Source organism: Frondihabitans cladoniiphilus, assembly GCF_039544345.1.
Classification (GTDB): Bacteria; Actinomycetota; Actinomycetes; order Actinomycetales; family Microbacteriaceae; genus Frondihabitans; species Frondihabitans cladoniiphilus.
Genome location: NZ_BAABLM010000001.1, coordinates 902,398 through 1,012,901, shown reverse-complemented (window position 1 = coordinate 1,012,901; position 110,504 = coordinate 902,398). Strand labels below are relative to the sequence as shown.

The 110,504-nt window shown below is 69.4% G+C and carries 114 protein-coding genes (2 of these 114 only partly in view); 35 read left to right on the top strand and 79 right to left on the bottom strand.

Annotated elements, in window-relative coordinates:
* From carB to ABEA39_RS04770, 10 genes are all read right to left on the bottom strand, one after another.
* Positions 1-944 carry the start of a carbamoyl-phosphate synthase large subunit gene (gene carB / locus ABEA39_RS04815; protein ID WP_345373808.1) on the bottom strand. 2,332 nt of this gene lie to the left of the window's left edge, so only the first 944 of its 3,276 coding nucleotides appear in the window; the start codon lies at positions 942-944; the stop codon falls past the left edge of the window.
* On the bottom strand, positions 944-2,134 hold the full coding sequence (gene carA / locus ABEA39_RS04810; protein ID WP_345373806.1) for a glutamine-hydrolyzing carbamoyl-phosphate synthase small subunit: 1,191 nt from the start codon (positions 2,132-2,134) through the stop codon (positions 944-946). Before carA ends, carB begins: the two co-directional genes overlap by 1 nt.
* The gene (locus tag ABEA39_RS04805) at positions 2,131-2,673 is read right to left on the bottom strand and encodes a PH-like domain-containing protein (protein ID WP_345373804.1); all 543 of its coding nucleotides are present in this window, start codon (positions 2,671-2,673) and stop codon (positions 2,131-2,133) included. The genes carA and ABEA39_RS04805 overlap by 4 nt, the downstream gene beginning before the upstream one ends.
* Entirely contained in the window at positions 2,670-4,028 is a 1,359-nt protein-coding gene (locus ABEA39_RS04800) for a dihydroorotase (RefSeq protein WP_345373802.1), read from the bottom strand. Before ABEA39_RS04800 ends, ABEA39_RS04805 begins: the two co-directional genes overlap by 4 nt.
* Positions 4,025-5,062: an aspartate carbamoyltransferase catalytic subunit gene (locus ABEA39_RS04795; protein WP_345373800.1), complete on the bottom strand. Its 1,038-nt coding sequence runs from the start codon at positions 5,060-5,062 to the stop codon at positions 4,025-4,027. Before ABEA39_RS04795 ends, ABEA39_RS04800 begins: the two co-directional genes overlap by 4 nt.
* The gene (gene pyrR / locus ABEA39_RS04790; RefSeq protein ID WP_345373798.1) at positions 5,059-5,598 is read right to left on the bottom strand and encodes a bifunctional pyr operon transcriptional regulator/uracil phosphoribosyltransferase PyrR; all 540 of its coding nucleotides are present in this window, start codon (positions 5,596-5,598) and stop codon (positions 5,059-5,061) included. The genes ABEA39_RS04795 and pyrR overlap by 4 nt, the downstream gene beginning before the upstream one ends.
* A 73-nt stretch (positions 5,599-5,671) precedes the next feature.
* Complete coding sequence (locus ABEA39_RS04785; RefSeq protein WP_345373796.1) at positions 5,672-6,445, bottom strand: glucose 1-dehydrogenase; 774 nt, start codon at positions 6,443-6,445, stop codon at positions 5,672-5,674.
* Positions 6,446-6,520: 75 nt separating this feature from the next.
* A complete protein-coding gene (gene nusB, locus ABEA39_RS04780; protein WP_345373794.1) occupies positions 6,521-6,934 on the bottom strand; it encodes a transcription antitermination factor NusB in 414 nt (137 codons plus the stop codon).
* Positions 6,935-6,967: 33 nt separating this feature from the next.
* Positions 6,968-7,531 (bottom strand): elongation factor P, encoded by a 564-nt coding sequence (gene efp, locus ABEA39_RS04775; RefSeq protein ID WP_345373792.1) that lies wholly within the window; start codon positions 7,529-7,531, stop codon positions 6,968-6,970.
* Positions 7,532-7,651: 120 nt separating this feature from the next.
* Positions 7,652-8,392 carry an AAA family ATPase gene (locus ABEA39_RS04770; protein WP_345373790.1) on the bottom strand — a complete coding sequence of 247 codons (741 nt, stop codon included), beginning with the start codon at positions 8,390-8,392 and terminating at the stop codon, positions 7,652-7,654.
* A 61-nt stretch (positions 8,393-8,453) separates the two neighbouring features.
* Here ABEA39_RS04770 and ABEA39_RS04765 point away from each other — a divergent pair, with 61 nt between their 5' ends.
* Entirely contained in the window at positions 8,454-8,960 is a 507-nt protein-coding gene (locus ABEA39_RS04765) for a hypothetical protein (RefSeq protein ID WP_345373788.1), read from the top strand.
* A gap of 8 nt (positions 8,961-8,968) precedes the next feature.
* On the opposite strand, the gene ABEA39_RS04760 is transcribed toward ABEA39_RS04765, so the two are convergent.
* From ABEA39_RS04760 to ABEA39_RS04715, 10 genes are all read right to left on the bottom strand, one after another.
* On the bottom strand, positions 8,969-9,454 hold the full coding sequence (locus ABEA39_RS04760; protein ID WP_345373786.1) for a type II 3-dehydroquinate dehydratase: 486 nt from the start codon (positions 9,452-9,454) through the stop codon (positions 8,969-8,971).
* Entirely contained in the window at positions 9,451-10,611 is a 1,161-nt protein-coding gene (gene aroB, locus ABEA39_RS04755) for a 3-dehydroquinate synthase (RefSeq protein ID WP_345373784.1), read from the bottom strand. Before aroB ends, ABEA39_RS04760 begins: the two co-directional genes overlap by 4 nt.
* Entirely contained in the window at positions 10,608-11,129 is a 522-nt protein-coding gene (locus ABEA39_RS04750) for a shikimate kinase (protein WP_345373782.1), read from the bottom strand. The genes aroB and ABEA39_RS04750 overlap by 4 nt, the downstream gene beginning before the upstream one ends.
* Entirely contained in the window at positions 11,129-12,358 is a 1,230-nt protein-coding gene (gene aroC, locus ABEA39_RS04745; RefSeq protein ID WP_345373780.1) for a chorismate synthase, read from the bottom strand. The genes ABEA39_RS04750 and aroC overlap by 1 nt, the downstream gene beginning before the upstream one ends.
* A 46-nt stretch (positions 12,359-12,404) precedes the next feature.
* Positions 12,405-14,336 carry an endolytic transglycosylase MltG gene (mltG, locus tag ABEA39_RS04740; protein ID WP_345373778.1) on the bottom strand — a complete coding sequence of 644 codons (1,932 nt, stop codon included), beginning with the start codon at positions 14,334-14,336 and terminating at the stop codon, positions 12,405-12,407.
* Between the two features lie 3 nt (positions 14,337-14,339).
* A complete protein-coding gene (gene ruvX, locus ABEA39_RS04735; RefSeq protein WP_345373775.1) occupies positions 14,340-14,825 on the bottom strand; it encodes a Holliday junction resolvase RuvX in 486 nt (161 codons plus the stop codon).
* 11 nt (positions 14,826-14,836) lie between these two features.
* Positions 14,837-17,497, bottom strand: coding sequence for an alanine--tRNA ligase (alaS, locus tag ABEA39_RS04730; protein WP_345373772.1), 2,661 nt, complete (start codon positions 17,495-17,497; stop codon positions 14,837-14,839).
* Positions 17,498-17,507: 10 nt separating this feature from the next.
* Positions 17,508-17,690: a hypothetical protein gene (locus ABEA39_RS04725; RefSeq protein ID WP_345373769.1), complete on the bottom strand. Its 183-nt coding sequence runs from the start codon at positions 17,688-17,690 to the stop codon at positions 17,508-17,510.
* A gap of 125 nt (positions 17,691-17,815) precedes the next feature.
* Positions 17,816-18,445: a 30S ribosomal protein S4 gene (gene rpsD, locus ABEA39_RS04720; protein ID WP_345373767.1), complete on the bottom strand. Its 630-nt coding sequence runs from the start codon at positions 18,443-18,445 to the stop codon at positions 17,816-17,818.
* 192 nt (positions 18,446-18,637) lie between these two features.
* Positions 18,638-20,143 (bottom strand): replication-associated recombination protein A, encoded by a 1,506-nt coding sequence (locus ABEA39_RS04715; protein WP_345373765.1) that lies wholly within the window; start codon positions 20,141-20,143, stop codon positions 18,638-18,640.
* Positions 20,144-20,285: 142 nt separating this feature from the next.
* Between ABEA39_RS04715 and ABEA39_RS04710 the strand changes: the two genes are divergently transcribed.
* The 3 genes from ABEA39_RS04710 to ABEA39_RS04700 all read left to right on the top strand — a co-directional run bounded on the left by ABEA39_RS04710 (position 20,286) and on the right by ABEA39_RS04700 (position 23,181).
* The gene (locus tag ABEA39_RS04710) at positions 20,286-21,107 is read left to right on the top strand and encodes a peptidylprolyl isomerase (RefSeq protein ID WP_345373762.1); all 822 of its coding nucleotides are present in this window, start codon (positions 20,286-20,288) and stop codon (positions 21,105-21,107) included.
* 107 nt (positions 21,108-21,214) lie between these two features.
* Complete coding sequence (locus ABEA39_RS04705; protein WP_345373760.1) at positions 21,215-22,447, top strand: DUF349 domain-containing protein; 1,233 nt, start codon at positions 21,215-21,217, stop codon at positions 22,445-22,447.
* Between the two features lie 143 nt (positions 22,448-22,590).
* The gene (locus ABEA39_RS04700; protein WP_345373758.1) at positions 22,591-23,181 is read left to right on the top strand and encodes a type IV toxin-antitoxin system AbiEi family antitoxin; all 591 of its coding nucleotides are present in this window, start codon (positions 22,591-22,593) and stop codon (positions 23,179-23,181) included.
* Positions 23,182-23,489: 308 nt separating this feature from the next.
* On the opposite strand, the gene ABEA39_RS04695 is transcribed toward ABEA39_RS04700, so the two are convergent.
* The 16 genes from ABEA39_RS04695 to ABEA39_RS04620 form a co-directional block, all read right to left on the bottom strand.
* The gene (locus ABEA39_RS04695; RefSeq protein WP_345373755.1) at positions 23,490-25,814 is read right to left on the bottom strand and encodes a RelA/SpoT family protein; all 2,325 of its coding nucleotides are present in this window, start codon (positions 25,812-25,814) and stop codon (positions 23,490-23,492) included.
* Between the two features lie 48 nt (positions 25,815-25,862).
* Complete coding sequence (locus tag ABEA39_RS04690; RefSeq protein ID WP_345373752.1) at positions 25,863-26,234, bottom strand: rhodanese-like domain-containing protein; 372 nt, start codon at positions 26,232-26,234, stop codon at positions 25,863-25,865.
* A complete protein-coding gene (gene secF, locus ABEA39_RS04685) occupies positions 26,231-27,214 on the bottom strand; it encodes a protein translocase subunit SecF (protein ID WP_345373750.1) in 984 nt (327 codons plus the stop codon). Before secF ends, ABEA39_RS04690 begins: the two co-directional genes overlap by 4 nt.
* Positions 27,214-29,025: a protein translocase subunit SecD gene (gene secD / locus ABEA39_RS04680; protein ID WP_345373748.1), complete on the bottom strand. Its 1,812-nt coding sequence runs from the start codon at positions 29,023-29,025 to the stop codon at positions 27,214-27,216. The genes secF and secD overlap by 1 nt, the downstream gene beginning before the upstream one ends.
* Before the next feature lie 97 nt (positions 29,026-29,122).
* Positions 29,123-29,551: a preprotein translocase subunit YajC gene (locus ABEA39_RS04675; RefSeq protein WP_345373746.1), complete on the bottom strand. Its 429-nt coding sequence runs from the start codon at positions 29,549-29,551 to the stop codon at positions 29,123-29,125.
* Positions 29,552-29,653: 102 nt separating this feature from the next.
* Positions 29,654-30,676, bottom strand: coding sequence for a Holliday junction branch migration DNA helicase RuvB (gene ruvB, locus ABEA39_RS04670; protein WP_345373744.1), 1,023 nt, complete (start codon positions 30,674-30,676; stop codon positions 29,654-29,656).
* Complete coding sequence (gene ruvA, locus ABEA39_RS04665) at positions 30,673-31,287, bottom strand: Holliday junction branch migration protein RuvA (RefSeq protein WP_345373742.1); 615 nt, start codon at positions 31,285-31,287, stop codon at positions 30,673-30,675. Before ruvA ends, ruvB begins: the two co-directional genes overlap by 4 nt.
* A complete protein-coding gene (ruvC, locus tag ABEA39_RS04660; protein WP_345373740.1) occupies positions 31,284-31,865 on the bottom strand; it encodes a crossover junction endodeoxyribonuclease RuvC in 582 nt (193 codons plus the stop codon). Before ruvC ends, ruvA begins: the two co-directional genes overlap by 4 nt.
* A gap of 33 nt (positions 31,866-31,898) precedes the next feature.
* Positions 31,899-32,660, bottom strand: a complete 762-nt coding sequence (locus ABEA39_RS04655; RefSeq protein ID WP_345373738.1) for a YebC/PmpR family DNA-binding transcriptional regulator — start codon at positions 32,658-32,660, stop codon at positions 31,899-31,901.
* Between the two features lie 165 nt (positions 32,661-32,825).
* Complete coding sequence (gene pdxT, locus ABEA39_RS04650; RefSeq protein WP_345373736.1) at positions 32,826-33,437, bottom strand: pyridoxal 5'-phosphate synthase glutaminase subunit PdxT; 612 nt, start codon at positions 33,435-33,437, stop codon at positions 32,826-32,828.
* Entirely contained in the window at positions 33,427-34,329 is a 903-nt protein-coding gene (pdxS, locus tag ABEA39_RS04645; RefSeq protein WP_345373734.1) for a pyridoxal 5'-phosphate synthase lyase subunit PdxS, read from the bottom strand. The genes pdxT and pdxS overlap by 11 nt, the downstream gene beginning before the upstream one ends.
* A gap of 46 nt (positions 34,330-34,375) precedes the next feature.
* Positions 34,376-34,993, bottom strand: a complete 618-nt coding sequence (locus ABEA39_RS04640) for an HIT family protein (protein WP_345373732.1) — start codon at positions 34,991-34,993, stop codon at positions 34,376-34,378.
* A 2-nt stretch (positions 34,994-34,995) separates the two neighbouring features.
* Complete coding sequence (gene thrS / locus ABEA39_RS04635) at positions 34,996-37,017, bottom strand: threonine--tRNA ligase (protein ID WP_345373730.1); 2,022 nt, start codon at positions 37,015-37,017, stop codon at positions 34,996-34,998.
* Between the two features lie 67 nt (positions 37,018-37,084).
* Positions 37,085-38,044: an NADP-dependent oxidoreductase gene (locus ABEA39_RS04630; protein ID WP_345373728.1), complete on the bottom strand. Its 960-nt coding sequence runs from the start codon at positions 38,042-38,044 to the stop codon at positions 37,085-37,087.
* An 84-nt stretch (positions 38,045-38,128) separates the two neighbouring features.
* A complete protein-coding gene (locus ABEA39_RS04625; RefSeq protein ID WP_345373726.1) occupies positions 38,129-39,205 on the bottom strand; it encodes a tetratricopeptide repeat protein in 1,077 nt (358 codons plus the stop codon).
* Positions 39,202-40,491, bottom strand: a complete 1,290-nt coding sequence (locus ABEA39_RS04620; RefSeq protein ID WP_345373724.1) for an ATP-binding protein — start codon at positions 40,489-40,491, stop codon at positions 39,202-39,204. Before ABEA39_RS04620 ends, ABEA39_RS04625 begins: the two co-directional genes overlap by 4 nt.
* Positions 40,492-40,659: 168 nt before the next feature.
* Here ABEA39_RS04620 and ABEA39_RS04615 point away from each other — a divergent pair, with 168 nt between their 5' ends.
* The 3 genes from ABEA39_RS04615 to ABEA39_RS04605 are packed head-to-tail and all read left to right on the top strand — an operon-like array spanning position 40,660 to position 42,687.
* Entirely contained in the window at positions 40,660-41,649 is a 990-nt protein-coding gene (locus tag ABEA39_RS04615) for an XdhC family protein (RefSeq protein ID WP_345373722.1), read from the top strand.
* A 52-nt stretch (positions 41,650-41,701) separates the two neighbouring features.
* A complete protein-coding gene (locus ABEA39_RS04610) occupies positions 41,702-42,016 on the top strand; it encodes a hypothetical protein (RefSeq protein WP_345373720.1) in 315 nt (104 codons plus the stop codon).
* Entirely contained in the window at positions 42,016-42,687 is a 672-nt protein-coding gene (locus ABEA39_RS04605; protein ID WP_345373718.1) for an NAD(P)H-binding protein, read from the top strand. Before ABEA39_RS04610 ends, ABEA39_RS04605 begins: the two co-directional genes overlap by 1 nt.
* Before the next feature lie 15 nt (positions 42,688-42,702).
* Here the strand turns inward: ABEA39_RS04605 and ABEA39_RS04600 are convergent, their stop codons facing one another.
* On the bottom strand, positions 42,703-43,182 hold the full coding sequence (locus ABEA39_RS04600; RefSeq protein ID WP_345373716.1) for an SUKH-4 family immunity protein: 480 nt from the start codon (positions 43,180-43,182) through the stop codon (positions 42,703-42,705).
* A 117-nt stretch (positions 43,183-43,299) separates the two neighbouring features.
* On the opposite strand from ABEA39_RS04600, the gene ABEA39_RS04595 reads away from it, so the two are divergent.
* From ABEA39_RS04595 to ABEA39_RS04580, 4 genes are all read left to right on the top strand, one after another.
* A complete protein-coding gene (locus ABEA39_RS04595; RefSeq protein WP_345373714.1) occupies positions 43,300-43,791 on the top strand; it encodes a DUF4383 domain-containing protein in 492 nt (163 codons plus the stop codon).
* Positions 43,792-44,235: 444 nt separating this feature from the next.
* Positions 44,236-47,643 carry a DEAD/DEAH box helicase gene (locus ABEA39_RS04590; protein WP_345373712.1) on the top strand — a complete coding sequence of 1,136 codons (3,408 nt, stop codon included), beginning with the start codon at positions 44,236-44,238 and terminating at the stop codon, positions 47,641-47,643.
* Positions 47,644-47,738: 95 nt separating this feature from the next.
* On the top strand, positions 47,739-50,450 hold the full coding sequence (locus ABEA39_RS04585; protein ID WP_345373710.1) for an MGH1-like glycoside hydrolase domain-containing protein: 2,712 nt from the start codon (positions 47,739-47,741) through the stop codon (positions 50,448-50,450).
* A gap of 10 nt (positions 50,451-50,460) precedes the next feature.
* Complete coding sequence (locus tag ABEA39_RS04580; protein WP_345373708.1) at positions 50,461-51,330, top strand: SDR family NAD(P)-dependent oxidoreductase; 870 nt, start codon at positions 50,461-50,463, stop codon at positions 51,328-51,330.
* A gap of 88 nt (positions 51,331-51,418) precedes the next feature.
* Here the strand turns inward: ABEA39_RS04580 and ABEA39_RS04575 are convergent, their stop codons facing one another.
* The 5 genes from ABEA39_RS04575 to ABEA39_RS04555 all read right to left on the bottom strand — a co-directional run bounded on the left by ABEA39_RS04575 (position 51,419) and on the right by ABEA39_RS04555 (position 58,125).
* Positions 51,419-52,189 (bottom strand): endonuclease/exonuclease/phosphatase family protein, encoded by a 771-nt coding sequence (locus ABEA39_RS04575; RefSeq protein WP_345373706.1) that lies wholly within the window; start codon positions 52,187-52,189, stop codon positions 51,419-51,421.
* A 68-nt stretch (positions 52,190-52,257) separates the two neighbouring features.
* A complete protein-coding gene (locus ABEA39_RS04570; RefSeq protein ID WP_345373704.1) occupies positions 52,258-52,674 on the bottom strand; it encodes a hypothetical protein in 417 nt (138 codons plus the stop codon).
* Between the two features lie 43 nt (positions 52,675-52,717).
* Positions 52,718-54,277 (bottom strand): ArnT family glycosyltransferase, encoded by a 1,560-nt coding sequence (locus ABEA39_RS04565; RefSeq protein ID WP_345373702.1) that lies wholly within the window; start codon positions 54,275-54,277, stop codon positions 52,718-52,720.
* The gene (locus ABEA39_RS04560; RefSeq protein WP_345373700.1) at positions 54,274-57,138 is read right to left on the bottom strand and encodes a glycosyltransferase family 2 protein; all 2,865 of its coding nucleotides are present in this window, start codon (positions 57,136-57,138) and stop codon (positions 54,274-54,276) included. Before ABEA39_RS04560 ends, ABEA39_RS04565 begins: the two co-directional genes overlap by 4 nt.
* A 261-nt stretch (positions 57,139-57,399) precedes the next feature.
* Positions 57,400-58,125 (bottom strand): GNAT family N-acetyltransferase, encoded by a 726-nt coding sequence (locus tag ABEA39_RS04555; protein WP_345373698.1) that lies wholly within the window; start codon positions 58,123-58,125, stop codon positions 57,400-57,402.
* A 63-nt stretch (positions 58,126-58,188) separates the two neighbouring features.
* On the opposite strand from ABEA39_RS04555, the gene ABEA39_RS04550 reads away from it, so the two are divergent.
* Together ABEA39_RS04550 and ABEA39_RS04545 are read left to right on the top strand one after the other, a co-directional pair.
* Positions 58,189-59,112, top strand: coding sequence for an oxidoreductase (locus ABEA39_RS04550; protein ID WP_345373696.1), 924 nt, complete (start codon positions 58,189-58,191; stop codon positions 59,110-59,112).
* Between the two features lie 145 nt (positions 59,113-59,257).
* Positions 59,258-59,731, top strand: coding sequence for a VOC family protein (locus ABEA39_RS04545; protein WP_345373694.1), 474 nt, complete (start codon positions 59,258-59,260; stop codon positions 59,729-59,731).
* 29 nt (positions 59,732-59,760) lie between these two features.
* Here ABEA39_RS04545 and ABEA39_RS04540 read toward each other — a convergent pair whose 3' ends face one another.
* Positions 59,761-60,681, bottom strand: coding sequence for an NAD(P)H-binding protein (locus ABEA39_RS04540; protein ID WP_345373692.1), 921 nt, complete (start codon positions 60,679-60,681; stop codon positions 59,761-59,763).
* 88 nt (positions 60,682-60,769) lie between these two features.
* On the opposite strand from ABEA39_RS04540, the gene ABEA39_RS04535 reads away from it, so the two are divergent.
* The 3 genes from ABEA39_RS04535 (at position 60,770) to ABEA39_RS04525 (ending at position 63,125) form a co-directional block, all read left to right on the top strand.
* Positions 60,770-61,102, top strand: a complete 333-nt coding sequence (locus ABEA39_RS04535) for a metalloregulator ArsR/SmtB family transcription factor (protein ID WP_345373690.1) — start codon at positions 60,770-60,772, stop codon at positions 61,100-61,102.
* 44 nt (positions 61,103-61,146) lie between these two features.
* Positions 61,147-61,587, top strand: coding sequence for a MarR family winged helix-turn-helix transcriptional regulator (locus tag ABEA39_RS04530; protein ID WP_345373688.1), 441 nt, complete (start codon positions 61,147-61,149; stop codon positions 61,585-61,587).
* An 89-nt stretch (positions 61,588-61,676) separates the two neighbouring features.
* Positions 61,677-63,125 carry an MATE family efflux transporter gene (locus tag ABEA39_RS04525; RefSeq protein ID WP_345373686.1) on the top strand — a complete coding sequence of 483 codons (1,449 nt, stop codon included), beginning with the start codon at positions 61,677-61,679 and terminating at the stop codon, positions 63,123-63,125.
* 444 nt (positions 63,126-63,569) lie between these two features.
* On the opposite strand, the gene ABEA39_RS04520 is transcribed toward ABEA39_RS04525, so the two are convergent.
* Entirely contained in the window at positions 63,570-64,073 is a 504-nt protein-coding gene (locus ABEA39_RS04520) for a hypothetical protein (protein WP_345373684.1), read from the bottom strand.
* A gap of 48 nt (positions 64,074-64,121) precedes the next feature.
* On the opposite strand from ABEA39_RS04520, the gene ABEA39_RS04515 reads away from it, so the two are divergent.
* Positions 64,122-65,795, top strand: a complete 1,674-nt coding sequence (locus ABEA39_RS04515) for a cation:proton antiporter (RefSeq protein WP_345373682.1) — start codon at positions 64,122-64,124, stop codon at positions 65,793-65,795.
* A gap of 6 nt (positions 65,796-65,801) precedes the next feature.
* On the opposite strand, the gene ABEA39_RS04510 is transcribed toward ABEA39_RS04515, so the two are convergent.
* Both ABEA39_RS04510 and ABEA39_RS04505 read right to left on the bottom strand, forming a co-directional pair.
* The gene (locus tag ABEA39_RS04510; RefSeq protein ID WP_345373680.1) at positions 65,802-66,101 is read right to left on the bottom strand and encodes a hypothetical protein; all 300 of its coding nucleotides are present in this window, start codon (positions 66,099-66,101) and stop codon (positions 65,802-65,804) included.
* 82 nt (positions 66,102-66,183) lie between these two features.
* A complete protein-coding gene (locus ABEA39_RS04505; protein ID WP_345373676.1) occupies positions 66,184-66,756 on the bottom strand; it encodes a TetR family transcriptional regulator in 573 nt (190 codons plus the stop codon).
* Between the two features lie 132 nt (positions 66,757-66,888).
* Here ABEA39_RS04505 and ABEA39_RS04500 point away from each other — a divergent pair, with 132 nt between their 5' ends.
* Entirely contained in the window at positions 66,889-67,788 is a 900-nt protein-coding gene (locus ABEA39_RS04500; protein WP_345373673.1) for an SDR family oxidoreductase, read from the top strand.
* 194 nt (positions 67,789-67,982) lie between these two features.
* A complete protein-coding gene (locus tag ABEA39_RS04495; RefSeq protein ID WP_345373670.1) occupies positions 67,983-68,414 on the top strand; it encodes a hypothetical protein in 432 nt (143 codons plus the stop codon).
* A 101-nt stretch (positions 68,415-68,515) separates the two neighbouring features.
* On the opposite strand, the gene ABEA39_RS04490 is transcribed toward ABEA39_RS04495, so the two are convergent.
* On the bottom strand, positions 68,516-68,848 hold the full coding sequence (locus tag ABEA39_RS04490) for a hypothetical protein (protein WP_345373667.1): 333 nt from the start codon (positions 68,846-68,848) through the stop codon (positions 68,516-68,518).
* Positions 68,849-69,052: 204 nt separating this feature from the next.
* A complete protein-coding gene (locus ABEA39_RS04485) occupies positions 69,053-69,592 on the bottom strand; it encodes a hypothetical protein (RefSeq protein WP_345373663.1) in 540 nt (179 codons plus the stop codon).
* A gap of 74 nt (positions 69,593-69,666) precedes the next feature.
* On the opposite strand from ABEA39_RS04485, the gene ABEA39_RS04480 reads away from it, so the two are divergent.
* Positions 69,667-70,320: an SRPBCC family protein gene (locus tag ABEA39_RS04480; RefSeq protein WP_345373661.1), complete on the top strand. Its 654-nt coding sequence runs from the start codon at positions 69,667-69,669 to the stop codon at positions 70,318-70,320.
* Positions 70,317-71,081, top strand: coding sequence for a DUF4166 domain-containing protein (locus ABEA39_RS04475; RefSeq protein WP_345373658.1), 765 nt, complete (start codon positions 70,317-70,319; stop codon positions 71,079-71,081). The genes ABEA39_RS04480 and ABEA39_RS04475 overlap by 4 nt, the downstream gene beginning before the upstream one ends.
* 167 nt (positions 71,082-71,248) lie before the next feature.
* Here ABEA39_RS04475 and ABEA39_RS04470 read toward each other — a convergent pair whose 3' ends face one another.
* The 7 genes from ABEA39_RS04470 to ABEA39_RS04440 all read right to left on the bottom strand — a co-directional run bounded on the left by ABEA39_RS04470 (position 71,249) and on the right by ABEA39_RS04440 (position 79,336).
* On the bottom strand, positions 71,249-71,686 hold the full coding sequence (locus tag ABEA39_RS04470; protein ID WP_345373656.1) for a hypothetical protein: 438 nt from the start codon (positions 71,684-71,686) through the stop codon (positions 71,249-71,251).
* 32 nt (positions 71,687-71,718) lie between these two features.
* Positions 71,719-72,462, bottom strand: a complete 744-nt coding sequence (locus ABEA39_RS04465; protein ID WP_345373654.1) for an SDR family oxidoreductase — start codon at positions 72,460-72,462, stop codon at positions 71,719-71,721.
* A gap of 264 nt (positions 72,463-72,726) precedes the next feature.
* Positions 72,727-73,794 (bottom strand): CU044_5270 family protein, encoded by a 1,068-nt coding sequence (locus ABEA39_RS04460; RefSeq protein WP_345373652.1) that lies wholly within the window; start codon positions 73,792-73,794, stop codon positions 72,727-72,729.
* Complete coding sequence (locus tag ABEA39_RS04455; protein WP_345373650.1) at positions 73,760-74,341, bottom strand: RNA polymerase sigma factor; 582 nt, start codon at positions 74,339-74,341, stop codon at positions 73,760-73,762. The genes ABEA39_RS04460 and ABEA39_RS04455 overlap by 35 nt, the downstream gene beginning before the upstream one ends.
* 71 nt (positions 74,342-74,412) lie before the next feature.
* Positions 74,413-75,627, bottom strand: coding sequence for an alpha/beta hydrolase (locus ABEA39_RS04450; RefSeq protein WP_345373648.1), 1,215 nt, complete (start codon positions 75,625-75,627; stop codon positions 74,413-74,415).
* The gene (locus ABEA39_RS04445) at positions 75,624-76,943 is read right to left on the bottom strand and encodes an alpha/beta hydrolase (RefSeq protein ID WP_345373645.1); all 1,320 of its coding nucleotides are present in this window, start codon (positions 76,941-76,943) and stop codon (positions 75,624-75,626) included. The genes ABEA39_RS04450 and ABEA39_RS04445 overlap by 4 nt, the downstream gene beginning before the upstream one ends.
* The gene (locus tag ABEA39_RS04440) at positions 76,940-79,336 is read right to left on the bottom strand and encodes a bifunctional lysylphosphatidylglycerol flippase/synthetase MprF (RefSeq protein WP_345373643.1); all 2,397 of its coding nucleotides are present in this window, start codon (positions 79,334-79,336) and stop codon (positions 76,940-76,942) included. Before ABEA39_RS04440 ends, ABEA39_RS04445 begins: the two co-directional genes overlap by 4 nt.
* Before the next feature lie 318 nt (positions 79,337-79,654).
* Between ABEA39_RS04440 and pgi the strand changes: the two genes are divergently transcribed.
* Entirely contained in the window at positions 79,655-81,382 is a 1,728-nt protein-coding gene (gene pgi, locus ABEA39_RS04435; protein ID WP_345373641.1) for a glucose-6-phosphate isomerase, read from the top strand.
* Positions 81,383-81,525: 143 nt separating this feature from the next.
* Positions 81,526-83,148, top strand: coding sequence for a hypothetical protein (locus ABEA39_RS04430; RefSeq protein ID WP_345373639.1), 1,623 nt, complete (start codon positions 81,526-81,528; stop codon positions 83,146-83,148).
* On the opposite strand, the gene ABEA39_RS04425 is transcribed toward ABEA39_RS04430, so the two are convergent.
* Positions 83,096-84,001: a helix-turn-helix domain-containing protein gene (locus ABEA39_RS04425; protein ID WP_345373637.1), complete on the bottom strand. Its 906-nt coding sequence runs from the start codon at positions 83,999-84,001 to the stop codon at positions 83,096-83,098. The genes ABEA39_RS04430 and ABEA39_RS04425 overlap by 53 nt on opposite strands.
* Positions 84,002-84,149: 148 nt before the next feature.
* Between ABEA39_RS04425 and ABEA39_RS04420 the strand changes: the two genes are divergently transcribed.
* On the top strand, positions 84,150-85,019 hold the full coding sequence (locus tag ABEA39_RS04420; protein WP_345373635.1) for an aldo/keto reductase family oxidoreductase: 870 nt from the start codon (positions 84,150-84,152) through the stop codon (positions 85,017-85,019).
* A gap of 3 nt (positions 85,020-85,022) precedes the next feature.
* Here ABEA39_RS04420 and ABEA39_RS04415 read toward each other — a convergent pair whose 3' ends face one another.
* Positions 85,023-85,514, bottom strand: coding sequence for a DUF4240 domain-containing protein (locus ABEA39_RS04415; protein ID WP_345373633.1), 492 nt, complete (start codon positions 85,512-85,514; stop codon positions 85,023-85,025).
* A gap of 465 nt (positions 85,515-85,979) precedes the next feature.
* Between ABEA39_RS04415 and ABEA39_RS04410 the strand changes: the two genes are divergently transcribed.
* Both ABEA39_RS04410 and ABEA39_RS04405 read left to right on the top strand, forming a co-directional pair.
* Positions 85,980-86,621 carry a hypothetical protein gene (locus ABEA39_RS04410; RefSeq protein ID WP_345373631.1) on the top strand — a complete coding sequence of 214 codons (642 nt, stop codon included), beginning with the start codon at positions 85,980-85,982 and terminating at the stop codon, positions 86,619-86,621.
* A gap of 143 nt (positions 86,622-86,764) precedes the next feature.
* Positions 86,765-87,424 (top strand): hypothetical protein, encoded by a 660-nt coding sequence (locus ABEA39_RS04405; RefSeq protein WP_345373629.1) that lies wholly within the window; start codon positions 86,765-86,767, stop codon positions 87,422-87,424.
* Between the two features lie 27 nt (positions 87,425-87,451).
* On the opposite strand, the gene ABEA39_RS04400 is transcribed toward ABEA39_RS04405, so the two are convergent.
* Positions 87,452-88,066 (bottom strand): TetR/AcrR family transcriptional regulator, encoded by a 615-nt coding sequence (locus ABEA39_RS04400; RefSeq protein ID WP_345373627.1) that lies wholly within the window; start codon positions 88,064-88,066, stop codon positions 87,452-87,454.
* 86 nt (positions 88,067-88,152) lie between these two features.
* Between ABEA39_RS04400 and ABEA39_RS04395 the strand changes: the two genes are divergently transcribed.
* A complete protein-coding gene (locus ABEA39_RS04395; protein ID WP_345373625.1) occupies positions 88,153-89,034 on the top strand; it encodes an SDR family oxidoreductase in 882 nt (293 codons plus the stop codon).
* Positions 89,035-89,120: 86 nt separating this feature from the next.
* Here ABEA39_RS04395 and ABEA39_RS04390 read toward each other — a convergent pair whose 3' ends face one another.
* Positions 89,121-89,618 carry an SRPBCC family protein gene (locus ABEA39_RS04390; protein WP_345373623.1) on the bottom strand — a complete coding sequence of 166 codons (498 nt, stop codon included), beginning with the start codon at positions 89,616-89,618 and terminating at the stop codon, positions 89,121-89,123.
* 76 nt (positions 89,619-89,694) lie between these two features.
* On the opposite strand from ABEA39_RS04390, the gene ABEA39_RS04385 reads away from it, so the two are divergent.
* Positions 89,695-90,276: an NUDIX hydrolase gene (locus tag ABEA39_RS04385; RefSeq protein WP_345373621.1), complete on the top strand. Its 582-nt coding sequence runs from the start codon at positions 89,695-89,697 to the stop codon at positions 90,274-90,276.
* Here ABEA39_RS04385 and ABEA39_RS04380 read toward each other — a convergent pair.
* On the bottom strand, positions 90,273-91,010 hold the full coding sequence (locus ABEA39_RS04380) for an SDR family oxidoreductase (protein ID WP_345373619.1): 738 nt from the start codon (positions 91,008-91,010) through the stop codon (positions 90,273-90,275). The two genes, ABEA39_RS04385 and ABEA39_RS04380, sit on opposite strands and share 4 nt — an antisense overlap.
* An 84-nt stretch (positions 91,011-91,094) precedes the next feature.
* Between ABEA39_RS04380 and ABEA39_RS04375 the strand changes: the two genes are divergently transcribed.
* Positions 91,095-91,715, top strand: coding sequence for a TetR/AcrR family transcriptional regulator (locus ABEA39_RS04375; protein ID WP_345373617.1), 621 nt, complete (start codon positions 91,095-91,097; stop codon positions 91,713-91,715).
* 274 nt (positions 91,716-91,989) lie between these two features.
* Here ABEA39_RS04375 and ABEA39_RS04370 read toward each other — a convergent pair whose 3' ends face one another.
* Positions 91,990-92,379, bottom strand: coding sequence for a YciI family protein (locus ABEA39_RS04370; RefSeq protein ID WP_345373615.1), 390 nt, complete (start codon positions 92,377-92,379; stop codon positions 91,990-91,992).
* A 62-nt stretch (positions 92,380-92,441) separates the two neighbouring features.
* Here ABEA39_RS04370 and ABEA39_RS04365 point away from each other — a divergent pair, with 62 nt between their 5' ends.
* Positions 92,442-92,930, top strand: a complete 489-nt coding sequence (locus ABEA39_RS04365; protein WP_345373613.1) for an SRPBCC domain-containing protein — start codon at positions 92,442-92,444, stop codon at positions 92,928-92,930.
* 106 nt (positions 92,931-93,036) lie between these two features.
* Here ABEA39_RS04365 and ABEA39_RS04360 read toward each other — a convergent pair whose 3' ends face one another.
* Positions 93,037-93,381 carry a helix-turn-helix domain-containing protein gene (locus tag ABEA39_RS04360; protein WP_345373611.1) on the bottom strand — a complete coding sequence of 115 codons (345 nt, stop codon included), beginning with the start codon at positions 93,379-93,381 and terminating at the stop codon, positions 93,037-93,039.
* Positions 93,382-93,619: 238 nt separating this feature from the next.
* Between ABEA39_RS04360 and ABEA39_RS04355 the strand changes: the two genes are divergently transcribed.
* Positions 93,620-94,330 (top strand): alpha/beta hydrolase, encoded by a 711-nt coding sequence (locus ABEA39_RS04355; protein ID WP_345373609.1) that lies wholly within the window; start codon positions 93,620-93,622, stop codon positions 94,328-94,330.
* A 22-nt stretch (positions 94,331-94,352) separates the two neighbouring features.
* On the opposite strand, the gene ABEA39_RS04350 is transcribed toward ABEA39_RS04355, so the two are convergent.
* The 3 genes from ABEA39_RS04350 to ABEA39_RS04340 form a co-directional block, all read right to left on the bottom strand.
* Entirely contained in the window at positions 94,353-94,544 is a 192-nt protein-coding gene (locus ABEA39_RS04350; protein ID WP_345373607.1) for a hypothetical protein, read from the bottom strand.
* 52 nt (positions 94,545-94,596) lie between these two features.
* Positions 94,597-95,517 carry a tetratricopeptide repeat protein gene (locus ABEA39_RS04345; RefSeq protein WP_345373605.1) on the bottom strand — a complete coding sequence of 307 codons (921 nt, stop codon included), beginning with the start codon at positions 95,515-95,517 and terminating at the stop codon, positions 94,597-94,599.
* Between the two features lie 105 nt (positions 95,518-95,622).
* The gene (locus tag ABEA39_RS04340) at positions 95,623-96,177 is read right to left on the bottom strand and encodes a hypothetical protein (RefSeq protein WP_345373603.1); all 555 of its coding nucleotides are present in this window, start codon (positions 96,175-96,177) and stop codon (positions 95,623-95,625) included.
* Positions 96,178-96,425: 248 nt separating this feature from the next.
* On the opposite strand from ABEA39_RS04340, the gene ABEA39_RS04335 reads away from it, so the two are divergent.
* Entirely contained in the window at positions 96,426-97,625 is a 1,200-nt protein-coding gene (locus tag ABEA39_RS04335; protein WP_345373601.1) for an AI-2E family transporter, read from the top strand.
* 46 nt (positions 97,626-97,671) lie between these two features.
* Here the strand turns inward: ABEA39_RS04335 and ABEA39_RS04330 are convergent, their stop codons facing one another.
* Positions 97,672-98,274: a TetR/AcrR family transcriptional regulator gene (locus tag ABEA39_RS04330; RefSeq protein ID WP_345373599.1), complete on the bottom strand. Its 603-nt coding sequence runs from the start codon at positions 98,272-98,274 to the stop codon at positions 97,672-97,674.
* A gap of 91 nt (positions 98,275-98,365) precedes the next feature.
* Between ABEA39_RS04330 and ABEA39_RS04325 the strand changes: the two genes are divergently transcribed.
* The gene (locus ABEA39_RS04325; RefSeq protein ID WP_345373597.1) at positions 98,366-99,097 is read left to right on the top strand and encodes an SDR family NAD(P)-dependent oxidoreductase; all 732 of its coding nucleotides are present in this window, start codon (positions 98,366-98,368) and stop codon (positions 99,095-99,097) included.
* A 41-nt stretch (positions 99,098-99,138) separates the two neighbouring features.
* Here the strand turns inward: ABEA39_RS04325 and ABEA39_RS04320 are convergent, their stop codons facing one another.
* The gene (locus tag ABEA39_RS04320) at positions 99,139-99,435 is read right to left on the bottom strand and encodes a hypothetical protein (protein ID WP_345373595.1); all 297 of its coding nucleotides are present in this window, start codon (positions 99,433-99,435) and stop codon (positions 99,139-99,141) included.
* An 82-nt stretch (positions 99,436-99,517) separates the two neighbouring features.
* Between ABEA39_RS04320 and ABEA39_RS04315 the strand changes: the two genes are divergently transcribed.
* Positions 99,518-99,976, top strand: coding sequence for a neutral zinc metallopeptidase (locus ABEA39_RS04315; RefSeq protein ID WP_345373593.1), 459 nt, complete (start codon positions 99,518-99,520; stop codon positions 99,974-99,976).
* 70 nt (positions 99,977-100,046) lie between these two features.
* Here ABEA39_RS04315 and ABEA39_RS04310 read toward each other — a convergent pair whose 3' ends face one another.
* A complete protein-coding gene (locus tag ABEA39_RS04310) occupies positions 100,047-101,006 on the bottom strand; it encodes a LysM domain-containing protein (RefSeq protein WP_345373588.1) in 960 nt (319 codons plus the stop codon).
* Between the two features lie 80 nt (positions 101,007-101,086).
* Positions 101,087-102,253 (bottom strand): N(5)-(carboxyethyl)ornithine synthase, encoded by a 1,167-nt coding sequence (locus ABEA39_RS04305; RefSeq protein WP_345373586.1) that lies wholly within the window; start codon positions 102,251-102,253, stop codon positions 101,087-101,089.
* Between the two features lie 212 nt (positions 102,254-102,465).
* On the opposite strand from ABEA39_RS04305, the gene ABEA39_RS04300 reads away from it, so the two are divergent.
* On the top strand, positions 102,466-103,623 hold the full coding sequence (locus tag ABEA39_RS04300) for a fatty acid desaturase family protein (RefSeq protein ID WP_345373584.1): 1,158 nt from the start codon (positions 102,466-102,468) through the stop codon (positions 103,621-103,623).
* Positions 103,624-103,641: 18 nt separating this feature from the next.
* Here the strand turns inward: ABEA39_RS04300 and ABEA39_RS04295 are convergent, their stop codons facing one another.
* The 10 genes from ABEA39_RS04295 to ABEA39_RS04250 form a co-directional block, all read right to left on the bottom strand.
* Positions 103,642-104,907: a type II toxin-antitoxin system HipA family toxin gene (locus tag ABEA39_RS04295; protein ID WP_345373580.1), complete on the bottom strand. Its 1,266-nt coding sequence runs from the start codon at positions 104,905-104,907 to the stop codon at positions 103,642-103,644.
* Entirely contained in the window at positions 104,904-105,248 is a 345-nt protein-coding gene (locus ABEA39_RS04290; protein WP_345373577.1) for a helix-turn-helix transcriptional regulator, read from the bottom strand. Before ABEA39_RS04290 ends, ABEA39_RS04295 begins: the two co-directional genes overlap by 4 nt.
* A 55-nt stretch (positions 105,249-105,303) precedes the next feature.
* On the bottom strand, positions 105,304-106,035 hold the full coding sequence (locus ABEA39_RS04285; RefSeq protein ID WP_345373575.1) for an SDR family oxidoreductase: 732 nt from the start codon (positions 106,033-106,035) through the stop codon (positions 105,304-105,306).
* Positions 106,036-106,167: 132 nt separating this feature from the next.
* Positions 106,168-106,383 (bottom strand): DUF1653 domain-containing protein, encoded by a 216-nt coding sequence (locus ABEA39_RS04280; protein WP_345373572.1) that lies wholly within the window; start codon positions 106,381-106,383, stop codon positions 106,168-106,170.
* Between the two features lie 44 nt (positions 106,384-106,427).
* On the bottom strand, positions 106,428-106,802 hold the full coding sequence (locus ABEA39_RS04275) for a VOC family protein (RefSeq protein WP_345373567.1): 375 nt from the start codon (positions 106,800-106,802) through the stop codon (positions 106,428-106,430).
* A gap of 91 nt (positions 106,803-106,893) precedes the next feature.
* On the bottom strand, positions 106,894-107,601 hold the full coding sequence (locus ABEA39_RS04270; protein WP_345373564.1) for a helix-turn-helix transcriptional regulator: 708 nt from the start codon (positions 107,599-107,601) through the stop codon (positions 106,894-106,896).
* A complete protein-coding gene (locus ABEA39_RS04265; protein ID WP_345373562.1) occupies positions 107,598-107,771 on the bottom strand; it encodes a hypothetical protein in 174 nt (57 codons plus the stop codon). The genes ABEA39_RS04270 and ABEA39_RS04265 overlap by 4 nt, the downstream gene beginning before the upstream one ends.
* Positions 107,772-107,826: 55 nt before the next feature.
* A complete protein-coding gene (locus ABEA39_RS04260; protein ID WP_345373560.1) occupies positions 107,827-108,279 on the bottom strand; it encodes a glyoxalase superfamily protein in 453 nt (150 codons plus the stop codon).
* A 57-nt stretch (positions 108,280-108,336) separates the two neighbouring features.
* Positions 108,337-109,026 (bottom strand): hypothetical protein, encoded by a 690-nt coding sequence (locus tag ABEA39_RS04255; RefSeq protein ID WP_345373558.1) that lies wholly within the window; start codon positions 109,024-109,026, stop codon positions 108,337-108,339.
* A gap of 12 nt (positions 109,027-109,038) precedes the next feature.
* On the bottom strand, positions 109,039-110,504 hold the 3' portion of the coding sequence (locus ABEA39_RS04250; protein ID WP_345373556.1) for a CocE/NonD family hydrolase. Its footprint extends 286 nt past the window's final position; the window shows 1,466 of its 1,752 coding nt (coding positions 287-1,752); its start codon lies beyond the right edge, outside the window; its stop codon occupies positions 109,039-109,041.

Sequence of the window (110,504 nt, the reverse complement as noted above, 5' to 3'; positions counted from 1 at the left end):
GTCGCCTTGGAGGCGAGCGCGCTCGATCGGGAGACGCGCGGGTTCATCTCGATCACGATGATCCGGCCGTCGGCGGGATCGATGGCGAACTGGATGTTGCATCCCCCGGTGTCGACGCCCACCCGACGGATGATGTCGATGCCGATGTCGCGGAGCTTCTGGAACTCGACGTCGGTGAGGGTGAGTGCGGGGGCGACGGTGATGGAGTCGCCGGTGTGGACGCCGACCGGGTCGAAGTTCTCGATCGAGCAGATGACCACCGTGTTGTCGGCCGTGTCGCGCATGAGCTCGAGCTCGTACTCCTTCCAGCCGGTGATGCTCTCTTCGAGCAGCACCTCGCTGGTCGGACTCGAGTGCAGGCCGTCGCCGACCATGCGCATGAGCTCGTCGCGGTCGTGCGCGAAGCCGGAGCCGAGCCCGCCCATGGTGAACGACGGGCGGACGACGAGGGGGTAGCCCAGGTCGTCGGCTGCGGCGACGGCCTCGTCGAGACGGTGCACGATGTGGCTGCGGGCCACGTCGGCACCGGACTCGAGCACGAGCTCTTTGAAGACCTGGCGGTCCTCGCCGCGCTGGATGGCTTCGACCTTGGCGCCGATGAGCTCGACGCCGTGCTTGGCGAGGATGCCGGCCTCGTCGAGGGCGATGGCGGCGTTGAGCGCCGTCTGACCGCCGAGGGTCGGGAGGACGGCGTCGGGGCGCTCCTTGATGATGATCGACTCGAGCACCTCGGAGGTGATCGGCTCGATGTACGTCGCGTCGGCGAAGTCGGGGTCGGTCATGATCGTGGCCGGGTTCGGGTTCACGAGGATGACGCGGACGCCCTCCTCGCGGAGAACGCGGCAGGCCTGGGTGCCGGAGTAGTCGAACTCGGCCGCCTGACCGATGACGATCGGGCCGGAGCCGATGACGAGGACGGAGTTGATGTCGGGACGCTTGGGCATCAGTTGCTTTCCTGCTCGGTCGAGATCTGTTGCTGGTCGGAGCCGCGGGCGCCGGCACGCGTCACGACGAGTTCGCGGAACCGGTCGAAGAGGTGGTTGCTGTCGTGCGGGCCGGCGGCCGCCTCGGGGTGGTACTGCACCGAGAAGGCCGGGATGTCGAGGGCGCGGAGGCCCTCGACCACGTTGTCGTTGAGGGAGAAGTGGCTCACCTCGACGCGACCGAAGCCGGCGGGCGACTCGAGGACGCCGTCGATCGGCGCGTCCACCGCGAAGCCGTGGTTCTGACTCGTGATCTCGACGGTGCCGGTGGTCTTGTCCCACACCGGCTGGTTGATGCCGCGGTGGCCGAAGGGCAGCTTGTAGGTGCCGAAGCCGAGAGCGCGGCCGAGCAGCTGGTTGCCGAAGCAGATGCCGAAGAAGGGCATCCCCTCGCGCAGGGCCGACTGCAGCAGTTCGACCTGCGAGTCGGAGGCGGCCGGGTCGCCGGGGCCGTTCGAGTAGAAGAGCGCGTCGGGTGCGATGGCACGCAGCTCGTCGGCCGTGACCGACTGGGGCAGCACGATCACGTCGAAGCCGCGCTGTGCGAGGTACTTCAGCGTGGAGGTCTTCACACCGAGGTCGAGGACCGCCACGGATCCGATGCGCTCGCCCACTGCGGGCAGGTCGTAGCGCTCGGTGGTCGAGACGCGGCTGCTGAGGTTGAGGCCGGCCATTCCGTCCTGCTCGCGGACGAGGCGGAGCTGCTCGTCGTCGGCGAGGTCGAAGTCGGCGCCGGAGAAGATGCCGGAGCGCATCGATCCGGTGTCGCGCAGGCGGCGGGTGATGGCGCGGGTGTCGACGCCCTTGATGCCGACGATCCCGTCGCGGACGAGCTGGTCGTCGAGGCTGCCGGTGGCGCGGTAGTTCGAGACGACGCGGCTCGCATCGCGGACGACGTAACCGGCGACCCAGATCTGCGACGACTCGGTGTCTTCGTCGTTGACGCCGGTGTTGCCGATGTGCGGGGCCGTCATGACGACGATCTGCCCGGCGTACGACGGGTCGGTGAGGGTCTCTTGGTAGCCGGTCATACCGGTCGCGAAGACGGCCTCGCCGAGGGTGCGCCCGGTGGCGCCGTACGGGCGGCCGACGAATCGGCTGCCGTCTTCGAGAACGAGGACCGCCCTGCTGCTGGTGGACACGTCTGTCACGGGGTCTTCTCTCCTGTGGTGGTTCCGGGTGCCGTCTCGGCACCGTTTCCGGTCGTGGTGATGAGCTGGTTCATCGCGTCGATCAGATCGTGGGGATCGGTCGAGTCGCGAAGGTAGGTGTCGACGTCGAGGTCGCCGAGGCGCCAGCCGACGAGGACCAGCCCGTCGGTCTCGACGACGCGGTCGATGGTCCAGGTGGCGCGGCCGACCTCTCGGAGCGCGGCCGGTTCGATCAGGATCGGGTCGTTTCCTGCGATCGCGAGCCGGATACCCGTGGGATGCACGGACACGGTCGCACGGCCGCGGAAGCCGAGCCCGCCCACGACGATCCGGTCGAGCGGGTCGCCGTTCTTCGAGGTCGCGACGTAGAACACCCGCTTCTCGAGGGTGGCCGGGCCGAGCACGTCGTCGCCCGGTGCCACGGGGGGACGGCTGACTCCGGCCTGCCGCCTGCCGCGGGCCTTCCACCCGGCGCGCATGAACAGGTAGACGACCACGACGAGGGCGAGGAAGCCCGCGCCGATCAGCCAGTCGATCATCGGGTGGCCGCCGTCTGCTGCGCGAGGAGGGCGGCTTCGGCGATCTCGTTCTCGTCGACCAGTTCGCCGTCGAGGACGGTCGCGTAGCCGTTGTGGAATGTCGCGATGACCTGGCCGGCCATCTCGCGCCCGAGGAACGGCGAGTTGATGCTCTTGCCTGCGAGGTCGTCGACCGTGAACGTCTTGATCACGTTTCGATCGTAGAGCGTGATCTCGGCGGGCGAGCCCACGGCGATGGGGACCCCCTGGCCCGTGACCTGACCGATTCGGGCGGGGGCGATCGAGAGGATCCGCTCCACGTCGGGCCAGCCGATCCGGCCAGGGTCGACCATCGCATACTGCACGACCGCGAGGGCCGACTCGAGCCCGACCATCCCGTTGGCGGCGTTGTCCCACTCGCAGCTCTTGGCCTCGGAGGTGTGCGGGGCGTGGTCGGTCGCGACGATGTCGACCGTGCCGTCGGCCAGCGCGGAGCGGAGGGCTTCGACGTCTTCCTGTCGGCGGAGCGGCGGGTTGACCTTGTAGCGGGCGTCGTAGGTCGAGACCAGGTCTTCGGTGAGCAGCAGATGGTGCGGCGTGACCTCGGCCGTGACGGCGAAGCCGCGCGACTTGGCCCAGCGGATGACCTCGACGCTGCCGGCCGTCGAGACGTGGCAGACGTGCAGGCGCGCGCCGACGTGGTTCGCCAGCAGCACGTCGCGGGCGATGATCGCCTCCTCGGCCACGGCGGGCCAGCCGGCGAGGCCGAGAGTCGCGCTGAGTTCGCCCTCGTTCATCTGGGCGCCGACGGTGAGACGCGGCTCTTGAGAATGCTGGGCGAGGACGCCGCCGAATCCCTTGATGTACTCGAGGGCGCGACGCATGAGCAGCGGGTCGGCGACGCACTGGCCGTCGTCGGAGAAGACGCGGACGGCGGCGCGCGAGTTCGCCATGGCGCCGATCTCGCTGAGGTGTGTGCCGGCCAGGCCCTGCGAGACCGCACCGATCGGGCGGACGGTCACGTACCCGGCGCGGTCGCCCAGCGCCTGCACCTGCTCGACGACGCCGGCCGTGTCGGCCACGGGCGAGGAGTTGGCCATCGCGTTGACGGCGGTGAAACCTCCGGCCGCAGCCGCGCGCGAGCCGGTCAGGACGGTCTCGCTGCCTTCGAAGCCGGGCTCGCGGAGGTGCGTGTGCAGATCGACCAGGCCGGGCAGGGCCACGAGCCCGGCGCCGTCGATGACGGTCGCGCCCAGCGAGGAGAGGTTCGTGCCGAGCGCCTTGACGACGCCGCCCCCGAGGAGGATGTCGGTCGACTCGTTCGTGGAGAGCTGCACGCCCTTGACGAGGTACTCGGTGGTCGTCGGGTCGCTCATGCGTGGGCCTCTCGGTGATTCGTCTCGCGGGTGCCGGTGCTGCGGTCGCCGAGGCCGGCATCGCGGACGCCGGCATCGCGGACGCCCGCGTCTCGGTCGCCCGCCAGGGTCAGGTACAGCACGGCCATTCGTACGGCCACGCCGTTGGTGACCTGCTCGAGCACGGTCGACTGCGGCGAGTCGGCCGCCTCGTCGCTGATCTCGAGGCCGCGGTTCATCGGGCCCGGGTGCATGACGATCGTCTTCTCCGGCAGGGAGCGGAAGCGGGCGGCGCTCAGGCCCCAGGACTTCGCGTACTCGCGAGCGTTCGGGAAGAACGCCTCGTTCATCCGCTCCTGCTGGATCCGCAGCATCATCACCACGTCGGGCTCGACCTCGGCCAGGGCTGCGTCGAGGTCGTAGTGGACATCGACGCCGAAGGCCGCGACCCCGTTGGGCAGAAGCGTCGGGGGCGCCACGAACGTGACCGTCGCGCCCAGCGTCTTCAGCAGCCACGCGTTCGAGCGGGCCACGCGCGAGTGCAGCACGTCGCCGACGATGACGACCTTGAGGCCGCGGAGGTCGCGCCCGCGGCTGTCCGCGCCGTGGAAGCGGCGCCGCATGGTGAAGGCGTCGAGAAGGGCCTGCGTGGGATGCTCGTGCGTGCCGTCGCCGGCGTTCACCACCCCGGCGTCGACCCAGCCGCTCTCGGCCAGCACCCGCGGTGCTCCCGAGGCGGGGTGGCGGATCACGATCCCGTCGGCACCCATGGCGGCGAGGGTCTGTGCGGTGTCTTTGAGGGACTCGCCCTTGGAGACGCTCGAGCCCTTGGCGGCGAAGTTGATCACGTCGGCGCTCAAGCGCTTGGCCGCCGCCTCGAACGAGATGCGGGTGCGGGTGGAGTCTTCGAAGAAGAGGTTGACGACGGTGATGCCGCGGAGCGTCGGCAGCTTCTTGACCTCGCGCGTCGAGACGTCGGCCATGTCTTCGGCGATGTCGAGGATGCGGAGCGCGTCGTCGCGGGACAGGTCGGCGGTGCTGAGGAGGTGCTTCACGCCACTCCCCCTTCGATCGAGACGCGCTCGTCGCCGTCGAGCTCTTCGAGCCGGACGTAGATGCGCTCGGACGTCGACGACGGCAGGTTCTTGCCCACGTAGTCGGCGCGGATCGGAAGCTCGCGGTGGCCCCGGTCGACCAGGACGGCCAGGCGGACGATGCGCGGGCGGCCGATGGCGCTCAGGGCGTCGAGGGCGGCGCGGATGGTGCGGCCCGAGTAGAGCACGTCGTCGACGAGGACGACGGTCTTGCCGTCGACTCCCCCGGCGGGGACGCTCGTCGGCCGGGGTGACCGGGTCGGCTGCCGACGCAGGTCGTCGCGGTACAGCGTCGCGTCGATGGCACCCGTCGGGATCGGCGTGCCGCTGATGCCTTCGAGCAGGGAGGCGAGGCGTTCGGCGAGGTGCACCCCGCGAGTGGGGATGCCCAGGAGGACGAGGTCGTCGGCCCCCTTGTTGCCCTCGAGGATCTCGTGGGCGATGCGCGTCAATGCGCGCGTGATGTCAGCCTGACTCAGCACTTCTCTGGTGCTCAATCGGACCCCCTTCCCCGCCTCTCGGGACGGAATTTAAAGGACGTCGGTGTGTGCCCTTCCACCTTAGTGGGCGTCAGAGGCCGACGCTGCCCTGCATGATGCCGCCGTCGATGAACACGGTGGTGGCCGTCATGTACGACGACTTGCCGGACGACAGGAAGACGACCATCTCGGCGATGTCGGTGGGCTCCGCGAGCTTGCCGACGGGGATCGCCGCGTCGAGCTCCTTCAGCTTCTCCGGGTCGGCGACGGTCTCGGCGTTGATGGGGGTGTCGACGGCCCCGGGGGCGACGTTGACGACGCGGATGCCATGCGGACCGAGCTCGACGCCCGCGGTGCGGGTGAGCATGCGGGTGCCGCCCTTCGACACGCAGTAGGCGATGTTTCCGGGCATGGGCCAGTCCTCGTGCACGCTCGACATGTTGATGACGAGGCCGGGGGTGCCCTGGGCGATGAACTGCTTGGCGGCGAACTGGGTGCCGAAGAAGGCGCTCTTGAGATTGACGGAGAGGATCTTCTCGAAGTCCTCCTCGGTCGTGTCGAGGATCCCGGTGCGGTTCTCGATGCCGGCGTTGTTGACGATCACGTCGAGACGGCCGTACGTGTCGACCGCGGTCTGGACCATCTTGTGCAGGTCGGCCGCCTGGCTCACGTCGGCCTGGACGCCGACCGCCTTGCCGCCCGCGGCTTCGATCTTCGCGATGATCTTGTCGGTCGCGTCGCCGTGCGCCACGTAGTCGATCACGATGTTGGCACCCTCGCGGGCTGCGGCGACGACGATCGCCTCACCGATTCCCGAGTTGCCGCCGGTCACGATCATCGTCTTGCCTTCGAGGAGCATGGTCATCCCGTTCTAGCCCCGCACCGTGCAGAGCCACCCCGGACGCTACATCCGGGGTGGCTCTGCGAATTCAGGTGATTCTTATGCGGTGGTCGTGGCGATGCGACCCAGCAGGCCGTTGACGAAGCTGGCGGAGTCGTCGGTCGAGAGCGACTGTGCGAGCTCGACGGCCTCCGAGATCGCCACGGCGTCGGGGATCTCGTCGTTCTTCGTGAGCTCCCAGATGCCCATGCGCAGGATCGCGCGGTCGATAGTGGGCATGCGCCCGAGCGACCAGCCCTGGGAGTACGTCTCGATGAGCTCGTCGATCTCGGGGCGGTTCTCGATGACGCCCTGCACGATGTCGCGGGCATAGCCCCAGCTCGTGCTGCGCTCGGGTTCGGCCATGGCCCGCTGGGTCTCGGCGACGAGGGCGTCGTCGATCGAGATCTGGCGGATGTCGGCGACGTAGAGGATGTCGAGGGCTCGCTTGCGGGCCTTGGTTCGTGCGCTCACTGGGGGTTGTCGGCGTTCGTCGTCGGTCGGCGACTAGTCGTTGACGCGGCCGAGGTAGCTGCCGTCGCGCGTGTCGACCTTGACCTTGGTGCCGGTCTCGAGGAACAGCGGGACCTGGATCTCGTAGCCGGTCTCGACGGTGGCGGGCTTGGTGCCGCCGGTGGAGCGGTCGCCCTGAAGGCCCGGCTCGGTGTAGGTGACCTCGAGGACGACGGAGGCGGGGAGCTCGATGTAGAGCGGGTCGCCGTCGTGCAGGGCGACCTGGACGTTCTGGTTCTCGAGCATGAAGTTCTTGGAGTCGCCGACGACCGTGGCGGGGATGTTGATCTGGTCGTAGTCGGTGGTGTCCATGAAGACGTAGCCGTCGGCCTCGGCGTACAGGTAGGTGTACTCGCGACGGTCGACGTTGGCGAACTCGACCTTGGTGCCCGCATTGAAGGTCTTGTCGACGACCTTGCCGGTCAGGACGTTCTTCATCTTGGTACGGACGAAGGCGCCGCCCTTGCCCGGCTTGACGTGCTGGAACTCGACGATGTTCCAGAGCTGGCCGTCGAGGTTGAGAACGGCGCCGTTCTTGATGTCGTTGGTAGTCGCCATGCGCTGGATTTCCTTTACGAGTTCTGTTCGTCTTTGTGAAGATGCGTGGCCCGTGATTCGGCCACGGACAAGTGTAGCGTGCCGTCGAAATCGTCCGGCTCGAGGCTGCAGCCGTGCCGCTCAGCCGACCACGTGGCGGAGGAACCGCTGGGGGTCGTCGAAGAACAGCTTGTAGTTGGTGACGAGACCGAGGTCGCTCCAGGGGCTCGGGCGCAGCCCCCACTCCCCCACCTCGTAGATCGTCGCCCCGGGGATGGCCGCCAGCACCGGCGAGTGCGTCGACAGGATCACCTGCGACCCGCCCTCGGCGATCTTGTCGGCGAGGGCACCGACCAGTGCGAGGCAGCCCTGGAACGACAGGGCCGACTCCGGCTCGTCGAGCATCCACAATCCGCGGCCCTTGAAGCGGCTGAGGACCAGCTCGAGGAACGACTCGCCGTGCGACATCTCGTGGAAGCGGGGTTCGGGCCTGCCCGGATTCTGTTCGAGGTACGTGTAGAACGAGTGCATCGTCTCGGCCCGCAGGAAGTAGCCGCGCTTGGACCCGCCGATGCCACGGCTGAGCCGCAACGACTCCCACAGCGGCGACTCGGTGGCTCGAGTCGAGTGCCGCGACCCCGTCGATCCCCCTTCGACGCCCATGCCGTACGCCCCCGCGATGCCCTCGACCAGCGTCGACTTGCCCGACCCGTTCTCGCCGACGAACACGGTGATCGGCCCCAGCTCGAGGCCGTGGTCGAGCACGCTACGGACCGGTGCGAGCGTGGCAGGCCAGCGGTCGCGGGGCAGGGGCGAGTCGGGATGCTCGTTGACGCCCCGGATCGGCTGCCGCACGAATGTCGGAGAGGAATCGTCGCTCATGCGCTCCAGTGTGCCGCCCGCCACGACGGTTCTTCGAAAGGGCGATGCGTAGGATGCACGGATGAGCGCCCCGGGAACACCGCCCCCGCGCCGATCCGCCGCCCCGCACGGGTACCACCTCGACGGCGAGGGGCTCCTCGTTCCCGACACGAAGGCGGGTGCATCCCCCGCTCTCTTCGTCGGCCTCTGGATCGCCGAGGCCGTTTTCATCGGCCTGGCGCTGGTCGGGATCCTGCTTCGGCCCTGGCTGCCGGAGACCTTCGGTGTCGTGACTGCGTTCGTCTGGCTGCTGCTGTTCCTGGCGACGACGGCGCTGCACTCGCGGGCGCGGCTGCGGCCGGCCGCCACCGTGGCGGAGAAGATCGGGGCGGTCGCGGGGATGCTCGTGGCCATCGCCTGGGCGGTCTGGCTCGGACTCAGCCTGCCGTCGCTCGCGGTGTCGAAGGGGATCGGACCGCGGATCCTCCTGGCCGTCGCCGGCGAGGCCGCCCTCATGGTGGCGGCGGTGCTCGCGTACCGGGGCCGGATGTTCCACTGGCGGAAGCCCTGGGTGGCCCCGCCCCGGTGACGCAGGGGTCAGGCCCGCGCGGCGACGCCCGCCCGCACCCGCGCCGCTGCGGCTTGCACGGCGAAGCGGTAGGAGTCGAAGCCGAGTCCCGCGATGACGCCGGTCGACACGGCGGAGATGACGCTCGAGCGCCCGCCGTCGTCGCGGGCGCCGGGGTTGCCGAGATGCACCTCGATCAGTGGCAGGCCCGCCTCGGTGACGGCCGCCGCCGCGTCGCGGAGGGCGTAGGAGTAGTGCGTGAAGCCGGTCGGGTCGAGGACGACCCCCCAGCCGGATTCGACGGCCCGCCCGAGCCAGTGGATGAGCTCGGCCTCGTCGTCGGTCTGACGGAACTCGACGGTGAGGTCGCCGTCGTGGACCGTGCCGCCCAGGGCCATCAGCTCGCTCCGGAGCCCGCTCGATGCTTCGGGTGCACCGCCGCCTGCGCTGGAGGCGATCCGACCCGACCCGGGCCGCGCGCGTTCGGGAGCGGCGGCGACGAGGACCGTCGTCACGAGCCGATCTCCTGGTAGGCGGCGAAGAGGAGGCTCGACTCCGGGCCTTGGAGGATGGTCGGCTTGGCGATGTCGTCGAGCACGATGAACCGCAGCATGCCGGCCCGCGTCTTCTTGTCGCGCTGCATGGTCGCGAGGAGGGTGTTCCAGCGGCCGGCCGGGTACGTGATGGGCAGACCGAGGGAGGTGAGGATGCTCCGATGCCGGTCGACCACCTCGTCGGACAGCTTGCCGGCCAACCGTGCCAGCTCGGCGGCGAACACCATTCCGACCGACACCGCTGCTCCGTGGCGCCACTGGTACCGCTCGGCGTGTTCGATGGCGTGTCCGAGGGTGTGGCCGTAGTTGAGGATCTCGCGGAGACCGGCCTCTTTGAAGTCCTCCCCCACCACGCGCGCCTTCAGGGCGATGGCCAGTTCGACGACGCGGCGGAATTCGGGGGTCGTGGGATCGGTGACCCGCTCGACGGACGCCTCGACGATGTCGAGGATCTCGGGCTCCGCGATGAATCCGGCCTTCACGATCTCGGCGAAGCCCGCGAGGATCTCGTTCGGGGCGAGGCCGTCGAGCAGATCGAGGTCGACCAGCACGCCCGCGGGGGCGTAGAACGACCCGACGAGGTTCTTGCCCTCGGCGGTGTTGATGCCGGTCTTGCCGCCGACGCTCGCATCCACCATGCCGAGAACCGTCGTGGGGATCTGGACGAGCTGCACGCCGCGGAGCCAGGTCGCCGCGACGAAGCCTGCCAGGTCGGTCGTGGCCCCGCCGCCGAGGCCGACGACGGCGTCGGTGCGGGCGAAGTCGGCCTGGCCGAGGATCTGCCAGCAGAAGGCGGCGACCTCGACGCGCTTGCCGGCCTCGGCGTCCGGGATCTCGGCGATCATCGCGTCGTAGCCCTGCTCCTTGAGCGAGGTGCGGAGGGCCTCGGCTCGTGCACCGAGCGGCGGCGCGTGCACGATGAGGATCTTGCGGGTCTGCGGGCCGAGGATGCTCTTCACGTCGCCGATCGTGCCGCGCCCGACGCGGACGTCGTAGGGCGAGAGGCCTTTCACGGGGATGATCGTGGTCTCGTCGGTCGTGACGGTGTCGGCAGCCGCGCCGGTGTCAGCGGCCGTGGCGTCGCCCGGGGTCGCGCCGTCGGGGGTGGTCGTGGTCATGCGGGTTCCGTTCCGGCCCAGGTCACGATGTCGTCGACGACATGGGACAGGGGCCTGTGGGAGGTGTCGAGAGTGAGGTCGGCGAGCGACGCGTAGATCGGCGCGCGGGCTTCTGCGATGGCCTGCCAGGCGGCGAGGCCGTCGTGGTGGAGGAGCGGGCGGTCGCTGCCGGAGATGCGGGGACCCACGGCCTCGGGGGTGACGGTGAGCAGGACCACGTGCGCGTCGGCTAGAAGGGCCCGGGTGGACTCGTCGAGGACGGCGCCGCCCCCGAGGGAGACCACGGCGACGTCGTCCGACGCCAGGGTCTCGGCGACGGCGGCGCGCTCCAGCTCGCGGAAGTGCGGCTCGCCGTGCGTCTCGAAGAGCGCCGCGATCGCACCGTGGCGCGACACCAGCAGCTTGTCGGTGTCGACGAACGGGCGGCCGAGCGCCTTGGCCACGCGCTTGCCGACGCTCGTCTTGCCCGCGCCCATCGGGCCGATGAGCACGATCGGACGCTGAAGCGTCGACGGCATCAGAGCTGGGCTGCGGGAACGCCGCTCTGCGCTTCGGACTGCGCGGTCGTCGTGAGCAGGTCGGGGATGTTCTCGACGTACGAGGTCAGGTTGCGGCTCGTCTCGTCGATCGAGTCGCCGCCGAACTTCTCCAGCACGGCGTTGGCCAGGACGAGGGCGACCATCGCTTCGGCCACGACGCCGGAGGCCGGTACGGCGCAGACGTCGGAGCGCTGGTGGTGCGCCTGGGCCGCTTCGCCCGTGGCGACGTCGACCGTGGCCAGGGAGTGCGGAACCGTCGCGATCGGCTTCATGCCCGCGCGGACGCGGAGCACGGTGCCCGTGGACATGCCGCCCTCGGTGCCGCCGGCACGGTCGGTGTCGCGCGAGATGCCGGCAGCCGTCTGGTGGAGCTCGTCGTGCGCCTCCGATCCTCGGCGGGTCGTCGTGAGGAAGCCGTCGCCGACCTCGACGCCCTTGATCGCCTGGATGCCCATGAGTGCTGCAGCCAGCTGCGAGTCGAGGCGGCGATCCCACTGCACGTGCGAGCCGAGCCCGGGAGGGAGGTTGTAGGCGAGCACCTCGACGATGCCGCCGAGGGTGTCGCCGTCCTTCTTCGCGGCGTCGACCTCGGCCACCATGAGCGCCGATGTGGCAGCGTCGAAGCAGCGCAACGGATCGGCGTCGAGCGCCTCGAGGTCGTCGAGGGTCGGCAGAGGACGCCCCTCGGGCACGCGGACCGGGCCGATGGACAGGGTGTGGCTGACGAGTTCGATGCCGAGCTCGGCGAGGAACGACTTGGCGACGGCGCCGAGGGCGACGCGCGCCGCGGTCTCGCGGGCACTGGCGCGCTCGAGAATGGGGCGGGCGGAGTCGAAGCCGTACTTCTGCATGCCGACGAGGTCGGCATGGCCGGGACGCGGACGCGTCAGAGGGGCGCTCCGCCCCCGGGAGGCCTCGCTGACCTCGACGGGCTGCGAGTTCATGACCTCGACCCACTTGGGCCATTCCGTGTTGCCGACGCGGATGGCGATCGGGCTGCCGATCGTGCGGCCGTGGATCACGCCCCCGGAGATGTGCAGCTCGTCTTGTTCGAACTTCATGCGCGAGCCGCGGCCGTAGCCGAGCTTGCGACGGGCGAGGTCGGCCTGGATGTCGTCGAGGAGCACGGGCACCCCGGCCGGCAGGCCCTCGAGAACGGCAATGAGTTCGGGGCCATGAGACTCACCCGCGGTCAACCAACGAAGCATGGGGACGATTCTTCCACAGTCGGAGCGGCCGCTCGGCGCGGCCGGGCTACTGGTTGTAGCTCGGGTTCGCCCGCAGCCAGGCCTGGAACTGCGCCACCGCGGCCAGGTGGTCGGAGTACGTCGTCGAGAACGCCGTCTCCCCCGTCTGCAGGTTCACCGTCACGAAGTAGAGCCAGGTGCCGTCGGCGGGATGCGTCACCGCGTTGATCGCGAGATCGCCCGGATTCGAGATAGGCCCGACAGGCAGCCCGGGATGCACGTAGGTGTTGTAGGGATTGCTGGCGTCTGCGCGTTCGGCGTCGGTCGTCGTGACGCGGTTCGTGGTGCCCGCTCCGTAGGCCACCGTCGCGTCGGACTGCAGGAGCATCCCCTGGTCGATCCGGTTCTGGAAGACCCGGGCCACCTTCGGGTAGTCGGCCGCGAGACCGGCCTCCTTCTGCACGAGGGACGCGAAGATGATCGTGTGCTCGTAGTCGGCGGGAGCGACACCGGCGGCAGCGAGGTGCTGCTTCATGGTGTCGACCATCTCTTGGAAGTAGAACTGCGCCGTCTTGCCGGGCTGCAGGTCGTAGGTGGCCGGGAAGAGATAGCCCTCGAGGCTCGTGACACCGGCCGGCAGGCCGTAGGCCGCAGAGTTGTTCGCCGCTGCGGTGACGTCGTCGGTGGACAGCTTCGTGGCGGCCGCCATGAGGGGGATGATGCCCTTGAGAGTGGTCCCCTCGGGGATGACGAGCTTGTTCACGAGACGAGCCGAGGTGTCCTGCAACCGGGCGATGGCCGAGGCGCCGCTCATGTGCTGGTACATCGAGTAGGAGCCGGGCTGGAACGAGATGTCCGGGCTCGCCAGGAGGACCTTGTACGAGGCCGTATAGGTCTTGGTGATGCCCGCCTTGGCCAGATTCGTCGCGATCGTCGAGCCGATGTCGCCCTTGTTGATCGTGAAGGTCACCTTCGTGCCGTTGCCGCTGCCGGAGTAGTCCGTGGTGGGCTTCGTGCCGAACAGGGCCGAGACGCCCGGTGAGACCTTGTGCCAGACCGCGAAGCCGCCCGCGGTGCCGCCGCCGAGAACGACGACGAGGACGATGGCGAGGATCCAGGCGCCGCGGTGATGCCCGCGCGGCTTCCGGGCGCGGGGCGGTTTCGACGGGCGACCGCGACCGCCGCGACCGCGTCCGCCGCCGCCGCGACCGCCCTCCGTCGAGAGGTCGGGGACGGCTGCGGAGGTCGTGTCGGGGGCTGCTGCTGCTGCCGTGCTGGCGAAGTGCTCGTCGAACGGGAAGAAGGAGGCTTCCGAGCGCGACTCGTCGGTTGCTGGGGCAGGTGCCGGGGCGGGTGCCGGAACGGCCTCGGACGTCGGCACGCTGTCGCGCGCCGGCACACTCTCGCGCTGCTGAGCGGTCTCGGGTGCGGTGACGATCTCGGTCGTCGAGGCCCGTCGACCCGAGGCTCGTGGCCTCGCGTTCTCGGCGGCGCGCGCGACCGGTACTCCGGGTGCGCCCGGGGCGGCGGCGGTGGCCGGAGCCGCGGGGGCCGAAGCCGCGGGCGCCGGAGCAGCGGCGGCCGGGGTCTCCGCGCCGAAGACGATCGCGGAGAACGGGTCGAACCGGCCGGGCCCCTCGGGCGGCGCCGAGTCGCCGGCAGGTGCCGAGTCGCCGGCAGGTGCCGAGTCGCCGGTCGAGACCGCGGGCGCACGGTCGGCGGCCGTCGGCGCCGCCGAGGCGACATCGCGCTGCTGCCGCGCGAGTTCTTCGCGCTCGCGCTGCTCGCGGGCGCGCTCTTCGTGCTCGCGTTGGGCCCGGAGGGCGCGCCGAGAGACGGGGACGCCCGCCGTGGGGTTCACCGGAGTCGCGCGCTCGGGTTCTGATCCGGCCGGGGGCTCTCCGCCGCCGGATCCCGAGGTCGCTTCGGCGGTGGCCGAAGCGGGTCGGTCGGCAGTGCGCGGGGCGAAGATCTCGTCCCAGGAGGGCTCATCGGCCACGTGTCATCGTCCTTCGTCGGGGGTGGCCTCGCTCGGTACGAGAGCGCCCGGCGGACGTCCACTCGAACGTTCGAGGTCGATGGCGTGTTGCAGAATGATAACAGCGGCGACTTGGTCGACCACCGATCTCTGCTTCTTCGACGATCGTCCGGCCTGTCGCAGTTGCCCCTGAGCGGTCACTGTCGAGAGGCGTTCGTCGACGAGACGCACCGGGGTCGGGGATGCAGCGACGGCCAGGCGGCTGGCGAAGAGCCGGGCATCCCCCGTCGAGGGCGTGTCTCCACCGGAGAGCGACAGCGGCAGGCCGACGACGATCTCGACGGCCCCGAACTCGAGGGCGTGACCGAGGATGGTGCGCAGATCGTCGCCGGTGTCACCGGCCCGCGCGACCGTCTCGATCGGCATCGCGAGCATCGGGGCGTCGTCGGAACGAGCGACTCCGATGCGCACCTTCCCGACGTCGACGCCGAGACGGACTCCTGTGCGCACTCCCCCGCTGCCTAGGCCCTCAGGGCGTCGACGATGGCCGACAGAGCCGTCGGGATCGCCGTGACGTCGGAGCCGCCGCCCTGTGCCAGGTCGTCTTTGCCGCCGCCGCCGCCGCCGAGGATTCCTGCGGCGGTCCGGGCGAGCTGACCGGCCTTGGCGCCGGCGTCGCGGGCTCCGGCCGTGGTCGCGACGATGACGGCGGGCTTGCCCGCGACGTCGGCGGCCAGGGCCACGACCGACGCGGACGACGAGCCGAGTCGCTCGCGAACGCTCGTGGCGAGCGACCGGAGCTCGTCGGTCGACTTCACGGTGCCGACGGACTCGGCGACGACCGTGTAGGCGCCCAACGTCGACGCCTTCTCGACCAGAGACGGAACCCGGGTCGCCAGCGCCTGCGCCTCGAACTCGGCGATCCGCTTCTCGGCGGCCTTGAGCTGTGCGGCCAGGTCGGCGATGCGATCGGGGAGCTGCTCGCGGGGGGTCTTGAGCGACGACGTGAGCTGCCCCACGATGGCGCGCTCGGCGGCGAAGTCGCGGAACGCGTCGACCCCGACGAGCGACTCGACCCGGCGGTTGGTCGACCCGATGGACGACTCGCCCACCAGGTTGATCAGGCCGATCTGCGAGCTGTTCGAGACGTGGGTGCCGGCGCAGAGCTCGCGCGACCAGGGGCCGCCGATGTCGACCATTCGCACCTCGGCGCCGTACTTCTCGCCGAACAGAGCCATGGCGCCCATCGAGCGGGCCTCGTCGAGGGGAAGGATGCGCGTGGTGACCTCGAGGTCGTCGCGGATCTTCGAGTTGGCGATGTCCTCGATCTCGGTGCGGGTGTCGGGCGAGAGCGGCGTCGACCAGTTGAAGTCAAGGCGCATGTAGCCGGCCTTGTTGTAAGAACCGGCCTGGTGGGCCTCCGGACCGAGGACCTGGCGCAGAGCCGCGTGGATCAGGTGGGTCGCCGAATGCGCCTGGGTCGCACCGCGACGATAGGTGGGATCCACGACCGTGGTCGCGGCGTCACCGACGCCGACCTCGCCGGAGCGCACCTGCACCCGGTGGCTGATGAGCCCCTTGACGGGCTTCTGCACGTCGAGCACCTCGAGGTCGAAGCCGTTGCCGACGATGCTGCCGGAGTCCGCCTCCTGGCCGCCCGACTCGGCGTACAGCGAGGTCTCGGCCAGGATGACCTCGGCGATGTCGCCGACGACGGCCTTGTCGACGGATTCGCCGCCGACGATCAGGCCGAGGATGCGCGACTCCGTGTCGAGGAAGTCGTAGCCGGTGAATACGGTCTCGCCCTCGGCGCGGAAGGCCGAGTAGACGCTGAGGTCGGCGAGAGCGGTCTTGCGCGACTTAGCGTCCGCCTTGGCGCGGGTGCGCTGCTCGAGCATCAGGCGGTCGAATGCGTCGCGGTCGACCGTGAGGCCGGCCTCTTCGGCGATTTCGAGCGTGAGGTCGATCGGGAACCCGAAGGTGTCGTGGAGAAGGAACGCGGTGTCGCCGTTCAGGCTCGACGACTTCGCCTTCTGGGTGTCGGCCACGGCCACGTCGAGGATGCTCGTGCCGGCGGTCAGCGTGCGGAGGAAGGTCTCCTCCTCGGCATAGGCGAGGCGCGAGATGCGGTCGAAGTCGGTGTCGACCTCGGGGTACGCCGCCTTCATCGCGTCGCGCGAGGCCGGGAAGAGCTCGGGGAACGTCGCCTCTTCGACGCCCAGCAGGCGGATCGAGCGGACCGAGCGACGGAGGAGGCGACGCAGGATGTAGCCCCGCCCCTCGTTGGACGGCGTGACGCCGTCGCTCATCAGCATGAGGGAGGAGCGGACGTGGTCGGCGATCACGCGCATGCGCACGTCGTCGTCGTGGACGGCACCGTAGCGGCGGCCGGACAGCTCGGCGGCACGGTCGAGCACCGGGCGGACCTGGTCGATCTCGTACATGTTGTCGACGCCCTGCTTGAGGAACGCGACGCGCTCGAGGCCCATGCCGGTGTCGATGTTCTTGCGAGGGAGCTCGCCGAGGATCTCGAACTCGGTCTTGGACGTGCCCGCACCCCGCTGGTACTGCATGAAGACAAGGTTCCAGATCTCGACGTAGCGGTCGTCGTCGGTGGCCGGGCCGCCGTCGATGCCATAGGCGGGGCCGCGGTCGAAGAAGATCTCGGAGCAGGGACCGGCCGGTCCGGGCTGACCGGTGGACCAATAGTTGGTGTCTTTGTCGAGGCGTTGGATGCGCTCGTCGGGAAGCCCTGCGACCTTCTTCCAGAGCCGGATGGCCTCGTCGTCGTCTTTGTAGACGGTGACCCAGAGGTCTTTCGGGTCGAACCCGTAGTTGCCGTCGGCCTCGCTGCCGGTCAGCAGCTCCCAGGCGTACGAGATCGCTTCCTCTTTGAAGTAGTCGCCGAAGGAGAAGTTGCCGTTCATCTGGAAGAACGTGCCGTGGCGAGGGGTCTTGCCGACCTCTTCGATGTCGTTGGTGCGGATGCACTTCTGCACGCTCGTGGCACGCGGGTACGGAGCCGGGACCAGACCCGAGAGATAGGGGATGAAGGGCACCATGCCGGCGACGGTGAAGAGGAGGCTCGGGTCGTCGCTCACGAGCGAGGCCGAGGGCACGACGGTGTGGCCCCGGCTGCCGAAGTAGTCGAGCCAGCGGTTGCGGATGTCTGCGGTCTGCATGGGAAGCCTCTCAGGCCTTGTCGCGGAGTTCGGCGTCACGGGTGCGGTAGCCGTCGACGACGGCGGACGAGAACTGCTTGAGTCGCCCGTCGAGCCCGGTGAAGAACTCTTGGCCCTGCTCGGTCTGGTTGATCTTGTGGGCGAGCAGGAATCCCCCGGCGACACCGACGCCGAGGAGGAAGAGGTACTTCACGGGATGGGGCTCCTTCTGAATGAACTGCCGTCAAGCTTAGCCAGGCCTCCCGGGTGAGGAGGACGACGAAGGGAGCAACCACCTGAGTGGCTGCTCCCTTCGGATGAAGCGAGTGGTGCGGAGGACTAGCGGGCGGCGTAGTACTCGACGACCAGCTGGACCTCGCAGGTCACGGGGACCTCGACGCGCTTCGGGCGACGGATGAGCTTCGCCTGGAGCTTGTCGATCTCGACCTCGAGGTACGGCGGGAGCTTCGGGAGGACGTCGACGTGTCCACCGGCGGCGGAGACCTGGAAGATCTCCATGTTCTCGCTGCGGGGCTTGACGTGGAACATCTGACCCGGCTTCACGCGGAAGGAGGGGCGGTCGACGAGCTTGCCGTCGACGAGGATGTGGCGGTGGACGATCATCTGACGGGCCTGGGCCGTCGTGCGAGCGAAGGCCGCGCGGACGAGCAGGGCGTCGAGACGCTCTTCGAGGAGCTCGACGAGGTTCTCACCGGTCAGGCCCTTGGCCTTGCGGGCCTCTTCGAAGACGATCTTGAGCTGCGCTTCGCGGATGCCGTACTGGGCGCGCAAGCGCTGCTTCTCGCGGAGACGGACGGCGTAGTCGCTGTCGGTCTTGCGCTTGGTGCGGCCGTGCTCACCGGGAGCGTAAGGACGCTTCTCGAGGTAGCGGGCTGCCTTCGGGGTCAGTGCGATGCCGAGAGCACGCGAGAGACGCGTCTTGCTCCGGGTGCGGGACTTGGTGGACACAGGTGTTTCCTAACTGATCTTGTCGGAAGAAGTGAAAAGCCCAGCAAGCGCGCGAGCGCCGCGTGGACGTAACAAGAGGGGTGAGTCGCCGGCTAAAGGCAACCGTCGAAGCTTACACGAGAAACGGTACGTCGACGAGAGTCGGCTGGGGTGACGAGAGCCGGCCCCGGACGACAGTCGGCGGGATGCCCTCTACTCGCCGCGCACGATGCGACGCAGCTTCTCGAGCCGGGCGGCCACGTCACGCTCGTTGCCGTTGACGGTGGGATCGTAGTAGGTGCGCCCGACCAGGGTGTCGGGGAGGTACTGCTGCTCGACGACGCCGAACTCGGAGTCGTGCGCGTATTTGTAGCCCTTGCCGTGGCCGAGTCGCTTGGCCCCGGGGTAGTGGGCGTCGCGCAGGTGCTTGGGCACGCGGCCGGCCTTGCCGGCGCGCACGTCGGCGATGGCCTGGTCGATTCCGAGGTACGAGCGGTTCGACTTGGGTGCCGTGGCCAGGTAGACGACGGCCTCGGCCAGCGGGATCCGCCCCTCGGGCATGCCGATCATCTGCACGGCGTCGGCGGCGGCGATGGCGATCACGAGCGCCTGCGGGTCGGCCATGCCGATGTCCTCCGAGGCGGAGACGATGATCCGGCGGGCGATGAACCGTGGGTCCTCCCCCGCCTCGATCATGCGGGCCAGGTAGTGCAGAGCAGCGTCGACGTCGGAGCCGCGCACCGACTTGATGAACGCGCTGATGACGTCGTAGTGCTCGTCGCCGTTGCGGTCGTAGCGGAGGAGGGCCCGGTCGACCGATTGCGCCACGAGCTCCGCCGTGATGGTGGGGAGCGTGGGATGCACGGGCCCGGCGTCGGCGTCGGCCCGTGCCTCCCCCGCTCTCGCTCGCCCTTCGGCCCCCTCGTCGTCGGTGTCGTCGAGATCGTCGGAGTCGAGGTCGGCTGCGTCCAGGTCGCCGTCGAAGTCGTCGTCGTCGACCGGTGCCGAGGCGGCCTCGGCGTCGGCCAGAGCCCAGGCCGACTGCGCGGAGGCCTCGAGGGCGGTGAGGGCCCGCCGGGCATCGCCCGAGGCGAGGCGGACGATCATGGCGAGGGCCTCGTCGTCGAGGACGACGGTGTCGGCGAGGCCGCGGAGGTCGTGCACGGCCCGCTGCACGAGAGAGCCGAGATCGTCGTCGCTGAGCTGCTCGAGGGTGAGGAGCAGCGACCGGGAGAGAAGAGGAGTGATGACGGAGAAGGACGGGTTCTCGGTCGTGGCGGCGATGAGGATCACCCAGCCGTTCTCGACGCCGGGAAGGAGGGCGTCTTGTTGGGCCTTGCTGAACCGGTGGATCTCGTCGAGGAAGAGGACGGTCGTGGTGCCGTAGAGGTCGCGGTTGGCCTGCGCCTTCTCCATGACGGAGCGGACGTCGCGCACCCCCGCCGTGACCGCGGAGAGTTCGACGAACTGTCGACCCGAACTGTGCGCGATCGCCTGCGCGAGAGTCGTCTTGCCCGTGCCGGGCGGACCCCACAGGATGACGGAGACGGCGCCGGACTCGCCCGAGCTGTCGGAGGCGAGTTGCACCAGGGGAGAACCCGGGCGCAGCAGGTGCTTCTGCCCCGCCACCTCGTCGAGGCTCGTCGGACGCATGCGCACGGCGAGAGGCGTCGAACTCTGCCGCACGCCCTTGTTCTGCGGCGGCGATAGGGGGCTCATGGGGGTTCATGCTAGACCGGACCGCCGACAGCCTTCGGCGGCCGCGGGCACACCGTCCGTTACAGTTCAGGCTGGACCTCGCCAGTTCCGCTGGCGCATCGCCCTGCGGCGTCACCGCGCCGCACCGCCCCATGGAGGATCAGTGACACCGAGCAAGAACCAGGACCGCGAGGCACGCGACAGGCTCCGGCGGTACACGGCTCGGCAGAAGGTCCACGCCACGCAGGTCAAGCGCCGGTTCCGCGACAACCTGGCGGGGATCATCGCCGTCGTCGTGATCGGCGCACTCGGAACGGGCACGCAGATCGTCTACGCGAACGGTGGATTCGGTCCGAAGTCGCCCAGCGCCTCCTCGTCGGCCTCCGCCTCGGCTTCGGCTTCGGCCTCGGCGTCTGCCACGTCGACGGCCGCCGCCGGCAGCAACACGGGGGATGTCCCCTCGAAGTCGCTCGCGGACGGTCGCGACTGGACCGGCACCCTGACTCTCAACAACGACGTCACGCTCGGGATCACCCTCGACGGCAAGGCGGCCCCGCAGGCCACCTCGGTGATGATCGACCTGATCAAGAAGAGCTTCTACAACGGCACGTACTGCTGGCGGATGAGCGACGCCGCGCAGGCGAAGTTCCTCCAGTGCGGCGCGGGCAAGGCCGACGGGACGGGTGACGATGGCTTCCAGTTCGGCCCGCTCGAGAACGTCCCGAGCGACTCCCTCTACAAGACCGGTGTCATCGCGATGGCCCGGGCCTCGACCCAGTACTCGCAGGCGACGCAGTTCTTCATCGTCTACGGCGACACGTACCTCGACGCGACGACCGGCGGCTACACCGTCGTCGGAACCGTCACGAGCGGACTCTCGGACATGGAGTCGAAGATCACCGACGCGGGGCTCACCGCGGTCAATTCCGACACCGACGGCTCCCCCAAGGTCGCGACGACGATCACCGGGGCGACGATTAAATAGCCCGCCGATCGGGTTCGCGCGGGCGGACTCCCTGTGCAATAGGCTGAACACCCATCGCGAGGAACGAGTAAGTCCTCACCGACGAAGACATCCAGCAAGGTGGAATTGTGGCTACAGACGATCAGGCGCCCTGGGGCCGAGTCGACGACGACGGGACGGTCTACGTCCGCGAAGCCGAGGGCGAACGTGCCGTCGGTCAGTACCCCGACGCGACTCCCGAAGAGGCTCTTGCCTACTATCAGCGGAAGTTCACCGAGCTCGCCGGCCAGGTGACGCTCCTCGAGCAACGGGTCAAGCGGGGTGCGACCGCCTCCGACGTCTCCAAGGCCGTGACCCACTTGAAGGAGGCGCTCACCGAACCGAGCGCCGTGGGCGACATCGAGTCGCTGCGCACCCGCGTGGGCGCTCTCGACACCACCGTGGTCGAGCTCACCCAGCAGCAGAGCGCCGAGGCACTCCAGGCGCAGACCGAGGCCGTCGCCTACCGCGAGTCGCTCGTGGTCGAGGCCGAAGCCCTCGCTGCCCAAGACCCGGCTCGAGTCCAGTGGAAGCAGGTGACCGCCTCCGTCGACGACATCTTCTCGCGCTGGCAGAAGCACCAGCAGGAGGGGCCGCGGATCCCCAAGGGCGAGGGCAACGACCTCTGGAAGCGATTCCGAGCGGCTCGGTCGACGATCGATCAGCACCGCAAGGCCTTCTACGCCGAGCTCGACTCCGTGCACCGCGACGCTCGCAGTCGCAAGCAGTCGCTCGTCGAGGCGGCCGAGGCCCTCGCACCCAAGGGCGCCGACGGCATCCCCTCCTACCGGGGTCTTCTCGACGACTGGAAGCGCGCGGGCCGTGCCGGTAAGAAGTACGACGACGCGCTCTGGGCGAAGTTCAAGGCGGCGGGTGACGTCCTCTACGGGGCGAAGTCGGCCATCGTGGCCCAAGACGAGGCCGAATACTCCGACAATCTGACGGCGAAGCTCGCCCTGCTCGACGAGGCGGCGCCGATCCTGACGCTCACCGACCGTCAGCAGGCCCGCGACGCGCTCATCTCCATCCAGCAGCGCTTCGACGAGATCGGACGGGTCCCCCGCGACCAGGTCCGCACGGTCGAAGACCGCATGCGCGCCGTCGAGAATCACGTCCGCAAGCTCGACGAGGAGTTCTGGGAGAAGAACAACCCCGAGCGCAAGGCTCGGTCGGAGGGCCTCGCCGGTCAGCTCGAGTCCGCCATCGCGAAGCTCGAGTCCGAACTGGCAGCGGCCCAGGAGGCCGGAGACAAGCGCGGCATCAAGGACGCCGAAGAGGCTCTGGCCGCCCGACGTATCTGGCTGGACGCGCTCGGGTCCTGACCCCGCTCGACCTGTCCTCGACGCCCCCGTGCGCTTCGGTGCGGGGGCGTCGTGGTTTTTCGCTTTCGGTCGGTCGAGGACGCGTTGTCCACAGATTCTCGTCGTCGCCTCGAAACGGGAACCGGCTCGGGCAGCCTGGACCGATGACGACCACACTCCCCCTGCTTCTGACCGACACCGACCTGCCCTTCGTCGAGCTGCAGAGTGCGCGCCTCGACGGCGAGGTGTTCCGCCTCGACGAGGCATTCTGTTCCGTCGCCGAGTTCGACCTTCCCTGGCGGCGGGCGCATTCGCTCGCTCCCGTGCTGGCCGGGCCCGCCAGCGTCGCCGCAGGGATGACGGCGGCGTGGGTCTGGGGTGCTGCGAGTGCGGCGCCGCTGCGGCACGACGTCTTCGTGCCGGCAGATCGGCGCCCGGGCGTGACCGGGCCGCGCATCCACCTGCGAATCATGGCGTTCGACGACGACGAGGTCGTCGACTTCGGGCCCGTCCGCGTCACGTCACCGGCGCGGACCCTCGTCGACCTCGTCCGGACGGAGGCGTGGTCGTCGGCCACGCGAGCCGTGGTGCAGGGGCTCGTCGACGAGCATCGGCTCGAACTCGGGCAGTGCGTCGAGCTGCTCGAGCGGCGCGAACGGTTGCCGCACCGCAAGCGGGCGCGGGTGCGGCTCGGCGACGTGTTCGGCGCGACGGCTGAGGCGGCATCTGAGGCGCCGGCCGAGCCCGGTGCCTGAGCCCGGTGCCTGAGGCGGGGGATGCGCCGGCCCGGCTTTTGCGAAGGAAATCCTCACCGTAGCTGAGGAGACCGGGGCCCGATCTGCACGTGAGCGAGGAATCAAGGCCCTCAAACGTCCGTAAGTGAGGAAGCCCTGCGTGAACTTCCTCTGTTCGCGACGCGGGTCGAAGGGGGCAGTCTTTCGGGTACTGGTCCACGAGCCTGACGATTCGAGCAGCCGTGCTCTCGTGCAGACCCCGAACACCGCACGGGACCCCCGTCGGCAGAGGTCTTGCGCGGGCGGGGTAGGGCCGTGCGCCCCGACCTCTAGCCCGCGCTCACCCGGTAGACGTCGTACACGGCGTCGATGCGCCGCACCGCGTTCAGCACGCGGTCGAGGTGCGTCGTGTCGCCCATCTCGAACACGAAGCGGCTGAGCGCCAGGCGCTCCTGGGAGGTCGAGACCGTCGCCGACAGGATGTTGACGTGGTGCTCGGAGAGGACACGCGTGACGTCGGAGAGCAGGCCCGACCGATCGAGCGCCTCGATCTGGATCTGCACCAAGAAGACGCTCTTCGACGAGGGGGCCCAGGAGACGTCGATCATGCGCTCGGGCTCGGCCATCAGGCCCTGCACGTTGTGACAGGTGGCCTGGTGCACGCTGACGCCTTGCCCACGCGTCACGAAGCCGACGATCTGGTCGCCCGGCACCGGGGTGCAGCACTTGGCCAGTTTGACGAGGATGTCCGGGGCTCCTCGAACGAGCACACCCGAGTCGCTGTTGCGGAGCGGGCGGGGCCGGCCCTTCGACGGGAACTCGAGATCGGCGTCGCTGTCCTCGTCGGTCTGCGTCTGGACCGCGGCGAGGATCTTCTCGATGACGGACTGCGTGGAGATGTGCCCTTCGCCGACAGCGGCGTAGAGCGCGGTGATGTCGTCGTAGCGCATCGCGTTGGCGACCTCGGCGATGGAGTCTTGCGACATCAACTTCTGCAGCGGGAGGTTCTGCTTGCGCATGGCCCGCGCGATGGCGTCCTTGCCCTGCTCGACGGCCTCGTCTCGGCGCTCCTTGGTGAACCACTGGCGGATCTTGTTGCGGGCCCGGGGGCTCTTGACGAACGTGAGCCAGTCCTGGGAGGGGCCGGAGTCGGGGTTCTTGGAGGTGAACACCTCGACGACGTCGCCCGAGGTCAGGGTGGACTCGAGGGGGACGAGTCGACCGTTGACCTTCGCGCCCATGGTGCGGTGACCGACCTCGGTGTGGACGGCGTAGGCGAAGTCGACCGGCGTCGCACCGGAGGGCAGGCCGATGACCTTGCCCTGCGGCGTGAAGACGTAGACCTCCTTGGCGCCGATCTCGAACCGGAGGCTGTCGAGGAACTCCCCCGGGTCGGCCGTCTCGGCCTGCCAGTCGGAGATGTGCGCGAGCCACGCCATGTCGGTCTCGGTCTTGGGGTCGTTCTGGGTGTCTTTGCCGCCGTTCATGCGCTGCTTGTACTTCCAGTGCGCGGCGACGCCGAACTCGGCCCGCTGGTGCATCTCGTGCGTGCGGATCTGGATCTCGACGGGACGGCCCTTGGGGCCGATGACGGTGGTGTGCAGCGACTGGTACAGGTTGAACTTCGGGGTCGCGATGTAGTCCTTGAAGCGACCGGGGATCGGGTTCCAGCGCGCGTGGATCGAGCCCAGCACGGCGTAGCAGTCGCGGAGGGAGTTGACGAGGACCCGGATTCCGACGAGGTCGTAGATCTCGTCGAACTCGCGCCCGCGAACGATCATCTTCTGGTAGATCGAGTAGTACTGCTTCGGCCGACCGACGACGTCGCCGCGGATTCGCGACGACTTGAGGTCGCTCTTGACGGCGTTGATGACGTTCTGCACGAACTGCTCGCGCTGCGGGGTGCGCTGCTTGACGAGGCTGTCGATCTCGACGTAGAGCTTGGGGTGGAGAACCGCGAAGCTCAGGTCTTCGAGCTCCCACTTGATGGTCTGGATACCGAGGCGGTGAGCCAGCGGCGCGTAGATCTCGAGGGTCTCGGTGGCCTTCCGCGTCGCCGACTCGGACTCCACGAAGCCCCAGGTGCGGGCGTTGTGGAGCCGGTCGGCGAGCTTGATGACGAGCACGCGGATGTCTTTCGACATGGCGACGACCATTTTGCGGACGGTCTCGGCCTGGGCGCTGTCGCCGTACTTCAGCTTGTCGAGCTTGGTGACGCCGTCGACGAGCATGGCGATCTCGTCGCCGAAATCGGTGCGGAGCATGTCGAGGGTGTAGTCGGTGTCTTCGACGGTGTCGTGCAGGAGCGCGGCGGCGATCGTCTTGGCTCCGATGCCGAGGTCGGCGAGAATCTGCGCCACGGCCACCGGATGCGTGATGTAGGGCTCGCCGCTCTTGCGGAGCTGGCCGTCGTGCGCATGCTCGGCGACCGTGTAGGCGCGATCGATGATCGACAGGTCGGCCTTGGGGTGGTGCATGCGCACCGTCTTGATCAGTCGATCGACGGCGCCGGCGGGCTGACTGCGCGAGAAGAGTCGCGGGAGCAGAGTGCGGAGAGACGCGGTCGACTGCGGCGGGGCGGGCTGAGGCACGGGGCCGGCCGCCGCCAGCTGACCGGGCTCGGACCGGTCGGACTTCGCGATCTCAGTCGTCATGGACGCCCACTCTCACCTCGAGTCGAAACTCCAGAATAGCGGGATCGGTCAGCCGACTTGCGGCTCGGACCCGTTCTCGCTCGTCAGTTCGCCCTCAGCGTGCTGCCAGGCCACCATTCCGCCCAGAACGTCGATCGCGTCGAAGCCGTTCTCGCGAAGGGCGGCGGTCACGCGTGCCGACCGACCGCCGATGTGGCAGACGACGAGGACCTCGCGGTCGTCGGGCACCTCGGAGAGGCGGGTGCCCAGCTCGGACATCGGCAGCATGTGGGCGTCGGGGGCGTGCCCGGAATCCCATTCGTGCTGTTCGCGGACGTCGAGGAGGTAGGCGCCGGCCGAGACGAGGGCGATGGCCTCGTCCGCCGTCACGGCTTCGCGCCCGCCTGCCGTCGGGGCACCGGTCGTCGACCCGTCGCTCACTGCGAGACCGCCTGCTGGTCGATCTTCTTGGCGTCCGCCTTCTTGACCAGCTTCTCGTGCCCCCGGAACTGCGAGTACACCGGAGCCGCGATGAAGATGGTCGAGTAGGTGCCGACCAGGATTCCGATGAAGAGCGAGAGCGAGATGTCACGCAGCGTGCCGGCACCGAGGAGCAGCGACCCGATGAAGAGGATCGCGGCGACGGGCAGCAGAGCCACGACCGACGTGTTGATCGATCGCACCAGCGTCTGGTTGACGGCGAGGTTGACCGACTGGGCGAAGGTGCGGGCCGAGCCGTTCTTGTCTTCGGCGTTGTTCTCGCGGATCTTGTCGAACACCACCACGGTGTCGTAGAGCGAGTAGCCGAGGATCGTCAAGAAGCCGATCACGGCCGCGGGCGAGACCTGGAAGCCCAGGACCCCGTAGACGCCCGCAGTGATGACGAGGTCGTGGAGTAGCGAGATCATTGCCGCCGCGGCCATCTTCCAGGTGCGGAAGTAGATGGTCATGAAGATGGCGGCCAGGATCAGGAAGATGACCAGACCCCGGATCGCCTGGGTCGTGATGTCTCCGCCCCAGGTCGCGCCGATGAACGACGTCGCGACGTTCTTCGTGTCGGTGTGATAGGCCGAGGCGAGCTGGTTGCCCAGCGTGTCGGTCTGCTGGGTCGTGAGCTGGTTGGTCTGCACGCGGACGGTGCTGCCGCCGACCACGGTGACCAGAGCGGTGGCGTTCGGGTCGAACTTCTTGACGGTGTCGGTGGCGATCGTCTGATCGGGGTTCTTGAGGCCCGAGATCTGGTACTCGGAACCGCCGGTGAAGTCGATGCTGAACTGGAAGCCGCCCCGGAAGATCGGGATGATCACCGCGGCCAGGATCATGACGATCGCGATGCCGTACCAGATCTTGCGACGGCCGACGATGTTGTACGAACGGGCCCCGGTGTAGAGGTCGTTGCCGAACTGCGAGAAGCTCGCCATCAGCTGTCCTTCCTGTCGTCGGTCGGTTTCTGGTCGGTCATCGGGGCATCGCTTCCGTGGGATGCACTGCCCGCGTCGAGGCCGTTGCGCGCTGCCGAGGCCTCCGCCGCCTTCCGCTCCGCAATCGTCTGACGCTTGAGGGCCTCGTTGCCGCCGGCCTTCTTACGGCCCTTGACGACGGGCTCGCGGAACTGGGCGCGACCGCGGTAGACGGCACCGAGCGCGACCGGGTCGAGGCCCGAGAACTTGTGCCCGCCGCCGAAGTACCGGGTGCCGGCGATGAGGCGCAGCATCGGGTGCGTGAAGAGGCAGACGACGACGACGTCGATCAGGGTCGTGATGAGCAGCGTGAGCGCGAAGCCCTTCACGTTGCCGACGGCGAGGATGTAGAGCGTGACGGCGGCGAGGAAGTTGACCGAGTCGGACGCCAGGATGGTGCGGATCGCGCGCTTCCAACCGGCCTCGACCGCGGATTCGAGCGGCCGCCCGTCGCGCAACTCGTCGCGTATTCGTTCGAAGTAGACGATGAACGAGTCGGCCGTGATGCCGATGGCGACGATCAGACCCGCCACGCCGGCGAGCGACAGGCGGTAGCCGTCGTGCCAGGAGAGGAAGTCGATGACGAGGTACGTGATCACGCCGGAGATCGCCAGCGAGAGGACCGTGACGAAGGCGAGGGCGCGGTACTGGATGACCGAGTAGATGATGACCAGCAGGAGGCCGATGAGGCCTGCGATCAGGCCGCTCAGCAGCGACGTGGTGCCCAGCGTGGCGGAGATGACCTCGTTGCTCTGGACCGTGAAGTTGATCGGCAGGGCGCCGAACTTGAGCTGGTCGGCGAGCGTCTTGGCGCTGTCGGAGGTGAACGAGCCGGTGATCTGCGCCTGGCCGTTCGTGATGGCGCTGTTGGTGGTCGGCGCGGTGATGATCTGACCGTCGAGGACGATCGCGAACTCGTTCTCGGGGGCGGTGAGGGAGACGAGCCGGCTGGTGACGTTCTTGAAGTCGGTGGTGCCCTTGCCGTCGAAGGTGATGTTGACGGCCCACTGGCCGGTGCTGTTGCCCTGAGAGTTGGTGGCGAGGCCGGAGGTGGCGTCGCTGATGTTGGAGCCCTGGACCTCGACCGGACCGAGGATGTACTTCGACGTGCCGTCGGTCGAGCAGGTGACGAGCGGCTTGTTGTCGGGGGCCGTCGAGACGTCGTCGGGGGCGTCGCAGTTGTAGTTGGTGAAGAGGTCGGCGACCTTCGCAGTGATGTAGTTCAGGTCGCTGCCGTTGGTGGGCTTGGCGGTCGGCACGTTGCTGAGGGTCGCGGGGGGCGCGTACGGCGTCGGGCTGGAGGTGACCTTGCCGGCCTTGTCGGTGCCGACCGAGGTGTTCGTCGCCGTGGCCGTGTAGAGCACGGGTCGGAAGGTCAGGCGGGCGGCCTGCTCGATGCGCTGCAGCGTTGCGGCGTCGGGCTTGCCCGGGATCGAGACGACGATGTTGTTCTTGCCCTGGGTGTTGATCTCCGCCTCGGAGACGCCGTTCGAGTTGATGCGCTGGCGGATGATCGACACGGCCTGGTTGAGCTGGTCGCTCGAGACCGTGTCACCAGACTGGAGCTGAGCCTGCAGGGTGATCTGCGTGCCGCCCTGCAGGTCGAGTGCCAGCTCGGGCACGAAGCTCGCGTTGGTCCACCAGCCGTTGGTCGAGTTCGTCGTCTTGTGGATGATCGTCGCGGCCCCGTTGAGGGCTGCGATGGCCGCGATGATGATCAGCAACCAGGTCAGGGAACGAAGGGCCTTCTTCGCGGGCGTCGATCGTGCCACGGAGGAACTCTGCTTTCTCATGCGGTGGGCGCAGCGAAGAGCGCGCGCTCACCGGGTGGGAATCCGGCCGGATGGCCGGATACGGCACAAAGACGGGTCAGGCGTCTTTGTCGGTGTCGGTGGTGGTGCGCTTGGTCAGGTCGACCCGCTCGCCGAACTCCGGCGCCGCCGAGGGGATGGCGTGGTCTTCGTTGAGCGAGTAGGTCGGGGTGGACCCGCCCTCGGAGGCGGAGCTCGCGACGACGCCGTCGGCGCTCTCGGCCACGACCGGCTCGACGACGCGGCCGAGGGTCTGACGGTGGACCTTGATGACCGTGCCGGGTGCGATCTCGACCTCGGCGACGTTCTCCTCTTCGTTGATGGAGACGAGCTTGCCGTAGATGCCGAAGGTGAGCATGAGGTCGACGCCGGGGACCATCTTGGTCTGCAGGTTGGCCTGGTCGGCCTGACGCTTGCGACGGTTGCGGAAGATGAAGAAGATCAACACCACCAGCAGGACGAGCATGATGATTGTGGGAAAGTCCATGACTTTTCTACTTTCGCGAAGGGCGTTCCGATGAACGCGGGACGAGCGGTGGGAGGGATGTCGCGATGGTTTCAGTCGCGGCCGCTGAGAAGCCTCCGGCGATTATAGGCCATCGCCGAAGAGCCCCCCTGTGTGCCGCTCGATGCCGAAGTGCCGCCAGGCTTCGGGCGTGGCGAGTCGACCGCGCGGTGTCCGGGTGAGGAGACCGACCCGGACCAGGAAGGGTTCGACCACGGATTCGATGGTGTCCGCCTCTTCTCCGACCGACACGGCGAGCGTGTTGAGCCCGACCGGTCCGCCGTCGAATCGCTTGAGGATCGCTTCCAGGACTCCCCGGTCGAGGCGGTCGAGCCCGAGCGCGTCGACGTCGTAGAGGTCGAGTGCCTCGCGCACCGTGGTGATGTCCGCGCGTCGGCCATGGACCAGCGCGTAGTCGCGCACACGGCGGAGGAGACGGTTGGCGATGCGGGGCGTGCCACGGCATCGGCCGGCGATCTCGCGCAGGGCGTCCTTGTCGATCTCAACATCGAGCAGAGCCGCGGCCCGGCGCAGGACCTCGTACAGCTCGGACTCGTCGTAGAACTCGAGGTGCGCCGTGAAGCCGAAGCGGTCGCGCAGGGGGTTCGGCAGGAGGCCCGAGCGGGTGGTGGCCCCGACCAGGGTGAAGGGCGACAGCTCGAGGGGGATGCTCGTCGCTCCGGCCCCCTTGCCGACCATGATGTCGATGCGGAAGTCCTCCATCGCGAGGTACAGCATCTCTTCGGCCGAGCGTGTCATGCGGTGGATCTCGTCGATGAAGAGGACCTCGCCGGGCACCAGCGAGGACAGGACCGCGGCGAGGTCGCCGGCATGTTGGATGGCGGGGCCGGACGACATGCGCAGCGGACGGTTCGACTCGTGCGCGACGATCATCGCGAGAGTGGTCTTGCCGAGCCCGGGAGGGCCGGCGAGGAGGATGTGGTCGGGCGTGCGGTCTTGCATCGCCGCGGCCTTCAGGAGGAGCTCGAGCTGCCCGCGGACCTTCGTCTGCCCGACGAACTCGGTGAGCGACTTGGGGCGGAGCGCACCCTCGAACGCCAGCTCGGCCTCGGACTCGAGTTCGGGCTTGGTGAGGTCTTCGCTCATCGCGAGGCCCCCGTGCGGGCGGCAGGCCCGAGGCGGGTCAGGACGGCGCGCAGGAGCGCCGGCACGGCCGAGCTGACGGAGGCGTCGGCGTCTTCGAGGACGTCGTCGATGGCGGCTTGGGCGTCGCGCTCGGACCAGCCGAGGCCGACGAGGGCTACGAGGACGTCGGCGGCGGTCGAGCTCGTGGCCGTGACGCTCGGCGCCTGGATGCGGATGTCGAGCTTGCCGGTGAGCTGGACCACGATGAGCTTGGCCGTCTTCGGGCCGATGCCGGAGACACGACGGAAGGCCGCGTCGTCTTCCGTGGCCACGGCCGAGGCGATCTGCGACGGGGTGAGGTGGCCGAGCACGCCGAGGGCCGACTTGGGGCCGACGCCGGTCACGCCACGGAGAAGATCGAAGAGAACGAGCTCGTCGGCCGTGGCGAAGCCGAAGAGCGACAGGTCGTCTTCTCGCACGATGAGGGTGGTGTGGAGCTGGACCACGGAGCCGGCCGGCGAGGTGAGCGCCAGCTGCGGGGTGACGGAGACCTTGAGCCCTACTCCCCCGATCTCGACGACGAGGGCGCCGCCGCTCGCGGACAGCACGGCACCACGGAGACTCGAGATCATCGACCCAGCCTAGGAGTGCGGATGCTCTTCTCCGCGTCGCGCCACGCTCGTTGTGCAGGGGTGAGGCCCTGGGGAGAGGTGGATGCGGGAGCCCGAGCGGCATCGCGACGCCACGCGTGGCAGATGGCGAGGGCGAGGGCATCCGCGGCGTCTGCGGGTTTCGGTACGGCGTCGAGCCCGAGGAGTCGAGCGACCATCGCCCCGACCTGCGCCTTGTCGGCCGACCCGTAGCCGGTGACGGCGGCCTTCACCTCCGAAGGGGTGTGGAGTGCGACGGGGATGCCCCGCTCGGCGGCTGCGCGGAGAGCGAGCCCCGACACCTGCGCTGTGCCCATGACCGTGCGCACGTTGTTCTGCGCGAAGACCCGCTCGATCGCCATGGCGTCGGGCTGGAACTCGTCGACGAGGGCCTCGATGCCGCGCGCGATGATCATCAGCCGCTGCTCGAGGGGGGCGTCGGCCGCCGATCGGATCGTGTGGACCGAGACCAGGGAGGGGACGCGCTTCGCGTCGACCTCGATGATTCCGACGCCGCACCGGGTGAGGCCGGGGTCGACGCCGAGTACGCGGAGCGTCACTGCGCGCCTCGGCGGCCGCTCACGATGAGCGGCCTACTCGTCGTCGTCGAGCTCGGCCTGCACGTCGGCGGGGACGTCGATGTTCGAGTAGACGTTCTGCACGTCGTCGTCGTCGTCGAGCGCGTCGATGAGGCGGAAGACCTTGCGCGCCGTCTCGGCGTCGGCCTCGACCTTGAGGCCGGGGACGAACTCGATGTCGGCGGCGTCGTAGTCGATGCCGGCGGCCTGGAGCGCGGTACGGGTCGGGACGAGGTCGCTCGGGTCGGTCTGGACCTCGAACCCGGCGCCCTTGTCGACGACGTCTTCGGCTCCGGCGTCGAGGACGGCGCCCATGACGTCGTCTTCGCTGAGACCGTCGGTCTTCATGACGGTGATGACACCCTTGCGGCTGAAGTTGTAGGCGACGCTGCCCGGGTCGGCCATCGTGCCGCCGTTGCGCGACATGACCGTGCGGACGTTGGCGGCCGCGCGGTTCTTGTTGTCGGTGAGGCACTCGATCATGAGGGCGATGCCGTTGGCTGCGTAGCCCTCGTAGATGATGGTCTGGTAGTCGACGCTCTCACCGGAGAGACCGGCGCCGCGCTTGACGGCGCGGTCGATGTTGTCTTTGGGGACCGAGGTCTTCTTGGCCTTCTGGACGGCGTCGACGAGGGTCGGGTTGCCTTCCATGTCGGCGCCGCCGAGCTTGGCAGCCACTTCGATGTTCTTGATCAGCTTCGCGAACGACTTCGCGCGACGGCCGTCGACGACAGCCTTCTGGTGCTTGGTCGTTGCCCACTTGGAATGCCCGGACACGGTGCTCCTTCGTCTGGGCCCCTCAGAGACCCGGTTCTGCTTTCGCGAACGCGCCCGACGGCGGCTCGCGAGACGTCCCGATAAGTGTAGCCGCGACCGCGGTCACCGGCGGGTGCCGCTCCGTCCGGCCGGCGGCGGACGCGAGACGGCGAGCCGGCGCGGTTTTCAGCGGGCGGACGCGAAGGTGCGGGCCTTGTCGAGGAAGCGCGCGTGGAAGCGGTAGTCGTGGGTCATCTCGGGGTGGAACGAGGTGCCGAGGAGCGCGCCCTGCTCGACGGCGACGACGCGGCCGTCGGGGAGGACGCCCAGAGGACTCGCGAGCGGCCCGACCGATTCGACCACGGGTGCGCGGATGAAGACCGCGTGCACGGGCTCGCCGTCGAAGGCGGGGACGTCGAGCTCGGACTCGAACGACTCGCGTTGCGAACCGAAGGCGTTCCGGCGCACCGCCACGTCGAGCCCACCCAAAGTCTGCTGCCCGGCCATTCCATCGAGGATGCGGTCGGCCAGCATGATGAGGCCGGCGCAGGTGCCGTAGACGGGCAGACCCGACGCGATCGCGGCCTTGAGGGGCTCGGCGAGACCGAACATGCGCGACAGCTTGTCCATCACGCTCGACTCGCCACCGGGGATGACGAGTCCGTCGACCTCGGCAAGCTCAGCCTCGCGTCGGACCGGGACGGCCGTCGCCCCGAGGGAGGTCAGGACGTGCAGGTGCTCGCGGAAGTCCCCCTGGAGCGCGAGGACCCCGACGCGAGGAGCGCTGCTACCAGCCACGCTCGGAGAGACGGTGCGGAGCCGGGACGTCGGCGACGTTGATGCCGACCATGGCTTCGCCGAGACCGCGCGAGGCGTCGGCGACGACCTGGGGGTCGTCGTAGAAAGTGGTGGCCTTGACGATGGCGGCGGCACGCTCGGCCGGGTTGCCCGACTTGAAGATGCCGGAGCCGACGAAGACGCCGTCGGCACCGAGCTGCATCATCAGCGCGGCGTCGGCCGGGGTGGCGACGCCGCCCGCGGTGAACAGGACCACGGGGAGCTTGCCGGTCTCGGCGACCTCCTTGACGACGTCGTACGGGGCCTGGAGGTCTTTGGCTGCGACGTAGAGCTCGTCGGGCGAAAGGAAGCGGAGAGCGGCGATCTCGCGCTTGATGGTGCGGATGTGCTTGGTCGCCTCGGAGACGTCGCCGGTTCCGGCCTCGCCCTTCGAGCGGATCATGGCCGCGCCCTCGGTGATTCGACGGAGCGCTTCGCCGAGGTTGGTGGCGCCGCAGACGAACGGCACGTCGAACTTCCATTTGTCGATGTGGTTGACGTAGTCGGCGGGGCTCAGCACCTCGGACTCGTCGATGTAGTCGACGCCGAGGGTCTGGAGGATCTGTGCCTCGACGAAGTGGCCGATGCGGGCCTTGGCCATGACCGGGATCGTGACGGCGGCGATGATCTCGTCGATCATGTCGGGGTCGCTCATGCGAGCCACGCCACCCTGTGCGCGGATGTCGGCGGGGACGCGCTCGAGGGCCATGACGGCGGTGGCACCGGCCTCTTGGGCGATGAGGGCCTGCTCGACGTTGACGACGTCCATGATGACGCCGCCCTTCAGCATGTCGGCGAGGCCGCGCTTGACGAGGGAGGAGCCGGTGACGGGAGTGGGGGTGCTGTCGCTCATGATCCCCCTAGCTTACGGTGTCGCGGACGGCCGGGACCGCGAGTCGTCACACCTCGTCGGACGGCGACGGCCAGGCTTCGGCCACTGCGCTGCGGACGTCTCCGAGAAGCTGGGTCAGCGCCTTCGTCTCGGCGATGATCGGGAAGAAGTTCGAGTCGCCCCCGTAGCGCGGCACGAGATGCTGATGCAGGTGCGCCGCGATGCCCGCCCCGCCCACCGAGCCCTGGTTCATGCCGATGTTGAAGCCCTGGGCGTGCGAGACCCGCGTGAGCACTCGCATCGCCGTCTGGGTCAGCGAGGCGATCTCCGCCACCTCGGCATCGGTCGCGAGGTCGTAGGTGGAGACGTGGCGGTAGGGGCACACGAGCAGGTGCCCGGGGTTGTACGGATACAGATTGAGCAGGACGTAGGCGTGCTCTCCGCGAGCGACGATGAGCGCGTCTTCGTCGGTCTTGCCCGGCGCGCTGCAGAACGGGCAGTCGTCGTCGTGGGCGCCCTGCCCCTTCTCGATGTAGACGGCACGGTGCGGGGTCCAGAGGCGCTGGAACGCGTCGGGAGCTGCGGCGAAATCACGCGACGACTGGACGGGGACGGACCCGTCGGAGGCCGAGCCCGCCCCGTCGCGCGACGGTTCGTCGCCCGACGGTCCGGCGCCCGACGACACGGTCAGACCTGCGCCTTCGTCTCGATCGCGGTGACGATCTTCTCGATCGCGTCGGCGACGGGGATGCCGTTCTCCTGCGTGCCGTCGCGGTAGCGGAAGCTGACCGAGCCCGAGGCCCGATCCTCTTCGCCGGCGATGAGCTGGAACGGCACCTTCTGCTTGGTGTGCGTGCGGATCTTCTTGGGCATGCGGTCGTTGCCGTGGTCGACCTGCACGCGGACGCCGCGGGCCTTCAGCTGCGCGGCGATGCCGTCGAGGTAGTCGCCGTACTCCTCGGCGACGGGGATGCCGACGACCTGCACAGGCGAGAGCCAGACCGGGAACGCCCCGGCGTAGTGCTCGGTGAGCACGCCGAAGAAGCGCTCGACCGTGCCGAAGAGGGCCCGGTGGATCATCACGGGACGCTGGCGGGTGCCGTCGGCCGCGGTGTACTCGAGGCCGAAGCGCTCGGGCAGGTTGAAGTCGAGCTGGACGGTCGACATCTGCCAGGTGCGGCCGATGGCGTCCCGCGCCTGGACCGAGATCTTGGGGCCGTAGAACGCGGCACCGGCGGGGTCGGGGACGAGCTCGAGCCCGGTCTCGCGAGCCACCTGCTCGAGCGTCGAGGTCGCCTCCTCCCAGGTGGCGTCGTCGCCGACGTACTTCTCCGGGTCTTTGGTGGAGAGCTCGAGGTAGAAGTCGTCGAGGCCGTAGTCGCGCAGCAGCGAGAGGACGAAGTTGAGGGTCGTCTTGATCTCGTTGGCCATCTCTTCACGGCTGGCGAAGATGTGCGCGTCGTCCTGCGTCATTCCACGCACGCGGGTCAGGCCGTGGATCACGCCGGACTTCTCGTTGCGGTAGACGGCGCCGAACTCGAACAGGCGCAGCGGGAGGTCGCGGTACGAGCGCCCCTGCGAGCGGTACACGAGGATGTGCATCGGGCAGTTCATGGGCTTGAGGTAGTAGTCGGCGCCCTGACGCACGATCTCGCCCTCCTCGTTGCGGGCCTCGTCGAGGTGCATCGGGGGGAACATGCCGTCTTTGTACCAGGCGAGGTGGCCGCTGGTCTCGTACAGGTTCGACTTGGTGATGTGCGGCGTGTAGACGAAGTCGTAGCCTTCGGCCTCGTGGCGCTGGCGCGAGTAGTCCTCCATGGTGCGGCGGATGATGCCGCCCTTGGGGTGGAAGACGGCCAGACCCGAGCCGAGCTCGTCGGGGAAGGAGAACAGGTCGAGCTCGGCGCCGAGCTTGCGGTGGTCGCGCTTGGCCGCCTCTTCGAGACGCTCGAGGTGGGCGCGGAGGGCGTCTTTCGTCGCCCAGGCGGTGCCGTAGATGCGCTGGAGCTGCTTGTTCTTCTCCGAGCCGCGCCAGTAGGCGCCGGCGGAGCGCATCAGTTTCCAGCCGTTCTGGATCAGGCGGGTCGACGGCAGGTGCGGACCGCGGCAGAGATCGCGCCAGACGACGTCGCCGGTCTTCGGGTCGACGTTGTCGTAGACGGTGAGCTCGGCGCCGCCGACCTCGACGGACTCCCCCGCGTCGCCGGCGGCCTCGTCGAGCCCGGCCGGACCCTTGAGGCCGATCAGCTCGAGCTTGTAGGGCTCGTTCGCCATGAGCTCTCGGGCCTCGTCTTCGGAGACGACGCGGCGCACGAAGCGCTGATTCGCCTTGACGATCCGCTCCATGCCCTTCTCGATCTGCTTCAGGTCGTCGGGCGTGAAGGCCTCGGCCACGTCGAAGTCGAAGTAGAAGCCGTCGTCGATGGGCGGGCCGATGCCGAGCTTGGCCTCGGGGTTGATCGCCTGGACCGCCTGCGCCATGACGTGGGCGGCCGAGTGGCGGAGGATCTGCAGACCCTGCGGAGAGTCGATGGTGACGGGCTCGGCGTGGGTGCCGGCCTCGAAGCTGGCGGCCATGTCGAAGAGGGCGCCGTCGACGCGGACCGCGACGACCTCCCTCTGCGGGAACAGCTCGAAACCGGTCGACGTCTCGGTGACCTCGCGGGCTTCGATGGGAGAAGGGGCCACGGGAGGTTCGACGTCAGACACGATGGTGTTAATCCTTAAGGTCAGGGGTTGCCCACCAGTTTAGTGACTCGCGGTGGGCGCCGAGGCCTCACGGCACGAGCACGATCTTCCCGTGGGCGTGGTGCTGCTCGAGCTTCTCGAACGCCTGCTGCACGTCGTCCAAGGCGAAGACCGAGTCGACGGGGATGCTCAGCTTGCCGTGCGAGACGAGCATGACGAGATCGTGCAGCACGGTCGCGCTGGCTGCATCGGTGCTGCCCTTGGTCTGGGCTCCGACCTCGGCGGCCGCCTCGAAGGCGATCATCGTCTCGATGCGCTCGGCCGGGACGCCCAGGTCGATCCCGAGACGCACGTACTCCTCGCCGAACGTGTCGACGAGGGCGGAGACGCCGTCGGGGGCGAGTTCGTCGATCCGGGCTCGAAGGCCGTCCCCGTAGGCGACCGGCCGTGCTCCCACCGAGCGCAGCCAGTCGTGGTTGCCCTCGGAGGCGATGCCGATCACGTCGACCCCCTGGAGGACGAGCAGCTGCGTCACGATCGACCCCACTCCGCCTGCCGCGCCGGAGACGACGATGGTCTCTCCCGCTCGGGGCGACACGGCGTCGACGGCCGCCCGCGCCGTGGTGCCGGCCACGAACAGCGAGCCGGCGACCTCCCAGGAGACCGGGCCGGGCTTGGCGGTGACCTGGGCGGCCGGGGCGACGACGTACTCGGCGTGGCTCGACCGCTCCCACGACCAGCCGAGCACCTCGTCGCCGGGCGCGCGACCGGTGACGTCGGAACCCGTGGCGACGACGACTCCGGCGAAGTCGGAGCCCTGCCCGGAGGGGAAGGTCGCCGGGAACATCGAGTCCAGGAATCCCTGGCGGATGGCGGCCTCGCCGGGATTGGTGCCCGCGGCCTTGACCTCGACCAGCACCTCGTCCGGGCCGGGCTCGCGCACGGAGACCTCTTCGACGCGCAGGACGTCGCGGTCGCCGTAGTGGTCGAAGCGCACGGCACGCCCGGTGGTGGGGGTCGTGCCGTCGGTCAGGGGTGCATCCGTCATCTCGAAGCCTTTCGCGTCAGGGGTCCCCCCAGCGTGCACCTCGACGGACCTCGGTTCTCAGAGCGCCGCAAGGAACACGGCCGGTCAGGGCAGCGTCGCGAGGGTGCGCTTCGACCACGAACGCAGCACGAGATTGCCGATGATCAGGGCGATCACCGGCAGCGACTGGCCGGTCGAAGGGCTGGGGCCCGCGCTCGAGACCGGTGTCGACGCGGCCTGGAAGACGAAGAGCGCTGGGGCGACGAAGAGCAGCACGGTCGAGACGGCGAACAGGGCGCTCGATCGGAACGTCGCCCCGAGGAACCGCCGCAGCCCGGGCCCGCCCGCCCGCAGGAACCGCCCCGTGTAGAGCAGCACCGCCGCCACCGACAGGAGGGCGACGGTCCAGCGGCCGGTGTACTGCTGCGTCGGCGTCGATCCGAACAGGCCGAAGCCCACCAGGACCATCGCGATGTAGGGCCCGATCAAGAAGAGCCGGATGTTGCGGAACGCCACCGTCACCGCGATCACGAGGTTGCGGTGCGCCACCGTGTAGCGCGGGTTTTCCCGCAGCAGCTGCCCGAAGATGCGGACCGCCGACTGCGTGCGGTTGGCGTCGAGGTCGACCAGGGCGAGGTTGTTGCGCGCCGCCTCCGAGTGCGGGTCGATGGTCAAGGCCTGAAGGTAGGATGCACGCGCCTTCGCCGGCTCCTTGGAGCGCCGCTGCACGTTGCCCAGCGTCACGTGCGTCGCACTCGCCCACGGCGCGATCCGGACGGCCTTCTCGGCCGCCCACAGCGCCTCCGGCGTCGCCGAACCCGCTCCGAGGACGACGTCCGCCAGCGTGATCAGCCCGTCCGGGTCGTCGGGAGCGGATCGGACGCCCGCCACCGCCGCCTCGTGCGCGAGGTCGTGCTCGCCGAGGGCGCTGTGACTCCGAGCGGCCGTCCGCAGGGCCGAGGGGTGCCCGGGGATCAAGGAGAGGAGTCGTGTGGCGGCGGCCAGGGCATCCCGCGGTCGCCCTGCCCCTCGCTGGGCGAGGCCCATCAGGTCGAGGGCCACGACGTCGTCGGGCTCGCGGGCGAGGACCCTCGACAGCACGCGGATCGCATCGAGCGGTCGGTCGGCGTCGATCAGCGCCACGGCCTGGTCGCGCTCGGCGTGCGACTCGGTGTCGCTCACAGGCGCTTGTTCTTCTTCAGGTAGGCGCGGAGTTCGGCGTAGGTGCCGTCGTCGTCGCCGAACTGCACCACGTTGCGGGCGCTGTCGAGCCACGGCCCCGTCGACGGACGGACCTCGCCCAGCGCGGCCTCGAGGTCCTCCATGCGGATGTAGCGGGCCGTGCCGCTGCGCACGCTGTCGAGCAGGGCGCGCTCGGAGGCGAGCTCGCAGACGTAGGCGATGTCGGCTCCCGAGAGCCCGTCGGAGGCCCGGGCCAGCTTGGCCGCGTCGATGGCCTCGACGGGGCGCTCGGCCAGGTGCGACCGGAAGATCGAGGCGCGGGCCTCCGTGTCGGGCGGCAGCACGAGCACGGTCCGGTCGAAGCGTCCGGGACGCCGCAGAGCGGGGTCGACGTCCCACGGCTGATTCGTGGCGGCCGGGACGAAGAGGTTCTCGTTCGACTCCGTCACGCCGTCGAGCTCGGCGAGCAGCTGGTTCACGATGCCCCGGACCGAGGCGCTGCGCGTCTGACTGCGACGCTGGCCCAGGGCGTCGATCTCGTCGATGAACAGCACGCACGGAGCCGTCCGGCGGGCGAGCTGGAAGGCCTCGTGCAGGTTGCGCTCGCTGTTGCCGATGTACATGTCGAGGACGTCGGTGAGCCCGATCGAGAGGAACGACGCACCGAGCTCACCCGCCAGGGCTCGTGCGAGGAAGGTCTTGCCACAGCCGGGAGGCCCGTAGAGCAGCAGCCCGCCGCGCAGGCTCTTGCCGTAGAGCTTGCGCAGCTCGGGGTTCTGGAGCGGGGCGAGGAACGAGGCGTTGAGGCGCTCCTTGACGGCGCTCATGCCGCCGACGTCCTTCAGCGTGACGCGAGGGCGCTCCACGTCGAGGAACGGCTCGGTCGTCTCCTGGCCCGCCTCGTCGACGAAGGCGGGCTGCACGACGTCCTCCACCTGCTCCTCCGCGGCGCTCCAGTCGAAGACCGGCGCACCGATACCGCCGGGAACGGCAGGGGCGGGCGGGATGCTCGGGCCGCGCTCCGGCGGGGCGGCAGGGGTGGCCGCAGGAGGTGCCGCGGGGGTGGCCGCCGGGGTCGCCGCTGCCGGACCGCTCAGCGCTCGAAGCAGGAGCGCCCGGGCCTCGGCGTCGTCGGGAGCCAGCGCGACCAGCGCAGCAGCCACCTCGACGGCCTCGCGCTCCTGACCCGCCTCGATCAGCAGCCTGCCGAGGTGCAGCCGCAGGGCGACGTCGTCGGGTGCCGATTCGACGGCACGTCGGAGGGAGTCGAGCAGGGGATCCGTCACTCCCGCATGTTAACGGCTGCGCCTCTGCGCGGGGCAGCCCCTCCTCGCGGGGTGCGGCCCGGGGCATGGTGCGCGGGGCGTCCTGCTCGGGGCCTGCGGCGCTCGCCGGGTGCGACGCGCGGCGTGGCCGGACACACGGACGAAACCTGCCGCATCGATACTGGGGGCATGTTCGAGATCGCCGACCGTCTGCTGGCCCGCCTGGACGCCGGCGAGACCGTGGCTCTGGCGACGGCCGTCTCCGTCGTCGGCAGCGCCCCGCGGACCGTTGGCACGTCGATGGCGGTGATGGCCGACGGCACCGTCGTCGGCAGCATCTCGGGTGGCTGTGTGGAGGGAGCCGTGTACGAGGCGTGTCTCGAGGCGTTCGAGACCGGCCGAGCCTCCCTGGCCGGCTACGGGTTCAGTGACGAGGACGCGTTCGCGGTCGGCTTGAGCTGCGGGGGGCGGATCGAGGTGCTCGTCACCCTCGTCACGCCGCAGTCGCCGGTGGTCGTGCCGGCGCTGCGGCAGGCGTCGGCGGGTCGGGCCACCGAGGTCTCGAGCATCCTCGAGGGCCCACGGCTGGGTGAGACCGTGGCACGGCCGGACGACTGCGACGCCTCGAGATCGTTCACCGAGAAGTCGATGCCGCCGCCGCGGATGCTCGTGTTCGGCGCGACCGAGTACGCCGTCGCCCTGACCAACGCCGCCGCCACGATGGGCTACCGCGTGACCGTGTGCGACGCGCGTCCCGTGTTCCTGACGCCCGAACGGTTTCCGTCCGCCGAGGCGGTCGTGGTCGAGTGGCCGCCACGATTCCTGGCCCGGACCGACGTCGACGAACGGACGGTCATCGCGATCCTCTCCCACGACGACCGGTACGACACCGACCTCGTCGAGCTCGCCCTCGCGAGTGGCGCCGGCTACGTCGGTGCCATGGGCTCGAGGACCACGCACGCGCGACGAGTCGACGAGCTGCGGATGCGCAAGATAGCCGGGGTCGACCGGCTGCACTCCCCCATCGGGCTCGACCTCGGCGCCTCCACGCCGGAGGAGACCGCCGTCTCGATCCTGGCGGAGGTCCTCGTCTCGCGCTCCGGGGCGTCGGCGTCGAAGCTGCGCGAGACGGACGGCGCCATCCACCGGCCTGCACCCGTCGCTCCGCTCCCCCGCTGACACGGGACGACTCCTGGAGGGCTTTTCCGGCCAAGCCTGCTTAGATGCCCGGATGGTCACGATCACCCTGCCACCCGTCGTCGAAGACGCCGCCACCGGTCGCCAGCTCGCCGCCGGACTCCCCGACGACGTCAGTGCCGCCCACGTCGAGGTGGACGCGAGCGCCGTCGCGCTCGCCGATCACGGTTTCGTCCCCGAGCTCATGGCCGGGCTGCTCGAACGCGGACTCGAGGTGCTCGTCGTCGACGGGGCCGCCGCCGATCTGCGCAGCACGTTCGCCGACGCCGCCGAGAAGCACTCCTTCGGCGAGATCTGGTTCGCCACCGGCACCGCCACCTCCGGCGGCCCGCTCGGAGAGGCCGTCTGATGGCCCGCATCGTCATCGTCGGAGGCAACGGGCTCACGGCCCGACACCTCATCTCCCGGCTGTCGAACCGGGGCGACCACGTCGTGCCGCTCATCCGCCATCCCGCACAGGCCGACCACCTGGTCTCGCTCGGCGGCCACCCCGACGTCCTCGACCTCGAGACGGGCACCGTGGACGAGTTCGCGGCGGCGTTCACCGAGGCGGATGCGGTCGTCTTCGCCGCCGGGGTCGGGAGCAACGGCGGCAGCGTCGAGAGCATCGATCGCGACGGCGCGATCAAGTCCATCGACGCCGCCGTGGCGGCCGGAGTTCCGCGCTTCGTGCAGATCTCCGCGATCGGAGCCACGGCGGGCACTCCCCCCACGCTGACCGGGTCGTTCTGGGAGGCCTACTACGAGGCGAAGCGAGCGGGGGATGCCCACCTGCGCTCGTCCGGCCTCGGCTGGACCGTTCTCGAGCCCGCCGAACTGACCGAGAACCTCGCGACCGACGGTGTCACGCTCGGCGTGGACGTCCCCCGCGGAGCCTCGATCTCGCGAGCCGACCTGGCCGCTGTCGTGGTCGCCGTCCTCGACGAGCCCCGCGCCGCCGGTCACACCTGGGAGCTGGTCGGAGGCACGACGCCGGTCGTCGACGCCGTGGCGGCCGCCGTCGCTGCTGCCGCCGAGTAGTCAGACGCGGTCGAGTCAGACGCGCGCCGTCGCGAGCTCGTCGAGGACGCGGGACCACCACGTGGCCGGCTCGAGGGCGGGTGCATCCCGCGTTTCGAGGTCTGCGCGGAGCGCCGCGAGCCGTTCGCCCCGCGGAATCGGCTCTTCGGCCGCCACGACCGGTTCGGGCTCGCCGCGGTGCAGGCGGGCCAGCTTCGCCCGAGCCTCGGCCACGGTCATCGTCGGCTTCGCTGCGTACGGGGTCGGCCGTTCGACCAGGTAGAAGAGGCGGAACGCTTCGAGGAAGGCGTGGGTCGCGGCGAGACTCGAGTTGACGAAGAGCGGGTTCGCGCCGCTCGGGTCGACGACGAAGATCGCGCCGTCGCCGCGCTCCACGAGGTGCTGGGCGTCCTCGCTCCAGACGTGACCCACACGTGTCGTCGACATGCCGTCGAGGGGCAGGCCTGGCGTGGGATGCTCGGAGAACTCGATCCCGAATCGTGCGTCAGTGGTCATGATCGGAGCGTAACGGGGGTGCATCGACATGATGAGCGGCGTGTCGAACGGGTCTCGATTGGGTGGAAAGGCCCTGGGAAGTGTTGACTAGGGGGTACCTCCCAGAAAGGACCCGCCATGAGCACGACGACAACACGGCCTGCCCAGACCTTCACCCGCCTCAAGACCGGGCCGGCCCAGGGCGCGGCGACCGTCGTCGGAATCCTGATGGTCGTGTTCGGCATCCTCGGGTTCATCCCCGGCGTGACGCAGCACCTCGGCGAGATCCACTTCATCGGGCCGTCCTCGACCTCGTTCATCTTCAACATCTTCCAGAACTCGATCTTCTCGAACATCGTCTGGATCGTCTTCGGCCTCATCGGCCTCGGCGCCGCCCGTGCCCCGTTCAGCCTCGCCGCCACCGGCTACCTGCTCGGCTTCGGCATGGTCTTCCTCGTGATCTGGCTGTACGGCCTGGCGTTCATGGACTGGGGCGGCAACTTCTTCCCCTTCAACCTCGCCGACCAGTCGCTGAACGTCGGCCTCGGGTTCGCACTGCTCCTGACGGGTGCGGCCACGAGCCAGCTCGCCATGAAGGGCAGCCGCTACGACGAGGGCCTCTGGCGCTAGGCGCTTCTCGCGCCTTTTCCGAGAACCCCCGTTTTCGGCACGGCCCCGCCTCGACGCAGGCGGGTTCGTGCCGGAGGCGGGGGTTTTCGCGTGCCGAGGGCGGGGTGGTGCGGGTGCCAGCGGTGCGTGCGACGGCATGACTCCAGAACACGCCGCTCACTTCTGCCCGAACCCGTCATTTGTGGAGTCGCGGGGCGGGGCTGCTTCGGGTGACTCCAAGAGATGCGGTCTCGGCGGAACATGAGCGGCGTGTTCTGGAGTCGAGTGGCGGGCGGCGTGGGGGACGCGGGGCGGGGCTGCTTCGGGTGGCTCCAGTAAGTGCGGTCTCGGCGGAACATGAGCGGCGTGTTGTGGAGTCGGGGGCGGCCGGGGCGGGGTGGGGAGGAGGCGCGGGGGCTGTGGAGAGCGCCAGCGGGTGTCGGTGGGGCGTGGGAGCATGGATCCATGCCAGAGGTAGCGCCCCTCGTCGACGCCACCGACATCATCCGACTCGTCGGGCCGGGGTCGTTCAGTCGCGCGAAAGAGTACGTCCGAGCCGGGCGCGTTCTCGAGAGCGCCTGGAACCCGTCCGACGGCGTGCTGACCGGCACCGTCCAGGGCAGCGGCCCGTTCCCGTACCGTTGCCGGGTCGCACTCGTGCCCGGGCGGGGCGACTACCGGGTGCCGCGGCAGGGCTCGTGCACCTGCCCCCTGACCCAGAACTGCAAGCACGTCGCGGCCACCATCCTTCAGAGCAACAGCGCCGCGGTGCAAGCGGCCTCGGCGGCGCAGGCGGCGTCGCCTGCCTCGGCCGCTTCGAGCCCGTCCGGCGGGCCGGACCTCGACGGCACCTCGGCCGCGGCCGGCGACGGCTCCGACTGGCGCACGAGCCTGGCGGGCCTCACCGGCTCGGCCTCACCCGTCGACGCCCGAGCCGCCCGCATGGGCCTCTACTTCGAGCTGCGCGAGCAGCTCCGGGCCGCCCGAGGGCGATGGGAGGCCCCGAAGTGGCGCACCGTCTCGGCGGGCCGGGTCTCCCCCGACGGTCGATTCCGTCTCGGCGTCCGGCCGGTCACGCTCAGCGCCACCAACAACTGGGTCCGTGGCGGCCTCACCTGGTCGACCCTGCCCTACCAGCAGAACCGGCTCGAGATGAGCGCCGACCACCACCGCTGGTTCGGGCAGTTCGCCGCCCTCCACAAGTCCGCGCGCGACAACTTCCTCCCCACGGAGGAGGGCGACTGGCTCGCCCTCGACCGCTTCGCGAGTCCGCTGCTCTGGCCGCTCCTGGCCGAAGGGGCACGACTGGGCATCACCTTCGTCACCGGCAAGCGCGAGACCGACGTGACGGTGGCGAGGTCGGCCCGGGTCACGCTCGACCTGCGGCACGCCGACGACGGCGGGGTGCGGGTCGGCGCGGGGCTCGTGATCGACGGGGCCGTGCATCCCCCGCTCGCCTGCGTTCCAGGTGGTGAGCGCGCCGCCTCGGCGGCCGCTCGACCCGAGGTGATCGGTGTCACGGGCGACCACGGCGTCTACGTCTGGCGGGCCGACCCGGCGCCGCACGTGCTGATGGCCCCGACGATCGAGCCGGTGCGCGACGAGCAGAAGAAGATGCTCGTCGGCGGTTCCGAGATCGTCGTGCCGCCCACCGAACGCGACGCGTTCCTCACGGAGTTCTATCCGCGCCTGGTCCGGTCGGTCGCGGTCGTCAGCGGCGACTCGTCGATCGAGCTGCCGGAGGTCCTGCCGCCGCGGCTGACGCTGACGGCCACCTACTCCCCCGGCGACGAGCTCGACCTGCACTGGGCCTGGCGCGGCGCCGGGCAGGTGGAGCCCGTGGGGGCCTACGAGATCCCCGCGGCGGTCCGGGCCGCGGTCGATGGCGAGCTCGGCGACCGGCACCTGAAGGGCGTCGTGGCGGCGGAGTGGAGCGCGAGCATCCTGCCGTCTCTCGAGAGCCTCGACGATCTCGACGTGGTCGTCGTGGGCGACAAGCCCGACTATCGCGAGCTCTCCGGCGCCCCGGCCCTGACCGTCACCACGGTCGAGACCGACAAGCGCGACTGGTTCGATCTCGGCGTGCTGGTCACGGTCGACGGCCGCACGGTGCCGTTCGGGCCGCTCTTCACGGCGCTGTCGAAGAAGCGCCCGAAGCTGCTGCTGCCCGACAAGTCCTATCTCTCCCTGCTGCACCCGGCCTTCGACGAGCTGCGGCGCCTCATCGAAGAGGCCGAGACGCTCGACGAGTGGGAGGCCGGGCTCCGCATCAACCGCTACCAGGCGAGCCTGTGGTCCGAGTTCGAAGAGCTCGCCGACGCCACGGTGCAGGCCGACTCGTGGCGCGCGTCGGTGGGCGGCCTGCTCGAACTGGCGGGGCGGCTCGAGGGCGAGTCGAGCATCCCCGTGCCCTCGACGGTCCGGGCCACACTGCGGCCGTACCAGATCGAGGGCTTCTCGTGGCTGGCGTTCCTGTACGACCACGGGCTGGGCGGAGTCCTCGCCGACGACATGGGGCTGGGCAAGACGCTGCAGACGCTGGCGCTGTTCGCGCACGCCGTCGGGGCATCTCCGGTGGGGGGCGACGCGCGGGATGCCCCGGCCGACGTCTCGGGCACGCCCACGCCGCGTCCTCCCTTCCTCGTCGTCGCGCCCACGTCGGTCGTCTCGAACTGGGTGGCCGAAGCCGCTCGCTTCACCCCCGACCTCGTCGTCCGCGGTGTGACGGCCACCGAGGGCAAGACGGGCGGCACGCTCGCATCGCTCGCCGAGGGTGCCGACGTGATCGTGACCTCGTACGCCCTGTTCCGCCTCGACTTCGCCGCCTACCAGCGCCTCGGCTGGGCCGGGCTGATCCTCGACGAAGCGCAGTTCATCAAGAACCGCTCGTCGAAGGCGCACCGATGCGCGGTCGATCTCGACACGCCGTTCAAGCTGGCGATCACGGGCACGCCGCTCGAGAACAGCCTCGTCGACCTGTGGTCGCTGTTCCGGGTGGTGTCGCCGGGGCTGCTCTCGACCGGGCTGAAGTTCACCGAGGACTACGTCAAGCCGATCGCGGCGGGCGGCCGGCCCGAGCTCATGCAGACGCTGCGGCGGCGCATCCGACCGTTCCTACTGCGGCGCACGAAAGAACGGGTGGCCGCGGACCTGCCCGAGAAGCAGGAGCAGGTGCTGCGCGTCGACCTCGATCCCGCGCACCGCGAGCTCTACGATATGTTCCTGCAGCGAGAGAGGCAGAAGCTGCTCGGGCTCGTCGACGACCTCGACCGGCACCGGTTCATCGTGTTCCGGTCGCTGACGCTGCTCCGCCTGCTGTCGCTCGACGCCGGCCTCGTCGACGAGGCCTACGACCATGTGCCGTCGGCCAAGATGGACGCCCTCCTCGACGAACTCGACGACGTGGTCGCCGGCGGGCACCGCGCCCTCGTGTTCAGCCAGTTCACCTCCTACCTGTCTCGAGTCGCGGCCCGGCTGACCGAGCGCGGCATCGACCACGAGTACCTCGACGGGTCCACCCTGCATCGCGCCGACGTCATCGCCCGGTTCAAGGAGGGCACGGCGCCCGCGTTCCTGATCAGCCTGAAGGCCGGCGGGTTCGGGTTGAACCTGACCGAGGCCGACTACGTGTTCCTGCTCGATCCGTGGTGGAACCCGGCCACCGAGTCGCAGGCCGTCGACCGCACGCACCGGATCGGGCAGACGAAGAACGTCATGGTCTACCGGATGATCGCGAACGACACCATTGAGGAGAAGGTCATGGCGTTGCAGCAGCAGAAGGCGCAGCTCTTCGACGCGGTGATGGACGACGACGAGGCGGCTTTCGGCACGGCGCTGACCGCGGACGACATCCGCGGGCTGCTGGAGGCGTAGCGCCGGGTCGCGAACGGGAGGGGTCGCGAACGGGACGGGTCGCGAACGGGACGGGTCGCGACAGGGCAGCGCGGCCGTCCGGGCAGAATGAGGGCATGTCGACCACGCCCGAAGTCTCCTCCCCCGCTGCCGAGCCCGAGTCCTCGCCGGACGTCGCCGTGGCGGCAGAGCGGGCACGACTCGCCTCGGCCGACGCGGGAGGAGACGGCTGGCGCGACTGGGGCCCGTACCTGGCCGAGCGCGCCTGGGGCACCGTGCGCGAGGACTACAGCGCGACCGGCGACGCCTGGACCTCGTTCCCGCACGACCACGCTCGAAGCCGCGCGTACCGCTGGAACGAGGACGGCATGGCCGGGTTCTCCGACGCGGGGCAGAACTGGTGCCTGTCGCTCGCGCTGTGGAACGGCGCCGACCCGATCCTCAAGGAGCGCATGTTCGGCCTCGCCGGCGCACAGGGCAACCACGGCGAAGACGTGAAGGAGTACTGGTGGTACACCGACGCCACGCCGTCGCACTCCCTGAGCTCCTGGCGCTACCACTACCCGCAGCGGGCGTTCCCATACGACGACCTGATCGCCACGAACGCGGCGCGAGGCAAGCACGACGACGAGTACGAGCTTCTCGACACCGGCGTGTTCGACGACGACCGCTTCTGGGTCGTCCAGGTCGACTACGTGAAGGAAGGGCCGCACGACCTCGTCATGGTGGTGACCGTCGAGAACGCCGGACCGGAGACGGCGACGCTTCGCGTGCTCCCCACGTTCTGGTTCCGCAACACGTGGTCGTGGGGAGACGAGGGGGCCGCAGGCGGCACGAGCGAGCGCCCGGTGGTCCGGATGGTCGGTGCGGCGGCCCTCGAGGCGCGGTCGCCGAAGACGGGGGCCTTGCGGATCGCCGGGGACGGGCATCCCACGCTCCTGTTCTGCGAGAACGAGACCAACACGCAGCGGCTCTACGGTCAGCCCGGCCCGGCGTTCCCGAAAGACGGGATCAACGATCACGTCGTGGCGGGCGCGGCCACCGTGAACCCGTCCCGGGAGGGGACGAAGGCGGCCCTCGACTACGAGCTGACCGTCGAGGCCGGCGCCTCCGCCACCGTGCGGATCAGACTGACAGGTGAGGGTGCGCGGGCGGGCTCCGAGGCCGGGCTGGATGCCGAGCGGTGCGACGCCCTGGTCGCCCGCCGCAGGGCCGAGGCCGACGCCTACTGGGCTGGCGTGACTCCCCCGGGCACGACGCCCGGCGAGGCCGACGTGCTCCGCCAGGCGATGGCCGGCCTGCTCTGGTCGAAGCAGTTCTATCACTACAACGTCGCGACCTGGCTCGACGGCGACCCCGCGTCACCGGCCCCGGCACCGGCGCGGGAGGCCGTCCGCAACGGCACCTGGCGCACCTTCGACGCCCACGACGTGCTGCTCATGCCCGACACCTGGGAGTACCCGTGGTTCGCCGCCTGGGACTGGGCGTTCCACTGCGTCACCCTCGCCCACGTCGACCCGGCGTTCGCCAAGGAGCAGCTCGTGCTGCTGCTGCGCGAGTGGTACATGCATCCGAACGGCCAGCTTCCGGCCTACGAGTGGAACTTCTCCGACGTGAATCCGCCCGTGCACGCGTGGGCGGCCCTGCAGGTGTTCCTGATCGACGGCGGCACCGACTTCGACTTCTTGAAGCGGGTGTTCCACAAACTGCTGATGAACTTCACCTGGTGGATCAACACCAAGAGCACGGGCGGCGACGACCTCTTCAGCGGCGGATTCATGGGCCTCGACAACATCGCACCCATCGACCGGTCGGCGCTGCCGGTGTCGATCGGCACCATCGAGCAGGCCGACTCGACCGCCTGGATGGCGACGTACGCCCTCGACCTGCTCGAGATCGCGCTTCAACTCGCCGACGTCGACGACTCCTACCAGGACATCGCCACGACGTTCGTCGAGCACTTCCTGGCGATCGCCCGAGCGGCCAACGAGTCGGGCTTGTGGAACGAGGAGGACGCCTTCTTCTACGACGTGCTGCACGAGGCCGACGGCACGGCGGTGCCGCTGAAGGTCCGGTCTCTCGTGGGGCTCGTGCCGGTCGTCGCCTCGCTGGTCTACAGCGACGAGCGGATCGACGCGCTGCCGCGCTTCCGGGAGCGCCTCGACTGGGTGCTGGCCAACCACCCGGAGCTCGGCGACTACGTCCACGTCAGCGAGGCGGGCGGGGAGCGGACGACGCTGATGGCGCTGGTCCCGCCCGACCGTCTCCTGCGGATGCTCGCCAACGTCTTCGACGAGGACGGCATGCTGTCGCCGCACGGGATCCGCGGCATCTCGGCGTACCACCGCGAGCACCCGTTCAGCATTGAGCTCGGCGGCGTCACCAGCTCGGTCGACTACGAGCCGGGCGAGTCGACGACCGCGCTGTTCGGGGGCAATTCGAACTGGCGCGGACCGGTCTGGTTCCCGCTGAACGTGCTGCTCGTCGACGGGCTCCGCGCCAACGACCGGCACGAGACCACGGGGTCGACGGTGGAGTTCCCGGCCGGGAGCGGGCAGCACCTGACCCTCGGCGAGGCCGCCGACGAGCTCTCCACCCGACTGGTGTCGCTGTTCCTGCCCGGGGCGACAGGGCGGCGACCGGCGGATGCCCGCTACCCCACCCTGTCGGAGGACCCTCGGTGGGCTCCCCACCTGTTCTTCTACGAGTACTTCCACGGCGACACCGGCCAGGGGCTCGGAGCGTCGCACCAGACGGGCTGGACGGCCGCTGTGGCTCACCTGATCTTCGCCCGGGGTTCCGGCGCCTCCGCAGAGACCGGGGTCTAGCGTTCAGGCCATGAGTGTGACCGTGCCGAAAGCAAGCCGTCTCGACGACCGCGTCGTCGTCATCACCGGAGCCAGCTCCGGCGTGGGGCGCGCCGCCGCGCACGCCCTGTCCGAGCTCGGAGCCACCGTGGCCGTCGTCGGGCGCAACCCCGCCCGCACCCGCCAGGTCGCGGCCGAGGTCGGCGGAACCGCCTACATCGCCGACTTCACCGACCTGTCGGCGGTGCGGGGGCTTGCCGCGTCGCTCCTCGACGACCTGCCTCGCATCCACGTCCTGGCGAACAACGCAGGCGGCACGTTCCGCGACCGCACCCTCACGCGCGACGGGTACGACATCACGTTCCAGAGCAACCACCTGGCGCCGTTCCTTCTGACGAACCTGCTCCTCCCGCGTCTCCTCGAGACGGCGGGCGACTCCCCCGCCGGCACCGTCCGGGTCATCCAGACCTCGAGCGACGGCAACCGCTTCGGCCGGGTCCGCCTCGACGCCCTCGACAACCGGACCGGGCTCTGGGCCGCCGGCATGCGGCCCTACGGCACGAGCAAGCTGGAGAACATCCTGTTCACCCGCGAGCTGGCGAAACGACTCCGAGGCACGGGCGTGTCGACCTACGCGTTCCACCCGGGCTTCGTGGCGACGAACTTCGGCGGCGGCGGGCCGGTCATCAAGGCCATGCAGAAGGTGGCGCTGTCTCCTGCGCAGGGCGCGGAGCCGCTGGTCCGGCTGGCCGGAGCCACGACGGTGCCCGCCCCCAGCGGCAACTACTTCGATCGCCTGACGGCACCCGGCAAGGTGAACCCGCAGGCGAACGACGCCGAGCTCGCGCGTGGCTTGTGGGAGGCCAGCGAGCGGCTGGCCGGGGTGGCGGCGGGGGTCTGACGACCGAGGTCTGACTGCCGAGATCTGGCGGCCGACGCCTGACGGCTCCGCTTGAGCGCCTGAAGACGACAGCAGGCGGCCGGCCGGGTCAGACCGGTGGCACTGTGGCCGCGGCGGCCGAGGCGGCCGAGGCCAGGCATGCGGCCGTCACGACGATCGGCAGGTGATCGGAGAGACTCTGGGCCAGGGTCCGGATCGGCCCGAGCCCGAGACCCGTCGAGGTCACGAGGTCGAACACGCCCCGCCGGATCGGGAACCGGTGGTACGTGCTGGCCGCACCGCGCGAGAGGGTGAAGCCGGTCCGGGACAGCCGCTCACCGAGACGGCGGGCGAACCACGGGTAGTTGAAGTCGCCGATCATGAGGGTGGGCATGGCCTCGCCGAACTCCTGCAGCAGCGCGTGGGCGGCGTCGATCTGGCGTCGTCGCAGACGGTTCAGAGCGGTCAGCGGCGACGCGTGGAACGACGCCACCACCATCGACGCACCGCTGACCTCGTCGATCAGACGCGCGGCGATGAGGCGTTCGGGCGTCGACGACCGGAGCCGGTCGTGCATCGAGGGCATCAGACGGAAGGTGCGCGTCGCCTCGACCCGGAAGCGGGACGCCCGGGCGTAGACCGCCAGGCCCAGCTTGTCGTTCGCGGTGAGCGCTGTCAGCGTGAGGTGGCCGATCGAGTGCGGCAGGGTGCCGGTGCGCGCTTCCTGGAGACAGAGGATGTCGACGGGGTTCTCGTCGACGAGCCGAGGGAGGTCGCCGAGCGCGGCGTTCTTCCAGAGGTTGTAGCTCATGACGGTGAACGGCGCATCGACGGCGGGATGCGCATCCCCCGGCTCGATCGCAGGCGCGATGTCGTTCACTCTGGTCTCCTGTCCGGGTCTGCTCCCCCGGACTGTTCGGAGCCGTGGTGCCTGACGGTGTGCTCGGCTCAGTTGGCGAGTTCTGCGGCGGTGGTGGGGCGAGGCGAGCCCTTCAGCAGCCGGCGCACGCGCTGGACGGGGAGGCCGAGGATGTCGCCGATGTCGCGGCGGGTAAGGGCTGCGGCGTCGAGCTCGCGGGCGGCGAAGGACAGGGACTCCCACTCGCTGTCGAGGGCGTCGGCGGCCTTGCGGCGGTACTCCTCCGCGCGGTCGAGGTGCTTGGCCGTCTCGCCGGGGTACTCGACGGTGATGTCGAGCTCGACGTCGTCGGGGTCGACGTCTTCGAAGTCGGCGACGAAGGCCCGGGCGACGGTCTCGGCCTCGCCGAGCCAGCGCGCTTCGGCCCGACCGCCCAGCGCGGGGATCTCGAGGAGCCAGAGGGAGCCGTCGCGGCTCACGGTCACGTCGTACGTCAGGGAAGGCATCGCATCAGTCTGACAGACCCCGGCCGACCACCCGAGTCACCGCTCACTTGCTCGCCACCGGCCGGACCAACCGCCAGACCTGGTAGGCGCTCGTCCCGCTGCTCGTCGTGAACGGGATCGTCTCGGCGAGCGAGTAGTGCGAGTCCCCTCGGAGCTGTGCGACGAGGGCCTTCGCCTCGACCGGATCCTGGGTGTAGTCGAGGACGACGACCTGGAAATAGCCGTGCTCGATGGCATCCCGGTAGGCCGCGTCGCCCGTGAGAGTCGCGCCGGACTGGGGCTCGGTGTAGCGGAAGTAGTCGAGACCGGTGTACTGCCAGTACGCCGAGATCCCCCCGTCTCCGGTCAGGTAGTAGCGAGGCACCTCCATGCCCTCGGCGAGCACGCGGGTGTTGTCCAGCCGCACCAGTTCTTTCAGGGAAATGATCATCTTCGAGCTGTTCGGCCAGGCGGTGAACAGCCTCTGCGCGACCGAGAGGTTGAGGCCGAAGATCACCAGGAACACGGCGACGGCGACGGCGAGGCCCTGCAACTGCGTGATCCGATGCGAGTCGAGGAACCGGGAGAACAGGTAGCCCACGAGAGGTGCGCCGAACAGCATGCCGAAGGCCATGTGCTTGTCGAACGAGGTGAGCTCGCCGGTGACCACGTGATACACCGGCGCGATGAAGACGCTGGCGACGAGGAGGATGCTCACCAGAAGCTTGGGGGCGGACGGCTTCTTCCTGATCAGCAGGACGAGCCCGATCACGGCGAGCACCGCGAAGACGCCGAGCACGCGCAGCCCTTCGAGCAGGACGGTTCCGGCGGGCGAACGATCGGTGACGGTTCGGTGGATCGTGGTCGACACCAGGCCGGTGAGGGCGTCGGGGTCGCCCCGGAACACCACGACGACGATGCCGGCGAACACGAGGGCGGAGACCAGGGCCACCAGACCCTGTCGGAGGACAGCAGACCGGCCGGAGCGGAGGAAGATCAGGGCGGCGCAGACGACCAACGCGGAGGGGACGAAGGCGATCGTGGCGTACTTGGCGACCGGGGCCGCGGTACAGAGGGCGACGACGGCCGCCGTCTTCCACCAGCGGGGGCGGGTCGTCGCGATGGCGAGGGCGGATCCGAGCAGCGCGAGGCTGAAGGCGTCGTAGGTGGCGAGACGACCGATGAACAGCACGGGCGCCTGCAGCGCGAAGAACGCGGCCCCGAGAAGGGCGACGCGGTCGCTGAACAGACGCCGGCCGAGGAGGAAGACCACGACCGTGATCCAGAGGCCGGACACCATGCTGAGGCCGCGGGCCAGCTGCAGACCGCCAAGGCGGTCCAGGAACCCGGCGACGACGGGGTAGAACTCCGGGAAACCCGACAGCGTCGCGCCGTAGCCGGTGGTGGGAGCCGTTCCGGAGCTCCAGGCGTCGAGGATGTCTCGGCCCGCGAAGAGGGAGAGCGCTTCGTCCTGGAACGCGGTGTTCTGAAGCGTGACCATCACTGCCAGCTGGACGACGAGGATCGCCGACAGCAGAGGGAAGATCGGAAGGGCGCGGCTGATCTCGTTGCTCGGTCGGAGCCGCTGGATCGTCGTAGCGGGGTCGATCAGCGAGGAGGTCACTTCGACTTCGTCGATTCCGCCGACGCTTCCGCGAGCGACGAGGCGAGCTCGGTGCGCGCCACGACACCGGATCCGTGGGACGACTCGGAGACGAGGCCGGAGACGGCGAGCGAGTCGGCGTCCGAGTCCAACGACCAGCCCGAGGCGGACTCGGCCGTGGATCCGTCGGAGGGGACGGCCTGGTGATAGACGACGGCTCCGACGGCGGGGATGCTCGCCGCCGCAGCCAGGGACTCGCGGAGCCAGGCGGCCTTCGACGAGCCGCCCCCGTTCGCGCCGACAAGCAGCACGATCGGCTTTCCCGGATGCTGGGCTGCCGTCGCGCGCAGGTCGGCCTCGGGGTCGGTCCACGCCGTGCCGTCCACGTGGAGGACGCTGAGGAGCACCTCGTCGACCTGGTCGGCCGGGGGCGCGTAGGCGGCGTCGTCCCACGGGGAAGCCGGCGCCCAGACGAAGGAGACGTTGGTGGCGCCCTCCTGCTGGAAGATGCGGTGGATGCGGGCCCAGGCGGTGCTCGAGTCCTTCGGCAGGCCGCTGCCGGCCACGGCCGAGCTGGCGGACCAGTTGCCGTCGACCTGTGGGAGGACCGTCAGCATGACGGGACCGCCGTGCGCCTTCATGGCGTCGGCCCAGGCCGTGATCCTCGCGTCGAAGAGTCCGTTCGTGATGGCCAGGAGACCGCCGTCGATGCTGCGGGGGGTCGATCCGAAGAGGAGGGTCACCCAGGGGGTCGACCCCTGGTCCTGGAGGGCCTTCGCCCACTCTGCGTCGAAGGAGTCGCCGATCAACTGGGTACGCCCGACGATGCCGAGTCTCGTCGACTTCAGGGCGGTCGGGGCGGCGGCCGTCTGGTCGCCGGCGAGCATCATCCCCCAGGTGAGCGACGACGAGGAAGCGAGCGACAGCTTCGCTTCGACCGGCGCCGGCTTGGGGACGGCGGCGGAGACGACGACGATCGCGATCGCCAGGGCAGCGGCGACGGAGCCGAGGACGACACCGGTCCGCCTGCGACGTCGCCGGGTGACGGAGGCCGCATCGGTCGCCCGCTCCGGCTTCGCCTTGTGCTCGATTCCGCGGACGTCGCGGATGCCGAGCTCCAGGACGGCGAGGATGCACAGGAGGGTGTAGGAGACCCACACGACGCTGATGATCCGCGCGGGCCCCATACCGTGCCAGACGGCGAGGGCGATCGACACCGCCGCGGCCACGGCCGCCACGATGAAGGGCACAAGGTGGCGGATGCTGCGCCGCCCCGATCGCGACTTCGAGGTGACGGAGAATCCGACCTTGCGTCCTGTGATCACCGTGACGAGACTGCCGACGAGCGTCGGGAAGCTGGCGAAGGCGATGAAGAGTCCGCGGATGCTCGTGTGGCGTCCGGCGATGAGCCAGAACGCCGTCTGGGAGACGACGAAGAACGGCACGAAATGCAACAGGAAGTCGTGCAGGGTGGCGCCACGAACCGCTGCCGACCCGAGGATGAGGAAGACCAGAGGGGCCAGGAGGTAGATGAAGTCCTTGAGGCCGGACAGGTAGTGGGTGCAGGCGAGGAGGTACTGGAGTCGCTGGGGTCCGGTCAGGCCGCTGCGGCGCGGGGAGAGGATCGACCAGAAGCTCTCCTTCATCACGCCGAGGGTGCCGATCGCCCAGCGGTTCTGCTGCGTGAAGTAGGACGGGAGGTCGAGGGGGCCGAGGCCGCGGGCCAGGACTCCCGGGACGAAGACGCTGCGCCAGCGGGCGTGGAGCTTGAGCGACGCGGCGAAGTCCTCGGTGACGTTGTCCTGCGGGAATCCCCCGATCTCGTCGAGGGCCTTGGCGCGGATGACGACGTTCGTGCCGCAGATGAAGGCCGAGTTCGACGCGGACTTGCCGGGGCACAGCACCTGGTAGAAGATCGCCTGCTGGTGCTCGGCCCATTTGGTGACGGGGTTCTCGAGGTTCGAGTAGAACTGGCCGGTCTGCACCCAGGCGACGCTCTCGTCGCCTAGAAGGGGCACCGTCTCGAGGAGAAAACTCGGCTCTGCGATCTGGTCGGCGTCGAAGACGACCAGCAGCGTGTCGTCGTGGATCCCGAGGGCGTCGCGAGCGTTCTCGATGTTGCCGGCCTTGGCGCCGCCCTTCACGGTCCGCGTGACGTGCAGCACGCCGAGTTCGTCGGCCATGGCGTCGACGGCTTCCCATCCCTCGACCCCGCCCGCGCGACCGTCGTTGAGGACCACGATGTCGACGTCGCCGTGCGGGTACTCGTCGAGGTACGTCGCGCGGGCGACGAGTGCTGCGCGCACCGTGTCGCCGACGATCTCGGCGCCCTCGTCGTAGGTCGGGATGACGATGAAGACCTTCTGGAGAGTGGCATCCCGCGTCGTCGTGAAACGGGTCTTCCGTGCCGGCCAGACCGTGTAGAAGATGCCGAGGCTGTGAGCGGCACCGAACAGCTCCGCAGCCATCAGCGGCACCGCGATCCACCAGGAGGACCAGTTGACGACGGCGAACCGCCAGGAGATGTAGTCGACGGAGGCTGCGAACGAGCCCACGGAGAGACTCGAGATGACGACCTGCCGCAGGGTCATCGACGTGCCCCAGAGGATGAGCGCCGAGAACGCGACGACTCCGATCACGAGCCAGGGCCCCGGGCGTTCGACGGCGATCCACACCGTGGCGGCGAGAAGGACCATGCCGACGCCGAACTGGGCGAGGCGTCGCCGGTTGTACTCGCGCTCCTCGTACTCCTCGAGAGGGTCGGACTCGAACGAGAACGGAGCGAGGACGGGTGAGGCCGGTGGGGCCTCGCGGAGTCGGTCGACCGTCGTGCCGTGGGTCAGCGGTCGGACGGAATCTCGGAGATCGACATCAGAACTCATGGGGGTTCCACCACGTTTCGGGTCGTGTGGGAGGGTTACAGGTGCGGGAATCGCCTGCCACCCGCCGTCGCGTGGCATACCGTGCTGATCAGGCACGGGAAGCACTCGAACGCTAGCAGCGAATTCTCGTGTCCCTCAACTGGCCGACACACCGAGTCGCGCTTTGTAACCCGTTGTTCACACGCTCTCCCGAGGAGGGTGAGTTCCGATTCACCCCTCCGTGCCCGCCTTTCGGGCCGCTATGCCGAGAAGGGCGCCGCCTCAGGCTCGCCCGACGACGCACACCTTCAGGTCCGTGCGCGCCACGAAGCCCATCGACTCGTAGAGGCCGCGAGCGGGATTCCCCTCGGCGACGTGGAGGAAGGCGCGGTCTCCGTCGGCGCGGATGCCACGGATCACGTCGAGCATGATGCGCCGGGCGTAGCCGCGACCGCGTGCCTCGGGGTCGGTGCAGACGGCGCTGACCTCGGTCCACCCGGCCGAACCGGCCACTCCGAGACTCAGCCGTCGCCCTGCCATCGCGAGCAGGCGGCCCTCGTCGGAGAAGACCCCGCGGTATCCCCCGAACTCGACGGTGCGTTGCTCGAACGGGCCGGGCGCGGTCAGGCTGGTCAGCCTGAGCATCTCCGGCGCGTCCGCCTCCGCGAGGTCGCGCGCGCCGGCGAAGGGAGCGTCGGGAACCTCGACGTCGTCGTCGGTCATCTGCGTGAGGACGATCTCGTGCACGGCGGTCCAGCCGTCACCCGGCGAGAAGCTCGGCTCGACGAACATCGCGACGGTGCCGGTGGGAGCGAGGCGCGTCAGCGCCTCCCAGTCCGCCGCCGAGGGGGTCAGCCCGACCGAGGCGAACGGGGCGACGTCGGCCGGATAGCGGCGAGCTCCCCCGTCGACGAAAGCGAACGAGGCGTGGCGGCCGGCGAGGGCTGCGCCGATGGCGTCGTCGAGCGGGTGCGGGTCGAGGCGATCCGGCTGCAGGGAGGTCGTCATGCTGGGGTGAACCCGAGCCGGCCGGGAAGGTATTCCCGCCGGGAGAGGCGGTAGCGTCGGGACATGGCTCAGAGCGACCCGTCACCCGAAATCAGCTCGCCCGTGCATCCCACGATCGCCGTCGTCGGCCCGGGGGCCATCGGCACCACCGTCGCGGCCGCTCTGCACGAGGTCGGTCGGACACCGCGCCTCTACGGGCGCACGGCGCGTGACGAGCTCGAACTGGAGGATGCCCGGGGCACCCTGGTCGTGCCGGGTCCGGTCGAGACCGATCCGGCCGCGGTCCCGGGCCCGGTCGACCTCGTCTTCCTCGCCGTCAAGTCCACGCAGAACGAGGCGGCTGCGCCGTGGCTCGCAGCTCTCTGCCGGCCGGACACGGTCGTGTGCGTGCTGCAGAACGGGGTGGAGCAGGAAGAGATCGTCTCGCCGCTGGTGCCGGGCTCGACGGTGCTGCCGGCGGTCGTCTGGTTCCCCGCCGAGGCGCGACCCGACGGATCGGTGTGGCTGCGGGGGAAAGCCCGCCTGAGCGTTCCGGCGACCGACGGCGGGCGCCTCGTGGCCGACGTGCTGCGCGACACCCTCTGCGCGGTCGAACTCGCCGAGGACTTCACCTCGGTCGCCTGGCGGAAGCTGGTGCAGAACGCCTTCGCCGGGCTGATGGTGCTCACCGGTCGGCGGTCGGGGATGTTCCGGCGCGACGACATCGCCGAAATGTCGCTGGCCTACCTGCGCGAGTGCGTCGAAGTGGCTCGAGCCGAGGGTGCGGTCCTCGACGAGGGGGTCCCCCAGGAGGTGCTGACGAACTTCCAGGCGCATCCCACCGATCTCGGCACGTCGATCCTGGCCGACCGAGTCGCGGGGCGACCGCTCGAGTGGGACATCCGCAACGGCGTCGTGCAGCGTCGGGGGCGGGCACGGGGCATTCCGACGCCGATCAGCGACCTGCTCGTGCCGTTGCTGGCCGCGGCGAGCGACGGGCCGGGTTGAGCGAGTCCGTTTGCCCGAGCGAGTTCTGCTGAGCGAGCCCGTCCGCCCTCCTGCTCTGCTGGCGCTCTTCGACCCGACCGGCCTAGTCTGAGCCGCAGTCGGCACGGATCCGCGTTCGACGCCGGACATCGAAGAGGAGTCCCTCATGCAACGCATCGTCCCGTTCCTGTGGTTCGACGATCAGGCGGAGGAAGCCGTCCGGCTCTACGTCGACCTGTTCCCCGACGCCCGCATCGACTCGATCCAGCGCTGGCCCGAGGGCACGCCCGACGCGGGAAAGGTGCTGGTCGTCGAGTTCACCCTGATGGGGCAGTCGTGGCGTGCCATGAACGGCGGCCCGGATCATCCGTACACCGACGCCGTCTCGTTCCAGGCCGACTGCGACACGCAGGAGGAGATCGACCGGCTCTGGGACGCCTTCACCTCCGAGGGCGGCCGCGAGATCGCCTGCGGCTGGTGCGCCGACCGCTGGGGCGTGACCTGGCAGGTGACGCCGGTGCGGCTGCCCGAGCTGCTGGCCGACCCCGACCCGGGTCGCGCGAGCCGCACCATGGTCGCGATGCAGGGCATGATCAAGCTCGACATCGCCGCACTCGAGGCCGCCGCCGACGGTCATTGAGCCGCTGCCGACAATGTCGGGTGCGATCGTCAGGCGGCCGACCTCGTGGGCGCCGACAGCGCGCATCGGAGGTCTCGGAGACCGAAGCCGCCGCGCGCGGGCAGGGCGGCCCGGATCTGCGCGGCGTCGAACGGCAGCCGGGGGCGGAGTTCGACGGGGAGGTCGGGGGTGGGCGGGGCCGCCTCCGACACGCCCTCGGCCAGCATTCGCGCCTGGGCCTTCGCGACGAGCGGGACGGCCATCGTCCATTCCGTGAGTTGAGCCACGGCTCGGATGAACCAGACCGGGGCAGGAACGACGAGCACCTTTCGGCCCACCGACGCGGCCACTCGGCGGACGGCATCGCTGAGCAGGAGCTCTTCGGCTCCCGTGACCGTCACGGTGGAGCGCGGGAGGCGCCCGTCGATCGCCGCCATCAGGACGTCGACGAGCTCGGAGACCGGGACCGGTCGGATCGACTTCTCGCGGAACCCGACGGTGGCGAACAGGGGCATCGTCTGCACCGTGTGGCTCAGGTGGTCGACGAGATGGTCGCCGTGGCCGTAGATCATCCCGGCCTTGAGGACGGTGTAGTCGAGGCCGGAGCCTCGGATCAGCTCTTCGGCCGCCCACTTCGACTCGTGGTATTCGGAGCCGCAGTCGGGTCGGGCTCGCAGAAAGCTCAACATGACGATGCGACTAACGCCGGCCCGACGAGCGGCCTCGATCACGGCGCGAGTGCCCTGTACGTGCACGCGTTGGTACGTCTGGTCACCGATCTCCCGGTTGATTCCGGCGCAGTGGACGACCGTTTCGCACTCGGCGAAGGCGCGGGTCAGCGCCGCGACGTCGTCGATCTCGATCCCGTTCCGGCGAGACACCGGGACGACTTCGAAGTCACTGCCGGGTGCCAGTCGGTCCGCCAGATGGCGGCCGACGAATCCCGTGGCTCCCGTGATGGCAATGCGCATGGTTCCCCCCTGTCGGACCCGACGCTCGGATCGTGTTCCAGACGGTAGCCCCTTGCTCGCTACTTAGCAAGAGTGCTAAATTGCGACCATGACCGATACGGTGAGCGACGTCTTCGAAGCCCTTGCGCACCCCACGCGGCGGCAGATCCTGCAAGACCTGAAGGGTGGCGAACTGGCCGCGGGCGAGATCGCTTCGCGTTTCTCGGCGTCGGGCCCGACGATCTCCCGCCACCTCGGCGTGCTGCGCAACGCCGGCCTCGTGACCGAGCGGCGCGACGCCAACCGCATCCTCTATTCGTTGGTCGGCGATCGCCTCGCCCTCTCCGTGGGCGACTTCCTCTCGACCGTCTGCCCGGAGCAGATCGTGCTGCGCACGGTGCGCAAGCGCGGATCCTCGGCGCCGTCCGCCGCGACTTCATAGTTCGAGAGTTGACAGTTAGATCTCTAACACTTAGAGTTCTGACCATGAACGAACCGGAATTCACCACCAGCCTCGAACTGCTGCGATGGGTCGGCTGGGCTCAGATGCAGGCCGGCATGGAGTGGTTCCGCGAACGCGAGCTCAGCCGTGAGCAGGCGTTCGCCCTGGGCTTCCTGGAGCAGAACCCCGGTTCGAGTCAGCGGGAGATCGCCGAGATGACCCGCACGAGCGCCGCAAGCGTCTCGAGCCTCCTGCTGGGGCTCGAGAAGCGCGGCCTCGTCGAACGCCGAACGGACGCCGAGAGCGCGCGCACGAAGCGCGTGTTCGCGACACCCGAGGGCATCGCCCTGATCCAGGGGTTCGAGCCCGCCATGCACGCCCTCGAAGAGACCATCCTCGCCCCGCTCGATCAGAGCGAGCGCGACGCCTTCCACGACCTGCTCGTCAAGATCACCTCGGTCCTGCCCCGGCCCTCGCGCGACTGAGCCCTCGCGAGGTCCGGCCTCGCATCCCCCCTTTTCTTTCCCTTTGATCCTCGGGTCGGCTTCGCCGTGCCCGAAAGAAGGAGCACCCCATGTCCGCCACCACCCCCGCCGCCTCTGCGAAGACACCCGACGCCGTCGGCTCGAACCGCTGGTACCTCTCCACCTCCCCCATCGTCCGCGCGCTGATCCACCTCTGCGTGCCCATGGCCGCCGCGATGATCGTCGGCGCCGTCTACAACGTCATCAACGCCGGCTTCATCGGCTCTCTCCACGACCCGGTCCTGCTCGCAGCGGTCACGTTCGGATCCCCCATCCTCGGCCTCGTCATGGCGGTCGGCGGCGTGTTCGGCGTCGGTGGCAGTGCCCTGATCTCGAGGATGCTCGGAGCGGCCGAGAACGACCCCGCCCAGGCCGGCGAGATCAAACGGGTGTCGTCGTTCGCCCTCTGGGGCGCGGTGATCGCCGGTGCGGTCGTCGGCATCCTCGGGCTCGTCTTCCTCCACCCGCTGGTCGCCGTGCTCGGCGCCCACGGCGTGGCCGTGCCCGCGACGAGCGCCTTCGTCGCCGTGATGCTCGCCTTCGTGCCCGTTCTCGCCGCCTCGTTCTGCCTCGAGCAGATCGTCCGGTCGGAGGGGGCGGCGCACCAGGTGATGGTCGGTCTCATCGCCTCGACGATCGCGAACCTCGTGTTCGACGTGCTCTTCATCCTCGTGCTGCACTGGGGTGTCGCCGGCGCGGCCCTGGCCGTCGGCCTCTCGAACGTCGTCACCGTCGTCTACTTCGTCACCTACCTGACCCGCCACAGCGAGAACGTCAGCCTGGCTCCGAAGTGGTTCTCGCTCTCCCCCGCCATCCTGAAGCCCGTCTTCGGCGTCGGTGTCGGCGAACTGCTGCAGTCGGCGTTCCTGATCGTCACCTCGCTCGTGCTCAACAACCTCGCCGCGAACTACGGCGACGGCCCACTGGCGGCCATGGGCGTCGCGGTCCGGATCGCGCAAGTGCCGGAGTTCCTCATCATGGGAGTCACCCTCGGGATCCTGCCGCTGCTGGCCTACTCGTTCGGCAAGGGCGACCGGGTGCGTCTCGCGGCCTCGCTGCGGGCATCCGCCTTCACCGTCGGCGGCATCGCGTTCCTGTTCTCGATCGTCGTCTTCGTCTTCCGCGACCAGGTGTTCCAGCTCTTCGTCGCCGACCGGTCGCTTCTGGCCCTCGGCGGCATCATCATCACGGCCCAGCTCGTCTCGATGATCTTCAACGGCTTCACCGGTCTCATCACCTCGTTCTTCCAGGCGACCGGCCGAGCGCTTCCGGCCACGATCATGTCGATCACGCAGGGTGTGCTCTTCATTCCGATCGTGATCTTCGCGAACCTCTGGTTCGGCCTCGACGGGATCATCTGGGCGCTCACCGTCAGCGAGGGTCTCGTCCTGATCGCGGGCCTGATCATGTGGTTCGCGTCGCGGAAGTCGATCGCGGCCGGGCTCGCCGAGGGCAGCCCCGAGCGGGCCGAGGAGGTGCTCGAGCAGGCGGAGGTCTGAGCATCCCCCGCCCCGCTCTGCCCCGACCCGACTTGGCCCCGGCCCCGGCCCCGGCCGATGCCACTCCGCCGGATCGGCCGCCCGAGGGAAGTGTTCTCTCCGGCGACGAGATGTCCGTGAGCGTGAATTCACGCGGGGCGACAGCGGTGGCCGACAACGCGTGGTTGTCCGTGGGAGTGAATTCACGCGGGGCGACAACGGTGGTCGCGAGAGCGTGGTTGTCGGTGGGAGTGAATTCACGGGGAGCGACAGCGGTGGCCGACAAGGCGTGGTTGTCCGCGAGCGTGAATTCACCGCCGCAGACAACGGCCCACCGAAGAGACGGCCGCCCTTGAGAGCTTGCCGCTACCAGAGGGAGTGCAGCCCGGAGAGCTTGCCGCTAGCGGAGGGAGTGCCGCCCCGAGGCGTGGGATGCGAGTCTCCGTCGCCCCGGGGCGGTCGGGGTCAGCGCGCGGCGGCGGCCCAGCGAACCCGCGCGACGGCCTCGTCGGGGAACACGGCGCGCGGCAGGATCGACACGACACGGATGTTGCGGTTTCGCAGCAACACCCAGTTGCCGACGACGCGGATGCGCCCCACATTCACGTAGTCGGTCCGCACCTCGCTGCGCGGCGTCGTGAGGGTGAACCCCTGGAAGCCGAAAGACGAGCTGATCTGCGAGCCCAGCACGTAGCCGGCAGCGAGGCTGCGCAGCGAGCGACGGATGCTCAGCCCGGTGTTCAGCGGTACGAGAACGAGCAGGATCGCTCCGAAGACGATGGCTCCTGCGAAGGGGAGCGCGATGCCGAGCACGAGGAAGACCAGGCCGACGACGAGGTAGGCCCAGAACAGCGGTTGGCGCAGCGTCGCATAGCGCACGTACGACCGCCGGAGATCGTCGAACGCCTCGGGGGTCACCTGCCAGGTCCGTACGCGGTCGTCGACGAATGGCGGATTCCCCTGGGTCATGGGCCCCATGCTAGGGCGAAACCGACGAACTCCTGAGAGGCTGGAGCCGTGACCGCACTCCTCATCGTCATCGTCCTCGGCTTCGTCGTGATCGCCGCCGCGACCGTGGTCGGGCCCCGACTCGGCATCGCGTCGCCGCTGGTCCTCGTGGCCGTCGGGGTCGGGGCGAGCTTCGTGCCGGTGATCGGGTCGACGCCCATCGAGCCCGAGCTCATCCTGGCCGGGGTCCTGCCTCCCCTGCTCTACTCCTCGGCGGTCTCGATGCCGGCGATGAACTTCCGACGAGAGTTCGGAGCCATCAGCGGACTGTCGGTGCTCCTCGTGGTGGGCAGCTCGCTGGTGCTGGGGCTGTTCTTCGCGCTGGTGATCCCGGGGCTCGGCTTCGCCTGGGGAGTCGCCCTCGGCGCCATCGTGAGTCCGACCGACGCGGTCGCGACATCGATCATCAAGAAGACGTCGGTCTCGAAACGGGTGGTTGCCCTCCTCGACGGCGAGAGCCTGCTCAACGACGCGACCGCGCTCGTCCTGCTGCGAACCGCGATCGTCGCCGTGGCCGCGACGTTCTCGTTCTGGGACGCGATCGGCACGTTCGCGTACTCGGTGGTCGTCGCCGTCGTGATCGGCCTGCTGGTCGGCTGGGCCAACCTCGCGGTCCGCAAGCGCGTCACCGACTCCACGGTCAACACCGTGATCTCGTTCGCGGTGCCCTTCGCCGCCTCGATTCCCACCGGCCTGTTCCATGGGTCCGGCCTGGTGGCAGCCGTCGTCGCCGGCCTCGTCACGGGAATTCGTGCGCCCCGGGATCTCTCGCCGCAGAACCGTCTCTCCGACTCGCAGAACTGGCGCACGGTCGAGCTCGTGCTCGAAGGGGCCGTCTTCCTCGTGATGGGCGTGCAGCTCAAGGGGATCCTCGCCGACGTCCAGAACGACCACGCGGGCATCGCGATCGCCGTTCTGATCGCGGTCGGCGCCCTCGTGCTGACGGTCGCCGTACGGGCGGCCTACATCGCTCCGCTCCTCGGCGTCCTCAAAGCCCGATCGCGACACAACGAGAAGATGCTGCCGCGCTTCGAAGGGTTTCAGGATCGCTTCGACACCCCCGAGGGCAAGCGGGAGGCGTTCGCCGAAGTCAACTCGCGGAAGCGCCCCGTGTCCGACCGCCAGATCAACGTCTTCGCCCGGCGGGTCACGACCGGCCTCGCCGACATCGCCTATTTCCGCAGTCAGCCGCTCGGATGGCGGGAGGGCGCCGCGGTCGTCTGGGCGGGGATGCGCGGGGCCGTCACCGTCGCCGCGGCCCAGACCCTGCCCACCGGCACCCCGCAGCGATCCACCCTCGTCCTCATCGCCTTCGCGGTGGCCGCGCTCTCGCTCTTGGTGCAGGGCGGCACGATCGGGCCTCTGCTCCGGGTCCTCGCCCCGAAGTCCGATCAGGCTGCCGATGAGGAGGACCAGGCGACGACGGAGCGGCGCCGGATCATCGAGTTGATGAGGTCGACCCGCGACCAGTTGCCGGCGATCACGGCCCCGGAGGGCGATCCCACCCCGGAGTTCATCCGCGAGACGCAGAACCGGATGCGGCAGTCGATCGACGTCCAGCGGGCCGCGCTGCTCGACGCGCGCGACAACGGGACGTTCGACGCCGACGTTCTCGCCGAGGTGCTGGCCAACCTCGACGCATCGCAGATCGCGATCGAGATGCGCGGCCGAACGCTCGACTAGGGGTCGTCAGCCTCGCGACCGGAACTCGGCGATCACACCCGGCAGCTGCTGCGACGTCGTGAGCACGCGGCGCGTTGCCGACCCGTCGAACGGCGCCACGACCTCGCAGTGTTCCAATCTCGCCAGGAGTGCCGCGGCCTCGTGCGCCGTGACCCCGAGACGCTGCTCGAGCAGACGCGCCGTTGCGAATCGGGTGCTGACGACGAGACGCGCGGCCTCGATGATCACCTCGACGCTGATCGGATGCTCGGCAGGCGATGTCGTCGCCCGACCCCGACGACGTGCGAGAGCGCTGATGATCCCCATGGTCAGAGCGTACCGAGAAGTAGGTTTCGGTTCATTCCCCCGAAGAGCCGCTGTGAACCAGGCCGCCAGGGCTGGAGCACGGCTAGGCGCTCTCCTGCGTGACCGAGCGCAGCTCGCCCAGGATCTCGCGCTCGATCTCCGGCAACGACCGGGTCTCGCCCTCGGCGATCCACTGCCCGAACGCGACGTGGAACACCGTGGCGCCCGACTGTGCGGCCAGCGTGGCCTGCGGCTCGGGGATGCCGTGCTCGCGCAGCCCGGCGGCGATGCGCGTCGACAATGCGGTCATCTTGAGAAGCTCTCGCTCGTGCAGACTCGGGTTGGCCACGATGATCGACTGCCTCAGCCGCGAGTACCCGCGGCGCTCGTCCGGGAAGAACGACCCCGCCGCCTCGAGCGCCGCCGCGACGACGTCGAGAGCGGGCGAGCCGGGGGATGCACTGCTGATGCCGTCGACGAAGGCCTGCTCGAACAGGGCCTGCCCGTTGAAGATCACTTCCCGCTTGTCGGCGAAGTGGCGGAAGAACGTCCGCTCGCTCAGCCCGACCGACTCGGCGATGTCGGCGGCCGTGGTCTGCTCGAATCCGCGCGCGGCGTAGAGCTCGAGCGCTGCCTTCTGCAGGCGCTCGCGTGCACCGGGTTCCCATCGGACCATGCCCCGAGCCTATCCCGAGCAGGCCCATGATGACAGCGGCTGTCATCAGGTGTACGGTGACAGCAGTCGCTGACATCAGCGACGGAAACCAGTGGTTCGTCGTCCGCACGAACCTCGAAGGAGAACAATCCCATGCGCGTTTTCATCACCGGAGCCTCCGGTTGGATCGGTTCCGCCGCCGTCGACGAGCTCCTCGCCCACGACTACGACGTGGTCGGGCTCGCCCGGTCCGACGCCTCGGCTGGCGCCCTTGAGGCCAAGGGGGCCACGGTGGTCCGCGGAGACCTCGACGATCTCGACAGCCTCCGGCGCGGATCGGACGATGCCGAGGCCGTCATCCACCTGGCCAACAAACACGACTGGGCGAACATGGCCGAGTCGAACCGGGCCGAGCGGGCCGCGGTCGAGACCATCGGTGACGTGCTCGCCGGCTCGAACCGTCCTTTCCTGCTGGCCTCCGGGGTCGCGGGTCTGGCCCAGGGCCGTCCGTCGACCGAGAAGGACCCGTCGCCGGCGCAGGGTCCCGACTCCCCGCGAGGCGGCACCGAGAACCTCGCCCTCGACTACGTCGAGAAGGGGGTCAACTCGATCAGTCTCCGCTTCTCCCCCACCGTCCACGGCATCGGCGACCACGGCTTCATCGCCCTGATCGTCGCAGCTGCGCAGCGCTCGGGTGTCTCGGGCTACGTCGGCGACGGCGCCAACGGCTGGGCCGCGGTCCACGTCGCCGACGCCGCGTCGATGATCCGCCTCGGCCTCGAGAAGGCTCCGGCCGGCTCGATCCTGCACGGGGTCGGCGAGACGTCGGTGCCGACGAAGGCGATCGCCGAGGCCATCGGTCGAGGCCTGGGGCTCCCGGTCGCCTCGATCGAGGCGGCCGAGGCGCAGGAGGCGTTCGGCGGCTTCATCGGCACGTTCTTCGCGGCCGACCTCTCCTCCACGAGCACCGTCACGCAAGAGCTGCTCGGCTGGAAGCCGGTGGGCCCGACGCTGATCGAGGACATCGCCGCCGGCGGGTACTTCCCGATCTGAGTCGTCGGAGCGGTCTGACCGGTCTGACCGGTCGGAGTGGTCTGACCGGTCTGAGTGGTCTGTGGATCGTGGAAGAAATGCCCACGAGTGCTTGTCGATGCCGCTGGGTCGTCGTTAAGGTTACGAAGTGTTACGGCACGCTAGGGATGAGGCACTTCCGCCTCTCGGGCCGAGGAGAGGTGGGGTAAGACCTGATGAACGAGACCACGACGATGATGGCCATGATGTCCGAGAAGATGGAGGGCCCGATGGCCGCCATGGACATGACGATGATGCAGGCGTGCATGGAGGCCTGCATGGCCGCCGAGCAGGCGTGCACGATGTGCGCCGGCACGATGGCCATGGAGGGCATGGCCGGAAGCACGATGTGCATGAGCTGCGCCGACATGTGCCACGCCATGATGAACATGATGATGCGCCCCATGCCGTCCACCGAGGTGGGCATGAAGGCCCTGATGTCGATGCTCGAGGCCACGATGATGATGTGCCGTGCCTGCGGGGACGACTGCATGGCCATGGGCGACATGAACGCGGCCGCGAAGATGTGCGCTCAGGTCTGCATGAACTGCGCCGACTCCTGCGAGGCCATGATGACCTCGATGAAGTCGATGATGGCCTCGATGTAACACGGGCCCTCGACGTTCGAACGCCCTCGCTTTCGCGGGGGCGTTCGTGCGTCCAGGGGTCTGTTCTGCGTCAGGCGTCTGTTCGGTTCCCGACTCGGGGCTCAGGCCGCGCGGACGCTCAGCAGCTCGTCGCCAACGGCCAGCACCGAGTAGAGCTCGTGCACGGCCACCGGGGTGCCCGCGGCGAGGACCTCGCCGAGGTCGGCGTGGTGCCAGCGGACCAGGGTCTCCCCCGTCGCGAAGGCTCGGAGTTCGATGCGGCCGTTCGCGGCGGCACTGGTGACCAGCGCATCCACCCATTTGGTCGACGTGGCCAGCGCGGCGCGGCGGATGATCGGGTGGAGGTCGTGCCCGTCTTCGAAGACCGGCATGCCCATGGCGGCCGCCCCGAGATTCTCGGAGTTGGCGCTGCTGCGGGGCTGCTGGTTCGACATGGGTTCCTCTCGCCGGCGAGGCCGCCGGCAGTTCGGCCGTGGCGGGCTGCCCGGCGTTGGTCGAGTGTAGGCAGGCGTGTCTTCGCCGGTCGAGGGCCCTCGTCACGGGGCGTCACAGACGTGGTGGCGGTGGCGGTGCGGTGCCGGTGCCGCGGTCGCCGGCACAGCGCGGGCGGCACCCACGCCTTCGTCACGCGGTCAGCGTCAGGCGGTACCGAGACCGAGACGCAGCAGGCCCACCGCACGCGTCAGAGCATCGCGGAGGACGCCGAGCTCGTGAACACTCCAGGTCGGCACGTAGCTCTCGAGGCCGAAGGACCAGGGGACGGATGCGCCGAACAGCTTCTCGTAGACGCTGTGGTCTCTGTCTGCTCCTGCGGGAGACCACGTCCGGCCGAGCGACTCCGCGAAGTCGATGGACATGTTGAGCACATCGAGAGCGAGCGTCGGATCGAGCGCGGTGGTCTTCCGATCGAGCCAGGGGCGGAGCGCATCGCAGTCGAGGAGGGACGGGTAGTCGGCGGTGTCGTCGACACGGTCGTCGACGCTCTCGTCGTCGCTGAAGGTCGGGAGCCCGAGACCGTCGGCCCAGGCGGCGCAGGCGTCCGCCGACGGGAACGAGACGACCCGTGCATCCTCGTCCACGAAGACTCCGTCGGTCGAGCGCTCGCTCGCACCCCACCAGACGTAGTGGTCGACGCCGTCGAGACGGATGCCGGCGACCTGCCCCATGCGTGTGCTCACGGCATCAGTATGTCGTGGGCGGCCATCCGTTCGGGGGGTGGCCGCGGCCGGGGCGGCCACGATTCAATGGGGGCATGGGGATGCACGGGGCGAGTGAAGCGCGACCGGAGCGGGGGATGCGCGGCGGAGCACCGCTGTACGTCGAGATCTTCATCCGTGCCGACGTCGACACGGTGTGGGAGCTGACGCAGAATCCTGCACACCACCCGCGCTGGGATCTCCGCTTCAGCGGCATCACTCCGGAGGGCGACGTGCGCGACGGCTACGGCTACCGCTTCCGCTACGAACGCAGCCTGCCCGGCCACACGATCGTCGGCACCGGGACCGCGCTCGGCGAGAAGGTCCGCCCGGACGGCACCCGCACCTCGGCGTTGCGCTTCGACACGACCGACCGGCTCTCGCCGCTGCGCGACGGCCGTGGGTATTGGCGGTACGTCCCCACCGACGGCGGCGTGCGCTTCATCACGGGCTACGACTACCTGCCGGGATTCGGGAGTGCGGCGGACCGCATCCTCCGCCCCCTGATCCTCTGGATGACAGCCTGGTCGTTCGACCGGTTGCGGATCTGGGCCGAGACGGGCGTCGCACCGGAGAAATGGCCGCTGATCAGTGCACTCGCGTTCTGGCGGCGTAAGCGGCCGCGAGCCGGACGCTGCATCACGGTACCGCCGGCGCGCGGCGCGCTGGCCGATGCTCCGTCGACGCTCGCCACGTTGGAGGCCCCGTGAGCACGGCTCCGCGTCCCGCGCCGCGTCCCACCGTGCGTCCTACCGCTCGTCCCGCCCTCGGCCGGACCGCACCGGGGACCACCGGACCCGTCTTCCGAACCGCCCTCGGTGCCGACTTCGAGCGCCTGCACCCGATGCTGCGCAAACGGTTCGACGTCTCGCTCGCGAACGGGTACGCGACGGTCGGCGAGGGCGTCATGACTCGGATCCGTCGCGGCCCCTGGTGGACCGTGCCGTTCCTGCAGATCGGGCGGCTTCGGAACATCCTGGTGGCCGATCTCGGCGACGACGTGCCGTTCCGGATCGAGAACTACCCCTACCTCGACCCGTTCGGTCGCGAGACCGTGACGTTCGTCCGCTCGTACCGGGTGCCTGGGGCATCCCGCGAGAGTCGATTCGACGCGACGATGGTGCTCGATGCCGCGCGCGGAGTCGTCGTCGACTACCTGGGCACCCACCAGCACCTCGCCGTCGACCTCGCTCTGACCGTGGAGGACGACGGGTCGCTGCACCTGACCTCGGGCGAGCAGCGCTTCTACGAACGGCGCGCGGCGTTCCGGTTCCCGATGCTGTTCTCGGGTCGAGCGTCGCTGCGTGAGCGGTACGACGAGGAGGCCGGTGTGTTCCGCGTGAGCCTCGAGGTGCGCAACCGGGTGTTCGGGTTCCTGTTCGGGTACGAGGGGTGGTTCCGGGCGGAGTTCCCGGCGGCGACCGACGCTCCGGCGCGCCTGAAGCCGGTGAGGCACGAGGCGCGGCTCTGAGACGTCGTCGATGGGCCACGGGCGCTCCGGGGCTGTGCTCGACGAGAAGTGGTGTTCGTTTTTCGTTGATTGAGTCCGGAGTCAATCGACGAAAAACGCGGAACGCTTCCGCGGCGGGCGTGTCCCGCGCACACCGGGAGCGCACCGGGGTCCGTCCGCGCGCAGCGTCAGGACTCGTGCCGCGTGACGACGCCCTCCACGGAGGCCGACCAGAACGAATGGTCGCTCGAAAGCCACGCGTTTCCTCTGCCGAGGGTCGTCTTGATCCAGGCGATGGCCGCTGCGACCTCCTCGACGACCGCTTCGGTCGGCACCTCTGCGCTCAGACCTGCGGGCACTCCCTCGATCGTGAGCGACGTCGTCGACCTTCGGGACAGGTTGCCGTTTCGAAGGCCCGACTGGGCGTTGCCCCAGATGCTGGCCGCCACGAGGAAGATGCGCTCCGGATCGACCGGCAGCACCGGACGGCTCAACGAAAGGTACATGACGTGCACGCCGGCCCGTTCGAGTTCGGCCTGGACGGCGCCGCGCCCGACCGGGTAGCGCAACCCTTGCGGCAGGGTGTTGCGCGAGTAGTGATCCCACGGGAAGGGCTCGACGTCCATGCGATGAGCCTAGAGGCGGTGCGGGTCGCGGCTCAGCGCCCCGGCAGCATGCTGAGCGACTGCGACCGCTGCGCGACCAGCTCCGCGTAGGTGCCGTCCCGCTCCGCCCAGCGGTGCATCTTCACGCCCTCGACGAGCAGTTCGTCGGGCGTCGGGGTGGCCGACAGGAGCGCCATCACCTCGTCGAGGTAGTCGGACAGGTCGAGCGCTCGGGGGTTGGCCTCCTTCTGCTCGGGAGTCGTGGCGACGGCCGGCGGCACAAGCTCGCTCACCTCGACGCCCGTCCCGGCGAGCTGGAGTCGCAGAGCCTCGGAGTACGCGTGCACGGCCGCCTTCGATGCGGCGTAGGTGGGCATGAGCGGGAACGGCAGGAAACCGATGCCCGAACTCACGGTCACGACGGTCCCGGATCCCCGGGCGATCAGGTGGGGCGTGAACGCGTCCACGACGCGGATCGTCCCGAGCACGTTCGTGTCGACGGTGGTCTGGGCGGCGGCGAAGTGAGCCGGGTCGCGCAGGTCCTCGAGGAGCATGACACCCGACATGGTCACCACGACGTCGAGCGTGGGATGCGCAGCCAGCACCTCGTCGCGGGCCCGGGCCACCGACTCCGCATCGGTCACGTCGACCTGCACGGTCTCGAGGTCGTCGACGGCCGACGTGTTCCGGCCCCCGACCACGACCGTGCTTCCGGCGGCGGCGAACCGGCCAGCAAGACCGAGCCCGATGCCCGACGTGCCTCCGACGACGAAGACGGTGCGCTGTGTGATGTCCATGGGTGTTCTCCTTCGGTGGGTGATGTCTCCACTGTCCCGTCGGCGGCCTCCGGCGGGAAGCACCCTGGTGTCCCGACGGGGCGGTGGTCCTGGGAGTGGGAGGACACCCCCACCCCCCTTGAGCGTGGACGGGGCCCGGCGCCTGGCGCCCGGACAGCGCGACGGAAAACGCCCCGTTTCACGGAAGTCGCCCTGCCGTGACGGGGCGTCTTCCGTGAAACGGGGCGTTTTGGTCGTGTCAGGCGGGCACCGCAGCCGAGCCCGTCACTTCGCCACCCCCGCCGGCAGGGCGTCGACCACCGACGTGGTGACCGCCGTCCACCCCATCGACGTCCCGGCGGGCATCTCGCCGAGGTCTTTCAGCAGCACTTCCCGCTCGCCGATGACCAGCCCGGTCGCCGGGTCGATGATGATCTCCTGGCGCGTACCGTCGCCTTCGTCGCGGCCGATGGCCACCCCCGTCCGCCCGTCGAGGTTGGCGGCGCCCGGGGTGAGGGTGACTCCGGGGATGAGCGCCGCCGCCTTGTACAGCGACGCACGAACGGCGGCGGGAACGATGCCGGATCGCAGGGTGTCCGCGATCCAGACCAGCGCCTCCCCGTCTCGTGACTGGCCCTGGCCGAGGGTGGTCCGGTAGATCTCGTTGAGGAGCTGGGTCGGGTCGGTCGGCAGCGCAGCGAGCTTCGCCGGCGTCACGTCGGCCGGGCTGCCGTAGAAGGCGCCGCCCACTCCGTGCACCGTTTCGTCGGTGTCGCCGGTGTCGGCCGCGGCGGCACGCTCGGAATCGGCGCCGAACGTCTGCACGGGCTTGCCGGAATCGCGCACCCACACCCAGTCCTGGGAGGTGTCGGCGGGCACGTACATCTGTCCGTCCTGTGACTCGAGGTAGACGGTGTCCTGGGCATCGGACGAGGCGCCGGGCACGGGCACATAGGCCGCATAGGCCGCGTGAGTCGCCACCTCGAGATACTGCCCGGGCGCGACGACCGGATCGCTGGTCGCGATGGCGGCGGCCGCGGCCTGGTCGAGGGTGTCGGCCGCCGCGGCGTCCGCTCCCCCACGCCAACCTGCCAGCCCCACCACGTTCCCGAGGACGAGCGCGGTCGCGACGCCGGCTGCGACCAGGCCGGTGGCCGTGATCCAGCCCGCCGTGTGCATCCCCCGGTGGGTCTTCACCGGAACGGCCTTCGCCGGAGCGGTCTTCGCCATCGGAGACGACGCGGTCTCCCACGCCAGGTGCTCGACCAGCCGGGCGCGCCCGTTCAGCAGCGCCTCGTCGGTCGGCCCCGTGGGCTGACTACGAACCTTGCGGAGCAACGTCAGCTCGTCCATGTTCCACCTCCTCGGTCGCCAGGCGACCAGCAGCGGCGCGCAGGATGCGACGCACGCGGTTGATTCGTGAGCGGACGGTCCCGACGGGAACGCCCAGGGCGACAGCGACGCCCTCGTAATCGAGATCGCCCCAGGCGTACAGGAGGATCGTGTCGCGATCGGCCTTCGACAGGCGACGGATCGCCCCGGACAGCCGACCGATGGCGAGATCCGCCTCGAGGGCGTCGTCGGAGTGTTCCGTCGTCAGATGCACGCGATCGGCATGCTGTTCTGCTCGCCAGAGACGGGCTTCGAGGCGTCGGTGCTTTTTTATCAGCGTCGTCACGATGCCGAACAACCAGGGCAGGGCATCGGCACGGTCGAGATCGAAGCTGTCGAGTTTCTCGAACGCGACGGTGAAGGTCTCCGAGAGCAGGTCGTCGGCCGTCTGCTCGCCGAGTCGGCGGGCCGCGAACCGGTGGATGCTCGGCGCATGTCGGTCGTACAGCTCGGCGAACGCCGCGGGGGTGCTCTGCGCCCTCCTGATGATCTCGCTGTCTGTGCTCACATCAGGTATTGCAGCGACGCCGCCATTAAGTTCACGATCCATTTCGCCAGTGGGCCCCTGGGGAGAACCCGTCAACCGGGTTGAGTGGCAGCCGGGAGGTACTGGCCGGCCGCAGCGAGCCCGAAGCGCGGGTAGAGCATCCCCAGGCCCGCGGCGAAGCCGTTCGTGGCGGTGGTCCAGTTGTGCCCGGAGTTCGGCGACAGGTACCGCGCCACCTGGATGCCGGATGCGGCGGCGGCACCGGACATCTCCTGCATGATCGGCCCGTAGTGCGTGTCGGTCCCGCCCACCGCGAACAGGCCGACCTCGTCCGAGTACGGCGTGTGCGCCCGCAGCAGAGTCGTCGGCAACGCTGCCTCGTAGGCGGCGCGACTCCCCCGGAACCCGCGCGCGATCGTTGCCGCGATCGTCCCGACGCTCGGGGCCTCCTCGCCGGACACGTCGACGAGCGCCCCGAAGACGTCCGGATGCGCCGCCGCGAATTGGAGCGAGCAGGTGCCGCCCTCGGAGAACCCGCCGACGGCCCATGAGTCACGGTCGTCTGCTACGTGCAGGTTCGCCCGGATCCACCCGACCACGTCGGTCATGACGTACGTCGCCGCGTTCCCGAGCGGCCCGTCGACGCACATCGGGTTGTCCTGCGGCTGCCCGAGCTGGTCGGGGACGACCACGATCGGGGCGAGTCCGTGGTTGACGGCGGCCAGGACATCCAACGTCTTCTCGACGCTTCCGACCTCGATGACCGACTCGGGGCTCGCCGGTTGACCGGACAGCAGGATCACGACGGGCAGTGCGGGCGCGTTCGCCACCAGGGCCGCAGGCGGGCGGTAGATCTCGGCCGGGCGCGCGACGAAACCCGAAGCGGTGCCGGGGATGCTCGTGGCCGTCACCGTACCGACCGACGGCATTCCGCGCGGCGGCTTCCAGGTGCGGTAGAGGCTCTTCGTGGTGACGGCTCCCGCCACCGTGACCGCCCCGGGCGCCCCGAGGTCCGGCGTTGGGCGAACCGAGTCCGCGCCGCCCAGGGCGATCGGCGGCACGACCGGCTCCGCGGGCGCGGTCGGAGTCGCCGTCGAAGAATCCTGGGCGGCGGGAGGCGTGGCCGTCGAGTGTGCGGACACCGGGCTCGACGACGACCCGCCACCGGGAGCCGAACCCATGCCCAGCCCGATTCCGCCGAACACGAGCCCGGCGACGGCTACGGCCGAGGCGACCGCGAAGGCCACCGACCCGACGACCGACCCGCTCCGCCGCGAGCTCTTCGACTGGGCTCGCCGCCGGCTCATCGCCCCGCTCCGATCGCCCGGGTCCGCTGCTCGAACCACGCCAGCCCGAGGGCCAGCGCCTTCGACGCGGTCGCGTAGTCGTGGCCGCTGTGCGGGATGACGACGGTCGTGACGTCGATCCCTTCCTCGCGAGCGGCGCTCGAGAGCACCGGCAGCACGGGGCCGTACCGGCTGTCGCTGGCGCCCACCGCGAAGAAGGCGGCGGAGTCGGCGTACCTCCCGTGAGCGGCGAGGATCGCCAGCGGCTGCGCCTGGTCGTAGGCGGCCCTGCTCCCGCTGAACCCCCGATCGATGGTGTCCTGCAGGGAGTCGAGCGACGGACCCTTCTCCCCCGACACGTCGATGAACGACCCGTAGAGCGTGGGATGCGCGCTCCCCAGCTGGATCGCGCAGGTACCGCCCTGGCTGAACCCTCCGATCGCCCAGTCCCGGGGATCGGTCGCGACGTGCAGATGGCTGCGGATCCACGTCGGCACGTCGACCGTCAGGTACGTGGCGCTGTTGCCGAGAGGCCCGTCGACGCACATCGGGTTGTTCGCCGGGAGCGAGAGCTGATCGGGGATGACGACGATCGGCGCGAGCCCGTCGTTGCGCGCGGCGAGGGCGTCCAGCGACGAGGCGACCCGGCCGGCGTCGACGAGGTTCGCGGGGGCCGCGCCCGGACCCTGGCCCGAGAGCAGCACCACGACGGGCAGCGCTGGGGCATCGCTCACCAGCGCGGCGGGCGGGAGGTAGACGATCCCGGCTCGTGCGGGAAAGCCGGAGCGGTGTCCGGGAATCGCGATCGATCCGTAGCGACCGGCTCGGGGCAGGTCCGATGGCGGATTCCAGCGAGGCGGCGGAGTGGTGTCGGCACGCTCCGCGGCGGTGAGACTCGGCAGGACGATCGGCTGCACGAACGGCACCCCGAGAGCGTCGCCGACCTCCGGGAACAGGCCGGCGTCGCGATTCACGGCGAGAGCGCCGGCGAGGACGATGACGACGACCCCGGTGCCGGCCAGGACGCGGCGACGGACGGGGGCGTCGATGCAGGCCGCGACGACGAGGCCGATCCCGGCTGTGACCACGGCGACCCAGACCCGATCCACCCAGGTCGGCGGGATGCCGACGATGTCCAGCACGTCGCCGAGGAACCAGCCGAGGAACACCCCGAGGGCGGCTCCGACCGCAGCGAACGCGAGCAGGCGGATGCGCATCCCCCGGCTCTTCCGGGCTGGGACGACGAGCGCGACTGCGAACACGGCCGCCAGGAGATAGACGGGAACGAGGGTCTTGACCGAGACGAGCGAGAACTCGAGGACGTGGCGGGAGATCATCGCAGGCTCCGGAGGAGTTTCGGGATCTGCCGGGCGGTCAGATCGGGCAGATATGCACGGCCCAGGGCGGCACCGATGCGGGGCAGGTCGATCGGGTCGGGGTAGGCCATGATGAGCTGTTCGTAGTCGGGCTGGAACTTCTTCTTGAACGTGAAGAGCGACTGGAACCCGTAGGCGGGTTCGAGGGCGCTGCCGAGGAAGGACAGGACCCGGTCGGTCGCGTCGACGGGTGCGGTCGAGTCCGCGCCGAGTGACGAGGCGAGGGGTGCCGCGGAGAGGCTGAGGAACTCGAGGTCGTCCTCCTGCGCCTTCAAGGCGGCGGAGGCGATGAGGAACTCCATCACGCCGTTCATCGAGTCCGTCCGCCGACGCATGAAGTCGAGGGTCCAGCCGATCACCCGGCCGTCGCGGTAGGAGGGCAGCCAGCTCGTCACGGCGAGCACGCGTCCGTCGTCGTCGATCGCCAGCATGAGGGCGACGTCGCAGTCCTGCAGCTCGTCGAGCCCGCCGAGCGTGAAGCCCATCTCGGGAAGGCCCTTGTCGGACATCCACTGCTCGGAGATCTCGTGGATCTGACGTGCCGTCGCGGAGCCGAGCTCCGCGTAGGTCGACCACAGGGCCGTCACCCCGGCCTTGGAGGCCCGGTTCATGCTCGAGCGGACGTCCTGCCACTTCTTGCCCTGCATAGAGAAGGTCCGAGGGCGAAGGACCGTCTCCTCTCCGACGGGGAGGTCGTACCAGGCCATCCGCTGGAAGACCGGCAGCAGGGCGGCGCGCACGCTGTAGAACACCGGCAGCAGACCCTGGTCGTCGCACCACAGGGCGAATTCGGCGACGACGCCGGGAGCGTCCTCCTCGGTGGCCAGAGGGTCGCCGCAGGTCACGGCCACGTCGCCGACCCGGCGGTAGGCCACGGCCGAGCGACCGGAGGGCGAGTACCAGATCTCGTTGCCGTCCCAGGTGGCCATGAACGCTAGATTGCCTGAGACGCCCTTCTTGAGGATCCGATCGAGCGACTCGCGCTCCGTCGAGGAGGCGCGGCCACGAGTCCGCTCCCGGCAGGCGACGACGAGGGCGAGGATGGCGACGACCCAGAACGCCCAGCCGATGTTCTCGAACAGAATCCGCGGCAGCCCGTGGGTGGGAACCGATCCGACGTGCCGGATCCCGATGAAACCGACGGGCAGAAGACGCAGGATGCCCGTTCCTATCAGGCCGTCCAGGCCCACCGCCGGCACGAACACCTCGGGCGCGACGGATCCGGCGACGACGTAGGCGGCGACGAGAGCCGCACCGGAGAAGAGGACGGCGCCGGCCGGCGTGAGTGCCGCACGACCGTTCGGGCGATCGGGTCGGCCGCCGCCGACTGCGTCTCGCCGCGCGAGGTGAGGGAGCAGGACGATCAGGAACGCCGCGACGCCGAGGGGCACCGACGCCGACACGACGGAGAGCAGTACGTGCAGGGCGCCGTAGCGAGCGGCGGCACCCGTGGGGATCGGCGCCGTGATAGCAGCGACGCCCGAGGCGACACCGAGGACGACGTTGACGACGATCGCCACGAGCACCGCCGGTCGACGCCCCCGCCGGATGAAGAACGCCGCGAGGAACAGCACGACGAGAGGAAGGAACCCGACGAGCGCCGTGCCGGGGGTGTGCAGCCCGTCCAGTGCGCGCGACGGGGTGCAGGCGCTGTGCACCGCCGAGAGTCCGTGCTCGCGGAAACCGGCACAGGCGCGGGACAGCGAACGATTCGGCAGGCTGTTGCGGAAGAGCGCTCCGAGCGGCGCGAGGGGCCCCACGGGCGTCCTGCTGAGGACCGCGAGGAAGGGGCCCGCTGCCGAGATCGCGACCAACGAGGACGCCAGCACGCGGGCCTCGTGCTGCGAACTGCGGACCCAGGCGCGGCGCCTCGTGGTGCCGCGCGATCGGAGAGCGATGCCGACGAGAAGTCCCGTGACGGCGGCGACCAGCGTGACGAGACCGCCGAAGCTGCCTTCGAAGAGGACGAACACGAGAGCCGAGGCCAGGACGAGGAGGCGGATGCGCCGCCGCCAGAGCGCGCTGGCGAAGGCACTCGCCACGAGGATCGAGCCCACCGCGGGTGCGTAGAGAGGGAAGCCCGACAGGCGGTAGGTGGGCGACGCGGTCGAACCGAACGTCGAGGTGACGAGGACCCGGATGGCGATGCCCACCACCACCGAGACGATCGCGACCGCGACGTACGCACGAACGGCCTTGCGTCGGCCGATCAACCTCTCGGTCGCGCCGACGAGCACGAGTGTCGCCGCGACGGAGAGCACCCCTTCGAGCGGGCGGAGCTGCATGGTGCCCGGCCGGCCCCTCAGGAAGGCGGCCACGACGAAGAGCAGCAGCACGATCGATGCCGTCGTCACCCCCACCGGGTGGAGCCGGACGTATCGCGAAATGGTCCCGGCTGTCGACCGGCCCCCCAAGACTGCGCGTGAAACGGGAATCACATCCTCATGATCACGGTGTCGCGCCCCAGCGGAGCGTCACCGGTCATGAACCTATCGAAACCCGGTGACGCCTCCATCCGCCGAAGGGACTATCTCGGCTTGTGACCGCGGTCCCACGGTCGGACCGACGCCAGGCGGACGCCGAGCGGCGCTCCGCAATAGAGTTGTGGATGGCCCGCCAGGCAACGATGCGTGAGTCGCGGGCCAGCACCGTTCTGGTAACTGGAGGACCCCTTGACCGAATCCGCTCCCGTCGACCCCACGTCGACCGACGCCTGGAAGGCTCTCGACGGCATCGCCGACGGCTTCACCCCCGATCTGCGCGGTTGGTTCGACACCGACGCCGAGCGCGCGTCGAAGTACACCTTCCAGGCCGCCGACCTCACCGTCGACCTGTCGAAGGGGCTCATCAACGAAGAGATCCTCGGGCACCTCCTGCAGCTCGCGAAGGACGTCGACGTGGCCGGGCGTTTCGAGGCGCTCATCTCGGGACAGCACATCAACGTCACCGAGGACCGCGCTGTGCTGCACACCGCGCTGCGCCGCCCCAAGGACGGGGAGGGCCTCGTCCCGCCGAAGGGCTTCGTCGTCGACGGCGAGGACGTCGACGCCGAGGTGCACAAGACGCTCGACAAGGTCTACGCCTTCGCCGAGAAGGTCCGCTCCGGCGAGTGGACGGGCGTGACCGGCAAGCGCATCGAGACCGTCGTCAACATCGGCATCGGCGGTTCCGACCTCGGCCCCGTCATGGTCTACGAGGCCCTGAAGCCTTACGTCCAGGCCGGCATCGAGGCGCGTTTCGTCTCCAACATCGACCCCAGCGACGTGTACGAGAAGACGGTCGACCTCGACCCCGAGACCACGCTGTTCATCGTCGCGTCGAAGACCTTCGGCACGCTCGAGACCCTCACCAACGCGCGCCTCGCCCGCGAGTGGCTCTGGAAGCAGCTGGCGGCCTCCGGCGCCATCGACGACTCCGACGAGAAGAAGAAAGACGCGGTCGCGAAGCACTTCGTGGCCGTCTCCACCGCTCTCGACAAGGTCGCGGCCTTCGGCATCGACCCCGAGAACGCCTTCGGCTTCTGGGACTGGGTGGGCGGTCGCTATTCGGTCGACTCCGCCATCGGCACCTCGGTCGTCATCGCCATCGGCCCCGACAACTGGCGCGAATTCCTCGCCGGCTTCCACGCCATCGACGAGCACGTCCGCACCGCGCCGCTCGAGAAGAACGTCCCCGTCCTCCTCGGCCTGCTCAACGTCTGGTACTCCAACTTCCTCAAGGCACAGAGCCACGCGGTCCTGCCCTACGCCCAGTACCTGCACCGCTTCCCCGCCTACCTCCAGCAGCTCACGATGGAGTCCAACGGCAAGAGCGTCCGCTGGGACGGCACGCCGGTCACCACCGACACCGGCGAGATCTTCTGGGGCGAGCCCGGCACGAACGGCCAGCACGCGTTCTACCAGCTCATCCACCAGGGCACGCGCCTCATCCCCGCGGACTTCATCGCGGTCGCCAACCCGGCGCACCCCCTGAAAGACGAGACGGGCGACGGATCCACGGTGGAGGCCGGGCAAGACGTCCACAACCTCTTCCTCGCGAACTTCTTCGCCCAGACGAAGGCGCTCGCCTTTGGCAAGACCGCCGACGAGGTCCGCGCCGAGGGCACCAAGGAGTCCGTCGTGCCCGCACGCGTCTTCAGCGGCAACCGGCCGACCACGAGCATCCTCGCCCCCGCCCTGACGCCGAGCGTGCTCGGCCAGCTCATCGCCCTCTACGAGCACATCGTGTTCACCGAAGGCACGATCTGGGGCATCGACTCGTTCGACCAGTGGGGCGTCGAGCTCGGCAAGCAGCTCGCGCTGCAGGTGGCACCGGCCGTCGACGGTGACGCGGCGGCCCTCGAGAAGCAGGACTCCTCGACGAAGTCGCTGATCCAGAAGTACCTGGAGCTGCGCAAGTAGTTCCGCACCGCCACGAGTGTCCAGCCGGCGTCGTCCTCCCCACGGGGGCGACCTCGACTGGACACTCGCTCGTTGTGCGACCGGGGGCGACCGGGCAGGCGCGGCGCCATGGTGGGCCGTCGGCGATCCCCTACGATTGCCGGGTGCATATCTGGGGGCGAAGGGCCGTTCGAGCCGCGCCCGTTCTCGCTCTGATCCTCACCGTCGCCTTGGCGATCGTCGTGCGACTGCAGTTCGCTTCGACCGGTTCCGCCTCGCTGGACGCCGACGAAGCCACCACGGGAATGATGGTGCGGACCATCCTGTCCGGGCAGAACGGCTACGTCTTCTTCGCCGGCCAGACCTACAACGGCTCGGCCGAGCAGTACCTCCAAGCCGCGGCGATCTGGCTGTTCCACCTGCCGCAGACCCCGTTCGCCCTGCGTCTGGTGCAGGTAGCGCTCTCGGCCGGAACGGTGGTCGCCGTCTACCGCCTCGCCCGCCTCGTCACCCGCGGACTCTGGATCCCCGTCGTGGCCGCGCTCGTCTTCGCCGTCGGCCCGTTCTGGAACGTCTTCTTCTCGACGAAGAGCTACGGCTCGTACGACAGCACTCAGTTGGTCGCGGTCCTCGGTGTCATCTGCGCACTCCGCGCAACCGGCTTCCTGGTGGATGCCCAGCGCGAGCAGTCGACGACGCGGGTGCGCTGGGGCTGGTGGTTCGGCCTCGGACTCGCCTGCGGCCTCGTCGTCTGGCTCGGCCTCTCAGGCCTCGAGGTCCTGATCGCGGCGATCCTCTGGGTCCTGCCCTGGTTCTTCCGGTCGATCCGGGCCGTCGTCGCCACCGTCGTCGGTGCGCTCATCGGATCCCTGCCGGTGACCTGGTGGATCGTCCGGCACTCGTGGACGCTCCCCAGTGCAGGCGGACCCCAACCCGTCACGACCATCCACCAGCGCTTCGACATCCTGACGAGCGTGGTCGGGCGCCAGTTCCTCGGCCTGGTCGGCTCGTCGGAGTCGACACCGTGGCCGGCGGTGATCCAGAACAGCATCCTCGTGATCGGTGTCGTCGTCGTCGTGATCGCCGTCGTCCTGCGGGTGCGCGGACTCGCCGCTGTCGTCACCGGTCGCCGGAGCCACCGCCGCGCCGTCGACCTCGTCCTCCTCGTCTTCCCGGTCGCCATCGTGATCTACCTGCTGTCCTCGCACACCTGGTACTCGGGCAGCCCGCGCTACCTGTTCATCCTGTATCCGTTCGTGGCCGTCTCGGCAGCCGCCGTGATCGGGTGGATCGGCTCGAAACGCACCGTCCTCTCCCGGAGGCTGCCCGACTTCCGCCCGATCGTCGCAGTGATCACCGCGTCGGCCCTGGTCCTGACCCTCGGCTCGACGGCGATCGGTACGGCTCAGCAGGCCGAGCCGGAGGGGCACACGACCGACGCCGAGTTCGTATCGGCGCTGCACGGCATCGACAAGGCCGGCATCCACGACCTCTACGCGGACTACTGGACGGCGGTTCCCGCTCAGTACTTCGGCGCGAACACGGACGTCACGGTGGCCGAGTGGGCTCCGATGGCCCGCTTCATCGGCGTGCGTAAGCAGGTGGACGCAGCGAAGGCGTTCAGCTACATGACCTCGAACCGGGTGCTCACGTCCGAGAGCCAGCAGATGCCGGCCGCCCTCGACGCCCACCACGTCACGTACCGCACCCTCCACTTCGGCACGATCACCGTCTTCACCGACCTGAAGCCGGCCATTCGTCCGGACGAGCTCGGCCTGGTGAACTGAAGCCCTCCGACATCGTCGACCCTGCCGCCGAGGTGGGCGACGCCGGGGCGTGCAGCGACTCGAGCAGCCGCAGCAGCCCCTCCGACTCCGAGCCTCGCTCCGCGTGGTAGATCACGAGCAGTAGTCCATCGCTCCCCGCGATCTCGAGCTTCTCGCGCTCGAGGGTCAGGTCGCCGACCTCCGGGTGCCGAAGGCGCGTCGAAGCACCCTGCCGCATCTTGACGTCGTGCCGCGCCCACAGGCGGCGGAACTCCTCGCTCCCCAGCGACAGTTCGCCCACCAGTTGAACGATGCCCGGGTCGGGGGTGCCGGTGCCGACCGACGACCGGAACGAGGCCACGAGCCCTCCGGCTGCCTGTTCCCACTCCGGGTAGAAAGACCGCTCGTCTTCGTCCAGGAAGAAGTCGCGCATCCGGTTGCCACCCACGGCCAGTCTCGGCGACAACGCCACGGCCAGCGGGTTCGAGGCGAGCACGTCAAACGAGCGCCCCTCCACGAACGCGGGCTGCTCGAGAACCCCGAGCAACTGGAGGATGCCCGTCGGCACGATCTCGCGACGCGGCTTGGGCGCTGCCCGAGGCCGCTCCCGCGCCAGGCCGATGAGGTACTCGGTGGCCAACGCGTCGAGCTGCAGCACCTGCGCCAGCGCCCCGAGGACCTGCTCGGACGGATGCCGGTCGCGCCCCTGCTCCAACCGCAGGTAGTAGTCGGAGCTGATGCCGGCCAGCATCGCCACCTCTTCGCGCCGCAGCCCGGCCACGCGGCGGACGCCGGTCACACGGATTCCGACGTCGGCCGGCTGCACCAGCTCGCGCCGGGCCTTGAGGTATTCGCCGAGAGCGTTCGATTCCATGTCGCTACGCTAACCCGGCTCCGTGCGGGCCCGGGTGGTCCCGCGACTCCCAGGAACGAGAGGACTCTTGAAGCGGGGGATGCCCGGGGCGAGGGTAGAACGGAACTCGGGCCTTCATCGGCCCCCACTCCGAAAGGCTCCCCCACTCATGGCAACCACCACTCTTCCCGGCGGCACCTACCCCCTCGCCGACGACCTCACCGTGACACGCATGGGCTACGGCGCCATGCAGCTCGCCGGCCCTGGCGTTTTCGGTCCGCCCGCCGACCGTGACGGCGCCATCGCCGTGCTGCGCGCGGTCGTCGAGATGGGCATCACGCACATCGACACCTCCGACTTCTACGGCCCGCACGTCACGAACCAAATCATCAAGGAAGCGCTGCACCCGTACCCGGCGGACCTGCACCTCGTCACGAAGATCGGCGGCAAGCGTGACGCGCAAGGCGGTTGGCCGCACGCCCGTTCGCGTGAGGAGCTCATCGAGGCCGTGCACGACAACCTGACCAACCTCGGGCTGGAGCAGCTCGACGTGGTCAACCTCCGCCTCGGCGGCTTCGACGCCCCCGAGCCCGGGTCCATCGCCGACAAGGTGGAGGTCATGGCCGAACTGCAGCAGCAGGGGCTCGTGAAGCACGTGGGGCTGAGCACAGTGAATGCCGAGCAGATCGCGGAGGCACAGCGCATCCTGCCCATCGTGACCGTGCAGAACTTCTACAACATCGCCAATCGCCAGGACGACGCGTTGATCGACTCGCTGGCGGCGCAGGGCATCTCGTACGCGCCGTACTTCCCGCTGGGAGGGTTCTCGCCGCTGCAGTCGTCGACTCTGTCGGACGTGGCGACGCGTCTCGAGGCCACGCCCATGGCCGTCGCGCTGGCGTGGCTGCTGCAGCGGTCGCCGAACATGCTGCTGATCCCCGGCACGTCGTCGGTGGCCCACCTGCGCGACAACGTCGCGGGCGCCTCGCTCGAGCTGCCGGCCGACGTGGTGGCGGAGTTGGACGCGATCGGCGCCTGACTCCTAGTCCTCTTTCCAGCCCTCGGTGTTGCTGCCGGTCTCGTAACTGAGAGCGATCGACGCGAAGTCGATGTCGTAGCCGGCCTGGTCGGCGGCTTCTTCGGCGACGTACAGGAGGGCCTCCGCGGATCCGGGGTCGTCCTCTTCCAAGAACACGGTGCCGTCGCCCTCGGCCCGCTCCATCACAGCGGTGCCGGCGGCGACCGTCGCGGCGCGCGCGTAGAGGAACACGTCGTCGCTGACGCCCAGTTCGTCGGCGGCCTCGTCGTTCTCGCGCATCCACTCGTGTGCTTTGGCCGTGTCGAGGTCGTGCAGCTTGACGGTCAGAGCGGCGTGGAATCCGAGGAGCTGGTCTTCGGAGAGGGCAGCCAAGGCATCGCGGAGCGCCCCGAGCGAGTCTTCGTCCACCTGCCCGCCGAGCACGTCGATGAGGTCCCAGAACAGGTCGTCGGGGAGGGCGAGCTTCGAGGTCTCGTCGTAGTCGGTGCTGGGCATGCGGGGCTCTCTGGGTCGGTGCGTTCAGTGCGTGCGGTGCGTGCGGTGTGGTGTGCCGGACCAGTCTGGCGGATGCGCGGGTCTCGTGCCCTGTGCCGGGCCGCTGTGAGTTCGAGCCGCACCCCGTTCCCGCGGACCCGCACCCGATCGCCGCGGACCCGCACCCCGTTCCCGCGGACCCGCACCCCGTTCCCGCGTAGCCGCACCCCGTTCCCGCGGACCCGCACCCGCTCCGCCGCACGGCACCCCGGTCGACCGGTGGTCCCCCGCGGTCTCGAGGGTGCGGCCGCATCGGGCACCGCCGAACATTTGCGCTCGGTCGGTCGAAGGGCCGCGCTGCCGCAAGGAGCGTGTTCTCTCCCGGGTCATTGTCGGTATCGGTGAATTCACCTCCGCGGACAACGACGCAGTGCCCGAACGGGGACCTCCGGCAGGTCCGCTGCATCGCCTACTCTCGACCTCGTCATGAGTCCTGCGCCCACCCCCGAACGTCCCGACGCGAACCGTGCCGGAACTCGGCCCCAGCGGGACGTCTCGCAGCGCCGCAGAGAGCCGCCGACCTCCGCCCGGATCGAGCAACCGATCTTCGGGCTGCTCCTCGCGGCAGCCGGCCTCTTTCTCGTGGCAGCGGCTATCGGACTCCCTCTTCCCTTCCTCCCGGAGAAGACGAACGGTGACGACAACGCGAAGAACCTGCACGCCTTCGTGTCGTCCCTGGGTGACTGGGTCCGCTACCCCGGCTGGCGCTACTCAGCGGGAGCATGGTTCTACGCAGCCGTCGCCGCCGGAGCGACCAGCGCCGCCTTCACCTGGGGTCGGGCGACGACCTGGTCCCGCCCGCGGAGATTCCTCACCGTCGGTGGCGCCGCAGTCCTCGTTTTCTGCGCCGGGCCGCTCGTCCAGAACCTCCTCGGTATCCCGTGGAGCAACTACGACACAGGCCCTTACCCGATCGGCGACCCGATCTGGGAAGCGCCGCTGATCCTTTCGGTGGGCTACTCACTTCTGCTGATCGGCTTCTTCGCGGGCGGTGCGATCAAGTTCAGGGACAGGCGAAAACGGTCGGTGCGAAGGTCGCTCGACGACCCGAAGGCTCGGCGCCGGTAGCGCAAGACGCCGCCGCGCTTTTGTTCGGACCGGGCGTGCCACCCCCGTTCACGGGCGTTCCACGCCGCCCGCCCGCGTGCCATGCTGAGGCGCCCGAACCGCCTCGCGCCCGAAGCGGACCCCTGCCGAGGAGCGCCCGCTTCATGTCCGACCCCGACAACACCTATCCGTCCGTGAATCCTGCAGCCGCGCATCCCGCGGATCTCAAGGTCTCGACGGCCTGGTATTCGAAGCTTCCCCTTGTGGCCATCGTCATCTGCATCGTGGCCGTCATCCGCGAGCTTCGGCCCCTGTCGGCAGCCGTCGAGAGCGGGGGCCGTGACACGTTCGACGACGTCCTCGCCATCGCGATCCCCGTCGCGATCGTCATCATCTTCGTCGTCCTGATTCTGACCCGTCTGAAGTCGCGGGCTCGCACGAAGCGACTCCGCGAACGCTTCCCCTCCGCCGCCATCGGCGTGGGCATCTGGGCGAGGGCCACCCGCTCCGTCGTGCCCGAGAAGCGGGGCGGCAACCAGGCGAACAGCTTCGGCCTCGTGATCACCGCCGACGGCATCGACGTGTGGGAGGACACCGACAAGGCTCCCCTGGTGCGGCTCCCCCGCGCGGACGTCGCCTGGATCCGCACGGCCGTCATTCGCAACGGCAACCGCTCGACCGCCGGCCTCATCGTCTCGTCGCGCAGCCGCGGCGACATCCCCCTGATTCTCACCGACCCGGACCGCCGCATCTCGTCCTACCTGCGCAGCGCGAAACTCCACGACCTCGCAGTTCAGGGCCGTGGGATGCTCGGCCTGCGCTAGATCTGCCCGTCGGCCGGATCGGACACCTCAGCCGAGGGCCGCAGCCGCCGCCCGCAAGTCGGCGAGAGCCGCCAGAGCGTGAGGTGCCAGGCCCTCGTCGTCGTCAGCGGGAGACGCGGAGGTCGCAGGAGGAGACGCAGCAGCGGCGGCCGCCGACCACCGCGCATAGCCCTGCTTGAAGGCGAGCACACCCATCTCGCTCGCGAGTTGCGCGGCCGTCGACGGCACGCCGCGGGCGACGAGAGCCGTGGCCATCGCAGCGGCCATGCCCACGCTCTTGAGGGCGTCGCGCTCCTGCAGTTCGGTGCTCGCCGCCACGGCTGCTTGCAGCCGGGGCCCGAGGTCGCGATTCGTGGGCCCCATCTCGCTGGACGCCATGGCGAGACCCGCCGCCACGGCCTCGAGCGGCGACGCGTCGGCCGGAGCGGACGTGATGCCCGAGGCGAGCAGGGCGCTCAGCGTCTCCTGCCCCGCGACGAGGAGCTCGCGCTTGTCGGGGAAGTGCCGGAAGAACGTGCTTTTCGTGACCCCGGCGCGTTCGGAGATCTGGGCGACCGTCGTCTCGTCGTAGCCCTGCTCGATGAACAGATCGACGGCGGCGACGACCAGCCGTTCGCGTGCCCCTGCTTCCCACCGTGCCATGGCCCCATCCTAGTTGACGGGACAAGAGTCCCATCGCGGTGCTACGGTGATGGGACATTCATCCCATCACTGTGAGGAACTCTTCCATGCACGTTTTCGTCACCGGCGGCACCGGCACGATCGGCACACCCGTCGTCGCCGAACTGCTCGCCCACGGCCACTCCGTCCTCGCCCTCGCTCGCTCGGACTCCTCGGCGACCGCGCTCACGCGGGCGGGCGCCACGCCTCTCCGGGGCGACCTCGCCGACCTCGACGTCCTCCGGGCCGGAGCCCAGCAGGCCGACGGCGCGATCAGCCTCGCCGCGGGCAACGACTTCAGCACCGCCGAGGCCGTCGCCCGGATGGTCGCCGAGGAGACCGCAGCGATCACCGCCATCGGCGAGGCGCTGGTCGGCACCGACAAGCCCTTCGTCGTCGTGTCCGGCACGCCGTGGGTGTCGGGACGTGCATCCATCGAATCCGATCCCCTGCCCCTCGAGGGCCCGGTCGGCGGCCGCGCGGTCACCGTCAACGCCATCCTGGCGCTGGCCGAGAAGGGCGTGCGGAGCTCGGCCGTCCGCATGCCGCGCACCGTGCACGAGAACGGCGACGGCGGTTTCGCCGGGCTCCTCACCCAGGCCGCTCGGCAGTCCGGCGTCGTCGGCTATCCCGGCGACGGAACCCAGCGCTGGCCGGCCGTGCATGCCCGCGACGCCGCTTCGCTCTTCCGTCTGGCTCTCGAGTCCGCGCCCGCCGAGACCGCGTGGCACGCCGTCGCTGACGAGGGGGATGCCGTGAGTGACATCGCCGCCGTCATCGGCCGCCGCCTCGGGCTCCCGGTCGAGCAGGTGTCCGTCGAGTCGTTCGGCCCCTTCGGCCCGATCTTCGCCACCGACCAGCCGTCGTCCGCGGCTCACACGCGCGAGGCGCTGGGGTGGAAGCCCACGCACGGCAGCCTCCTCGACGACCTCGAGAACCTCCAGCCGTAGGCCGGGCGCGGCGTCGAGAGCCGAAGGCCGGGTGCGGCCGGGAGAACCGGTGGGCCGGACACGACCTAGAGCAGCGCCGGGCATCCTCACCCCGCGAGGATGCCCTCGATCTGCCCCATCGCCAGCTTCATGCCGTCGAGCATGCCCATCTCGACGAGCTCGTCCATCTGCTCGGGGCTGTCGAACGTGGTCGTGAGCGTCATGCGCGTGCCCAGGTCGTCGCCGACTTCGAGGGATTCGAGGAGCACGGTCAGGTGCGACACGGGGCCGTCGGCGACCGGCTCTCCGTTCTCGTCGGCGAAACCGTCGTCGAGGCTCAGATCGGTGGGCGCGTCGACCGACGTGATGCGCCACCAGCCCGGGAACTTCTCGCCTTCCGGGCTGGTCATGGCGTACGCCGCCCGACCGCCGGGCGCGAGATCGAGCTCGGTGAACACGGCCGGGAACGTCGGCGGCCCCCACCACCTCTCGAGTTGGCGGGGGTCGGACCACAGCTGCCACACCCGCTCGGGAGGCGAGTCGAACTCGGCCACGAACGTGAGCTGAAGGGCGTCCCGGTCGGAGGACGCGACGATGTCGGCCATGGGTGGATCCTTTCGTCGGCGCTGGCGATGCTGGGATGGTACCGCCCGGCCGACTCGGGACCGGCATGATTGCAGGATGTCCGAAGCTACCGAGAACCCGACCGAACCGCACTGGCGCCGTCTCGGCACCCGTGAGCTGTACCGAGGGCGCGTCCTTCTCACCGAGCACGAGGTCGAGCTCCCGGGCGGCGGCCGCACCACGTTCGAGGTCAACGAGAGCAGCCCGTTCGCAGTGGCCGTGCTGCTCGCGCCGACGCCCGACGAGGTGATCGTCGCCCGGCAGTACCGCTACGCCCCCGACCGCTGGATCTACGACCTGCCCGGCGGTGCGGGCGACGAGGGCGAGGAACCGGAGGATGCAGCGCGGCGCGAATGCCGAGAAGAGGTCGGTCTCGTCCCGGGCCGGCTGGTCCACCTGCACACGTTCTTCCTCGACCCGGGTCGCTACGCCTGGCCGCTGCACGTCTACTTCGCGACCGACTTCGAGGAGGGCGAGGCGGATTCGTCCGACCCCTCGGAGCAGGTGTTCGGCCGGCGCATGCCTCTCCGCGAGCTCGACGCGCTCATCTCCTCGGGCGAAGTGGTCGACCCGGCCCTGATGGTCGGGCGCACCTTCGCCGGGCTGAAGGGGCTGCTGCCGCTCCTCGGTTCGCTCTAGGCGGCGAAGCCGGCCAGCAGCGCCTCGAACGACGGGTAGAACTGCTCGGCCGGTGTGCTCAGCGTGGCCTTCACCTGGCGGGTGTCGTCGTCGGCCAGCACCTCGAGTGCTCCGGAGACCACGCCGTCGTACGCCTGCTGCACCACGCTCAGCGGTGTGACCTTCGGCACCTCCCAGCGGGTGGCCATGGGGGTGTCGACCATGCCCATCAGCACGGTCGTGACGTGGGTGCCCTGGGCGGCGAGTTCGACGCGCAGGCCGTTCGACGCCGACCAGAGGGCCGACTTCGAGGCGGCGTAGAGGGTCGGGACGGGGATCCAGGCCGCGGCCGACGCCACGTTGATCACGGTGCCGCCACCGTTCGCGGCCAGGGTGGGCGCGAAGGCCCGGGCGAGACGCACAGGTCCGAAGACGTTGGTCTCGAAGATCTGACGCATCTGCTCTTCGGATCCGTGCAGGGTCGAATCGCCCTCGGGAGCGATACCCGCATTGTTGACGACGAGGTCGACGTCGGTCGCCTGGGCGACGGCGGAGACGACGGATCCGAGATCGGTCACGTCGAGCTCGAGCGGCACGATCCGGTCGTCGCCCCAGGCCTCCGCGGTACGAGGTGTGCGGGCGGCGGCGTAGACCCGGTTAGCGCCGCGCTCCAACGCCTCGCGGACGAAGTGCTCGCCGATGCCTCCGTTCGCGCCGGTGACGAGGACGGTTCGCGCGGTCAGTGACTGGTTCATCTAGACTCCTTGGCTAAGTGGGGATGATCCCCGCTCAAGTATGTGGGGAGCATCCCCGCTTAATCAATTCGTTTGAGGACTTTCATGGCAACCGTCGATTCTGCGGTCAGCGCTTCGGCTGTCGACGCGTCCGGAGCGGGTGTCGCGGCTCGGCCGCTGCGGGCCGATGCCCGGCGCAACCGCGACGCGATCCTCGCGGCGGCGCACGCGACGTTCGAGGTCGAGGGGGTACTGGCCTCCCTGGACGGCATCGCCGTCAAGGCGGGCGTGGGCAACGCGACCCTGTACCGGAACTTCCCCACGCGCGACGACCTGCTAGCCGCCGTGATCCAGGACAGCATCGTGGCGATGCTCGTGGAGGGCGACGAGCTCAGCCGCACCCTCTCCCCCGCCGAGGCGCTGTCGGAGTGGTGTGTGCGCGTCGCCTGGCAACTCCGGATCTGGCACGACCTGCCCGGGTGCGTCGTCTCAGCACTGGCCGACGAGGCCTCGCCCATGAACACGGCCTGCGTGCCCCTGCAGGCTCGCACGAGCATGATGCTCGACGCGGCCCGGGCGGCCGGCTCGGTGACGAGCGACGTCACCGCCGACGAGATCTACGAGCTGATCACGACGCTGTCGTGGGGGCTCGACCGATTCGCGGTCGATGCGCCGGCCGCGCGCCGCCGGGTGCTGCTCGCGACCGCGGGGCTCTTCGCGCGCTGAGTCGACGCGTCTGGAGCGGCAGCCGCTCCCATCCCGTGAGAGGAGCGACTGCCTGTCCGGCGCATCGGTCGCATCTGCCACTGTCCGCTTCGGGTCGGATGCCGTCTCCGTGTAGGGGCGGAGGGGCTTCGTGGCGAGGTCCGGGCCGAATGGATGCACAGTAGCGCCGTTCGAATACCCATGACAAGCGTTCTTAAAAAGGGTTAGCGACCGGCTTTTCCGGACTGTTCGGACGAAGTCGATCGGACGCCGCGACCGGACGCCGTCGAAACCCTCAGCCGGCCGCCGCGTCGTGGGAGGGCGCCGACAGCAGGGGCCTCAGCTCGATCTTCCGGTTGCAGGCCCTCGACGCACCGAGCGCGAGGGCGCGGGCCGTGTCGGCATCGGCGACGTCGATGATCCAAAACCCGCCGTAGTGCTCGGTCGAGGCGAACAGCGGCGCCTCCACGACCGACGCCGCGCCCTCGTGGACGTCGCGGTCGTCGACGACCACGGCGGTGTTCGGCGCCGCAAGGCCGCCGGCGAAGATCCAGTGCCCGTCGGCCAGCAACTGCGCGTTGAACACGTCGATGGCCGCGGCCTCCGTCGCGTCGGCCGATCCGGCCTCGTCGGCACGGACCCCGCCCGGCAAGAACTGCTCGATCACACTCATCAGGTACTGCATTAGTCCGTTCCTTTCACCGTGCGGGTGTTCCGCTGGCTGCGAAGTGGTGCCACAGTAGCCGCATGAGCGACCAGACGCAGCAGCACGCCGAGACGACGCACGAGAGGGTCGGGGAGCAGTCGCTGTTCCATCGGCGTGAGTTCGAGGCATCCCCCGCGCGCGTGCATCTCGCTCACACGGACGCCGCCCAGTTCGTGCAGTGGATGGGGCCCCGCGGCACGACCGTGCGGCTGGACGAGTTCCGACCGGTGTCGGGCGGCCAGTTCCGCTACGGCGTGGTGGCGTCGAGCGACGACAGCTGGGACTTCCGCGGCAGCTACCACGAGGTCTCGCCTGGACTGATCGTCCACACCTGGCAGTACGTCGGCGAGCCCGACATCACGCTCGAGACTTTGCGGTTCGTCGACCTCGAGGGGGGCCGGTCCGCCCTCGAGATCGTGTCGACGTTCACCTCGAAGGGGGCCTGCGACGCCATGGCCGAGAGCGACATGGGCGGCGGGATGGACGAGAACTTCGACCGAATCGACGACCTCCTGGCCGCCGGGGCCTGAGCGGGCGTCGGCCCAGGGCCGAGGGGTCTGCGGCCCGGGGCCGAGCGGTCTACGCCCCGGGCTGCGTCGCGGACCGAGCAACCGGACCACGCCGCCGAGCGCGCAGTCAGGCCGCGACGGCGTACAGCGACACCCCGGGGGCGCGCTGAGGGCGGCTGGTACGGCCGACCTCTCGGCGGCGGAGCTCGGCCACGGCGGCCGCGGTCAGATCGAGCAGTCCGATCCCCAGCGCACCCGTCACGGCGGCGATCATCTCGCTCGAGGGTTCTTTGAGGCCGCGCTCGATCTCCGACAGGTATTGGGGAGAGATGCCGGCGCGGGAGGCCGTCTGCACGAGCCGTTCGCCGCGATCCAGTCGCATCTCGCGCAGTCGCCGGCCCAGCACTTCGCGCAGCAGCGGTTCGACGCCGTCGCGGCCGGTCTTCGTCTCGCTCGCCCTCGCATCAGCCATGGCCACAGCCAACCAGCGTGGGCTCGGGGAGGCGACTCGTTCCGCTCAGGGCAGAACGCGTTGCCCGGTCGAGGTCGCTGGCCGCTGCGGTAGTCGACGAATGGTTTCGCCTTGGGGGCGAGATTTCGCGCCGCGGCGCGAAACGACTCCCCCACGGCGAAACGACACCGCCGAGAGGCGGGCGCCGCCGAGAGCGGCGACGCGGGATGCACGGCCCGGCTGCGAATACGGTGGCCCCATGACCGAGATCGTGTTCGTCCATGGCGCCCTGGTGCGCGACGGAGCCTGGTGGTGGAAGCCCGTCGCCGACCAGGTGCGCGAGGCGACGGGGGTGTCGAGCCGGGCGGTGCTGCTTCCGTCGTGCGGCGAGGGTCCGGCGGCCGGCGCCGATGCGGGGTTGGCCGAGGATGCCGCGGCGCTCCACGCGGTTCTGGACGAGACCGAAGCCGCCATCGTGGTGGGGCACTCGTACGGCGGCACTGTCATCGCGGAGGGGGCCGAGCATCCCGCCGTCTCGCATCTGCTCTACATCACCTCGTACCTGCCGGAGGTCGGGCAGTCGCAGGCCTCGATCATGAGCGCCGAACCGGACCCGGTCTCGATCGCGATGGACGGCGGGATGCTCAGCGTCGACGGCTACACGCCCGACACGTTCGGCGAGCGATTCTGGGCGGACCTCGGAGACGGGGATGCCCGGGCCGAGGCCTGGGCCCGAGTGACGCCCCAGGCTGCCGCCGCTTTCAGCACGCCGACCACCCGCGCCTCCTGGCAGGGTCGCGAGTCGACGTACCTGGTGTGCGGTGCCGACCGGTCGACGTCGGTTGCGCTTCAGCGCACCCATGCCGCTCGCGCCACGCACTCCGCCGAGCTGCCGACGGGGCACCACCCGTTCCTCACCCGGCCGGACCTCGTGGCGCAGCAGGTCGGGCGGGTGCTGCGGTCGCTCTGACGGGTGCGGCGCAGCGCGCGTGTCACGGTAGGAAGTCGAGGCCGTTGATGGCGTTCTCGAGCAGATGGCCGAGGGGCCTCACGCCGTAAAGCCACAGCCCCCTCAGTGGCCGAGGCCACCACTGCGGCACCTCGGCCAGCAACGCGCGGCGGCGGCGCTCCCGCGTGGCGGTGCGCTTCTCCGGGCTCCGGTCGTGATCCGTGTGCTTCCCCACCCCCGAATCCTAGGGCGCGGCGTGGCCGGCGCTGCTGTCGCGGGCCGCGGTGTCAGGCGTCGATCCAGAGGGTCGCGTTGAACTTCGCCAGGCGCTGGAGAGCCTCGGCGTGAATGGTCTCGGCCCCGCTGCCGAACGTGAAGAAGGCGCGGACGAAGACGTCGGGATGATGGAGGGCGGCGAGATCCACCTGCGTGGCCTCGAGCGTGTCGAGCGCCGCCGTGAGCGTCGCCTCGACACGGTCTGCACGGAGCGACCAGTTGGACTCGGTGAAGCTCTCGTGGTGCACCCGGTACTGGAAGTTGTCGCGAGGGTGGATGTTCGGACTCAGTGACGAGAGCCCGCTCAGTGCCGGGATTGCATGGAGCGAGAGGACATCGAGGCTGAAGATGACGTGGCCGGCGTCGCTGTCGTCGTCGTCGTCGTCGTCCAGACCATCGTCTTCCGTGCCGTCGTCGCTGCCCGGCGCGTCCTCGACGATCGGCGGGAGTCCGCGCAGCGACCTCCAGTCGTTCGCGTATTCCGCTACGGCGCGCCCGTACATCGGGAGCGTGGGCGCCAGAGCGGTCAGGGCCGTTCCGACGGCTGCCCCGGCCCGGCCCGAGTTGAGGAACGCCAGAGCCAGGAAAGCGCTGCCCGCGGCCCCGGTCACCGGGTCGTCCGGGCGCCCGCGCAGGATGTCGATCGCCTGCTCGAACTCCCCCACGTTGCGCAGCGAACTCGCGAGCTGGATCTGCGCCTGGAAGTGTCGTTCGTCGGGCAACCCCGCCTCGAGCGCCCGCCGGTACAGCGGGATCGCCTCGGACTCGTGGCCGAGGAAGTCGTGCGCCGATGCCCATTCGAAGAGCGCCTCCGGGTCCCCGGCGGGCCGCTCGTCGACGAGGAGCTTCATCGCTGCGAGCACGGCCGGGGCATCCTCGTCGTCGGCTGTCTCCCAGAACCGGGCCACCCTGTCGTCCCACGTGTCTTCCACCTCAGCATCGTTGCAGACGCGCTCGTCGAACACCGCGCGATTCCACGGGAAACGCGCCGTCTGTACCGCGCGGTCTCCGTGAAATCGCGCGTTCTTCCGACCCGGTCACCTCCTCCGGATCAGCCGCGTGAGCATTCCGAGCCCGGCCGCAGCCCAAACGACGAGAAGAATGGCCGCGGTCAGAGGAATGCCGATGACGATCAGGCCGACGGCAGCCAGATCGTCGCCGCCGGAGGCGGGCCCGGTCGCGGGATCCAGCATCGCGCCGACGTAGTACATGACCGCCGCGATTGTCAGGAAGAGAGCGACGAACCAGAGCCATCCCATCATGCGCCGGCGTCCGAGGATCCCGCACAGCGCGACCGTGGCCAGCCCCAATCCGGCGGCCGACCCCGCGACGGCCCGGACGTCCGAGCCCTCGGAGTGCGTCGCCAGGCCACCCACGAGCAAGGCCATCAGCACAAGGAGCCAGGTGGCGCCGGCCGCGCGCACCCAGGTGGGGGCGGCGAAGAACCCGGGCTTCTCGCGCCCCGGGATGGGCCGCCACCCCGTGCCGTCGAAGCGCCAGCAGCCGTCGGCGGACTCCGTCGGGTACCAGCGCCGCCCATCCCACCAGTACAACCCGTCCGGGCTGAGGTGCCCGCTCGTCCAGATCGACATGTGTCGCCCTCTCGTCCGGCTCGTCGCCCCTCGATTCCCCGAACGTAACAGCGGCTAATCGGCACCGAATCCGCCTGCAGAGGGTCCCGTCCCCTCCCCCAGGCTGAGAGGCGCGGGCCACCGGGGAGGCGCGAGCCCCGGTGAGACGCGGGCCACGCAGACGGCCACCGGTAGAGTCAGGAGTCCCCTCGCGGCGGCACGCAGGGTCGCGGACGCCGCCCCCGCACCTGCCGACCACGAAGGCTGCCATGCCCCTCGACCCGCCGCCCACCCGCCGCCGTCCGCCCGGCGGAGCCCCGCGCATCCGACCGTCCTCTTCGCGCCCCCGGCGCATCGCGCTGCCCGCCCGGAACAGCCACGACGCCCAGAACCACCGAGGCCCGCGGGATGCACGTCCGCGCCCCGTCGCCCTGCAAGCGTTCCGCGTCGGGCTCGTGGGTGTGCTCGGGGTCGGCCTCGGGCTGGCCATCATCGGCGGCGTCCAGACCATCGCCTCGCTTCTGACCTACATCGGAGTCGCCTACTTCATCTCGCTGGCCCTCGAGCCCGTGATCGTCTGGGCCGGGCGCCATCGCATCCCCCGCTGGGGTGCCGTCAGCGGCGTGTTTGCGATCCTCGTGGCCCTCGCGGCGGCACTGGTCTTCACCGTGGTCCCGCTCGTCGGGCACCAGATCGTCGGCCTGGCCAAGCGCACCCCGGCCGCCCTGGAGACCCTCACGAGCGAGCCGTGGTTCGCCGACCTCACCAAGTCGCTCGGGGTCGACGGCGGGGTCCACGGTCTCGTCGAGGCGGCGACCGACTTCCTCAAGGACCCCGCTCACCTCAGGTCGATCGGCGGCGGCCTTCTCTCCGTCGGCACCGGCGTCGTCGACGGGGCGACCGCGGTCTTCGTCGTGCTGATCCTGACGGCGTACTTCACGTCGACGCTGCCTCGGATCACGAACAAGGCGTTCCAAATGATCCCGGCCTCGAAAGCGGTGTCGTACCGGCCGGTCTATGACGAGATGACGCACTCGGTCGGCCGGTACGTGGCGGGGCAGGTGCTGCTCGCGGCGTTCAACGCACTGCTGACGTGCATCCTGCTGCTGGTCTTCCAGGTGCCGGGCGTCGCGCTGCTGACCGCCGTCGCATTCGTCGGGGCGTTGATCCCCATCGTCGGCACCATCGTCGAGGCGCTCATCATCATCGCCGTCTGCCTGTTCACGTCGCCGGCCGCCGCCATCGCCGCGATCATCTTCTACCTCGTCTACCACCCGCTCGAGGCGTACATCCTGACCCCGCGCGTGATGTCGCGGGCCGTGCACGTGCCGGGCGCCCTGGTCGTGATCGCGGTGATCGGCGGCGGTGCGCTCGGCGGGATCCTCGGGGCCCTGGTCGCCGTGCCGATCGTGGCGGCGGCGGTGGTGCTCGTCGAGCGCGTGATCGTCCCGTTCCAGCGGCGGCGGTAGTTTCCCCACCTTGTCGGCGACGGAGGGGCCGGGCTGATGGCGCGCCTCAGGGCCACTTCGGCGCCGGCATCGCGAGGGGGCTGGCCCCCTCAGGGCGCATGCCGTCGAAGATGATGCCGAGGTAGCGACGCCAGAGATCCGGCGGCGGGTTCTCGAGGAACTCGGTGACGTGCACGGGCGCGCAAGTGAGCAGGAACACGTCGGTGGCCGTGATGTCGGCCCGGATCGCCCCTGCATCGCGCGCCCTCGCGACGAGCGACTCGATGTGGCCGAAGAGCTCGTCGCGGAGCCGGGCCACTTCGGGGTTCGCAGCACTGGCCGTCAGCAGGAAGTTCACGTCGTGCTGCTGTCTCTGGTCGGCGGCCAACGTCAAGAAGCCCAGCAAAGCGAGCCCGGGATCCGGGTCGTCGAGGAACCCCGCCGCCCCCTCCGTCAGGGTCGCCATGTGCCCGGTGACCAGCGCGGCTATCAGCTCCTCTTTCGATGCGAAGTGGCGGAACACGGTGCCCTTGGCGACGCCGGCGCGGGCAGCGATGTCGGCGATGGAGGCCTCGGCCCCGTGCTCGGCGAACTCGGCCTCGGCGGCCTGCAAGAGCAGCTCGCGGTTGCGGACGGAGTCGGCGCGGGGCGGTCGTGTCGGGGAGGTCACAGGTGTCAGCCTATCAAGTTGACCGATGGGTCAGTTTGTGTTTATTCTGGCCGAGTCAACATAACCGCATGGTCATTTTACGGAGGAACTCATGGATCTGCAGGGTGCAACAGCATTGGTCACGGGCAGCAATCGCGGATTGGGCGTCCATTTCGCGACCCAACTGGTCAGCCGGGGAGCCAAGGTCTATGCGACTGCGCGCCGCCCCGAGCTGGTCGACATCCCGGGGGTCGAGGTGCTGGCTCTGGACATCGTCGACCAGGCGTCGGTCGCTCGAGCGGCTTCGATCGCCACTGACGTGGACGTCCTCATCAACAACGCGGCTTTCACGGACGGAGGCAACCTGGTGACGGGCGACCTGGACTCCATCCGGGCCGTCATGGACTCGAACTACTACGGCGCCCTCTACATGGTGCGGGCGTTCGCTCCGATCTTGGCCCGGAACGGCGGCGGAGCGATCCTGAACGTCCTCTCGGCTGCGGCCTGGAACACCGTCGACGGCAACAGTGCCTACGCCGCTGCGAAGTCGGCCGAGTGGGGCCTGACCAACGCGGTGCGAATGGAACTGGCCGGTCAGGGCACCCAGGTGAGCGCCCTCATCCCCGGGCTCATCGCCACCCAGACGCTGAAGGACTTCATCGCCGCCCAGGGGATGGTGCTGCCCGACGGTGCGATGACGGATCCGGCGGACCTCGCACGCCTGGCGCTCGACGGGCTCGAGGCGGGCGAGGTGGAGATCCTCGACGCGATGGGTGCCGCCGCCAAGGCGTCGCTCGTCGGGCCGCCGCGGGCGTTCGATCTGTCGGACATCGCGGCCGCCTGATCGGAGGTGTCGGAATCCTTGCATAACACTCGATATGAGGTTTAGGGTTCGACCACCCGGATCACACCGCCTCCCGAAGGGCACCCGACGATGAAGTCTTCCCGTTCGACGACCTTATTTGCAGCCGCTCTGGCCACGGCCGGCCTGTTTTCGCTCACCGCGTGCCAGGGGTCGTGGAGCGCGAGCGCGCCCCCGGCGGCCGTGACGGAGACGACGACCGTGACCCCGAGCTCGGCCCCGGCGGCGTCGGCGACGCCTACCCCGTCGCCGACCCCCACCGGGGAGGCGTCGCCGACTCCGACGGTGTATCCCCAGGAGGCGGCGATGGAGTCGAGCATCGACGATGCGGTGCGCGTCGTGAACCAGTTCTGGGGCCAGAACTGATCGCAGTACTTCGAGACGACGTACCAGCCTCCGGTCGTGGTCGGTCTCTATGACGGCACCGACTCCACGACCGAGCACTTCTGCGGGCCCGACCCCCTCCCGGTCGACAACGCCCAGTACTGCTACGTCGACAACAGCGTGAGCTGGGACCAGTCGTTCATGCAAGACGGCTACACCACCGGCAAGTACTGGGTCTACATGGTCATCGCTCACGAGTGGGGTCACGCCGTCGTCGAGCAGAACCCGGAGATCGAATGGGGTGAGCCCGAGCTCCAGGCCGATTGCCTGGCCGGGGCCGCTCTCTACGGCGGCGCCACCGACGGCTTGATCGCATTCGGCCCTGACGCCACGAAGGAGTTCGCGACCGACCTCAGTCAGATCGGCGACGAGGCATCGTGGTCCGAGACGAACGACCACGGCGACTCGCTCCAGCGCGTGAACTTCTTCAGCCTCGGCAAGGAGTACGGGGTCAACGGCTGTCTCGGCGACGACTGACCTGCCGGCACACTTCCCCGGGCCAGCGCGCCTGTCGCAAGTCGACCGCCGCCGACGCGCCCGCGAGTACCTACAGCACGTCGGGATCGAGGTTCAGCGTCGTCCCCGAGTACAGGTACTGCTGATCGCCGAACACCTGCAGGTTCGGATTCAGGTAGATGAGGTCGGCGATCGACAGCCCGAAACGCGCTGCCACCACCGAAGTGAGGTCTCCCGAGGCGATGAGGTAGCGCGAGGGAGCACCGGAGGCCGCGTGAGCCGTGACGGTCCCCGAGGCCAGCGCCCGCGTGCCGCCGTCGACCGGATGCACGTTCGTCGCCCGTGCCGGAATCGACCACCGCACGGGAGTCACGGCGAGCACCTTGCCCGACTGGATCTCGGTCGGCAGCCCGCTCGCGTTCACCGGCGCCGCCGAGTAGGTCACGAGCGACGTCAGGTACGACGGCTTGCCGGTCTTGCCCAGGGGTTCGGCCGAGGACTGCGGCGCGCTGGTGGGCCCGCCCAGCAGACCGTCGCCGGTGCCGTGGGAGGTCAACCCGTCGCCGACGCTCGGCGCGATCTGGAACAGCGTCGCCCCCACCGGCACGGGAAGCGTTGACGTGAACCCGGAGTACTGCACCGAGTAGGTGGTGTCGCCGTTCGACACGAACCGGTAGTGGAAGTGGATGCTGCCCTTGGGTGAGGAGACGTCCCCCTCGGCGACGACGGTTCCGGTGGGTACAGGCGTCGAGTAGGGCGGCGGCACGACCGGCGCAGCAGGCGCCGCGGGCTCGGGCGTCGCGGCGTGCGACACGGCCGGGTTCGGAGCCGCCGTCGGAGCGGACGACGGCGCCGGCGTCGGCGAGGCGGAGTCGGTCGGAACGGTCGAGGCGGAGACCCGGGGCGTGGGATGCGCGGAGCGGGTCGTCGTGTGCGTCACCGCGTTCTTGTGAGCCGGAGAGCACCCGGCGAGCATCCCCGTCACCGCGATCGCGGTCGCCGCCACGGCGACACCCCGCTTCCACCCGAACCCCCGTGCGACGTCGACCATGACTCCCCCTTCTTTCGCAGCCTAGTACGACGTCGGAGAGGGCCGGGGGCAGCCGCCGCCTCGACCGGCCAGGGTCGCCGTCAGGGCAGTGACGGGTAGGGATGCTCGGCGGAACGCTTCTGAAAAGTCAGGATGGCTTCATTCCGCACGCGCCCGCCCTCGATCTCGATCGCCCGGTGAATCGTCTCCGACTCCGCCCACGACGACGGACCCTCCATGATGGTGCGGAGGAACGGGAGCAGCGCCTCGCTGATCTCCCAGGTCGTCGAGTTCCACAGCAGCGACGGGCTGTGGTCGACGGCGTAGTAGTTGGTGGTCTCGCCGACGGTGAACATCGGGTCCTTGAAGGTCGTCGTCTTCGCCCAGCTGAAGCCCATGCCCTCGTCGATGGAGACGTCGACGATCAGGCTGCCGGGACGGAAGGCGTCGAGGTCTTCGACCCGCAGGTAGGTCAGGGGCGCGTTCGGGTCCTGGAGGGTGCAGTTCACGACGATGTCGTTCTGCGCGAGGTACGGGGCGAGCGGGACGGGTCCGTCTTCCGCATGGACGGTGCTCTCGAACGGATTGTCGGGATCGTGCTCGAACGTGATGATGTCGACCGACGGGATGGGCGAGCCGACGGCGGCGATCCCCCGGTTGGTCAGGACCCGGACGTCGTGGATCCCGTGAGCGTTCAGGGCCGTCACCGCGCCTCGGGCGGTGGCGCCGAAGCCGATCACGACAGCGCTGAGGCGGCGGCCGTAGTCGCCCGTCGAGCCGCAGAGCTGCAGCGCGTGCAGCACCGAGCAGTAGCCGGCCAGCTCGTTGTTCTTGTGGAACACGTGCAGGCCGAAGCCGCCGTCCGCCTGCCAGTGGTTCATGGCCTCCCACGCGATGAGGGTGAGCTTCTTGTCGATGGCGAGCTGGGTGATCCCCCTGTCCTGGACGCAGTGCGGCCAGCCCCAGAGCGTCTGGCCCTCGCGGAGGTCGTCGAGGTCGGACGTCTGCGGCTTCGGCAGGACGACGACGTCGGCGAGCTCGACGACGGTCTCGCGATCGGCCATGAGGCCGACGAGAGGCTCGAGTTCGGCGTCCTTGATGCCGAAGCGGCTCCCATAGCCGCGTTCGAGGACGATGTTCGCCCGGAGGTCGGCGTCGATCCGTTCGAGGTGGGCCGGGTGGATCGGGAGGCGGCGCTCGTCGGCCTTGCGCGACGTGGCCAGCACGCCGAGGCGCAGCAGACCGGGCGTCAAATGGGTTTCACTCATAGTGGACCTTAGGGGTGCCGCATGTGAGAGATCGTCCGGCCTGTCGGCCGAATGGCGGACCCGTAGCTGAGAAGTGACGCGCCGAAACCGTGAGAACGCCTTGGTTCGGTCGCTAAAAAACTTTCCTTGCTTAGTCTGAGCCCAGGTTGCCTCAGACCCTGGCCTCCCACCCCGACCAGCGCCTGTGCGCATCCCCCGCAGATTGTGACTGAATGACCTCTCTGGCAGCCCGTCCCGCGACCACCGCGCCGGCCCCTTCCGCCTCGTCCCTTCCTCCCGTTCGCAACCACAAGGAGCTGCCCGCCGGCTTCCGCGGGACGACCTCGGGTGAGACGTCGAAGCCGATCAGCACGTACACGGCGCTGCTCGCGAAGGTGCGCGAGGCAGGGCTGCTGAAGCGTCGCACGGGCTTCTACATCACGGTCTTCGTCGTCATCACGACGCTGCTCGGCATGGCGGTCACCGGTTCGTTCCTGCTGGGGCACTCCTGGTTCCAGCTGCTCATCGCCGCCGGCATCGGGCTGCTCTTCACCCAGTACGCGTTCCTCGCGCACGAGACCGCGCACCGCCAGGTGTTCGAGTCGGGCAAGACCAGCGACCGCGTCGGCCGCATCCTCGCTGCGGGCGTCGTCGGCATGTCGTACGACTGGTGGATGTCGAAGCACACGCGCCACCACGGCAACCCGAACACGATCGGCAAGGACGGCGACATCGCCTACGACACCGTGTCGTTCCTCGAGCAGGACGCCGTCAAGCAGCGCGGCCTCAGCCGTCTGTTCACGCAGCGCCAGGGCTACGCGTTCTTCCCGATCCTCCTGTTCGAAGGCATCAACCTGCACGTGCTGTCGTACAAGACGCTCTTCGGCCGCAAGAAGGTCAACAAGCGTTCGCACGAGATCGCGATGGTCACCCTCCGCTTCGCCGTCTACCTCGGCATCGTCTTCTGGTTCCTGCCGGTCGGCATGGCGTTCGCGTTCCTCGGTGTGCAGCTCGCCGTCTTCGGCCTCTACATGGGTGCCGCATTCGCGCCCAACCACGTGGGCATGCCGATCATCCCCGAGACGTCGCGGGTCGACTTCCTCTCGAAGCAGGTCCTGACCTCGCGCAACATCCGCGGCCGCGGCATGACGCTCGGCATGGGCGGTCTCAACTACCAGGTCGAGCACCACCTGTTCCCGAGCATGGCCCGACCGCACCTTCGTGCCGCCTCGAAGCTCGTCCAGGAGCACTGCCTCGAGCACCGCGTCGAATACACCGAGACAACACTGCCCGCCGCCTTCGGCATCGTCGTCCGCTACCTCAACAAGGTCGGGCTCGCGGCGCGTCGGCCCTTCGACTGCCCCATGGCAGCGGAGTACCGCCCGCGCTGACGCGCGCTCCGCCGAGCGTCAGTCGAGGGCCAGGGCCCATTCGCGCTGATCGGCATCGAAGCTCGATTCGTAGGCAGCGCGTTCGGTCGCCGCAATTCCGAGATCTCCGGCCACGTGGTCCCAACTCGAGACCGCTGTCGCCACTCGTCGAAGGACACCGCGGGCCGATGCGGCGCTGAGTCGGAACACCGACGCACTCGTGAGCAGGTTGCTGAGCTGCCGGTGACTCGGATCGTCGGAGTCGTTGACCGCCCGGGAGTCGATTACGCCCCGTTGCCGACTGGGGTTCACATCGAAGAGCGGCGAGAGTCGCCACCCGTTCTCGTCATGCAGCAACCCGTGGTTACGCCAGTGGTCGTCGACGTTGTTGACGAGAATGGACAGCGCGATCCGGCCGAACATCTCCGCGAGGTCGGCCGACGGTGCGACACTCCAGCGATCGATCGCGTCCGCGAAGTCCTCATAGGTCTTGCGCGAGCCGTCGTCGTGGGCTCCGAGCTCGAGGGCGGTTCGCCCTGACATGAAGCCGAGCCGCTCTCCTGAAGAGTTGCGATCGAAGCGTTCCGACACCAAGACGGATCGTCCTGTGTCAGGGCCGGCCAGGTGCCAGACCGGAGTTCGGAGACCCGCGGCGCCCGCGAGGGACAGTGCCACGGCTTCCCATCTCTCGACGTCGAAGCGACCGTCTTTCGAATGCGGCAGCTTGGCTATCGCGAGCGTGCCCTCGTCTGTCACGACATTCGCTTTCGGGCGGGCTCCGCCCGGGGAGGTCGCCACATCTCCCAGGTAAGCGATGTCTTCGTCGGTCGCCTCGTCGTCTTCATACCGCTGGGCAGCATCGACGATTCTCGGGATGTCGTGGAGGTTGGCCACACCGACTTCGCTGGAGAGCCACGGGCCGGTCGTCCGAAACCGGAGAGCACCCATTCTCGTATGGTCGGAGACGCCGAGCAGATAGTCGAAGTCACCGAGGCGCGCTGGAAGGGCTTCGTCGTGCCGACGCCTTCGCACGTGGTCGGCGCGGATGAGTTTTTGCCCCCAGTCGTCCGGGGCGGCGTCAGTGAACGCGCCCGGGAGGACGCTGTTCTCCTCGGTGTACTTCCGACCGGCACGAAGGGGAAGATCGGGCGAGATCTGCCAGCCGTCCCGGAGGTAGTCGGAATCGTATTCGAACGACGACGAGGCCAGCACCCGGCCCGACGTGAGCGAAGGGCGAAGGGTGCCGACGCGTCGATCCAGGCCAGCCCGTGTCGTCCAGACTTCGACGTCCTCCCTGCCGATCACAGCTTGCCGCCGTTTCGAAGGATGTCATCGATGCGTGCCCGGGCCGCATCGCTCCGGAAGGGGTCGATTCCGGCCACTGCGGTGTCAGCGATGCCGAGAGCGCCCAGAATGGCGAACAGCGAGTCGATCCGCCCGCCCTCTCCCGTCTCGATCAACTTCAGCGTCTGACGGGAGACGGCGGCTCGGTCGGCGAGTTCGAGAGCGGACATGCCGTTGATGGCACGCCAACGGCGAATGTTCTCGCCGAATTCGACGAGCTGTTTCTTCCGCCGTGGCGACGAACGCTGCACCATCCTGACCTCCTGAATGAAAATCATGCCAATAAGGCTGCGATCTGACACGATTTCAATTCATCCTACTTCGGACTGTGCATCCCCCGCGTCGATGTGAGGTGGGTCAGGGCACGATCTGCTTGACCGGGCGCATCAGGATCTCCTGGATCAACACGTTGGCGGGCTGCGCGAACGCGAAGACGAGGGCCTGCGCCACGTCGGCGGACTGGAGGGCGTCGAGCTGGATCCGGCGCTGGTGGATCGCGTCGCTCACGTTCTCGCCGAACTCCGACCAGGTGGCACCGGGCTCGAGGACGGAGACGCGGATGCCCTCCTCCCCCAGTTCTCGGCGGAGCGCGTCGTGGAAGCCGACGACCGCGAACTTCGTGGCGCTGTAGACCGACCAGGTCGCTGCGCCGAAACGGCCGCCGACGCTCGACACCGTGCTGATCATGGCGCCGGGCCGACCGCGGAGCAGGGGGATCGCCGCCTGCGTGCAGTTGAGGACGCCGTACAAGTTGGCGTCGATCATCGTCTTCCAGTCGGCCGGGTCGCTGTCGTCGAAGTTCGAGCTGATGCCGATTCCGGCGTTGTTGAAGAGCAGGTCGATCCCGCCGAAGCGGGTCTTCAACTCGTCGAACAGGGCCGTGACCGCGGGGGCGTCGGCGACGTCGAGCCGGGCGACGGTGGCCGCGTCGCCGAGTTCGGCGGCGAGGGCCTCGAGGCGCTCCACTCGTCGAGCCACGAGGACGACATGGACGCCTTCTTCGACGAGGAGCCGCGCCGTGGCTTCGCCGATCCCGCTCGACGCGCCGGTGATGACGGCGACTTTTCCGGTGAGGTCCTGCATCTGCATGGGTGCTGCTTTCCGTAAGGGGGTGGTGGCCACCACGCTAGCCCTGCCCATGCCCGGCGACATGTGTTCGCCAAGTCCGTGATCGACTCCGGAGTCGATCCATGAATTCCGACGCACACTCCCCTGACGCCCTCATTCGACCCGAGCGAACCGCGGCCCGTCGTAGCCGTCGCGCACGACGTGCGCCGTGAAATCGGCGACGCTGCGAACCCAGTGTCCTCGCTCGCCGTAGAGGGCCTGATAGACGACGACAGGCTCTTCGGTCTCGGTGTCGCGGGCGAGCAGAACCACTTCGTAATCGTTGCCCTTGAAGTGGCGGTAGCGGCCGGGGCGCACGTCGGTGGTCATTCGGCGAGGCTACCGGCGCGCCGCGACCGTCGCCGCACCGTCGATCACCCGGCAGGCCGCGAGAACAGGTTCACCAGGGTGCCGTCGGGATCGCGGAAGAGTGCCGAGCGATTGCCCCAGGGCATCGTCGTCGGCTCCAGCACGACGGTGTCGAGCGACGACCGCAGCCGCTCGAACTCGGCGTCGACGTCCTCCACGAGGAACTCGACGATCACCGAGTCGTTGCGACCAGGCTGCGGGGCGCGGTCGCCGAGCATCGCGACCGTCGCGGTGCTGCCGATGGCGAGGAGGGCCGACGACGTCCGGATCTCCGCGAAGACGGGTGCCGGCCGTGCCGCCGTCGTGCCCGTCACCTCTTCGTAGAACGCGGTGAGGCGGTCGATGTCGTCGGTGATGATGCGGATGGAGGCGAAGTCCATGGGGGTTCCTTTCGTCGAGCCGGGGCGGCCCGTCAGACCCATGGTGCGATCCGTCGGCGACACCGTCCTGTCGGTGTTTCGAGGTCGGTTCCTAGACGTCTTGCCCGAGCGTCCGCAGCTCTCCAAAGGAGACGTCGATGTCCGAGGTCCGGAGTTCGCGCCGCGGCGGCCTCTCCCCGGTCGTCGTCGCCGCGACGATCCGGTCGCCCCGGAACGCTCGCACCGCCTCGCGCGTCCGGCACCATGCGACCAGATACCAATGCGAGCCCCGGCCGACGTACCCGAGCGGTTCCACCTCACGACTCGTCTCGACCCCGCTCCGGTCCGCATACGACAGACGCAGCACCTGCCCGGTGCGGAGCGCCTCCGCCAGCACGCGGGCCCCCGGGGTGGCCGAAGGGCGGGGACCGTCCGAGAGCAGGTGGATGCGCGTGGCCAGCGCCATGCTCTCGGCGAGGCTCCGATCGTCGGTGACCGCTCGGACCTTCCGCATCGCCGAAGCGGCGGCCTCGGCGAACGGACTGGCGGCGAGCATCCCCAATGCCACCGTCATGGCGAGAGCCTCGTCGACCGTGAGTCCCAGCGGAGCGAGGGTGTGCGCGGCATCGAGGCAGTAGCCGCCGGTGCGGCCCGGCTCCGCCCAGATCGGCACTCCGCTCTGCTGCAGCGCGGTCAGGTCGCGTTCGATGGTGCGGGAGCTGACCTCGAAGCGGGCGGCGAGCCACCGGGCACTCCGAGGTCGAGGCGACACGGCTCGGAGCTCTTCGACCAGGGCGTAGAGGCGGTCGGTGCGGTTCACGGGCGGGGCTCCGAGGACCGTGCATCCCACCAGCCTTGCGTCTTTACGAATTCGCGGCGAGGACCCCGGGCCACGCGCCCGAGGACGGTGGCGCCGCTCGGTGCGAGAGGGGTGGGGAGGTCGCCGAGATCACGGTTGTTGCGGTAGCCGTCCCAGGAGAGCGTGCCCATGCCGAAACCCTAGGCGATCACCACCGAACACCTCGCGGCGGCACGAACACCTCGCCTAGGAGGTGTGTTCGTGCCGCCCGGGGGTGTTCGTGCGACGGGCGCCCGAGGCGGTGTGGAAGATGAGCCGGTTGCCGAACGGGTCGGGGATCTCGAGGTCGTCGCCCCATGGCTGGTGCGACAGGCCGATCCGCAGCGGGTAGATCGGGCTCTCCTCCAGGCGCTTCTGCAAGGCGGCCACGTCCGCGACCTCGATGCGCACTGCGGAACCGGGCGTGGCGTCGCCGTGGTGTTCGCTGAGATGCAGGACCGCGCCCTCGAGCGAGACCTGCTGATAGAGCGGCAGGCCTTCGTCGAAGCGGTGCTCCCAGTCCACCGTGAACCCCAGGAAGTCCACGTAGAAGCGGAGCGCCTCGGGGCCGGGGAAGGTGCGCAGGATCGGGATCACCACGGGCGGGGGCGGAGGGGTGGCCCCCAGGCTGCCGCCGGCTTCGTCGCTCGAGTCGTCCATGGCTCCCGGTCTAGCACCGTCCGGGCCCAGACCTCCACCCGCCTCCGCGGATCGCCCTTAGCCCGCCGCGACCTCGGCAGCCGCGCGCAGGATCCACGTGCGGAACTCCACGGCGAAGTGCTCGAGGTGCTGCTCGACCACCTCGGGCGCGCAGGTCGCGGGCAGGGTGACCGAGAGTCGAGCCGTGAATCCCCCGTCTTCTTCTTCGTCGAACGCGTTCGCGATCGAGCCGACCACGGTTCCGTCGGCGAGCAGGATGTGCGAGCGACGCCCGGCGGGCCGCTCGTCCGTCGCGGCCGACAGCTCGCGTTCGACGATCGCGCTGTCGTCCCACGGCCGCATGAAGAACGAGCACACGTACCGGTCGAGGGTCTCGACGATGTTGACGTTCTGTCCGGGCTCCGCGTGGATCGAGTAGTGCTCCGGGTTGCCGGCGAGCATGACGTCCTCGCGGGCGAACGCGGCGCCGAGCCACTGCCCGAACCGCGCCGCCGTGATCCCGCGTGCTCGAAGCGTCGTCGTGCCGGTCGTCTCCTCCCCCGCCGAGCGGGCGAGGTGGTCACGCAGGAAGGCCTCGCCCTCGGCGATCTCGTCGGTGAGCAGCTCGAGGATCCCGTCCCGCCCGAGCTTGTCCTTGAGCAGTGCCAGGGCGCGTCGCGCGGAGAACAGCTCGTAGCCGTCGATGGTCGAGTCGCTGTCGTCTCCCGCGAGACGAACCGACTGCTGCGTCGTGGGTTCCGTGGTCATGATCGTGATCCTTCAGTTCTGGCGGGCGGCGGCCTGGAGAGGCAACTGCAGGTACGAGGGATGCACGCCTCCGGTGTGGATGACGTGCTGCCCCGAGTTCGCGCCGACGTACTCGCGGATCGCGGGCATGAGCGTGCCGAGCAGGTTCCGCGAGCTGACCACGAACCGCAGCTGTTCGCCCGGGTGGAAGGCGAGGCCGACCGGCAGCAGGTCGATGTCGATCTCGACGATCTCCCCCTCGGACAGCTTCTCGACCCGGTCGAAGGTGTGGGCGGGCACATCGTCGGTCGAGAGGTGCTCGTCGAGGTGCCGGGCGGACACCCGGAGTCGCCCGTCGGATCCCTTGTAGCGGAGGATCGTCGCGCCGTGGTCGGTGAGGTCGTGCGCCATCGCCGACGCGTTGGGCACGGTGAACGCCTGGAGCGGCGTACCCCAGCGGTCGAGTTTCTGCACCAGCACGAAGAGGTCGAGGTCGTCGGAGCCGCGTACCTCGACGAACAGGTGCGCCTTCGGATAGCCGACGAGCACCGTCTCCTCGTCGAACCGGGTGAGGAACGACACCGCGTTCGGGTTGGACTCGACGGCGTAGGAGGCCTCGGCCGCGCTGCTGGGAATCGTCGTCGACAACGATCGGCCGCGGCCGTCGAGGTAGTACTTCGTCGAGACGGCATCGGCCGGCGGGAACGAGTCCGCCGGGAGTGCGACCCGGTCGCCGCCCTCGAGGTCGAGCACCGAATAGCGGACCCGGGGCGTCTGCTCCCACCCGTTGTCGTCGCCTTTGAGGAAGCGGTCGAAGAAGCCGCGGAGGTCGTCGACGTTCTGCTCGTCGTAGTAGTCCGGCCACTCCTGGGAATTGTGGATCCGCAACCACTTCTGCTCCGACGCGATCCGGCGCCAGGCGCGGAAGGTACCGGCCGTGTGAAGGGTGTTGGAGTAGCTGGCCACGACGTAGGCCGGCACGGTGATCTTCTCGAACTCGGGGATCTTGTCCTCCCAGAGGTCGGTCATGAGGGGATACGCCGCGACCTCGGAGAGGATGTCCTCCTTCTGGTTTGTGCCGAAGAAGCTGCCGTCCTGTAGCTGCTGAGCGAACCCGGTGTCGGGCATCCCGCCACGCATGACGAGGTCGCGGTAGACGTCGCTGACGCCCTCCCACGGGTTGATCGCCACGAGGTGCGGCGGTTGTTCCGCCGCCGTGAACCATTGCGACACGGCGAGATAGGAGGTACCGCTCATCCCCACCTTGCCGTCGCACCAGGGCTGCTCGGCGAGCCATTCGATCACGTCGTAGCAGTCGCGGCCCTCCTGGCGATCCCAGAGCACGCTGTCGCCCTCCGAGTCCACGACGCCGCGGACGTCGACGTTCGCGATCGCGTACCCGTGGGCGCACCAGTACGCGGGATCCGGGGCCTCGAATTTCTCCAGTCCCGAGACGACGCCGTTGTCGAGCCCGACCAAGCCGAAGACGCCCATCACGC

Bases quoted from the DNA above. Each gene is read 5' to 3' on its own strand.
- ABEA39_RS04805 (WP_345373804.1), bottom strand. From the start codon at position 2,673: ATGATCGACTGGCTGATCGGCGCGGGCTTCCTCGCCCTCGTCGTGGTC.
- ABEA39_RS04800 (WP_345373802.1), bottom strand. From the start codon at position 4,028: ATGAGCGACCCGACGACCACCGAGTACCTCGTCAAGGGCGTGCAGCTC.
- ABEA39_RS04785 (WP_345373796.1), bottom strand. From the start codon at position 6,445: ATGACCATGCTCCTCGAAGGCAAGACGATGATCGTGACCGGCGGCAAC.
- efp (WP_345373792.1), bottom strand. From the start codon at position 7,531: ATGGCGACTACCAACGACATCAAGAACGGCGCCGTTCTCAACCTCGAC.
- ABEA39_RS04770 (WP_345373790.1), bottom strand. From the start codon at position 8,392: ATGAGCGACGATTCCTCTCCGACATTCGTGCGGCAGCCGATCCGGGGC.
- ABEA39_RS04765 (WP_345373788.1), top strand. From the start codon at position 8,454: ATGAGCGCCCCGGGAACACCGCCCCCGCGCCGATCCGCCGCCCCGCAC.
- aroB (WP_345373784.1), bottom strand. From the start codon at position 10,611: ATGACCACGACCACCCCCGACGGCGCGACCCCGGGCGACGCCACGGCC.
- ABEA39_RS04750 (WP_345373782.1), bottom strand. From the start codon at position 11,129: ATGCCGTCGACGCTTCAGCGTCCGATCGTGCTCATCGGCCCGATGGGC.
- aroC (WP_345373780.1), bottom strand. From the start codon at position 12,358: ATGCTTCGTTGGTTGACCGCGGGTGAGTCTCATGGCCCCGAACTCATT.
- alaS (WP_345373772.1), bottom strand. From the start codon at position 17,497: ATGCAGACCGCAGACATCCGCAACCGCTGGCTCGACTACTTCGGCAGC.
- ABEA39_RS04715 (WP_345373765.1), bottom strand. From the start codon at position 20,143: ATGAGCCCCCTATCGCCGCCGCAGAACAAGGGCGTGCGGCAGAGTTCG.
- ABEA39_RS04700 (WP_345373758.1), top strand. From the start codon at position 22,591: ATGACGACCACACTCCCCCTGCTTCTGACCGACACCGACCTGCCCTTC.
- ABEA39_RS04695 (WP_345373755.1), bottom strand. From the start codon at position 25,814: ATGACGACTGAGATCGCGAAGTCCGACCGGTCCGAGCCCGGTCAGCTG.
- secF (WP_345373750.1), bottom strand. From the start codon at position 27,214: ATGGCGAGCTTCTCGCAGTTCGGCAACGACCTCTACACCGGGGCCCGT.
- ABEA39_RS04675 (WP_345373746.1), bottom strand. From the start codon at position 29,551: ATGGACTTTCCCACAATCATCATGCTCGTCCTGCTGGTGGTGTTGATC.
- ruvB (WP_345373744.1), bottom strand. From the start codon at position 30,676: ATGAGCGAAGACCTCACCAAGCCCGAACTCGAGTCCGAGGCCGAGCTG.
- ruvA (WP_345373742.1), bottom strand. From the start codon at position 31,287: ATGATCTCGAGTCTCCGTGGTGCCGTGCTGTCCGCGAGCGGCGGCGCC.
- pdxS (WP_345373734.1), bottom strand. From the start codon at position 34,329: ATGAGCGACAGCACCCCCACTCCCGTCACCGGCTCCTCCCTCGTCAAG.
- ABEA39_RS04630 (WP_345373728.1), bottom strand. From the start codon at position 38,044: ATGACGGATGCACCCCTGACCGACGGCACGACCCCCACCACCGGGCGT.
- ABEA39_RS04615 (WP_345373722.1), top strand. From the start codon at position 40,660: ATGTTCGAGATCGCCGACCGTCTGCTGGCCCGCCTGGACGCCGGCGAG.
- ABEA39_RS04610 (WP_345373720.1), top strand. From the start codon at position 41,702: ATGGTCACGATCACCCTGCCACCCGTCGTCGAAGACGCCGCCACCGGT.
- ABEA39_RS04605 (WP_345373718.1), top strand. From the start codon at position 42,016: ATGGCCCGCATCGTCATCGTCGGAGGCAACGGGCTCACGGCCCGACAC.
- ABEA39_RS04600 (WP_345373716.1), bottom strand. From the start codon at position 43,182: ATGACCACTGACGCACGATTCGGGATCGAGTTCTCCGAGCATCCCACG.
- ABEA39_RS04595 (WP_345373714.1), top strand. From the start codon at position 43,300: ATGAGCACGACGACAACACGGCCTGCCCAGACCTTCACCCGCCTCAAG.
- ABEA39_RS04590 (WP_345373712.1), top strand. From the start codon at position 44,236: ATGCCAGAGGTAGCGCCCCTCGTCGACGCCACCGACATCATCCGACTC.
- ABEA39_RS04585 (WP_345373710.1), top strand. From the start codon at position 47,739: ATGTCGACCACGCCCGAAGTCTCCTCCCCCGCTGCCGAGCCCGAGTCC.
- ABEA39_RS04580 (WP_345373708.1), top strand. From the start codon at position 50,461: ATGAGTGTGACCGTGCCGAAAGCAAGCCGTCTCGACGACCGCGTCGTC.
- ABEA39_RS04570 (WP_345373704.1), bottom strand. From the start codon at position 52,674: ATGCCTTCCCTGACGTACGACGTGACCGTGAGCCGCGACGGCTCCCTC.
- ABEA39_RS04560 (WP_345373700.1), bottom strand. From the start codon at position 57,138: ATGAGTTCTGATGTCGATCTCCGAGATTCCGTCCGACCGCTGACCCAC.
- ABEA39_RS04555 (WP_345373698.1), bottom strand. From the start codon at position 58,125: ATGACGACCTCCCTGCAGCCGGATCGCCTCGACCCGCACCCGCTCGAC.
- ABEA39_RS04550 (WP_345373696.1), top strand. From the start codon at position 58,189: ATGGCTCAGAGCGACCCGTCACCCGAAATCAGCTCGCCCGTGCATCCC.
- ABEA39_RS04545 (WP_345373694.1), top strand. From the start codon at position 59,258: ATGCAACGCATCGTCCCGTTCCTGTGGTTCGACGATCAGGCGGAGGAA.
- ABEA39_RS04540 (WP_345373692.1), bottom strand. From the start codon at position 60,681: ATGCGCATTGCCATCACGGGAGCCACGGGATTCGTCGGCCGCCATCTG.
- ABEA39_RS04535 (WP_345373690.1), top strand. From the start codon at position 60,770: ATGACCGATACGGTGAGCGACGTCTTCGAAGCCCTTGCGCACCCCACG.
- ABEA39_RS04530 (WP_345373688.1), top strand. From the start codon at position 61,147: ATGAACGAACCGGAATTCACCACCAGCCTCGAACTGCTGCGATGGGTC.
- ABEA39_RS04525 (WP_345373686.1), top strand. From the start codon at position 61,677: ATGTCCGCCACCACCCCCGCCGCCTCTGCGAAGACACCCGACGCCGTC.
- ABEA39_RS04520 (WP_345373684.1), bottom strand. From the start codon at position 64,073: ATGACCCAGGGGAATCCGCCATTCGTCGACGACCGCGTACGGACCTGG.
- ABEA39_RS04510 (WP_345373680.1), bottom strand. From the start codon at position 66,101: ATGGGGATCATCAGCGCTCTCGCACGTCGTCGGGGTCGGGCGACGACA.
- ABEA39_RS04505 (WP_345373676.1), bottom strand. From the start codon at position 66,756: ATGGTCCGATGGGAACCCGGTGCACGCGAGCGCCTGCAGAAGGCAGCG.
- ABEA39_RS04500 (WP_345373673.1), top strand. From the start codon at position 66,889: ATGCGCGTTTTCATCACCGGAGCCTCCGGTTGGATCGGTTCCGCCGCC.
- ABEA39_RS04495 (WP_345373670.1), top strand. From the start codon at position 67,983: ATGAACGAGACCACGACGATGATGGCCATGATGTCCGAGAAGATGGAG.
- ABEA39_RS04490 (WP_345373667.1), bottom strand. From the start codon at position 68,848: ATGTCGAACCAGCAGCCCCGCAGCAGCGCCAACTCCGAGAATCTCGGG.
- ABEA39_RS04480 (WP_345373661.1), top strand. From the start codon at position 69,667: ATGGGGATGCACGGGGCGAGTGAAGCGCGACCGGAGCGGGGGATGCGC.
- ABEA39_RS04470 (WP_345373656.1), bottom strand. From the start codon at position 71,686: ATGGACGTCGAGCCCTTCCCGTGGGATCACTACTCGCGCAACACCCTG.
- ABEA39_RS04465 (WP_345373654.1), bottom strand. From the start codon at position 72,462: ATGGACATCACACAGCGCACCGTCTTCGTCGTCGGAGGCACGTCGGGC.
- ABEA39_RS04460 (WP_345373652.1), bottom strand. From the start codon at position 73,794: ATGGACGAGCTGACGTTGCTCCGCAAGGTTCGTAGTCAGCCCACGGGG.
- ABEA39_RS04450 (WP_345373648.1), bottom strand. From the start codon at position 75,627: ATGAGCCGGCGGCGAGCCCAGTCGAAGAGCTCGCGGCGGAGCGGGTCG.
- ABEA39_RS04445 (WP_345373645.1), bottom strand. From the start codon at position 76,943: ATGATCTCCCGCCACGTCCTCGAGTTCTCGCTCGTCTCGGTCAAGACC.
- ABEA39_RS04425 (WP_345373637.1), bottom strand. From the start codon at position 84,001: ATGGAATCGAACGCTCTCGGCGAATACCTCAAGGCCCGGCGCGAGCTG.
- ABEA39_RS04420 (WP_345373635.1), top strand. From the start codon at position 84,150: ATGGCAACCACCACTCTTCCCGGCGGCACCTACCCCCTCGCCGACGAC.
- ABEA39_RS04415 (WP_345373633.1), bottom strand. From the start codon at position 85,514: ATGCCCAGCACCGACTACGACGAGACCTCGAAGCTCGCCCTCCCCGAC.
- ABEA39_RS04410 (WP_345373631.1), top strand. From the start codon at position 85,980: ATGAGTCCTGCGCCCACCCCCGAACGTCCCGACGCGAACCGTGCCGGA.
- ABEA39_RS04405 (WP_345373629.1), top strand. From the start codon at position 86,765: ATGTCCGACCCCGACAACACCTATCCGTCCGTGAATCCTGCAGCCGCG.
- ABEA39_RS04400 (WP_345373627.1), bottom strand. From the start codon at position 88,066: ATGGCACGGTGGGAAGCAGGGGCACGCGAACGGCTGGTCGTCGCCGCC.
- ABEA39_RS04395 (WP_345373625.1), top strand. From the start codon at position 88,153: ATGCACGTTTTCGTCACCGGCGGCACCGGCACGATCGGCACACCCGTC.
- ABEA39_RS04390 (WP_345373623.1), bottom strand. From the start codon at position 89,618: ATGGCCGACATCGTCGCGTCCTCCGACCGGGACGCCCTTCAGCTCACG.
- ABEA39_RS04385 (WP_345373621.1), top strand. From the start codon at position 89,695: ATGTCCGAAGCTACCGAGAACCCGACCGAACCGCACTGGCGCCGTCTC.
- ABEA39_RS04380 (WP_345373619.1), bottom strand. From the start codon at position 91,010: ATGAACCAGTCACTGACCGCGCGAACCGTCCTCGTCACCGGCGCGAAC.
- ABEA39_RS04375 (WP_345373617.1), top strand. From the start codon at position 91,095: ATGGCAACCGTCGATTCTGCGGTCAGCGCTTCGGCTGTCGACGCGTCC.
- ABEA39_RS04370 (WP_345373615.1), bottom strand. From the start codon at position 92,379: ATGCAGTACCTGATGAGTGTGATCGAGCAGTTCTTGCCGGGCGGGGTC.
- ABEA39_RS04365 (WP_345373613.1), top strand. From the start codon at position 92,442: ATGAGCGACCAGACGCAGCAGCACGCCGAGACGACGCACGAGAGGGTC.
- ABEA39_RS04360 (WP_345373611.1), bottom strand. From the start codon at position 93,381: ATGGCTGATGCGAGGGCGAGCGAGACGAAGACCGGCCGCGACGGCGTC.
- ABEA39_RS04355 (WP_345373609.1), top strand. From the start codon at position 93,620: ATGACCGAGATCGTGTTCGTCCATGGCGCCCTGGTGCGCGACGGAGCC.
- ABEA39_RS04340 (WP_345373603.1), bottom strand. From the start codon at position 96,177: ATGTCGATCTGGACGAGCGGGCACCTCAGCCCGGACGGGTTGTACTGG.
- ABEA39_RS04335 (WP_345373601.1), top strand. From the start codon at position 96,426: ATGCCCCTCGACCCGCCGCCCACCCGCCGCCGTCCGCCCGGCGGAGCC.
- ABEA39_RS04325 (WP_345373597.1), top strand. From the start codon at position 98,366: ATGGATCTGCAGGGTGCAACAGCATTGGTCACGGGCAGCAATCGCGGA.
- ABEA39_RS04320 (WP_345373595.1), bottom strand. From the start codon at position 99,435: ATGCTCGACTCCATCGCCGCCTCCTGGGGATACACCGTCGGAGTCGGC.
- ABEA39_RS04310 (WP_345373588.1), bottom strand. From the start codon at position 101,006: ATGGTCGACGTCGCACGGGGGTTCGGGTGGAAGCGGGGTGTCGCCGTG.
- ABEA39_RS04305 (WP_345373586.1), bottom strand. From the start codon at position 102,253: ATGAGTGAAACCCATTTGACGCCCGGTCTGCTGCGCCTCGGCGTGCTG.
- ABEA39_RS04300 (WP_345373584.1), top strand. From the start codon at position 102,466: ATGACCTCTCTGGCAGCCCGTCCCGCGACCACCGCGCCGGCCCCTTCC.
- ABEA39_RS04285 (WP_345373575.1), bottom strand. From the start codon at position 106,035: ATGCAGATGCAGGACCTCACCGGAAAAGTCGCCGTCATCACCGGCGCG.
- ABEA39_RS04280 (WP_345373572.1), bottom strand. From the start codon at position 106,383: ATGACCACCGACGTGCGCCCCGGCCGCTACCGCCACTTCAAGGGCAAC.
- ABEA39_RS04275 (WP_345373567.1), bottom strand. From the start codon at position 106,802: ATGGACTTCGCCTCCATCCGCATCATCACCGACGACATCGACCGCCTC.
- ABEA39_RS04265 (WP_345373562.1), bottom strand. From the start codon at position 107,771: ATGGGCACGCTCTCCTGGGACGGCTACCGCAACAACCGTGATCTCGGC.
- ABEA39_RS04260 (WP_345373560.1), bottom strand. From the start codon at position 108,279: ATGGACGACTCGAGCGACGAAGCCGGCGGCAGCCTGGGGGCCACCCCT.
- ABEA39_RS04255 (WP_345373558.1), bottom strand. From the start codon at position 109,026: ATGACCACGGAACCCACGACGCAGCAGTCGGTTCGTCTCGCGGGAGAC.